This is a genomic window from Sphingomonas sp. Xoc002 (genome assembly GCF_050408055.1).
GTDB classification, from domain to species: Bacteria; Pseudomonadota; Alphaproteobacteria; order Sphingomonadales; family Sphingomonadaceae; genus Sphingomonas; species Sphingomonas yabuuchiae.
The window spans coordinates 3,759,394-3,870,177 of record NZ_CP191175.1; the positions used below are offsets into that span (position 1 = coordinate 3,759,394).

A 110,784-nucleotide genomic window follows, 5' to 3' on the forward strand; every position below is an offset into this window, starting at 1 on the left:
GATCTGGTCGACCGGCTGCTCCTCTATCGCGCGCCCGTCCTGATCGGCGAGGGACGCGCGGCGCTGGGCGATATCGGCCTCACCCGTCTGGCCGAGGCGCATGGCCGCTGGCGGCTGGCCGATTCACGGATGCTTGGCAGCGACCGGTTGGAGGTCTACGAGCGCGACTGATATGTTTACCGGGATCGTCACCGACATCGGCTCCGTCACCGCCGTGGAAACGCGCGGCGACACGCGAGTCGTCATCGCCACCGCCTATGATACGGCCAGCATCGACCTGGGCGCGTCGATCGCCTGTTCGGGCGTCTGCCTGACCGTGGTCGAGAAAGGCCCCGGCTGGTTCGCCGTCGACGTCTCGGCCGAGACGATCGGGCGCACCGCCGACCAGTGGACGACCGGCCAGCGCCTGAACCTGGAACGCGCGATGAAGCTGGGCGACGAGCTGGGCGGCCATATCGTCACCGGCCATGTCGACGGTGTCGGCCATGTCGTGTCGGTCGGGCAGGAAGGCGGATCGCACCGCGTGTTCGTGGCCGTTCCGTCCGACCTCGCCCCCTTCATGGCGACCAAGGGCTCGGTGACGGTGGACGGCGTCTCGCTGACCGTCAACAGCGTCGAGGACGGCCCGGATGGCACCGTCTTCGGCCTGAACATCATCCCCCACACCGCCGCCGTCACCACGCTGGGCGGCATCACTGAAGGACAGCGCGTCAATATCGAGATCGACGTGCTTGCCCGGTATCTGCAGCGCATGGAGCATTATCGTGGCCGCTAATCCCGACGCGCTGGCCGGTCTGCGGCGCGGTTTCCTGTCCAGCCCCGAAGAGATCATCGACGAGGCGCGCAACGGCCGCATGTTCATCCTGGTCGATGACGAAGACCGCGAGAATGAAGGCGATCTGGTCATCCCGGCGCAGATGGCGACGCCGGAGAAGGTCAACTTCATGGCGCGGCACGGGCGCGGGCTGATCTGTCTCGCCATGACGCGTGAGCGGGTCGACACGCTCGGCCTGCCGTTGATGAGCCCGAAGAACGGGACGCGGCACGAAACCGCCTTCACCATCTCGATCGAGGCGCGCGAGGGCGTGACCACCGGCATTTCCGCCGCCGACCGCGCGCGGACCATCGCGGTGGCGATCGACGCCAGCCACGGGCCCGATGCGCTGGTGACGCCGGGCCATGTCTTCCCGCTGGTCGCGCGCGACGGCGGCGTGCTGGTGCGCGCGGGCCATACCGAGGCGGCGGTCGATGTCGCGCGGCTGGCGGGCCTCAACCCCTCGGGCGTGATCTGCGAGATCATGAACGAGGACGGGACGATGGCGCGGATGGACGACCTGGTGTCGTTCGCGCAGCTCCATAACCTGAAGATCGGCACGATCCGCGACCTGATCGCCTATCGCCGCCGCTACGACCATCTGGTCGAGTTGCAGTCCGAAGCCACGTTCGAAAGCGAATGGGGCGGCACCTGGACCGCGCGCGCCTATCGCAACAAGGCGACGGGGACCGAGCAGGTCGCGCTGGTCAAGGGCAAGCTCGACACCGACCAGCCGGTTCTGGTGCGCATGCACGCCCTGTCGCCCTTCGCCGATGTGTTCGGCGAGGCGGGCGCACGTGGCGCCTTGCTTGCCAAGTCGATGCGGATGATCGCCGAGGAAGGCTCGGGCGTGATCGTCGTCATCAACCGCCCGCGCACCGACGCCTTCACTACCGCCGTTCGCCTGAAGGCCGGTGAGGAGGTGCAGATCGATATGGAAGAACTGCGCGATTACGGCGTCGGCGCGATGATCCTGGCCGAACTGGGCGTGCAGGACATGGTGCTGCTGACCAACACCCATCACACGCTGATCGGCCTCGACGGCTATGGCCTGTCGATCGTCGGCGAACGTCGCATCGAAAATTTTGAGGGAGACGCCTGATGGCGCATGTGTTGATCGTCGAGGCGCGCTTCTACGAGCATTTGAACGACCTGCTCCTGTCGGGCGCGCGGGCCGCGATCGAGGAAGCGGGCCACAGCCATGAGACGATCACCGTCCCCGGCGCGCTGGAAATCCCCGGCGCGGTGGCGATGGCGGCGGACACGGGGCGCTACGACGCCTTCGTCGCGATCGGCGTGGTGATCCGCGGCGAGACCTATCATTTCGAGATCGTGTCGAACGAGAGCGCGCGCGGCCTGATGGCGCTGACCATGGACGGCCTGCCCATCGGCAACGGCATCATCACCACCGAGAACGAGGCGCAGGCGCTGACCCGCGCCAAGCCCGATGAAAAGAACAAGGGCGGCGAGGCGGCCAAGGCGGCACTCGCCATGCTGGCGCTGAAGGGCCGGTTCGGGTGACATCGCCCGTCCTCCAGACCGAGCGGCTGACCTTACGTCTCCCCTCGGCGGAGGATTTCGAGGCATGGGCGGCCTTCCATACCGAGGGAGACACGATGCGCTTCCTCGGCGGCGTCCAGGCGCGCGGGGCGGCGTGGCGCAATATGTGCACCATGGTCGGCGCATGGAGCGTGCGCGGCTTCGCGATGTTTTCTGTGATCGAGCGCGACACCGGCCGTTGGGTCGGGCGGATCGGCCCCTGGCAACCCGAGGGCTGGCCGGGGCGCGAAGTCGGCTGGGGCGTCGCGCGCGAGTTCGCAGGGCGCGGTTACGCCTATGAGGCGGCATGCGCGGCGATGGACTATGCGGTCGATGTGCTCGGCTGGGATCATGTGATCCACACTATCGACCCCGAAAATACAGGCTCGATCAAGCTGGCGCAGCGGCTGGGATCGGTGAACGAGGGGCCGGTGAGCCTGCCCGCCCCGCTGGAGAGTTTCCGCGTCGACGCCTGGGGCCAGAGCGCCGACCATTGGCGGGCGCGGCGAGGAGCACGCGCGCAGTGACCGACATGCCGCCCACCCGTTTTCGCGTCGTCGAGCGGGGTCGGCGGCTGGAGGTGATCGACACCCAGGCGGGCAGGACACCAGCTGCCCGTCAAATCCGGGCACCCCGCCCGGTGGACAGGACCATGCCTCGATTGAAGCTGCCGGAGAAGCTCCGCTTCGACGGCGGCGGGGCCTGGACGACCGCCGGTTTTTACGACGCGAAGGGGCCGCGCACCCTGACGCTGGACGCCGGTGCGATGCAGAAGCTGCGTTATGCGGGGGCTGGCCTGGTGGCGCTGGTGATCCTTTGGGCGCTGCTGGGCTTTGCTATTCCAATCCTTTGGGGTGCGCCGATGCTGCTGATCAATCCCAGGATGCGCGAGACGCTGCGCGAGCAGATGACGGGCTTCATCGACCGATTGGATACCGGCGGATAGCCCCACCGTTTTGGGAGCAGATATGCGAAACGTAATGCCCCATCCTCCGTTCATGCTGAGCGAAGTCGAAGCATGCGTTCCGCGATGGCCCGGAAGATTCCCTTGGCCTTCGACTTCGCTCATGTTGAACGGAGGGTGGGTCGGGAAATATGCCCCCCAAGGACGCCACCCCGGCGGAGGCCGGGGTCCAGATGCCGCCAAGTCTGTTATTTAACCCGGCCAGCGCCTTCGTCGCCACATTGCAACTGGACCCCGGCCTTCGCCGGGGTGGAGCTTAGGAGTCGGCGCGGTCCTCATATGAATGGGGCAGGGCGAAAACCCCGCCCCTCATCCTCACGCCGCCCGAGTGGCCTCGTCGAGCGTGGGGTAATCGATATACCCCTCCGGCCCTTGGCTGTACCAGGTCTTCATATCGCTTTCGTTGAGCGGCGCATCGGTGCGCAGACGCTCGGGCAGGTCGGGGTTGGCCAGGAAGGTCCGGCCGAACGCGATCCCGTCCGCGACACCCGAATCGAGCGCGGCCTGCGCCTTTTCACGGCTGTCATAGTCGCTGTTCAGGATCAGCGGTCCCTGGAACACCTTGCGGATTTGCGGCGACAGCTTGGGCACGTCGCTTGCGCCATAGGTGCCGTCCGGCCCCAGTTCGCGCAGTTCGAGGAAGGCGATCCCCAGGTCCGACAGCATCTTCGCAGCAGGTACGAAGACCGAGGCGGGATCGCTGTCGTCCACACCCTGGCTGTCGCCATTGGGCGAAAGACGGACGCCGACCCGCTCCTTGCCCGCGACCGAAATGACGCGCTCGGCGATCTCGCGGAGCAGGCGGATGCGGTTTTCCGGCGAGCCGCCATAGGCGTCCTCACGGTGGTTCGCCCCGTCGCGCAGGAATTCGTCGATCAGATAGCCGTTGGCGGCATGGATCTGCACCCCGTCGAACCCGGCGGCCAGCGCATTGCGCGTCGCCAGTTCATAATCGTCGAGCAGACGCGGGATTTCCGACAGCTCCAGCGGGCGCGCCGTCTCGAAATCCTGCTTGCCCTCGAAGGTGTGCGCCTGACCCTCGGTGCGGGTGGCCGAGGACGACACGGGCTGCATCCCGGTGACCGAGCTGTGCACCTGACGACCCATATGCCAGAGCTGCGCGACGATCCGCCCGCCCGCCTTGTGCACCGCGTCGGTCACCGGCTTCCAGGCCGCCACCTGCTCGTCGGTCCACAGGCCCGGGGCATAGGGCCAGCCCAGCCCTTCGCGGCTGATGCCGGTGGCTTCGGAAATGATCAGGCCAGCGCTGGCGCGCTGGGCATAATATTGCGCCATGATCGGCGTCGGCACCGCCTCGCGGGTGGCGCGGGCGCGGGTCAGCGGCGCCATGAGGATACGGTTGGGGGCGTGGATCGCCCCGAGATCGATGGGGTCGAAGAGCGTTGGCATCAAAATGCAATCCTTTTGCGGCCTTTCCGGCCTGACGCAACGCAGATAGGGCGTTAAGGGAGCCCATGCCCGTGTCCGCCCCCTCAAGAAAAACTGAACGCTCTGAAAGCGATGGTCTTTCGGACCGGAGCGGGACCAGTGCGACGCCGCCGCTGGCCTTTGCCGCAGTCATCCTCGCCAATGTCGCACTCGCCTTCGGACCGCTGCTGGTGCGGATGGCCGATACCGGGCCTGTCGCCTCGGCCTTTTGGCGGATCACGCTGGCCGCCCCCGTGCTGGCGATCCTCGCGCTGCTGGCACCCGCGCGGCCGCGTATGCCGGGCAAGGGGCAGTCCATGCTCTGGCTGTTGCTGCTGGTCGGCGGCATCGCCTTTGCGGGCGATCTGGGCACCTGGCATATCGGCATACGCCAGACGACGATGGCCAATGCCACGCTGTTCGGCAATTCGGCGACCTTCATCTTCCCGCTTTACGGTTTCCTCGTCGCGCGGGCCTGGCCCTCGCGGAGCCAGGGGATCGCGCTGGTCCTGGCGGCGGTCGGTGCCGGGCTGCTGATGGGGCGCAGCTATCAGGTCGATCCGCGCCATCTGGTCGGCGACCTGATGTGCGTGCTCGCCGGGCTGCTCTATGCGGTCTACTTCATCCTGATGTCGCGGGTGCGCGAGCATATGCCGCCGGTCCCGGCGCTCGCCTGGTCGACCATGGCCAGCATCGTGCCGCTGTTCGTCTTCGCCATCCTGCTGGGCGAGCGGGTGTGGCCCGATCACTGGAGCGCGCTGATCCTGCTGGCGCTGGGGAGCCAGATCGTCGGCCAGGGGTTGATGATCTATGCGCTGGGGCTGCTCAGCCCGCTGGTCGTCGGCCTCGCGCTGCTGGTCCAGCCGATGGTGGCGACGGCGATCGGATGGCTGGTATATGGCGAGACGCTGGCGCTGCCCGATCTGGTGGGCGTCGCGATGGTCGCCGCCGCGCTGGTGCTGGTCCGGCGCGGATCGGCGGTTGCCAAGCCGGGCAATAGGGACGACGGGTGAGATGATGACCGAGGCTGCCATGACCGATGTTCAGGACCTGACTCTCGACGAGGTGCGCGCGCTGCTGGCGGACGGCATCGCGTCCAACGCCGCGTTCGACGGCTGGGGCGACGATGCCCGCGACATGGCGGCGGATGCGGCGGGCGTCGACCGCGACATTGCGCGACTCGCCTTCAAGGACGGCGCGGTCGCGATGATCGACGCCTGGTTCGCATCGATCGACCAGGCGATGGTCGAGGCCGTGCCCGCCAAACAGGCCGCGCAAATGAAAATCCGCCAGCGCATCACCGCACTGGTCGAGGCACGCCTGGCCGCCGTCGCCCCGAATCGCGAGGCGCTGCGCCGGGCGCTGACCATCCTGGCCATGCCGCAAAACGCCGCCAGCGGTGCGCGACTCGGCTGGCGCACGGTCGATGCCATCTGGGCGCAGGCGGGCGACACCGCGACCGATTACAACCACTATACCAAGCGCGCGACGCTGTTCGCGGTCTATGGATCGACCATCGCGGTGTTCCTGAACGACGAGAGCGAGGATCATGCCGACACCCGTGCCTTCCTGGCGCGGCGGATCGAGGGGATCATGCGGTTCGAGAAGTGGAAGGCCGGCTTCGCCAAGCGCGGCGAGAATATGCCCAGCCTGTCGCGGTTTATCGGGCGGTTGCGGTATCCGGCGGTTTGAGGCCATTCCCTTGGCCTTCGACTTCGCTCAGGCTGAACGACGTCGAAGGCCACGCCCTGAACCCTATCCCGACATCCATTTCATCAACGGGTAATTGATAATCAATCGCACCGGCGTTATGTACGCTGTATGGCGATGCTCAGCAGTCTCGAAACCCTTCCCCGGCGGCAACCGGCGACCGTGGCCGCGATCGACTGGACCCAGCTGGCGCTGCCCGAGGCGCGCCGTTTGCGTGAATTGGGTTTCGACGAAGGGGTCGGCGTAGAGGTGCTGCACCGCGCCACGCTGGGCGGTGGTCCCATCGCCTGCCGGATCGGCCGCATGACCGTGGCGCTGCGTCGCCGGGTCGCCGCCTCGATCCGCGTCGCGACGGGCGCTTGAGGTCCGACCGAACGTAATGAACGCCGCACCGCTGGTTGCGCTCGTCGGCAATCCCAATGCCGGCAAAAGCGCCCTGTTCAACGCGCTCACCGGCGCGCGGCAGAAGGTGGGCAACTATCCCGGCGTCACCGTCGAGCGTCATTCGGGCCGACTGGTGCTCGACGACGGCCGCCCGGTCGAGCTGGTCGACCTGCCCGGTGCCTATAGCCTCGATCCCGGCAGCCTGGACGAACAGGTCACGCGCAACGTCGTGATGGGATCGCAGGCGGGTGAGCGTCGTCCCGACGCGCTGGTCGTGGTGGTCGATGCCGCCAATCTCGACAATCACCTGCGCTTCACGCTCCAGCTGATCGCGCTCGGCCTGCCGGTCGTGGTCGCGCTTAACATGGTCGACCTGGCCGAGCGCGACGGCCTGACGCTCGACGCCGATATCCTGGCGCGCGAGCTGGGCGTGACGGTCATCCCGACCGTCGCCGTCCGTCGTCGCGGGCTCGACACGCTGAAGGCCGAGATCGACCGGCTGGTCACGGAAAGCCGCAGCCAGCCCGTCGCCGCCGCCGACCGGATCGACGATATCGTCACGCTGCAACGCCGCGCCCGCCAGATCGCCGCCAGCGCGACCGTCGCCGAGACACCGACCCGCCGCTGGACGCACATGCTCGACTCGGTCGCGCTGCATCCCATTGCCGGGCCGATCCTGCTGGTCGGGCTGCTCTTCATCATGTTCCAGGCGGTCTTTGCCTGGTCCGAGGCACCGGTCGGCTGGATCGAACAGGGCTTCGTCTGGTTGGAAGCCCAAGCCAGCGCGGCCATGCCCGAGGGCTGGTTCCGCAGCCTGATCACCGATGGCCTGATCGCCGGTGTCGGCGCGGTCCTCGTCTTCCTGCCGCTGATCCTGATCCTGTTCCTGTTCATTCTGGTGCTGGAGGCGACCGGATATATGGTCCGCGCCGCCTTCCTGCTGGACCGGCTGATGGCGCAGGTCGGGCTGTCGGGGCGCGCCTTCATCCCGCTCCTCTCTTCCTTCGCCTGCGCGGTGCCCGGCATCATGGCGACGCGCACCATCGACGACGAGAAGGACCGGCTGACCACGATCCTGATCGCGCCGATGATGACCTGTTCGGCGCGGCTGCCCGTCTACACCATCATCATCGGCGCCTTCATTCCGGATCGGCAGGTGCTGCCCTTTGTCGGTTTGCAGGGTCTGGTGCTGCTCGGCCTCTATCTGATGGGCATTGTCGGGGCGTTCGTCGCGGCGCTGCTGCTCCGCCGCACCGTCACCAAGGGCGCGTCGTCGGGCTTCATGATGGAGATGCCCAAATACCAGTGGCCGCGCCTGCGGGACGTCCTGCTGGGCCTGTGGAGCCGCGCGCTGATCTTCCTGAAACGCGCCGGGACCACCATCGCGCTGACCACCGTCATCCTGTGGGCGCTGCTGTCCTTCCCCAAGCCGCCGGAAGGCTCGGGTATCTCGCCGGTCGATTATTCAATCGCGGGCCGCATCGCGAGTGGGATCGAGGTCGTGGTCCGCCCGATCGGCTTCAACCGCGACATCGCGCTTGCGCTCGTCCCCGCCATGGCCGCGCGTGAAGTCGCCGTGGCCGCCATCGGCACCGTCTATGCCATCGACGATACCGAACATGAGGGCGGGCAGAAGGCGATGACCGACAAGCTGAAGCGCAACTGGTCGCTGCCCACCGCGCTCGCCTTCCTGATGTGGTTCGTCTTCGCGCCGCAGTGCATTTCCACGATCGCGGTGACGCGTCGGGAAACCAATGGCTGGAAGTGGCCCGCCTTCATGGTAGGGTATCTCTTCGTGACCGCCTATGTCATGGCGGGCATCACATACTGGCTGGCCATATTCGCCGGCCTCTAGGCAAGATACAGGACTGATACATGGCGGGCAGCGTCAACAAGGTGATTCTCGTCGGCAATCTGGGACGCGATCCCGAGAGCCGCTCCTTCCAGAATGGCGGCAAGGTGGTCGAGCTGCGCATCGCCACGTCCGAATCGTGGAAGGACCGCAACAGCGGCGAGCGCAAGGAAAAGACCGAGTGGCACACGGTCAAGATCTTCAACGAGGGTCTGGCCAATGTCGCCGAGCGCTTCTTGCGCAAGGGCTCCAAGGTGTACATCGAAGGCGCGCTGACCACCCGCAAGTGGCAGGACCAGCAGGGTAACGACCGTTACTCGACCGAAGTGACGCTGCAGGGCTTCAACTCGGTGCTGACCATGCTCGACGGCCCCGGCGGCGGTCAGGGCGGCGGCGGTGGCCGCGGCGGCAGCGACTTTGGCGGCGGTGACGATTTCGGCGGCGGCGACTTCGGTGGTGGGTCGAGCGGCTTTGGCGGCGGGTCTTCGGGCGGCGGCTATGGCGGCGGATCGCGCGGCGGCTCGGGCAACCAGAGCGGCGGCGGGAACCAGAGCGGGAACGGCGGCAACCGTGGCGGGTTCGGACAGGGCGGCGGCTTCGCCGACGATCTGGACGACGACGTTCCGTTCTGATCGGACACGGTTTCCCTGAGAGGCGGAGATGGACAAGACGCCGGAAGACGATGCGACGGCCTGTCATGGCGTGAGCGTGGCGGACACCCCCGCCCCCACGTCCATGACTGAGGCCGATCGCGCCGCCGTCATCCGCGCCTATGATCTGGCGGGCTATCGCGACAGCGGCCAGCTCGACGATCTGGCCGCCTTCGCCTCCGAACTGTGCGGCACCCCGATCGCGCTGGTCAGCGTGGTCGAGGAGGAAACCCAGCAATTCCTGGCGACGGTCGGCATCGACGCCGATCAGACGCCGCGCGATACATCATTCTGCGCGCATGTGATGGTCGGGCGCGCCGAGACGATGGTCGTTCCCGACGCACGCCGCGATGTGCGCTTTGCCGATTATTCGCTGGTGAAGGGGCCGCCGCATATCCGCTTCTATGCGGGGGCCAGGCTGCTTTCGCGCGAGGGCATCCCGCTGGGCGCGATCTGCGTCATCTCGCCGGAACCCCGGCCCGAAGGGCTGACCCCGTTCCAGCGGCGCGGGCTGGAAGTGCTCGCCACCGCCGTCATGGGACGCTTGCAGGACCGCCGCGCCCGGCGCGAGCATGAGCAGGCGGTCGAGGCCTCCGAGGCGCGCGTCGCCGACAGCGAGCAGCGCTTTCGCACCCTGGCCGACACCATGCCGCAAATGGTCTGGTCGACACAGCCCGACGGCTTTCACGACTATTACAATGCCCGCTGGTACGAGTTTACGGGGATGCCCGACGGCTCGACCGATGGCGAGGCCTGGAACGGCATGTTCCATGTCGAGGATCAGGAGCGCGCCTGGACCCGGTGGCGGCACAGCCTGGCGACCGGCGAGCCCTATCAGATCGAATATCGGTTGCGGCACAGCGACGGCACCTATCGCTGGGTGCTGGGCCGCGCGCTGCCGATCCGCGATGCCGAGGGGCACATCACCCGCTGGTTCGGCACCTGCACCGACATTCATGAGCAGAAGCTGGCGCTGGAAGAGCGGGAAATCGTCAGCCAGGAACTCAGCCACCGGATCAAGAACATCTTCGCGGTGATCTCCGGCTTGATCGCCTTTGCCGCGCGCAGCCATCCGGGCTTTGTCGGGATCGCCAGCGACCTGCGCGACCGGATCACCGCGCTGGGCCGCGCGCATGACTTCGTCCGCCCGCACAGCCCCCAGTCTCGGCCCAAGGCGCGGCAGGATTCCTTGCACGGGCTGCTCGGCGACCTGTTCGAGCCCTATCGCGGCGACGAAGACGTCTTGCGCATCCGGGTCACCGGCGACGATGTGTCGGTCGACGACCGTTCGGCGACGCCGCTGGCGCTGCTGTTCCATGAACTGGCGACCAATGCCGCCAAATATGGCGCGCTGTCGATCCCGACCGGCCATGTCGAACTGGCCGTCCACCGCGACGATGGCGAGATGGTGACGCTCTGCTGGCAGGAGATGGGCGGGCCGAAGCTGGATGCGACGCCGGATCATAGCGGCTTCGGCTCGCAACTGGTCGAACTGTCGGCGGTCCGCCAATTGGGCGGCAAGGTTCGCCGCGACTGGCAGCGGGACGGACTGGTCGTGACGATCGAGGTGCCGCTGGCGGCGTTCAGCCGTCCGCCGGGCACGGGACCTTGCCGGTAACGAGGATCACCGGCGCGAGGGGCGCCGGTCCATTGCCTACATGGCGATGCCCAAGGGGATGACGTCCTCCGGCGCGGCCTGTCCGGCCCCCGTCGCCAGCGCGGCGGCGGCGAGGATGGCGCGCTCGCTGAACGGCTTGCGGATATAGCCCAGCGCCTCGATCCCATTGCCGATCTGCGACGGATTGGCGGTGACGAACACGATCTTTACGCCATAGTCCTCGGCGATACGGCGCGCGATCTCGGGCCCCGTCGCGCCGTCGCGCAGGTTGACGTCGACAAAGGCGAAGGTGCAGCCCGGTGCGCATTCTATCGCGGAGCGGCTATCCGCCGCGATTCCGGCCACATTATAGCCGGCGTCGGTCAGGATGCGCTCCAGATCGAGGGCCACGAAAATCTCGTCTTCCACGATCAGGGCGGTTTGGCTCATGTCAAATTCCCGTCACTTTCCGGGTCAACACTCTTGATCCAGATAAAGTTCCGCTATTGTTGTCATTTCACCGACGCAACAAAAACACCGCATGTTCGGCCCGGAAATTGGCCGCCGCCGCGCTGGTCGGGCGACCGCGCGACAGGAACCAGCTGCCCTCGACGGTGATCCGCCGCTGACGGACAAAGGCGCGGAAATCGTCGATCGTCACATGGTGGATATTGGGCGTGTCATACCATTGTTCGGGCAACAGCGGCGTGACCGGCATCCGTCCGCCCCACAGCAGCGACATCCGCACCCGCCAATGCGCGAAATTCGGGAAGGAGACGAAGGCGCGCTGGCCGATCCGCAGCAGATGGTCGAGCACCTGGTCGGGGGCGCGGGCGGTCTGCAGCGTCTGGCTGAGGATCGCATAGTCGAACCCCTTGTCGGGATAGCCCGCCAGGTCGACATCGGCATCGCCCTGCACCACCGCCAGTCCGCGCGCCACCGCCGAGGCGACATTGGCCGGATCGATCTCCAGCCCACGCGCGTCCACCCCCGCTTCGTCGCGCAACGCCGCCATCAGCTGTCCGTCGCCGCAACCGATATCCAGCAAGCGGGCGCCGCGCGCGACGTGGCGCGCGATGATCGCCAGATCGGGACGCAGCACCTCGCTCATGGCTCGGCCCGCAGGAAGCCGTCGATCACCCGGTTCATCTCGGGCGCCTCGAGCAGGAAGGCGTCGTGGCCGTACGGGCTGGACAGCTCGACGAAGCTGGCCGCCGCACCGGCCGCGTTCAGCGCCTGGACCACGCTGCGCGACTCGGAGGTGGGATAGAGCCAGTCGGTGTCGAAGCTGACGATGCAGAAGCGCGTGGCCGTGCCCCGGAAGGCATTGGCGAGCAGACCGCCATGCTCTTCCGCCAGATCGAAATAGTCGAGCGCGCGGGTGATGTAGAGATAGGAGTTGGCGTCGAACCGGTCGACGAAGCTCAGCCCCTGATGCCGCAAATAGCTCTCGACCTGGAAATCCGCGTCGAAGCCGAAGCTCTTCGCGCCGTCCGGCCGGTCGGGTCGCGCCTGGAGTCGCCGCCCGAACTTCTCGGTCAGCCCCGCCTCAGAGAGATAGGTGATGTGCGCCGCCATCCGCGCGACGGCCAGGCCCGCGGCGGGGGGATCGTTCGACTCATAATAGGCGCCGCTGCGCCATTTCGGGTCGGCCATGATCGCCTGTCGCCCGACCTCGTGGAACGCGATGTTCTGCGCCGAGTGCCGCGCGGTCGAAGCGACCATGACGCAGGCGCGCACGCGTTCGGGGAAGGTCGCGGCCCAGCTGATCGCCTGCATGCCCCCCATCGATCCGCCGACCACGGCCTTCAGCTGCCCCACGCCCAGATGGTCGAGCAGCATGGCCTGCGCGCGCACCATGTCGCGGATGGTGATGACCGGGAAGCGCATCGCCCAGGGCTCGGCGGTCGAGGGGTCGATGGTCGCGGGGCCGGACGATCCCATGCAACTGCCGATGACGTTCGAGCAGATAATGAAATGCCGCGCCGGGTCGATCGGCTTGCCTTCCCCCACCAGCCGTGTCCACCAGCCGGGCTTGCCGGTGCGCGGATGGGGCGAGGCGACATGCTGGTCGCCGGTCAGCGCGTGGCAGATCAGGATGGCGTTGGAGCCATCGGCGTTCAGCGTGCCATAGGTCTCATACCCGATCTCGACCGGGGATAGCAGCCCGCCACCGTCGAGCCGGAGCGGCCCGGGCAGCACGACATGCCGCGACAGACCGAAACGCTGGTCGTCGCCAAGGGATTGTGCGGAAACGGAAGCGGCCATGGAGCGATATCCGCTAGGCCGCGATGCTTGGCAACGCAAGGCCATGGCCGCTATGGCGGGTACCATGACCGATCTCAAAGCCCCCGAACCGATCTCCTGGGTCCAGGCCATCGCGCCTTATGTTCCCGGCCGCGCGACGACCGCTGACGGGCGCAAGGTCATCAAGCTTTCGGCCAATGAGAATCCGCTGGGTACCAGCGAAAAGTCGCGCGCCGCCTTCGCCGCCGCCGCCGCCCAATTGGAACGTTACCCCGATCCGGGCGCGACCGCGCTGCGCGAAGCCATCGGCGCGGTGCATGGGCTGGACCCGGCACGGATCATCTACGGCACCGGCTCGGACGAAATCCTCCACCTCGCGGCGGGTGCATTCGCCGGGCCGGGGGACGAGATCATCCATGTCCGCTACGGCTTTGCGGTCTATGAGATCGCGACGCGGCGCGTCGGCGCGGAGCCGGTGGTGGTCGCCGACCATGACTATGCCACCGATGTCGACGCGATTCTGGGTGCCGTGACGGACAAGACCAAGGTCGTCTTCGTCGCCAACCCCAACAACCCGACCGGCACCTATGCGGGCGCGGGCGAGATCGCGCGGCTGCACGCCGGCTTGCCGCCCCATGTCCTGCTGGTCCTCGACCAGGCCTATGCCGAATATCTGGAGCCTGGCGAGGATGATGGCGGGCTGGCGCTGGCCGAGCGGGCGGGCAACGTGCTGGTCTCGCGCACCTTCTCCAAGATCCATGGCCTCGCCGCCGAGCGGATCGGCTGGGGCTATGCCGCAGCGCCGATCATCGACGCGCTGCACCGCATCCGCGCGCCGTTCAACGTGACTATCGCCGGGCAGAATGCCGCGGTCGAGGCGATCCGCGACCGCAACTTCGTCGAGGCGTCGCGCGTGCACAATGCGAAATGGCTCGGCTGGTTCGAGGAGCAGATCGCGAGCCTCGGCAATGCGGGCCTGCGCTGCGTACCGTCCAAGGCGAACTTCTCGCTGGTGCTGTTCGAGGGCGCACTGACCGCCGAGCGCGCCTATCACGGACTTATGGATGCGGGTTACATCGTCCGCTGGCTGCCCAGCCAGGGACTGGGTCATGGCCTGCGCATCACCATCGGCACCGAGGATGAGGTGAAGGGCGTCGTCGCCGCCCTTCGCCAGATGGTCGAGTCGGAGGCGAAGGGGGCCTGATGCTGCCCTTCGCGCGGATCACCATCATCGGGCTTGGCCTGATCGGCTCCTCGGTCGCGCGGGCGACGCGGAAAGCGATGCCGACCGCGCGGATCACCGCCTATGACGCCGACCCGGCGGTGCGCGAGACGGTGCGCGCGCTCGATCTGGCCGATGACGTGGCGGACACGGCGGGGGCGAGCGTGATCAACGCCGATCTCGTCATCCTCTGCGTGCCGGTCGGCGCGATGGGCGCGGTCGCGGCCGAGTTCGCCGACGACCTGCCCGCCGAAGCGATCGTCTCCGACGTCGGCAGCTGCAAGGGTTCGGTGCTGGCCGCCCTCACCGAAGCCCTGCCCGGCGCGACGATCATCCCGGCGCACCCGGTCGCGGGCACCGAGCGCAGCGGGCCGGAGGCGGGCTTCGCCACGTTGTTCCAGAAGCGCTGGTGCATCGTCACCCCGCCCGAGGGTGCCGACGAACTGGCGGTCGAGCGGGTCGCCGAATTCTGGCGGCGGCTGGGCGCCGATGTCGAGACGATGGCCCCCGATCATCACGACCGGGTGCTGGCCGTCACCAGCCATTTGCCGCACCTGATCGCCTATACCATCGTCGGCACCGCCAGCGATCTGGAGGAAGTGACCCAGTCCGAGGTCATCAAATATTCGGCGGGCGGCTTTCGCGACTTCACCCGCATCGCCGCATCCGATCCGACCATGTGGCGCGACGTGTTCCTGACCAATCGCGAGGCGGTGCTGGAGATGCTCCAGCGCTTTTCCGAGGATTTGAGCCAGCTGCAACGCGCAATCCGCTGGGGCAAGGGCGACGAGCTGTTCGACCTGTTCAGCCGCACCCGCGCCATCCGCCGCTCGATCATCGACCAGGGCCAGGACGATGCGCGCGAGGATTTCGGACGGAATCACGAAGAGTAAGTTATTCCTCCCCTGTAAGGGGAGGGGGACCAGCGAAGCTGGTGGAGGGGTGTCCCCACTGGCCGTGACACCCCTCCGTCAGTCCTGCGGACTGCCACCTCCCCTTACAGGGGAGGAAATTTCTCAAGGGCATTCATCGCCGCATGGACCCTGGCCTCCGCTTCCTCGCGCGGCAGGCCGGGCGGGATCACCTCGCCGAAGCGCAGCGTCACCACCCCCGGCCGCTTCAGGCCCTTGCGCGGCCACACGATCCCCGAATCGGTCGCCACCGGCACCACCGGCAGGCCCAGCATCCGGTAGAGCCCGGCAAACCCTGGCTTCAGCGGCGGCGTCTCGCCGGGCTTTACCCGCGTGCCTTCGGGGAAGATCATGATCGCCCGCCCCTGGTCGACTGCCACCTTGGCATCGCGCATCATGCCGCGCATCGCCTTGGCCGAGGCCGAGCGGTCGACCACGATCGCGCCGTACTTGCGGACCGTCCATCCCCAGACCGGGATATTGGCCAGCTCACGCTTCAACACCATGGCCGGGCCGTTCAACAGGCGTTGCAGTTCCATCGTCTCGAACATCGCCTGATGCTTGGCGGGGTAGAGCGCCGGGGTGGTCGGCCGCGTGCCCTCCACCTTGACGCGGATACCCAGGATCCAGCGGGTGCAGAGCCGGTGAAATGTCGTCCAGCCGGTCGCCCAATGGACCACCGCATGACGCCCCCCTACCGCCACCAGCGGCGACAGCAGCGCCATCATCGCCGATATCGGATAGAAGATCGCGACAAACACGATGTTGCGAAGAAGAATCACGCGCCAATCCCCGTCCAAAGCGCGACCCTGCGCAGGATCAGCTTGTTATATTCATTGACCAAGGTGCCGATGCGCGGTTCGGACGGCACGCCGTCGCCCAGCACCAGCACCTGTTTGCCGAGCGCGGCGGTCAGCTCCATCCTCGCGCGCGGCAGATGCCAGTCGGAGGTGACGAGCCGTACCGTGCGATAGCCATGCTGACGCACCCAGTTCGCCGTCTCCTCGGCATTGGAGCGGGTGTCGACCGCCTCGCCGCCCAGATCGATGCAGCAGGAAAACAGCGACGGCGAGGTACGATAGGTGCGTGCCAGATCGATCGGCCGCACGCCGGGTGCGACGCCGGTGACCAGCATCCGCTTGGCCTGGTGCGCCTTCAGAAGGGCAATGCCCCGATCGATCCGCCCCGGCCCGCCGGTCGGCACCACGATGGCATCGGTGGTGTTGTGCTCCAGCGGATGCGGCAGGGTCAGCATGAAGGCCGCGAACCCCAGGCACCAGACGAGCGCCGCCAGACCGATCAGCCGCAGCATCAGAGCATCCGCCGCATCTGGCGCAGCACCGCCAATCGTGCCGCGCCCACCGCCAGCACGACGAAAGCGAAGGGCAAGGCGATCAGCATCGCCATATCCCCCAGCCCCAGCCGCATGCCGCCGAGCAGTTCCGAATCGAGCGCCCCCACCTGTCCCGCGACCAGCAGGATCGCAGCCCCGGCCAGGATTCCGCCCGCCACCGCCCCGATCCCGGCGTCGAGCGCGATCCGCCGCTGGAACAGCCGTGCGACCTGCCGGTCGGTGGCGCCGAGCATATGAATGACCTCGATCGTGCCGCGATGCGCCTCCAGCCCGGCGCGCGCCGCCAGCATGACGACCGCCATGGTCGCGACCAGCATCAGCAGGATGATCGCCCCCGCCAGCCACGCCGCAGTGTCGAGCAGCCGCCCGACCGGCCCCAGCCAGGTGGCATGGGCATCGACCCGCGCCGCCGGGCTCGCCCGCATCACCGCCTTGCGGACGCGGGCGATGGCTGCGCTGTCGTCGCTGGTCAGGTCGACATCGATCAGCGCCGGGACCGGCAGCCCCGCCGCCTCCGCATCGGTGCCCAGCCAGGGTTGCAGCATCCGCGCGAGATCGGCCTGCGCCACCGGCGTCGCCAGCGCGACGTCCGGCTGGGCGCGCAGCACCCCCAGCACCTGCGCGGCGGCGGCGTCACGACGCTGCGCCTCGCCCTCGACGATCTGGACGGTCAGCCGCCCCGCCATCTGCCGGTCGAGCGCGCCCGCCGCGCGTGCGGTCGCCAGCCCCGCCGCCCCGGCCAGCAGGGTCAGGAACAGCATGATCGCGATCACCCAGCTCATGACATGCGCGCCGCCGCCATCGTCCAGCGCGCGCGCCTCGGCCCCCGTCGCGCGGGTCTTTCCTCCGCGCGTCACAACCCGCTCCGCACGATGGTGGAGGGCTTGGCGTCGGGACGTGCCGGTATCGGCGGTGCTGGGGCAGGCGAGGCGACAGGCGGATGCGGATCGGGATCGACCAGCCGCCCGCGCTCCAGATGCAGATGATGCGCCCCCGGCATCCGCTCGATCAGATGCCAGTCATGCGTCGCCATGACGACGGTGGTGCCCAGCCGGTGGAGCGAATGAAACAGATGCAACAGCCGCTCGGCCATGGCGGGATCGACATTGCCCGTCGGCTCGTCGGCGACCAGCAGTTCGGGCCGTGCGATCACCGCGCGCGCGATCGCCACCCGCTGCTGCTCACCGCCCGACAAGGTGGCGGGGCGCGCGGCCGCGCGTTCGGACAGGCCGATCCAGTTCAGCATCTCGCGCACCGCCCGCGCGACCTCCGATTCGGCCATGCCCGCGACGCGTAAGGGAAGCGCGATATTGTCCGCCGCCGACAGATGCGGGATCAGCCGGAAATCCTGGAACACCACCCCGATCCGCCGCCGGAATCCGGGCAGGCGGTCGCGCGGCAGGATCACCGCATCCTCGCCGAACAGCCGGATGATGCCCCGGCTGGGCCGCTGCGACAGATAGAGCAGGCGCAGCAGCGAGGTCTTGCCCGCCCCGCTGGCCCCGGTCAGGAAATGGAATTGACCCGAACGCAGCGTGAAGCTGACGTCGCACAGGGTCTCTTCCCCGACGCCGTAGCGCAGGCCGACATTCTCGAACTGGACGATGTTCGCCATGCCTTCATGGCCTTGGCATGGGCGGGCGCGCGCTTCAAGTTCCGCGCTTCAATGCTTGCCACGCCTAGGGGCGGCGTGCTTACTGGATTATCGAAGGGGGCCTGACTGATGAGGGATGGCCCTGACCGTCCGTCGATCCGTCCTGTCCTGAAGTGCCCCATCGCATGATCCTCGAATGCCCTGAGTGCCGCACCCGCTATCTGGTGCCCGACAGTGCGATCGGGCTGGAGGGGCGAACCGTGCGCTGCGCCAATTGCCGGCACAGCTGGTTCCAGTCGCCGCCCGAGCCGGAGGCCGAGGCAGAGCGGCCGCTACCCCCGATCGTGCCCCCGGCCACGACGCCCGTCGAGGACGTTGAGCCGCGCGAGACCTTTGCCGAGCCGCCGCCTCCCCCGCCGCCGGTCATGGCACCCCCGCCCGCGCCGCCGATCCTGACCCAGGAGGATTCGGGCTTCGACGCCTTTGCCCATCGCCCGCCCTTCCGCGCGCGGCGTAACCCGGTGCGGCGCTGGACCATCGGTGCGGTGCTGGCCGGGTTGCTGATGCTGGTCGCGACGGCCGCGATCCTGTGGACCGGGATGCCGGGCATCGGCGGCTGGTTCGGCGTCGGCAGCACCGAATCGGCACTGGAGCTGCGGTCCAACCCGATCGAGCGGCGCGAGCTGGAGAATGGTTCGGAACTCTTTGCCATTTCGGGACAGATCATCAACCCGTCCTCGACCGCGCAGCGCGTGCCCGACCTGCGCGCGGAGCTGAAGGATGCGCAGGGCCGCGTCGTCTTCTCCTGGGCGATCGCCCCGCAGCAGCGGACCCTGGGGCCGGGCGCGTCGATGGACTTCAATTCGGCCAAGCTCGATGTGCCGCCGAGTTCCAAGCGGCTGGACCTGAGCTTTGCGGGTGAGGGCAGCGGGGCGAATTGAGGCGTCGAAGCCTGAGCTATCCCCGCAACCGCCGCGCAATGACCCCAAACCGCGTCCCGTGCAGGGCCGCCGCCACCAGCATCCCTATCCCCGACGCCCAGGCGAGCGCGGGCGCGCCCCAGCCGCTCGTGACCAGCCACCAGCCCACGCCGCCGGTGACGATGAAATAGGCGATGATGCTGTTGATCCCCGCCGCCACCTGACCGCCCAGCGAGCGCAGCGCATAGACCAGCACGACCTGCACCCCGTCGAACAGGATGAAGGGCGCCCAGATCATCAGCATCGCCACCGCCGCCGCATGCGCCTCGGGCAGGGCGGGGAAGGCGCCGACGACGGCGGCGGGCATCGTCCACAAGATCAGGCTGCACGCGCCCATGGCCAGCGCGGCGATCCCGACCGCCAGCAGGGTGCGCGACACCGCCGCCGGGGCCGCGCCCTCGCCCACCGCATTGCCCGCGCGCACCCCGGCCGCCGATCCCAGACCGATCGCCAGCGCGAAGGTGACGTTGTGAACCGAGAAGACCACCTGGAAACCATGCGCGGTAGCATCGCCCAGCCGGGTCGACAGCGCGATCAGGATCGCGAACCCGGCCAGTTCCAGGCCCGAGGCGATGGCGGGCACCATCCCGAATCGCGCCAGCCCGGCCGCGCCCGCCAGCGTCGGCGCCCAGGCGGCCCGGTCCAGCCGCCGCACGCCGCGCTGCCCGCCGCGCGGCAGCCGCATCGCGCTGGCCACCATCGCCACCGCCCCCAGGGCCGAGGCGATGACCGTCGCCAGTGCCGCCCCGACCGCCCCCAGCGCGGGCAAGCCCATCTCGCCCCCCGCCAGCGCCCAGGCGAGCGCGGCGTTGATCGGCAGGATCGACAGATTGACCATCGTCACCCGGCGCGGACGGCTGATCCCCTCCAGAAAGAAGCTGGCCGCGATCATCACCATCTGGAACGGATAGCCCAGCGCCATGACGGCCACGACGCGCGCGCCCGACTCGATCAGCGCGGGTGCGACCCCGATCCCTGCCAGCAGCCGCGCCCCGCCCAGCCCCAGGATCAGCATCGCCGCCACGCCCAGGATCAGCCCCAGCACTAGGCCGTCGCGCAGCGCCTGGCCCGTTTCGGGCAGGTCGCCCGCTCCGTCGGCCCGCGATGCGCGGACCAGCACCCCCGACAGCCAGGCCAGCCCGGTGACGATCGCGACATAGGTCAGCGACCGGCTGGCCGAGAGCGCGGCGACCTCATGCTCGCCCACCCGGCCGACCACGATCACATCGGTGACGTGCAGGATAGTCCAGTTGAGGCTGGTCAGCATCACCGGCCAGGCAAGGCCCAGAAGACGGCGCGCCTCGGCTCGATCGGGACGAAGGGAAAGGCTCATGTCCCGTTCCTAAAGCCCAAAGCCACAGAAGGAACCCGCCCGCCCGACAAATCGATATTCCCGACGAAAGGCATTGCGCTGTCCGTATCGCTTTGCTAGGGGCACCGGCCTACCAGCCCTCCGGCTTGCCGGTGGTGACTATCGAGTGCGGTCGTGGCGGAATTGGTAGACGCGCAACGTTGAGGTCGTTGTGGCCGAAAGGCCGTGGAAGTTCGAGTCTTCTCGACCGCACCAGATTCTTCAGGAAGCCTTCTAAAACCAGCCCCGAGCGACACCGTCGCCCGGTCTGTTTTGCCGTCTGCTTGCGTTTAGCGCAGCCCGACGATCGCCGCGAGCGAGTCCATCGACAGCGGCGAGACGAATCGGAAGCCGAAACGGCCCTCATGCACCCAACAGACGGTGCCCGAAATCACGGTGCCCAGCGGCTTCACGACGATATGCCCTGCCAGTCCCGTCTGCACCGGCCCTTCGGCCTGGAGCTTCGCGCCGCCGGCCGAAATGTCGAGCATCGCGGTCGTGAACTTGTGGGTGCCCAGCCGGACATCGGCGGTCAGTGCGACGGGGAAGCGCGGCGGACGCGGAACCGTGTCGTCCTCATTCTCGTGCGAGAAGATCTGCTCATAGGGTTGCGGCGAGTCGAACTGAATGCCCGCCTTGCGCCCGTTCACCCAACGCACGGTCCCGGACACGGGCGACAGGCCGCGTACCTCGATCGTGATCGAATCACCCACATTGGGCACATCGACGAATCGCGCCATCAGGCCGGAGGCGGAGATATTGTGGACCAGACAAACGCCCGGCACATCGCCGCAGACCTTACCGAGAAGCAGGACGGCCGAATGCCGCTTGCCCGTGCGGCGTTCCGCCGACGCGCCCTGCTGCTGTTCGACCTGTTCCATCCCTGCCCTTTCCACCGATCTCACCCCGAATTCGGCTTGCTTCTTCTCTATTAGCCGATCCCGTATAAAAGACTAACACGTTTGACCCGATATCTTTGCAGGAAGATCTTCGACATTCCGCTGGTTCAGCCCAGTGCAAGACGCGGTGCGGCATCGGCCGCTTGTGGTCATGTCCAAAGCCCTGTAATTCGCAAGCCGTCCCATGCCTCGCGCGTCGTCTTCCCGGTCCACCCGGCCCCGCTCCTCCAAGCCCCGCTCTCCCTGGCGGCGCCGGATCGTCGTAACCCTGCAGGTCCTGATCGGGCTCGCCGTCCTGGCGGTCGGTGCGCTGGTCATCGCGGTCTTCGTCGCCAAGTCGCAGCTGCCGAGCTTCGAGGAGCTGAAATCCTCGCCCAACGGCCAGATGATCCGCGTCCATGCCGCCGACGGCACGGTGATCGTCTCGCTCGGGCCGAGCTATGGCGAGTGGCTGTCCTATGACAAGATACCGATCGTCATGCGCGACGCGACCATCGCGGTCGAGGATCGCCGATTCCGCCAGCATCCGGGCGTCGACCCGATCGGCATCGCCCGTTCGGTCGAGGTCCGGCTGGAAAAGGGCCGCTGGAAACAGGGCGGCTCGACCATCACCCAGCAGATCACGCGCACCATCTTCCTGAACAACCAGAAGAAGTTCGGCCGCAAGTTCCGCGAGGCGATCCTGGCGCTGGCGATGGAGCTGAAATTCTCCAAGAACCAGATCCTCGAACTCTATCTGAACAAGGTCTATTATGGCGGCGGGGCGTACGGCATCGATGCGGCGGCCCGCAAGTTCTTCGGCCACGGCGCCGAGCGCCTGAGCCTGTCGGAAGCCGCGGTGATCGCGGGTCTGGTCAAGGCGCCGTCCAACTATTCGCCGACCGCCGATGCCGAGGCCGCCGTGGGCCGCGCGGGCGTGGTCATCCAGCAGATGGAGCGCAACGGCTTCATCACGCCCGACCAGGCCGCCAATGCCGATCCGCAGGCGCTGAAGCTGGCGCCCGAGCCGAGGCAGAATTCGGTCCGTTACTTCACCGACTGGGCGCTGCCCCAGCTCGACACGCTGATCGACGAGCAGAGTGCGCCGCTCGACGTTTGGACGACGCTCGACCTCAACATGCAGCGCGCCGCCGATGCCGCGGTTCGCCAGGATGCCCCGCCCGGAACGCAAGGAGCCCTGGTCAGCCTGGACCGCGACGGCGGCGTGCGCGCGATGGTCGGCGGGCTCGATTACGTGTCCACCAACTATAACCGTGCGACGAAGGCCGTCCGCCAGCCGGGTTCGGCCTTCAAGCTGTTCGTCTATCTCGCCGCGCTGGAGGCGGGTCACAAGCCCGAGGACAAGGTGGTCGACGAGCCCGTCACCATCGACGGCTGGTCCCCCCGCAACGATTCGCGCCGCAATTCGGGCAGCGTCTCGCTTCGCACCGCCTTTGCCTATTCGCTGAACACCGTGGCGGCGAAGCTGGGCCAGGAGGTGGGGTTCCAGACCGTCGCCGACATGGCGCGCCGCTTCGGCATCACCACGCCGGTCAACACCCACCCCTCGATGGTGCTCGGCACGTCGGAAGTGCGGGTGATCGACATGACCAGCGCCTTCGCCAGCATCGCCAACAAGGGCGTGAAGGTGACGCCCTATGGCATCACCAAGGTCGTGGCGAACGGCCAGACGATCTATACGCATGAGGTGGACCGCAGCCATGTGCTGGTCGCACCCTATGTCGCCGCCGAGATGACCGACCTGCTCCAGACCGCGGTCAACACCGGCACCGGCCGCGCCGCCCAGATCGGACGGCCGGTCGCGGGTAAGACGGGTACGACCACCAGCTCGAAGGACGGCTGGTTCCTGGGCTTCTCCAGCGGGATCACCACCGGCGTGTGGATGGGTCGCGACAATGGCAAGCCGGTCGCCGGGCTGCACGGCGGCACCGCGCCCGCCAAGGCCTTTGCCGATTATATGCGCGTCGCGGTCGCCAACCGCCCGATCGAGCAGTTCGACACCCAGGTCACGCTGCCCGAGTGGCAGCTGGAGCCGGACGAGGAGAGCTATTTCGGCCAGCCCGACAATGGCGTCTCGGCGGTCGACGCCGATGGCAATCCGCTGCCCCTGCCCAGCGCAGGCGCACCCGAGGACGGCAGCGAGGCGGTCGAGATCCCGACCCACCGCGAACCGGGCGCCCCGGTTCCGATCCAGCAACCACAGCCGGGTGCACCGGATCCGCAGCAGCCGCAGCCGCCCCAGGCTCCGGCCCAGCCGCAGCGGCTGGACCAGGCCTGGATCGACCGGGTGACGGGTCGCGGCGCGGGCGGGGCGACGCGCGATCCGCGCTCCCCCGCCAACGGCCCGCGCGGCTCAACCCGCGAGCGTCAGGACGACCGACCGAACCAGTGAAGCCCCGCGCCATGCTGTCGCAACCAGGCGATGGCGGGCGCGGGATCCTCGCCCAGCAGCTCGGCGACGAGCGCGTGGAAGGCGGGGGCGTGGTTCATATGGACACGGTGCGCGACCTCATGCGCCACCGTCGCGCGGCGAACATAGCCGGGCGCCAGGATCAGTCTCCAGCTATAGCGGATCGCGCCGGTCGAGGCGCAGCTGCCCCAGCGCGCCTTGGGATCGGCGACGCTGACCTTGGACACGGTGACGCCCGCCAGACGCGCGACCTCCGCCGTCTCGCGCGCCAGCGTCTCCAGCGCCTGTCGCTTCAGCCAGGCCTCGACCCGGCGGCCGAGTGTCTCGACCGGACCCGAGGCGAGCAGCCGGTCGCCGTCGCGCTGGATGACGCGGGCGCGGCCCTCTTCCCATTCCAGCGTCAGCACCGTGTCGCCGAACGGGATCGCCCCGCCCGGCACGAAAGGCTGCGGATGCGGCAGGCGCGCCCGCTGCGCGGCGATCCAGTCCTTCTTATCCTCCGCCCAGGCGAGCGCCTTTTTCAGCCCCGCCCGCTTGGGCACGACCAGCCGGGCGGTGCCGGTGGCGGGATCGACGCTGAGGCGGATGGTCTTGGCAGTCGGATGACGGACGACTTCGTCGATCACAATTCCCGGTCCACGATATGGTTTTCGAAATCGCCTGCGTCATCCTCGCTGATCGTCCAGCCGCGCACCGACTGTCCGGCGCGGTGCACCGCCTCGCGGTCGCCGCAGATCAGATAATGCCAGTCGGGCAGCGGCTCGTTCGCGGCGCGCAGGCGATAGGCGCAGGTGGTGGGCAGCCAGTCGATCGACCGGACATTGCCCATGGTCAGCCGCACGCACTCGGAAACATAGGCGCGGCGGTGACGATAATTGGAGCATTGGCCGCTGCGCCGGTCGAGCAGGCGGCAGGCGACGTTGGTCGGCACCAGCTCGCCCGTCTCCTCATCCTCCAGCTTGTGGATGCAGCATTTGCCGCAGCCGTCGCACAAGGCCTCCCATTGCGCGCGGTCGAGGCTTTCGATCGGCTTTTCCCAGAACCGTTCCATCAGCACCGCTCCATCAGCGGACCCATTGGTCGAGCGACTTGGCGACCGCCTCCGGCCCCTCATCGGCGGGGACCAGCGCCAGCGGCTTGTTCGACGGGTCCATCAGATAGACCTGGCGGCTGTGGTTCACCAGATAGCCGCCGCCGGGTGATTTGTCGCCCTTGGCCGCCCAGACGGCATAGGCCTTCTTCACCGCCTCGATCTGCGCGGGCGTGCCGGTCAGCCCGACGATGCGCGGGTCGAAGGCGGCGGCGAAGCGGCCGACCACGGCGGGCGTATCGCGCTCCGGATCGACGGTGATGAAGAGGGGCGCGATCTTCTTCGCCTTTGCGGGTGCGCTCTTGTCGAGCAGCTTCAGGCCCGCCACGATCGCCTGCATGTCGGTGGGGCAGACATCCGGGCAGAAGGTATAGCCGAAATACATCACGCGGTAGCGCCCGGCGAAATCGCGGTCGGTGACGGTCTTGCCGGTCGCGTCGGTCAGCTGGAACGGCCCGCCGATCTTCGCCCCCGCCAGCGGCGCCTGCGCTTCGGGCTGGGAGGGGCCGCAACCGGCCAGGGGAAGCGCCAGCAGGGTCAGAAGGGACAGGAGCAATCGGGTCATGACGCCGACAGCCTTGCTGTGATAAATCGCTCGGCGCAAGCCATGCTCCATTGCTCAGGATTTCGTTTCATGTCCCTTCGCCCCCTGCTCGCCGCCGCGCTGCTCGGCGCCCTCGCCACGCCGGCCGCGGCGCAGATGATGCAGTCGGAAAGCTACAAATTCCTTCAGGCCGTGCGCGAGGCCAAGGGCAATGACGTCACCAACATGCTGGACCGCCCCGGCGCCAGCATCATCAACACGCGCGACGTGACCAGCGGCGAGGGCGCGCTGCACATCGTCATCAAGCGCGGCGACGAGACCTATCTGCGCTTCCTGCTCCAGAAGGGCGCCGATCCGAACCTGCGCGACGGGCGCGGCAACACGCCGCTGCTGCTGGCGGTGGCGGGCGGCCAGCCCGACATGATCCGCGTCCTGACGGCAGCGAAGGCCAACCCGAATATCGGCAATGCCTCCGGAGAGACCCCGCTGATCCGCGCGGTGCAGCGGCACGACATCGGCATGGTCCGCGAATTGCTGAACGCCGGAGCCGATCCCGACACGGCGGACAGCGTCGCCGGTCTCTCCGCCCGCGAATATGCGTCGCAGGACGCCCGCAACACCGCGATCGCCAAGCTGTTCGCCGACACCCCGAAAAAGACCCGCGCGGCCGTGGCTGGCCCGAAGTTCTGATCTAGGGCCAATGAACGCCCTCTTCTTCCCTCTCCCCTGGACAGGGGAGAGGGTTAGCGTAGCTTGCCAGCCTGCTGGCTAGCGAAGCTTGGGTGAGGGGTTGAGCGAGCCGAAGGGCTCGCGCGCTCACGTCATGAGCGCGCACCCCTCACCCAGCTCCGACTAGGCCTTTGCTTTCGCAAAGACCAAGTCTGCGCAACCCTCTCCCCTCTGCGAGGGGCGAGGGAAAATCGGCAGGGGAGGAATCGGATCAGATCAGCCCCAGCTCCACCAGCTTGCCGACCAGCACCGGCGGCATGGTGTCGATCCCCGACGCCGCCCCACCCAGATCGGGGGGCGCATCCGCCGCCTCCAGATATCGCCAGCCCTGATGCGCCCGCCGGGGCAGCGCCTGCACCAGCACCAGTTCGGGATCGATATGGATCGCGCAGCGCCCGCCCTCGGCCTCGCCGAAGGACAGGATCGGCGAACGCGCGATCAGCTGGTGCTTCAGGATCCAGAAGAGCGACCCCTGCCCCGCCACTTCCTCATGCCGCTTGGGCAGATAGCGCGTGGTCAGGAACACCGGCCCTTCCTGCGCCCGCATCTTCAGTCGTTCGGCCAGATGATCGATACTGGCCGCCCCGAATGCGACCTTGGTCAGATGAAGCGCCATGTCGGGGTCCATGTGGGGGCGGCTGTCCGGCATGGCTAGGGCCGGACGATGCGATTTGCGGTTCCGCGGTACCTCATAGCAACGCCCCCAATTCGTGACGTTTTTGCTTTCGATACTGACTTGCAATAACATGCCATCATTCATAGGAGGCGGAAAAACAGGGAGTTCCCGCAATGCCGATCCTGATGACGCTGGCGGCCGGTGCCGCCGCCATCACCGCCCCGACCTCCACCCCCGTGGCGGCCGATCCCCCCCTGGCGGTCGATCCCCAGGTCTCGCGCGACGACATCGTGGTGACCGGCCAGCGTACCGAGGGGTCGGACGACTATACGATCGAGGGGCAGACGACCGCGACGCGCATCCCCCTGACCCTGCGCGAGACGCCGCAATCGGTCAGCATCGTCACCCGCCAGCAGATCACCGATTTCCAGCTGAACGACGTCAACCAGCTGCTGGCCACGGTGCCCGGCATCAACGTCCAGGCGAACGAGACCGACCGCGTCTATTATTCGGCGCGCGGTTTCGACATCCAGACCTTCCAGATCGACGGCATCGGCGTGCCCTTCGCCTTCGGCATCCAGACCGGATCGATCGACACCGCCATCTATGATCATATCGAGGTGGTGCGTGGCGCGCCGGGCCTGTTGTCGCCGACCGGCAACCCGTCCGCCGTCATCAACTTCGTCCGCAAGCGCCCGACCAAGGATTTGCAGGCGACCGCCAGCGTCCAGTACGGATCGTTCAACAGCCTGCGCCTGGACGCGGATGTCAGCACGCCGCTGACCAAGGACGGCCATGTCCGTGCGCGTGTCGTCGGCGTGTTGTCGGACGCCGACAGCTATCTGGATCGCTACAGCTTGCGCCGCTGGACCGGCTATGGCGTGGTCGAGGCGGACCTTGGCCCCGATACCGTGCTGAGCGGTGGTTACGGCCATCAGGATCACCAGAGCCATGGCGCGATGTGGGGCGCGCTGCCGCTGACCTATACCGACGGCACGCGCATCGACATGCCGCGATCGACCAATGTCGCGCCCGAATGGGCGGGCTGGAACGTGATCGACCGGCAGATCTTCGGCGACCTGACCCATCACTTCGCCGGGGACTGGGTCGCGCGGATCAGCGCGGTGCGCCGCGCGACCAGCGAGGCGGACGAGCTGTTCTACGTCTATGGCAATCCGGTGCGCGGCGCGCCCAACGGCATCGCCCCGGACCCAGCCAAGCCGGGCGATTTCCTGGGGATCAAGAGCTATCCCGGTGCCTTCCGCGCGCAGACGCGCAACCTGACCGTGGAGGCCTATGCTACCGGCCCCTTCACGCTGTTCGGGCGCGAGCATCAGCTGATGTTCGGCGTCAACCGCAGCGCGCAGGATTACAAGCAGGGGTCGGCTTACGACTATTCGCAGGTCGGCCTGACGCTGCCCTTCCCCGATCTGTTCCAGGGCACGTTCCCCAAGGTCAATTTCCCGACGACCTTCTCGACCGACTATGCCTCCAGCCAGAATACCCAGACCCGGCGCGAGACCGCCTATGGTCTGGTCCGGCTCAGCCTGGCCGATCCGTTGAAGCTGATGCTGGGCGGCAACGTCACCCATGCGCGCAGCATCGGCTTTTCGTACGGCGTCGACACCAATTACGACACTACGCGCTTCTCGCCCTTCGCGGGCGTCACCTATGACCTGAGCCCGTCGCTCAGCGCCTATGCCAGCTATACGACGATCTTCAATCCGCAGGACGCGATCGGCGAGGACGGCCGTATCCTGGCGCCGGTCAGCGGCAAGAATATCGAGGCCGGGATCAAGGGCGACTGGTTCGGCGGGCGGCTGAACGCCAGCGCGGCGATCTTCCGCGTCCACCAGAACAATACCGCCGAGAGCATCGGCTTCGTCAACGGCCGCTTCGTCTCGCGCGGGGTGAACGCCAAGTCGGAAGGTATCGAACTGGAGGTCGGCGGACGACTGGCCGAGGGCGTACAGGTCACCGGCGGCTATACGCTGATGCGGGTCGAGGATCAGAATGGCGACCCCGCCCGCCTGTTCGTGCCGCGCAACACCGGGCGTCTGAACATCGTCTATTCGCCGCCCGCGCTGCCTGAACTCAAACTGGGTGCGTCGGCCCAGTATCAGAGCGTGATCTATACCCAGACCCGCTCGGTCCGGCAGGACGGCTATGCGCTGGTCGACCTGATGGCGAAGTATGACATCACGTCGCGGATCGCGCTGTCGGCGAACCTGCGCAACCTGACCAATGCGAAGTACCTGACGGCGCTGACCTTCGACGGCGGCTATTACGGCGCACCGCGCTCGATCCTGGGGACGGTGACCGTCCGGTACTGAGACGATTGCAATCCTCCCCGGCACGGGGAGGTGGCAGGCCGACAGGCCTGACGGAGGGGGTTCGCCGCCTAGGGATGACCTATGTGGAGAGCCCCCTCCACCATACTTCGCATGGTCCCCCTCCCCGTGCCGGGGAGGAATATTTACAAAAAAAGGGCGCCGGTGGAAACCCACCGACGCCCTTTCCTGATTTCCGGCGCTAGTCCGTCAGTCGCGAATTACGCGGCCTGCGGCAGAGCAGCCTTCGCCTGAGCGACGATCGCCTTGAAGGCCTCGCCCTCGTGCATGGCGATATCGGCCAGGACCTTCCGGTCCAGTTCGACGCCCGCCAGCTTCAGGCCGTGCATGAACTGCGAATAGGTCAGGCCCTCGGCCCGGACGCCGGCGTTGATGCGCTGGATCCACAGACCACGGAAGGTCCGCTTCTTAACCTTACGGTCGCGATACGCATACTGACCGGCCTTTTCGACGGCCTGGCGAGCGATACGGATGGTGTTCTTGCGACGGCCATAATAGCCCTTCGCCTGATCCAAAATCCGCTTATGCTTCGCCTTGGTGGTCGTGCCCCGCTTGACGCGTGCCATATCTCTCTATCCTTCCAGAAATCAGTTCAGGCCGTAAGGCGCCCAGGCCTTCACGGTCTTGGTGTCGGCATCGGACAGGACCGAGGTGCCGCGGTTCTGGCGGATATACTTGCCGTTATGGCTGATCAGGCGGTGGCGCTTGCCGGCGACGCCGTGCTTGAGCTTGCCGGTCGCGGTGAGCTTGAAGCGCTTCTTGACGCCGCTCTTGGTCTTGAGCTTGGGCATTTTTTTCCTTTCGCTAGAGCTAAGGCAGAAACGGCCGCGGCAGCCCTGATGGCCGGGCCGTTCGTGACACCTCGCTCGGGAAGCGGGCCGCATAGACGAAGCGGGGGAAGAATGCAACCGATCGCCCATCGGGAACCCCAAAGGGAACCAGCGCCTCGCTTGCGCGCTTGGGATGGCCATGGATCAGGCGCCTGCGGCCGACAATCCCGCGCGTTCGACCGCTGCCCGGCCCGGGTGGCGTGTCTGGGCGATTCGCATCGCCATCGGCCTTGTCACCGTCATCGCCGCGATCTGGCTGGTGCTGTTCGTCACCAAGGGGCGGTTCCTGCGCCACCCCTTCGAATCGATCGCGGGCAAGCTGACCCACCGGACCGTCAGCGTGGGCGGCGACTTCCAGCTCTATTTCGCGCCGTGGCGGATCAAGTTCGTCGCCGAGAGGATCGCCATCTCCAACCCCGGCTGGGCGACCCGGCCAAACCTGTTCACCGCCGACCGGATCGATTCGCGCATCGCCCCGCTGTCGCTGCTGTTCGGCAGGCGGCGCTTCACCTGGCTGGAGCTGACCAATGGCGCGGTCGATCTGGAATGGACGCCAGACCACCGCACCAACACATGGACCTTCAGCGATAAGAAGGGCGGCAGGCGGCTGGAGTTTCCGCGCATCGACGTGGCCGTAGTGAACGGCACGACGATCCGTTACCGCGACCCCCGGATGCAGGTGACGGCGGACCTGGCGCTGGCCGATTTCCGGTCGCAGGACGCCCGCATCGGCCGGGCGGTCGGCGTGCGCGGCAAGGGCGTGATCCGCGAGACCCCGTTCCTGCTCAACGCACAACTGCTCTCGCCCGACGCCACCGCCAATCGCGGCAAGAACGAACTGGTCGCGCGGATGCGCGCGGCGGGGAACATCGTCGATGTCACCGGTACCCTCCCCTCCATCGCCGATGTCGAGAATGTGCCGCTTCGCACCCGCGCGCGCGGCAAGGACCTGTCCACCCTGCTCGAGGTCATCGGCGTCGTCATCCCGCGCACCCGCACCTATGACCTGCATGCGCAGCTGGTGAAGGACGGCGACGTCTATCGCTTCACCAGGATGAAAGGCAATTTCGGCGACAGCGACCTGGCGGGCAAGCTGACCGTCACGCATGGCGAGCGGCTGCACCTCGATTCGACGCTGACGACCGAGAAGCTCGACATCATCGATGCCGCGCCCTTCATCGGCTATAATCCCGATATCGTCGCGACCAAGGGTGCGGAGGCCGCCGCCGCGGCGACCGGGGTCGGGCCGCAGCGGCTGCTGCCGGACGCGGCGCTGCCAGTGGCGACGATGCAGCGCTTCGATGCCGATCTGAAATGGACGATCCGCACCGTGCGCTCGCGCCGCGTGCCGATCTCGAACGTCGACCTGACGCTGGCGCTGGATCGCGGCAAGCTGACCCTGTCGCCGCTGCGCTTCGCCATGGCGCGCGGCGATGTGGCCTCCGACCTGCTGTTCGACACGCGCCAGCGACCCAGCCTCGTCCGTTACGACATCCGCCTGTCGCCGACCCCGCTGGGGCGGTTGCTGGCGGGCTGGGGCGTGGCGGAGGCGGGAACGACCGGCACGGTCAAGGGTCGGGTCCAGCTGACCGGGCGCGGCGACACCATCCACGACTCGCTCGCCAGCGCGAATGGGCGGATGGCCTTCATCCTGCCTGCGGGCTCGCTGTGGACCAAGAATGCGCAGCTCGCCGAGCTCGACATCGGCACCTTCGTCCAGAAGATGTTCGAGAAGGAACTGAAGGAGCCGGTACGCATCAATTGCGGCCTGATCGCCTTCACCGTGCGCGGCGGCGTGGCGGCGGCGGATCCGATCCTGATCGACACGTCGAAGAACGTCATCACCGGTCGCGGCGGGTTCAGCTTCCGCAACGAAGCGCTCGACATGGCGGTGCGCGCCGATGCCAAGACCTTCAGCCTGTTCTCCGGCCAGTCGCCGGTCGGCATCACCGGCAGCTTCGCGCATCCCGGCATCGATCCGATCAGCGGCAGCCTGTTGGCGCGGGCCGGGGCCGGGCTTGGGCTGGCGGTGGTGGCCACACCGCTGGCGGGCGTGCTGGCCTTCGTCGATGTCGGCGACGCGAAGGCGGCAGCGTGCGGCCCGGTGCTGTCGGGTGCGCGAGCGAGTGCGCAGCGGACCACCAAGGGCGCTCCACGCGACGATGTCGGGCGCGGCACCACCGCCAAGGCCGAGGACGGAAAAGGCAATCCGGGCGAGGCCAAGGCCCAGCGCAAGAAATTCCTCGGCATCTTCTGATCCTCCCCGGTACGGGGAGGGGGACCGCCGCGAAGCGGTGGTGGAGGGGGCGTGCATCAAAGGGCTCGCTTCGTGGAAGCCCCCCTCCACCAGCCTGCGGCTGGTCCCCCTCCCCGTACCGGGGAGGATCGAAATCCCCCCGCGATCAAAACTATGGCGGTCCCCCCGCACCTTGCTTATGATCGGCCTCCGCGCAGCCGGGGGGCCGCGTCATGGTCTCATCGCCCCAAGCGGGATAGTTAAGCAGCGCGCATGAATCGTTTCGCCATCGGTATCGCCGGCATTCTCGTCATTCTGGGCATCGCCGTTGCCCTGTCCACCGACCGCCGGGCGATCCGTCCGCGCGTCGTCGGCGCGGCCTTTGCGTTGCAGGCGGGGATCGCGATCCTCGTCCTCTATGTGCCGTGGGGCAAGCGGGTGCTGCAATGGCTGTCGGGCGGGGTTGCCGGGCTGCTCGGCTATGCGAATGAGGGGACCAAGTTCCTGTTCGGCGCGCTGGCGTCCGATCCGCTGGGCCGCAACTTCGCGATCCAAGCGCTGCCGGTCATCATCTTCTTCGCCGCGCTCGTCTCGATCCTCTATTATCTGGGGATCATGCAGCTGGTCGTGCGCTGGCTGGGCGGCGCGATCGAGAAGGTGATCGGCGTGTCGAAGGTGGAGTCGCTCTGTGCCGCCGCCAACGTCTTCGTCGGCCAGTCCGAATCGCCGCTCGTCATCCGCCCCTATCTGGCCGGGCTCACCCCGGCGCAGCTGTTCACCGTAATGACCAGCGGCATGGCGGGCGTGGCGGGTACGATCCTGGCGGCCTATGCCTCGATGGGCATCTCGATCGAATATCTGCTCGCGGCCAGCTTCATGGCGGCGCCCGGCGGCATCCTGATGGCCAAGATCATCATGCCCGACCGCATGGAGCCCCCCGCCGGGCAGCTGCCGCTGGGCGACGTGATCGAGGACGAGAAGATCGCGCTGGCCGAAGCCACGCATGACGAGGAAAAGCCCGCCAACATCATCATGGCGGCGGCGCAGGGTGCGCAGACCGGCGTGAAGCTGGCCGTCGCGGTCGGCGCGATGGTGCTGGCCTTCGTCGCGCTGGTCGCGCTGGCGAACGGGCTGCTCGGCGGGTTGGGCAATCTGATCGGTATTCCGGGGCTGAGCTTCCAGGCACTGCTGGGGTACGTGTTCCAGCCGATCATGGCGCTGCTCAACGTGCCGTGGAAGGAAGCGGGCATTGCGGGCGGCCTGTTCGGCGAGAAGATCGTGCTCAACGAGTTCGTCGCCTATATCGACCTGGGCAAGCAGGCCGCACAGCTGTCGCCGCGCACCGTCGCGGTCATCACCTTCGCGCTGTGCGGTTTCGCCAATTTCTCGTCGATCGCGATCCAGATGGCGGTGACGGGCAGCCTCGCCCCCAATCAGCGCCCGACCATCGCCCGCCTGGGCATCCGCGCACTGATCGCAGGGAGCCTGGCCAATCTGATGTCGGCGGCGCTGGCGGGTCTGTTGATCGCATAAACTCCTCCCTTGGAAGGGGAGGTGGCAGGGCGAAGCCCTGACGGAGGGGTGTCACCCCTATCGAGAGCGGGACACCCCTCCACCAGCTTCGCTGGTCCCCCTCCCCTTACAGGGGAGGAATATCACCTTTACGGGGTTGATCCCTAAACCACGCACGCTATGGCGCGCCCTGTCGACCGCAGACGTGGCCGACTCACGCATAGGATCACAATGCCCCGATCTAGTCCCTTGTCCGGCGACGAGGACAGTAGACGCTTTCGCGTCCACGTTCTTGCCGACCGTCTGACGGGCCTGACGGGGTCGACGATGTCGGCCCGCTAGAGCCGTTCCTCGCCGACCTTCCGCCGGGCTCGACCACACGAACCCGAAGGAGGTCTGCCATGACCCGTAGCCTGTTCCGCGCGCATGTCCGCGCCCATTCCCTCGCCACCGTGATGGCCAGCGTCCCGCGCGAGCGCGCCCGGCTGCTCCGCGCCGTTGCATCCACCCGGCCCCAGCCGATACGTCGCACCCGCCCATCGGCCTGATCCGGGAAAAACGTCATGATCCGTATCGTTTCGCGGGCCGCGCTGTGCGGCCTGTTCCTCGTCGCGCGCGCCGCGTCCGCGCAGGACAGCCAGCCGGAGGATTTCGCGATCCACGGCCAGGCCACGCTCGTCGCACAGGGGGTCGGCGGCTTTGCCTCACCCTATACCGGCGCGAACAGCCTGACCCCGCGTCAGCTGAAGGAGACGACCGACGTCACCGCCTTTGTCGGCGCCCGCGCCTGGAAGGGCGGCGAACTGTGGATGAATCCCGAGATCGACCAGGGTTTCGGCCTGTCCAACACGCTGGGCGTCGCGGGCTTCCCGAGCGCGGAGGCCTATAAGGTCGGCAAGAGCGAACCCTATTTCCGGCTGCAACGCGCCTTTTTCCGCCAGACCTTCGGGCTTGGCGGCCCGCGCGAGGCGGTGGCGGGCGTCGCCAACCAGCTGGGCGGATCGCGCAGCATCGACCGGGTCGTGCTGACCATCGGCAAGTTCGGCGTCGGCGACGTGTTCGATACCAACCCGTACGCCCATGACCCGCGCGGCGATTTCCTCAACTGGTCGGCGGTCGATACCGGCAGCTTCGATTATGCCGCCGACGCCTGGGGCTATACCACCGGCATCGCCGCAGAACTCTATCGCGGCGACTGGAGCTTACGCACCGGGCTGTTCAACCTGTCGACCGTCCCCAATGGCGAGCGGCTGGAACATGGCTTCGGCCAGTATCAGCTCGATGCCGAGGTCGATCATCGCCACGAGGTGGCCGGGCGGCCCGGATCGGTGCGCTTCGGGTTTTTCCGCAACCGGGGGAATTTCAGCCGCTTCGACGAGGCGCTGGCCTATGCCGCCGCGACCGGCGGTGCGGTCGATCCGTCCGTCACCCGGCGGCGGATGACGCGGGTGGGCGGCTATATGAACATGGACCAGGCGTTGACCGATACGCTCGGCCTGTTCGCGCGGGTCGGGGTGAGTGATGGGTCGATCGAGCCCTATGACTTCACCGATATCGACCGGACGGCACAGATCGGCGGGTCGCTGAACGGCAAAGGCTGGGGCCGGGCGCAGGACCGGGTCGGACTCGCGCTGATCGCCAACGGGATTTCGGCCGAGCATCGCCGCTATCTGGCGGCGGGCGGGCTGGGCGTGCTGGTCGGCGACGGCAAGCTGCCCAATGCGGGCGCGGAGGAGATTGCCGAGGCCTATTACGACGTCGCGGTCTCCCGCGCGCTCGCGGTGACGCTGGACGCACAATATGTGGAGAATCCGGGGTACAATCGCGATCGCGGGCCCGCCGAGGTCTTCGCCCTGCGGGTGCACGGCGCGTTCTAAATTCCTCCCCAAGCTTGCTTGGGGAGGGGGACCGCCGCGAAGCGGGGGTGGTGGGGCATCCTTGCCTGCGGCGAGGCCCCTCCGTCAGGGCTTCGCCCTGCCACCTCCCCATCGGAGATGGGGAGGATTTGGTGGGTCAGCGCGTCGGCACCGGCTCCGCACCCGAATAATCATAGAAGCCCCGCCTGGTCTTGCGGCCATACCAGCCCGCTTCGACATATTTAATCAGCAGCGGCGCGGGCCGGAACTTGGGATCGCCGGTGCCCTCGAACAGCACGCGGGTGATCTCCAGGCAGGTGTCCAGCCCGATGAAATCGGCGAGCGTCAGCGGACCCATCGGATGGTTCAGCCCCAGCTGGCATGCCGCATCGATATCGGGGATCGTCGCCACGCCCTCGCCCAGCGCGAAGATCGCCTCGTTGATCATCGGCATCAGCACGCGGTTGACGATGAAGCCCGGCGCGTCGTTCGCGTGGACCACGCGTTTGCCTAGTTCCTGTGCGAAAGCCTCGACCTTGGCGACCGTCTCGTCCGAGGTGGCGAGGCCGCGGATCAGCTCGATCAGGCCCATCACCGGCACCGGATTGAAGAAATGCACGCCGACGAAGCGGCCCGCATCGGGGGCCGCCTGCGCCAGCCGGGTGATCGGGATGGACGAGGTGTTGGTCGCCAGGATCGCGGTGTCGGACATGACCTTGCCGACCTCCTCGAAGATCGCGCGCTTGATGGCCTCGCGCTCGGTCGCGGCCTCGATCACCAATTCGCAATCCGCCATGGCGGACAGGCTGCCGACCGGCTCGATTCGGCCGAGCAGTGCGTCGGCGTCCTCGCGCGTCGTCTTTTCCTTGGTCACCAGCCGGTCGAGCGCCTTGGCGATGCCCGCCTTGCCCGCCTCGGCACGCTCGGCCGAGACGTCCGCCAGCTTCACCGCATAGCCCGCCGCCGCCGAGACCTGCGCGATGCCCGCGCCCATCTGACCGGCTCCGATCACGCCCACTGACTTCATCGACACTCTCCTGTTCCTTTGGCCTGCTTTCCGGCCTGTTCTTCTGGCCCGCATCTCTGCCACAAAGCCTGTTGCAACGCGCCCTATCCGGTTCGGAACGGGATCGCCAGCAAAGGGGTTGATCGGGTATGATTCGCATGAGCCTTGCCGTGAGCGTAGCACTGGCCGCAACGGCGGCGAGCGCGGCGACCACGCCGGACACGCCCAGGCCGGGCAAGCCGAAGCTGTTCCGCGACTGGATCGTCGCCTGCGACAATGGCCGGGCCTGCGAGGCGGCGTCGCTGGCGGCCGGGGAATCGATGCTTCAGGATGTCGGGCTGATCGTCGCGCGCGACGGCGGCGGCCGGGTGACGGTGCGTATCCGCGACCTGACCGGCAAGGCGAAGACGGCGAGCGTCCGGGTCGATGGCCGGACCATCGCCTCGACCCCGCTGGACCGTGACGGCGAGGGCGAGTGGCAGGGCGCCTCCGCCAGCGCACTTGTCGCCGCCATCGCCAGGGGCCGGCGCGCCACGCTGCTGACGCCGACCTCGCACCCCCTTGCGCTGGCGGGCGCATCGGCCGCCTTTCGCTATATGGACGAACGGCAGGGACGTGTGGGCACGACCTCCGCGCTGATCGCCCGCGGCACGAAACGCTATCGTGGTGCCGCGCCCGCGCTGCCCATGGTGCAGGTCGTCACCCCGCCGCCCGGCGCAGCCCCCGCCATCCCCGCCACCGCGATCGGCGAGGCGCGGCGACGCTATCGCTGCGTGATCGACGATGGCAGCCCGTTCAGCGCCGACGCGCACCGGCTCGACCGGCGCAGCACGCTGGTGCTGATGTCCTGCGGCGCGGGCGCCTATAATTATCTGGTGAAGCCGCTGATCTGGCGCGACGGGCGGTTGAGCCCCGCCGATTTCGACTTCGCCTATCATTTCGGCGAGACGCCCGAACCCGGCCAGCCCGAAATCCTGGTCAATGTCGACTGGTCGCGCGACGGCCGCCTGTCGAGCTGGGGCAAGGGCCGGGGGCTGGGCGATTGCGGCGATGCGCAGCAATTCGGCTGGGACGGCACCCGTTTCCGCCTGCTCCATGCCGAGCAGATGACCGAATGCCGAGGTGCGATCGATACGCTGACCGTCTGGCGAACGCGGGCCGTTCCCGTGAAGCCGCGATAGAGGAGACAAGGATGCTCGAACATCTGCCAGCATGGTTGGGCAAGGCGATGAGCGGCTGGCGCGCCGGGGTCGAATCGATCGCGGTCGTTCGTCCCGAACTGGCGCCGCCCGCCGCGATGCCGCTCAACAGCCCGGCCTTTGGCGATATGGCGCGGCTGCCCGAACGCTTCACCGCCGATGGCGAGGGGGTGTCGCCGCCACTCTACTGGGGCGATCCGCCCGAGGGTACCGCGATGCTGGCGCTGATCGTCGAGGATGCCGACGCGCCGACGCCGCAGCCGCTGGTCCACGCCATCGTCTGGAACCTGCCACCGCGCGCAGGCGAACTGGCCGAGGGCGCGATCGTCGCGGATGGCGCGGGCACGCCCGAAGGGGGCGATGTCGGGCGCAATTCCTACTTGAGCGAAGGCTGGCTGCCGCCCGATCCGCCGCGCGGGCATGGCGAACATCGTTATGTCTTCCAGCTGTTCGCGCTGGATGCCGTGGTCGATATCGGCGGACAGACGCCGGGTCGCGGTGCGATGGTCGAGGCGATGGCGGGGCATGTGCTGGCCGCCGGCGTGCTGACGGGCACCTATTCGCGCGAGGAGGAAGCCCCGGTCGGCCCGGTGGGTGCAGGCGCGGTCGCCTGATAGGGGAAAGAAGGACGGCCGGGTGTCAGAATGGCATGGCCCGGCCGCCAGAGGGGTAAGGCACGATCACGCTCAGGCGATCGGAAAGATCGGTGCGGCGCTGGTGATGGCGAGACCGGCGAAGACGAAAGCGCCAAGGACCGAGACGAGGATCTGGCGGGTCTGGAACGAAGCGAACATGGTGAAACTCCCTGAGAAACCTGCCGGTCGGACCATCCGACCGGCGATACCAGGGACATTGCAGAGAGCGTGCCAGTTTTAAAAATGGCGGATTTCCGTGGTTTTCTGGAAATCCTTTTCCGACCCTGGGAAATTCCGCCACGACCCGACGGGATTTTCCGCCATCCGATGGCGGAAAATCAGGCGTCGTTGCAGGCGCGGTCGCGACCTTCCTTTTTCGCTCGGTACAGAAGCGCATCGGCCCGCGCGAACAGCGTCTCCTGCGTATCCTCGGGGTTCAGCGCGGTGATCCCGGCCGAGAAGGTGACTTCGCCGACCGGCTCGCCCGTTTCCCGGACGCGCATCCGGCGGTTGCGCACCGCATCGCGCGCCCGTTCGACCAGCGCCGCCGCCTGCCTGGTGGTCAGGCCGGACATCAGGATGGCGAATTCCTCGCCGCCATGACGGCAGACGAGATGCCCCTGGCATTCCTCGGCCAGGATCTTGCCGATCGAATGCAGCACCCGGTCGCCCGTGGCGTGGCCCAGCTCGTCGTTGATCCGCTTGAACCGGTCGACGTCGCACAGTGCCAGGTGGCAACCGTCCGAAGCCTGGAAACACTGTCCCAGCGCCTCGGAAAAGGCCAGCCGATTGGCCAGCCCGGTCAGCGGGTCGCGCCGCGCCGTCGCCCGCGCCTCGGCCAGCTTCTCGCGCAGCGTGTCGGCCTCCGCCGTCGCCTGCTCCAGCCGCCGTTCGGTCGCGTGGATCCGCTCCAGCATCTCGCCGGTCAGCGTCGCCAGCGTCGGCAGGTCGATCTCCGCGCGGTTCATTTCCTCTACGTTGCGCGCCAGATTGGCCCCGAAGGCCGAGGTATCCTCCTGGAAGGTACGCATCACCGACATGAATGCCGTGACCTGATTCTCGGTCTGTTCGGCCAGCGCGTCCGACCGCGCCTCCGCCTCGGGCGGCGCGACGCGGTCGGCCGCCGATTCGCGGACGGCCGGTTCGGCCGCATCCGGTTCGGGCATGGGACTCGACGCCCCCTCCGGACCGCCCAGCCGGACGATATCGTCCTGATGCAGGCGAACGCCGCCATCGATCAGCGACTCGACCGCGCGCGCGAGGTTGCCTTTGGGATTGGTCAGGATCGCATGGACAAAGGCGTAATGCGCCGGATCGGGGGAGAGCCGGTGATCTTCCAGAAACTTGCCGATACGCTCATACAAACTGGCAGATGTGGTCATGGCTCGCCGCGGTCCTGCATCCGCCGTGTCGCCCCATCCCCGGTAAAGCCCCATGACACGCGCCTGTCAGCGACGGGTTTGCAATTCGCGTACCGCCGCCAGCGTCGTGGCGACATGCTCGGAGGGGTTCATGTCGTCATGGACGAAGACGACGCGGCCGTCGCGACCGATGACATAGCTGGTGCGCGAGGTGATATCGCGCCCCTCGATCTGACGACCGAGCGCGACGTCATAGCCCTTGACGATCGCAGGACCGGCGCTGGCGACCGGGAACTTGCCCGCACATTCCGCCTTGGAAAAGGCGGCGAGCTTGTCGACCGGGTCGGCCGACATGCCGATCACGCGCGCACCGGCCGCACGAAAGGCGTCGATCTTCTCGGCAAAGGCGCGCGCTTCGGCGCTGCATCCGCTCGTGAAGGCGGCGGGGAAGAAATACAGGACGACCGGGCCGTGGCGCAGCTGTTCCTTGAGGTGCAGCGTGAAGACCTTGCCCGCCACCGCGCCGCGCGTGGTGAAATCGGGGGCCGGGGCACCGGGACGCAGGGCCGCCGCGGCCGGTACCGCTGCCATCGCCAGGAGAACGCCCAATACTGCCCTCATCGCCCCATTCCTTATATTAAGATAGTTAACGCCTATCCCGTTGCGATCATGGCGTCCATTGCTGATCGCGCAGTCCTATCCTATCCGGGTTAATATGTCCGTACACGCCGACGATATTCAGCTGGCCCTTCGTCTTGCCGATGCTGCCGGAGCCGCCATCCGCCCCTATTTCCGCACCGAAATGGGGCTGGAAATCAAGGAGGACCGCTCGCCCGTGACGCTGGCCGATCGCGAGGCGGAGGCGGCGATGCGCCGCATCCTGGAGGCGGAGCGTTCGGGCGACGGCATTCATGGCGAGGAATATGGCGTCAAGGACGGCGTGACGGGGCGCCAATGGGTGCTCGATCCCATCGACGGCACGCGCAGCTTCACCGTCGGGCGGCCGATCTTCGGCACGCTGATCGCGCTGGTCGAAAATGGCTGGCCGGTGCTGGGCATCATCGACCAGCCGATCGCGCGTGAGCGCTGGCTGGGCGTGGCGGGACGGCCGACCCTGTTCAACGGACAGCCGACGCGCACCCGCGCCTGTCGCGACCTGGACGGCGCGACCATCGCGACGACCAGCCCGCATCTGTTCGACGACGAAGACGTGCCGCATTTCATGGCGCTGGTCGCCGCGGTCAGCGGCCAGTCCCCGCGCCAGGGGCCGGTCTATGGCGGCGACTGTTACAATTACGGCCTGCTGGCGAGCGGCCATATCGACCTGGTCTGCGAATCGGGGCTGAAGCTGCACGACTTCGCCGCGCTGGTCCCGGTGGTCGAGGGCGCGGGCGGGCGGATGTGCGACTGGAACGGCGACCCGCTGACCGCCGACAGCGCGGGCCATGTGCTGGCGATCGGCGACCCCGCGCGCACCGACGAGGTGCTGGAGGCGCTGCGCAACGTGCCGCATGGGCGTGATCACGGGCACGATCACGATCATTAATTCCTCCCCTGTAAGGGGAGGGGGACCATGCGCAGCATGGTGGAGGGGTGTCACCCCTATCGAGAGCGTGACACCCCTCCGTCAGGGCTTCGCCCTGCCACCTCCCCTTACAGGGGAGGAACAGCTCAGCCGGTGAGGCCTGCCGCCGTGGCCAGGCCCAGAAACGCCAGGAACCCGATCGAATCGGTCGTCATCGTCACGAACACCGAGGACGCCACCGCCGGATCGGCGTCGAACCGTTCCAGCGTCACCGGCACCAGCACGCCCGCCAGCCCCGCGACCAGGATGTTGGTCATCATCGCCGCCGCGATCACCATGCCCAGCGCCGGGTTGCCGAAGACCAGGCTCACCCCCACCCCGATCACCGCCGCGACGGTCACGCCGTTCATCATCGCCACGCGAATCTCGCGCATGATCGCACGCGCGGTGTTGGACCGGGTCAGCTGGTTGGTCGCCAGCGCGCGCACCGTCACCGCCAGCGTCTGCGTGCCCGCATTGCCGCCCACGCCCGCGACGATCGGCATCAGCGTGGCCAGCGCCACCATCCGCGCGATCGTCCCCTCGAACGCGGCGATCACCGAGGAGGCGACCATCGCGGTGATCAGGTTGGCGAGCAGCCAGCGGACGCGGCTCTTGTAGCTGTCGAGGATCGGCTCGTTGATGTCGCCCTCGCCCGCGCCCGACAGGCGCAGTACGTCCTCGCCCGCCTCCTGCTGGATGATGTGGACGATGTCGTCGACGGTGATCATGCCGACCAGCCGCCCGCTGCCGTCGACCACCGCAGCCGAGATCAGTGCATATTTCTGGAAGCGCAGCGCGACTTCTTCCTGGTCCATGTCGACCGGGATCAGCGTCTGTTCGCGCTTCATCACGTCGCCGATCACGATCTGCCCCGGCGCGCGCAGAATCCAGGAGAGCTGGCAGGTGCCGATCGGCCGGTGGCCCGGATCGACGACGAAGATTTCCCAGAAATCGGTGGTCAGTTCCTCGTCGTCGCGCAGGAACTGGATCGTCTCGGCCACCGTCCAATGTTCGGGCACCGCGATCAGCTCGCGCTGCATCAGGCGGCCGGCGGACTCCTCGGGGAAGGACAAGGCCTCCTCGATCGCGGCGCGGTCGTCCGGGTCGAGCGCGCGCAGCACCGCGCGCTGCTCGTCCTCGTCCATGTCCTCGATGATCGCGACCGCGTCGTCGGTGTCGAGTTCCGAGGCGATGTCGGCGACTTCATGCGGTTCGAGCGCCTGGATCAGCTGCTCGCGCACATAGTCGTTCATCTCGGCGAAGACGTCGCCGTTCAGCAGATCCGCGACCGCGCGCGCCAGATTGACGCGTTCCTCGTCCCCGACCAGCTCGAACAGGTCGGCGATGTCGGCGGGGTGGAGCGGCTCGACCAGCGCGCGTGCGCCCTCGTCGTCGCCCGCCTCCAGCGCGTCGAGCACGGCCGTCACATATTCGGGCTTCAGCCGGTCGTCTTCGTCCAGCTGGGTTTCGGGCAGCTGGGTCTCGGTTTCGAGTTCGGGGAGTTCGGTGTCGCTGATCTCGGCCTCCCTCGATCGATCATGAACGCTGTGTCACGCCTCTAAACTGCGACGGCGGCATTTGCCAGCGGGCACGGGAATGCCTACCTGCGGGGCATCAACCAAGGAAGACCCCTTATGGCCGAGACTTTTTCCAAGCTGACCCTGACGCTCGAGAGCGGCGATGTCGTCATCACGCTGCGCCCCGACCTGGCGCCCGAGCATGTCGCGCGCATCGGCGGCCTCGCCAATGAAGGCTTTTACGACGGCGTCGTGTTCCACCGCGTGATCCCGGGCTTCATGGCGCAGGGCGGCGACCCCACCGGCACCGGCATGTCGGGTTCGGACAAGCCCAACCTGAAGCAGGAATTCAACGCCGAGCCGCATGTGCGCGGCACCTGCTCGATGGCGCGGACCAACGATCCGAACTCGGCCAATTCGCAGTTCTTCATCTGCTTCGACGACGCGCGCTTCCTCGACCGCCAGTACACGGTCTGGGGCCAGGTCGAGAGCGGCATGGAGCATGTCGACGCGCTGCCGAAGGGCGAGCCGCCCCGTAACCCGGGCAAGATTTTGAAGGCGACCGCGGAGTAATTTTTGCGAGCCGGACGAAGGGGGGAGTCTCGAAAGAGGCTCCCCCTTTTTTTGTTTGAGCGATTCATCCGCCACCGGCACGCCCCTCCCGCAAGCGGGAGGGGATGGGGGAGGGAAAGCCACGGGAGACCGTCTCTGTGAGACACCTCGCCCTCCCCAACCCCTCCCGCCTGCGGGAGGGGCTATCGTAGCGGGAGGGCGAGAAGCCCCCTCAAACGTCGCGGAATTTGGGCGAGCGACGCTCCATATTCGCGCGCACCGCCTCGCGGTGGTTCTCACCCTGCATCAGCGCCAGCTGCTCGGCGCTCTCCATCGCCAGCATCGCTACCGGTTCGCTTCCCATCGCCGCGAACAACCGCTTGGCGCTGCGCACCGCATCGGGGCTTCGCCCGCCGATCTTCCCCGCCAGCGCCAGCGCCTCGGCGTGCGGATCCTCCACCAGTTGCGTCACGAACCCCGCCGCCACCGCTTCGGCCGCGTCGAATTCGCGCGCGGTATAGACCCATTCGCGAAGCACATCCTGGCGCACCCCGCCCCACAGCGCGAAGCCGCCCATGTCGGGGACGATGCCCCAATGCACCTCGCGAATCGCGAAACGGGTGGCGGGATGGGCGAGACGGATGTCCGCGCCGCCCATGATCTGGGTCGCGCCGCCGAACACCACGCCGTGAACCGCCGCAATCACCGGCACCGGCAGCGTCCGCCAGCCCCACGCGACCTGCTGCACCAGATTGGCCGGGCCATGGCTGCGTGCCGCCAGATCCAGCCCCGCCAGCTCGCCGCCCGCCATCGCCGCCATGTCGAGGCCGGAGCAGAACCCCTCCCCCTCGCCCGACAGCACCACCGCGCGCAGGTCGGCCCGCGACGACAGCGCGTCGATCACCTCGGCCAGCGCCTCGAACATCGCTCGGTCGATGGCGTTCAGCTTTTCCCCGCGCACCAGACGCACATCGGCCACGCCGTCCGTCACCGCGATCGTCACCCGGCCGTCCATATCTCTCTCCTTTTGCGCCAGCGCGTGGCTCGTGTAGAGCATCGCATCATGGGGTTCGACATGGAACGCTTCGTCGCGATGGGCGGCCTGGGCGGCGGGCATGGCCAGCATCTGGGCATCGCGTACCGCGCGCACGGGGAAGACTGGGCGGAGCTGGCGCTGCCTTACGATGCACGGCTGATCGGCGATCCGACCAGCGGCGTCATCGCCTCCGGGCCGATCGTCGCGATGATGGACATGGCGACCAGCGTCGCCGTCTGGCTAAAGCGCGGCGCGTTCGAGCCGCATGTGACGCTGGACCTGCGGGTCGATTATCTCCGCCCCGCCGTCCCCGAACACACCGTGATCGGGCGCGGGGAGTGCTATCGCCTGACCCGCAGCATCGCCTTTGTCCGGGGCATCGCGCATGACGGCGACCCCGACGATCCGGTCGCGCATGTCGCGGGCACCTTTATCGGCATGACCGCATGAGCGCGCCGCGCACCGGCATCGGGCAGGCGATGGTGCTGCCCCCTTATGCGGAATGGCTGGGCTGTTCGATCGAATGGGTCGACGGGCTGCCGCAGCTGGTCATGCCGTTCGGCGAGCATGTGATGGGCTGGCCCGGCCTGTTACAGGGCGGCGCGATCGCCGGGCTGCTGGAGGTGGCGGGCATCGCCGCGCTGACCCACCGCCTGTCGAACGAGGGGTCGACGCGGATCAAGCCGGTGACGGTCACGACCGATTACCTGCGTACCGGTCGCGACCATCCGACCCGCGCGGTCGGCACCATCCTGCGCCTCGGCCAGCGGACCGCCAATGTCGAGGTGACCGCCTGGCAGGAGGATCGCGAAAAGCCGATCGCGACCGCACGGTTGAATTACCGCATCCTGCGCGGCTGAGCTTTCGCAAGCGCCTGCTTGATCGCGGCATCGGCGACCGGCGCCATGGCGGCATAGCCCTGCGCATTGGGATGCACCCCATCGGTGCCATAGGCCGGGTTCAGCGCGTCCCCGACATGCAGGACCGACCAGTAATCGGCATAGGTCGCGCCGATCTGCTTGGCATAGGTCCTCAACCAGGCATTCAGCGTCGCGATGCGCGGTGCGGTGGCCAGGCCCGGCTTCCACTCGAAATGATCGGCGGGCGGGATCGAGGCCAGGATCACGCGGATGCCGTTGGCCTGGGCCAGCTCGACCATCGACATGATATTGCCCTGAACCTGCGCGTCGGTCGTCGGGCCGGTATTGCCCGCAATGTCGTTGGTGCCCGCCATGATCTGCACCACCGCAGGCTTCAGGGCGATCACGTCCTGCCGGAAGCGGAGCAGCATCTGCGACGTCGTCTGCCCACTGATCCCGCGTCCGATCCGACCGGGGGTGAAGAATTGCGGCATCTTGCCGACCCAGCCCTCGGTGATCGAATCGCCCATGAAGACGATGCGCGGCTGCCCCGCCACCGGCGCGGACAGCTTGGCATTGTCACTACGGTAGCGCGCCAGATACGCGAAGTCGTTGTGCAACCGCTCCTCCCATTCGCGGGTCCAGCGCTGCGAATCCGTTTCCTTCGGCGCGGTCTGCGCAGCGGCGGGTGCAGCGAGGGTCAGCGCCGCGAGCGCGGTCAGGATCACCCGGCTCACGGGCGCAGGTCCGTGGCGGTCGCGGTGACGTTCCAGCCGCGCAAGGCGACCATCGGCTTGTCCGCCTTGGCCGTGGGGTAGCGAATCTCGATCACGCGGGTCTCTCCGGGCATCAGGGTGACGTAATTGTCGCTGAAATAGGCGGGCAGCACCTGGGTGCCGTCGGCATTCATCACGGTCAGCTTGGTTTCGATCGCGGGGACGGTGCCGCCATTGGTCAGGGAGACGCTGGCCAGCGTCTCCTCGCCTTGCGCTTGCGTCGTTGCGGTCGCGGTGACGGCGGCCGGGGCCATTGCGGTCAGCGCGCGATAGCCCGCATCGTCCGCCGCTTCCCAATAGCTGTTGGTCGACAGCAGCTGCCCGCCCGCATCCGTCGCCTCAAGCCGGACCAGCACCGGCCCCCGCTTCATCGCGGGCGCGAGGTCGAGGTTCAGCGCTGGCGTCACCCCCTCGGCACCCGCGACGATCTTCGCTTCCTGCTCGCTCTCGGTCCGGCCATCCAGCCCGACGATCTTCGCGCGCACCTGCACGCCCTTCAGCGCGTCTCGGGTGTTGTTGACCAGCACGACGCGGTGGTCGGGCAGGTTCATCTGGACATGGATCGGCTCGGCGGCCTTCTTCACGCCGTAGAAGGCGGCATGGGTGTCATAGTCGGACGAGAAGATTTGCCAGGCCGAGGACGGCCAGGCGGGCTGGGTCATCCACAGCATCCGCCCCGAATTCTCGGTCCAGAGCCCGGCATTCATCCCCTCGAAGATGGCGCGATAGGATTCATACTGCATCATCTGCGCCTTGCGCTCGAAATCCTCCAACCCGGTGGCGGGGCCGAAGCGGCGTTCGAGCACGTCCATATAGGTCTTCACCGCGCCGTTCCCGGTCTGGTGCCAGTCGTGATAGGCCCAGACATCGCCGATCGGCCAGCGATCCGCCTCGGCCGGAATGGTCCGCTTCCACGATTCCAGCGTCGGCAGCGAGGGCGTGCCGACCTCGACCGAGAAGCCCTTGGCATGGGTGGTGAAATACTCGACCGGCGGCCGCCAGTTATAGGGGCCGGAGCCCTGGAGGTTCACCGCGTTGGACGAGGGCATATAGAGCCGCGTCCCGTCCTCGGCGCGCAGCAGCGTGTCGAGCCCGCTATTCAGGATCGGCTGCGGCACGCCTTCGTTTCGGCCGAACCAGGCGACGATCGAGGGGTGATTGCGATAGCGGCGCACCACGTCGGCCGCATTGGCGAGGAACAGCTGCGGGTCCTCGGCCTCCATATTGTAATCCTGGGTCGACTCCCAGAAGTCGGACAGGACCATCAGGCCATATTCGTCGGCCAGGTCGAAGAAGCTCTCCTCGGTATTCTGGCCGACCCAGTTGCGCACGATGTTGAGATGCGCGTCGTGGTGCAGGCGGAAGAACGGCTCCAGATGCGCGCGATCGACGCGCTTCATGAAATCGTCCATGCCGATATTGCCGCCGCGTGCCGCGATCCGCACGCCGTTGACCCGCAAGGTCATATAGGGGGCGAGGCGCGGATCGTCGGTGACCTTGGCTACCGCCGCCGACTGGTCGCCGCCGGGCATGAAGCTCATCGCCCAGCCATTGCCCGTCTTGCGGATGCCCGCATGGCTGGTGTCCACCACCTTCGGTCCGCCGCGCACCCGGTTGAGGTCCAGCGTCACCCGCTCCAGATCGCCGTCACCGTCGAACAGCGACAGGTCATAGGTCACCTGCCGCATCCCGAAGCGCAGGCCCTTCGAGTCGGACAGCGCGCCATCGACCGCCGCCGTCAGCGCCAGATCGTGCAGCGCCGGGTCGCCATAGCCATTGGGCCACCACAGACGCGGGTTCTTGACCGACAGCTGCGGGAATTCGCTGGGCGACAGGACGGCGCGGATCGTCTGGCCCGGCGCGACCGTCACCGGCTTTTCGACCACCACATCGTCGAACACCGCGCGCACCGTCGTCGTCACCGGCGTCTGGCCGTTGTTGGTGACGGGCACCGCGATCTCGACATCGGCGACCGAATTGTCGGGCTTGGGCAGGGTCGTCACCACCTGCGGGTCGCCGATCACCGCCGGGCCGGTGGCGGCCAGCGTCACGCCCTGCCACAGCCCGGTATTGCGGTCGCGGACCGAGGGGATCCAGTCCCACCCCTCGGTCGCGACGAAGGTCGGGCCGTCGACCATCTGGACGCCGCCATTCTCGCCCACCCCCGCCGTCATCGATTCCTCATGCGCGAGGCCGGGATGCGGCGGCGGCGACACCCGCACCGCGATGGCATTGCGTCCGGCGGCCAGCGTCACGGGGAAGCGGCCACGAATGAAGGCGCCCTTCATCGTCCCCGCCATCCGGCCATTGACCCAGACCTCGGCGGAATAGTTCACCCCGTTGAAGGTCAGCCACATCGTCCGCCCGGCGGCCTCGGCGGGCGTGTCGAACTCGGTGCGATACCAATAATCCTGCCGCGCCAGCGTCTCGGGGATCGACAGGTTGTTCAGCCCGACCGCCGGATCGGGATAGACGCCGCGATCGACCAGCGTCGTCAGCACGGTGCCCGGCACGGTCGCGGCATACCATTTGCTCGCGTCGAAATTGCCCTGCGACAGGTCCGCGCCGCCGGGGCCGACCCTGGCCGCCTCGATCAGCCGCCAGCCATTCACCGCCCATTGGCCGGTGGCGGTGGAGACGAGCGCGGGGGTCTTGGGTTCGGGCCTGGCGGTGCCGCCGGTCGGGATCGGCGCCTTGGACTGGGGCAGGGTCCAGGCGTCCTGCGGCGTGGTCTGCCCCTGCATCTGCCGGGTCTGATAGGGCCAGCTGGGGCTGCCGGTCTGAAGCGCGATCTTCGCCGGATCGGGCGCGCGCCGGGCGGCGACGCGGATGGTCAGCGGATCGACCGCCTCGCGCACCATGCGGAAATCGACGACCTTGCCCGCAAAGACGGGCTGATAGCTGCGCGGCGCCAGCGTCGCGACGCCGGTCACGGGCGCCAGCGACAGGCCGCGCTGCACCACCTGCCGACCGTTCACGAACAGCCGGACGATCTTTCCGTCATAGCTGGCGGCGATATAGGTCCATTTGTTGCGGTCGGCATCGCCGCCGCCCTGGACCACCCCCGCCTCGGTGACGAGCGCGGGCTGGCCGTCGACCAGCGCCAGATAGCGGCGCGGCCCCCCGGTGGGGTTGCCGAAGCCGCCGATCAGCATCGTCGTGCCCTTGCCCATCACGCTGCGCGGCTGGACCCAGGCGGACAGCGTCCAGTTGGGCGCGGTAACCGGCGACGTGACGATGGCACGGGCGTAGGAATCGCCACCGGGCGGCAGATCGGCGTTGATCGGCCCCAGAGGCGTGGCGGGCGGCGGGTTCTGTGCCGGAGCCGTCTGTGCCGCAGCGGCCATCCCCCAGACCAGCGCCGTCACTGATGCCAGAGCCCCCATCGCTCTTGCCGCCGCCACGCTCATGCCTGCTCCTTTTGAATCGCCGCGGGATAAAGCAAATGAAAAGCCCTAAAGTCAAAGGGCGCTGTACCCATTCCTCCCCTGCAAGGGGAGGTGTCGCGCGAAGCGTGACGGAGGGGTGTCCCCCTATCGAGAGGGGGGACACCCCTCCGTCAGGCCTGCGGCCTGCCACCTCCCCTTATAGGGGAGGAATAGGGATTACCCGCCAAAGCGCTCGATCGCCTCGCGGATGCCGGTCCAGACTGTACCGAGCTGTTCCGGTGTGATGGAGTAAGGCGGCATCACATAGATGGTGTTGCCCATCGGCCGGACGAGCAGATCGCGCTCGCGGAAATGGGCCAGCAGTCGGGGCGCCAGGTCGGACAGGTAATCCTGCCCCGCGCCCAGCTCGAACGCCGCGATGGTGCCGAGCTGACGGGGGCTGTGGACCGACGCTTCGCTTGCCACCGTTGCCAGATGCCGCGATTGCGCCGCCGCCAGAGCATCGATCCGCGCCTGCACCGGCTCGTCGCGCCAGATCGCCAGATTGGCCGCCGCCGCCGCGCAGGCGATGGGGTTGGCGGTGTAGCTGGACGAGTGGAAGAACTGTTTCGACCGGTCGGTCTCCGACCAGTGCGCCTGGAAGATCGGCTCGATCGCCAGCGTCACCGCCAGCGGCACCGCGCCGCCGGTCAGCCCCTTGGACAGGCAGAGAATGTCGGGCACCACCCCCGCCTGCTCGCAGGCCAGCAACGTGCCGGCGCGGCCCCAGCCGGTCATGATCTCGTCGGCAATGAACAAGACGCCGTGCGCTGCGCAAATGTCGCGCATCGCGGCCAGCGTCTCCGGCATGTAGAGCAGCATGCCGCCCGCGCCGAGCACCAGCGGCTCGACGATGAACGCCGCCGCGCCTGCCCGGCACTCCGCCTCCAATGCGTCGAGCGTGGCCTGCACGTCCCTGGGAAAGGGAATGGTGCCGACATCGAAGAGCAGCGGCGCATAGGCGCGGTTGTACACGCCGCGCGCGCCGACCGACATCGCGCCGATCGTGTCGCCATGATAGCTGTGTTCGAGAACGAGGATGCGGTGACGCGGCTCGCCGCGGTGGAGCCAGTATCCCAGCGCCATCTTCAGCGCGACCTCGACCGCCGTCGAACCGGAGTCGGAGAAGAACACCCGCGTCAGTTCGGACGGGGTGACCCGCACCAGCTCGGCGGCGACCTGCTCGGCGGGTTCATGCGTCCAGCCCGCGAAGATGATCTGGTCGAGCCTGCCCGCTTGGTCAGCGATGGCGGAGCTGATGCGCGGATGGTTATGGCCGTGCGTCGTCACCCACCAGCTGGAAATGGCGTCGATCACCTCGCGCCCGTCGACCGTGGTCAGCACCGCGCCGCTGGCCGAGGCGACCTTGGGGATCGGCTCGCCCAGGCCGTGCTGGGTAAAGGGATGCCAGACCGGCGAGGTCATCGGAAATCCCCGATGTCGAAATTCGCCGCGAATGCTTCCGCCAACGTCTCGCGGGTCAGCTCGGCGAGGCGCGGCAGGCGGCCGAGCCGCTTCACCCCGCCGATCGCGGCAATGGTCGCCTCGCTGTCCTCGACGCCCTCGCCGACGAATGCGACGCCCAGGATCGGCACCCCGCGCGACCGCAGCGCCTCGATCGACAACAGGCTGTGGTTGATCGTGCCCAGCCCGGTCCGCGCGACCAGCACCACCGGGCGGCCCCAATGGGCGAACAGGTCGGCGAACAGCAACTGGCGGGTGACGGGCACCAGCGCCCCGCCCGCCCCCTCGGCGACCAGCGGGCCATCGATCGGCGGCAGGGCCAGCCGGTCCATTGCGATCTCCACCCCGTCGATCTCGGCCGCACGGTGCGGCGAGCAAGGGGTCTTCAACCGATAGGCGGAGGGAAGGACCGTGCGCCCACTGAGCGCGGCGACCGTCTCGGCATCGCCATGCCCCTCCTCGTCGGTACCCGCCTGGACCGGCTTCCAATAGCTGGCCCCCAGCGCGCCGGTCAGTGCGGCGGAGAAGACGGTCTTGCCGATTTCGGTATCGGTGCCGGTGACGATGATCGCGCTCATGCCAGAACCTCGTTCAGTGCCTGGTCGAGGGCGAGGATGTCCGCCTCCTCGACATTGAGGGTGATCGACAGCCGCAGCCGCGCCGCGCCCACCGGCACGGTCGGCGGGCGGATGCCGCGAATGTCGAAGCCGCGCGTCTGCAACGCCTCGCCCGCGCGCATGGTGCGGCCATTGTCGTGCAGGATCAGCGGCATGATCGGCGTGCCGTTCGCCAGCGCGCCCTGTTTCGCCAGACGCTCTCCTGCCAGCGCGATCCGCTCATGGAGCGCGATCCGCCGCTCCGGCTCGTCGGCGAGGATGCGCAAGGCCTCGCGCACCCCGCGCGCCATCAGGGGCGAGGGCGCGGTCGAGAAGATGAAGCCCCGCCCGCGATTGATCAGATAGTCGCGCACGATGGCGGGCCCGGCGACCAGCGCGCCCTCGCACCCCAATGCCTTGCCGCAGGTGTGGAGGGTGACGACCCGCTCGCCGGGCGTGGCGAGCCCCTGCCCCCGGTCGCCGAAGACCCCGGTGGCATGCGCCTCGTCCACGATCAGCATCGCATCGTGCCGCTCGGCCAAAGCCATCAGGTCTGCAAGCGGCGCGGTGTCGCCGTCCATCGAATAGAGGCTTTCGACCGCGATCCAGGCAGTGCCCTTGCCGCCCTGGGTGCGCCAGGCCCGGATCGCATCCTCGAACGCCGCCGGGTCGTTATGCGCCGCCGCCACGGACTGCGCCCGCGACAGCTTCATCCCCTCATGCATGCTGGCATGGACCAGCGCATCATGGACGATCAGGTCGCCGCGCTGGGGCAGCGTCGCCAGGAGCGTCGCATTGGCGGTATAGCCCGACGAGAAATACAGACTCGCCTCCGCCCCGAAGAATGTAGCGGCTTCGGCCTCCAGCGCCTCATGCTCCGGGTGGTTGCCGCGCAACAGTCGCGAGCCGCCCGAACCGATGGGGACGCCCTCTGCCACCGCGTTCGCGATGGCAGCGGCAAGGCGGGAGTGGCTCGCCAGCCCCAGATAGTCGTTGGAGGCGAAGTCCCTGCCCCTTTGCGGAGCCAGCCCCCGCAACCGGTCCCGCGCGGCCAGTCGGGCCAGATCGGCGCGATGAAAGTCCAGCATGGGGGCTTCCCTAGCCAGACGAGCGGAGGAGCGGAACCGGAATTTGCGGCGGATTCCCTTGGCCTTCGACTTCGGCGCTTACCTCAAACCGGCTCCGCCAGCGTCACGATGGACACCCCCGGCGTCAGCGGCACACGCCCGACCAGATGCCGCTCCAGCCGGAAGATCGCCTCGAACGCCTTGTTGAGCGGTGCGGGCGGGGGCGAGTCGTCGCTGTCGTCGCGGCCGGTGATCCGCCCCGCGATCCGTGCCGCCGCCGCCAGCGGGAAGAGCAGCGAGTTGAAATAGCCGAGCTTGCGGGGTTTCAGCCCCGCCTTCTCGATCGCCGACACCAACGTTCCCTTGGAATAGCGGCGATGGTGATGGTTCACCACGTCATGCGCCGACCACATCCACTGATGCGCAGGGACGGCGATCAGGATCTTGCCGCCCGGTTTCAGGCAGGACTTCATCGCGGCCAGCGCGGCGACATCGTCCTCGATATGCTCGACCACATCGAGCACCGCGATCAGGTCGTACGCGCCCCGCTCGATCCCCGGCAGTTCGGGGAGCGGCGCGGCCTGGACCGGCTTGCCCAGCCGGGCGGACGCGATCTCGCGCGCGGCGGGGTCGATCTCGATCGCGTCGACCGTGCCGAAGCTCGCCAGCATGGGCAGGTTGTGCCCGGTGCCGCAGCCGATCTCCAGGATGCGCGCCTCGGCGGGCAGCTTGCCATAGCGGGTCAGATAGTCCGCCAGGATGTCGCGGCGCGCGCGATACCACCAATGGGTGGAATCATGCGCGGCCATGCGGTCGTAAACGATACGGTCCATGAACTTATCCGAAGACCCATTGGCGGTTGAGCGCGAAGGTCGCGATCGGCGTGATCGTGACCACCGGGATCAGCGCGACCCAGGGTTGTTGATGCAATAGCCCGGTCGCGATCCAGGTGAAGAGCGCGTTCAACGCAAGGCCGAAGCCCTGCACCACCAGGAATTTCAGATGCTGCCGGCCGCTCGAGTCGCGGGTGCCGTGCCCGCGAAAACTCCACGCGCTGTGCAGGAAGAAGCCGACGATCACCGCGACCAGAAAGGCGGGCGGCACCGCCAGCACGGCCTTGTCGTGCGGCAACACCCAATAGGTCAGCGGCAGATAGACCGCCGAATAGACGACCGTCGACAGGCCGCCCGCGATGCCGAACCGGATCAACTGGCCCAGCATGCCGCTGTCCCGCCATCGTTCGATCTGGTGCTGAAGAGTCGCCACGCCGCCGCCTTTGCCCCCGACCTTGCCCTTTGCGTCGCCCGCGATAGAGCGGGCCCATGGTCCTGCGCCTTAAGCTGCGGGCGGGTATGAGGGAAGCGTCTTTGGAACGTCTGCAGCGTGAGATCGACCGCAACTGGCAACGCTGGGTGCTGGTGGCGTGGGCCGCGATCACCGCCTGGTACATGTACGACCGCTGGGGCCAGATACGCTGGTGGTCGCTGGGCGACACCGACGACAATATGCGGCTGATGCAGGTGCGGGCCTGGATGGCGGGGCAGGACTGGTATGATCTGCGCCAGTATCGGATGAACCCGCCGGTCGGCTTCGACATCCATTGGAGCCGCATCGTCGACCTGCCCATCGCCGGGCTGATCCTGTTCTTCCGCCTGTTCACCACCCCCGCCTGGGCCGAGCGGCTCGCCTGCGGCCTGGCGCCGCTGATCCCGCTGTCGATCACCATGACCGCGCTGGCGGTGACGCTGCGCCGCCTGATCGGGGTGCTGACATGGCCGCTGGGCCTGGCGCTGCTGCTGTGCGCCCATGCGACGCTGTTGATGTATATGCCGATGCGCATCGACCATCACGGGTGGCAGCTGGCGATGCTGGCGGTCACGGTCGCGGGTCTGTGCGATCCGGCGGCACGGCGCGGCGGCGCGCTGGTCGGCCTGGCGAGCGCGGTGTCGCTGGCGATCGGGCTGGAGATGCTGCCCTATGCCGCGATGGCGGGCGCGATCCTGACGCTGCGCTGGGTCTGGGACCGGGCGGAGGCCGATCGGCTGGCCGTCTATGCGCTGACCCTGGGCGGCGGGAGCGCGGCGGGGTTCGCCGCCTTTGCCTCCAACGCCAATTACGCGATGCGCTGCGACGCGCTGACCCCAGTCTGGTTGTCTGTAACGGTCGCGGCAGGCGCGCTGCTGTTCGTGCTGGCGCGGATCAATCCGGCGTCGCGCGGTGCGCGGCTGGGTCTGGCGGTGGTCGCGGGTGCGATGATCGCGGGCGGTTTCGCCAGCCTGTTCCCGCAATGCCTGACCCGCCCCGAACAGGTCAGCCCCGAGTTGCAGCGCAACTGGCTGAACAATGTCCGCGAGGCCAAGCCGATCTACAAGCACCCGCTTCGCGTCGCGCTGCCCATGGCGATCATGCCGGTGATCGGGATGATCGGGGCGATCGTCGCGGCTTGGCGGCGGCGGACGATCGGCTGGACCGCGGTGGCGCTGTTCACGACCTTCGCCTGCCTGATGCTGCTGTGGCAGGCGCGGGCGGCCCCGGCGGCGCAGATGCTGGCGATCCCGGGCATCGCGGCGCTGCTCTGGATGGTCCTGCCCTGGCTGACGCGGCTGCGCTCGCCCCTGCTGCGGGTGCCCGCCATCGTGCTGGCGGTGCTGGTGCCGACGGGGATCGCGGCGAGTTGGATCGTCACCTATCTGCCCGCGACCCAGCCGAGCGCTTATGCGAGCCGGGTCAACCGTGCGACCGGGCAGTGCGTGCGCACCTCGGTGCTGACGCGGGTGAATGCCTATCCCCGGGCGATGGTGTTCACCTTCGTCGATCTGGGGCCACGGCTGATCGTGACGACGCATCATGACGCGATCGCAGGACCCTATCACCGCAACGGCGATGCGATCCTGGACGTGCAGCATGCCTTTCAGGGCAGCGAGGCGCAGGCGCGCGCGATCATGAAGCGGCATGGTGCGACGCTGCTGCTGATCTGCCCGGACATGGCCGAGTCGACCAACTACCGCGCGCGCGCGCCGGGCGGCTTCTATGACCGGATGGCGCGCGGCTGGACGCCGAACTGGCTGACCCCGCTGCCGCTGCCCAAGGGATCGCCGCTAAGGCTGTATCGGATCCGCTGAAATCTCCCCTTCACGGGGAGGGCGCCGCCTCAAAGCGGTGGTGGAGGGGGCTTGCCGCCAGGGATGTCCCAGGCGGCAAGCCCCCTCCGCTGTCAGACCTTCCCGGTCAGCTCGGGCACGACGGTGAAGAGATCGCCGACCAGGCCGATGTCCGCAACCTGGAAGATGGGCGCATCCTCGTCCTTGTTGATTGCGACGATGATTTTGGAGTCCTTCATCCCCGCCAGATGCTGGATCGCGCCCGAGATGCCGACCGCGACATAGACTTCCGGTGCGACGATCTTGCCGGTCTGGCCGACCTGATAGTCGTTGGGGGCATAGCCCGCATCGACCGCCGCACGGCTCGCGCCGACGGCGGCGCCCAGCTTGTCGGCGAGCGGATCGATCAGCGCATGGAACTGCTCCTCTGACCCCAGCGCGCGGCCGCCCGAGACGATGATCTTGGCGCTGGTCAGCTCGGGCCGGGCATTCTCGGCCTTTTCGGCACCGACGAAGCGGGACTTGGCCGCGTCGCCCTTCGCGGCGACCGCCTCGACCTCACCCGAGCCGCCCTCGGCCGCTGCTTTCTCGAATGCGGTGGTGCGGACGGTCAGGACGAGCTTGGTGTCGCTGGTCTTGACCGTGGCAATCGCGTTGCCGGCATAGATCGGCCGGGTGAAGCTGTCCGGCCCCTCGACCGACAATATGTCGCTGATCTGCATGACGTCGATAAGAGCGGCGACACGCGGGGCGATATTCTTGCCGGTGGTGGTCGACGGCGCGAGGAAGGCGTCGTGGCTTTCCATCAGCTTGGCCACCAGCGGCGCGACATTCTCCGCCAGCGCATTGGCGTAGGCCGCATCGTCGGCGACATGGACCTTGCCTACGCCCGCGATCCTGGCGGCGGCCTGCGCGACGCCGTCGACGCCCTGCCCTGCGACGATCAGGTGCACCTCGCCCAGCTTGGCCGCCGCCGTGACGGTCGCCAGCGTGGCATCCTTGACGGACCCGCCGTCATGCTCGACCCATACCAGCGTCTTCACTTGGCCACTCCCAGTGCTTTCAGTTTCTCGACCAGTTCGTCGACCGAGCCGACCTTGACGCCCGCCTGGCGCTTGCCGGGCTCGGCGACGTGCGTGATCGTCAGCCGGGGCGACACGTCGACGCCGTAATCGGCGGCGGTCTTGGTCACCATCGGCTTGGACTTGGCCTTCATGATGTTGGGGAGAGACGCATAGCGCGGCTCGTTGAGGCGAAGGTCGGTGGTGACGATGGCGGGCAACGTCAGCGCCACCGTCTCCAGCCCGCCATCGACCTCGCGGGTGACGTTGGCCGTCTCACCCTCGATCTCGACCTTCGAGGCGAACGTGCCCTGCGCCCAGCCGAGCAGCCCCGCCAGCATCTGGCCGGTCTGGTTGTTGTCGCCGTCGATCGCCTGCTTGCCCAGGATGACGACGCCGGGCTGTTCCTCCTCGACCAGCTTGGCGAGCAGCTTGGCGACGCCCAAGGGCTCCACCGGCTGGTCCGAGGTGATCAGCACCGCCCGGTCCGCACCCATGGCGAGTGCGGTGCGCAGCGTGTCCGCCGCCTTGGGCTCGCCGATCGAGACGACGACGACCTCGGTCGCCGCGCCCTTCTCCTTCAGCCGGATCGCCTCTTCCACCGCGATCTCGTCGAACGGGTTCATCGACATCTTCACGTTCGCCAGATCGACGCCCGTCCCGTCCGCCTTCACGCGCGGCTTCACGTTATAATCCAACACCCGCTTCACGGGCACGACGATCTTCATCGCGGTTCCTTCCCGGCTGAACAGCCAAACATGCCACCGTCTTTGGCGGCGTTGCGAGCGCATCGCAAGACTTGCACCGCAGAACGAGAAAGGGGCCCGGACGTTTCCGCCCGAGCCCCTTATAATCGGTCCGTCAGGGCCGAAGGTGCGGTTTAGGCGACCTTCTGAACCTCGGCGACGATCTTCTTGGCGGCGTCGCCCAGATCGTTGGCGGGGACGATGGCGAGACCCGAATTGGCGAGGATTTCCTTGCCCTTCTCGACATTCGTGCCCTCGAGGCGGACGACCAGCGGAACCTGCAGGTTCACTTCCTTCGCCGCCGCGACGATGCCGTCGGCGATGATGTCGCAGCGCATGATGCCGCCGAAGATGTTGACCAGGATGCCCTTCACGGCCGGATCGCTCAGGATGATCTTGAACGCCGCGGTGACCTTTTCCTTGTTCGCGCCGCCGCCGACGTCGAGGAAGTTGGCCGGGAACATGCCGTTCAGCTTGATGATGTCCATCGTCGCCATGGCGAGGCCGGCGCCGTTGACCATGCAGCCGATGTCGCCGTCGAGCTTGATGTAGGCCAGGTCGTACTTCGACGCCTCCAGCTCCATCGCGTCCTCTTCGGTGGTGTCGCGCAGTTCCATCAGGTCCTTGTGACGGAACATGGCGTTGCCGTCGAAGCCGACCTTGGCGTCGAGCACCATCAGCTTGCCGTCCTCGGTGACGGCGAGCGGGTTGATCTCGATCTGCTCGGCGTCGGTGCCCAGGAATGCGGCGTACAGCTTCGACGCGACATTGGCGGCCTGCTTGGCGAGGTCGCCGGTTAGCTCGAGCGCGGCGGCGACGGCGCGGCCGTGATGCGGCATGAAGCCGGTCGCGGTGTCGATGTCGATCGAGTGGATCTTCTCGGGCGTGTCATGCGCCACGGTCTCGATGTCCATGCCGCCTTCGGTCGAGGCGACCATCGAGACACGGCCGGTCGCACGGTTGACGAGCAGCGCGAGGTAGAATTCCTTCGCGATGTCGACGCCGTCGGTCACGTACAGGCGGTTGACCTGCTTGCCCGCTTCGCCGGTCTGGATGGTGACCAGCGTGTTGCCCAGCATGTCGGTGGCGGCAGCGCGGACTTCGTCGGCGGTCTTGGCCAGGCGGACACCGCCCTTGGCGTCGGGGCCGAGTTCCTTGAACTTGCCCTTGCCGCGGCCGCCCGCATGGATCTGCGCCTTGACGACGTAGAGCGGTCCGGGGAGCTTGGACGATGCCTCGACGGCCTCCTCGACGGTCATCGCGGCGAAGCCGGCGGGGACGGGCACGCCGAACTTGGCGAGCAATTCCTTGGCCTGATATTCGTGGATGTTCATGCGCTAGCCTTCCGCCTCTCGGGTGGTTCTAGGGAAATTGGGTGTGGCTAAAGCACAGGCTGACGGACAAATCCACCCCGAAACGGCGTTAATGCAACTGCATCGCAAATGCGTTTTGCGGGTGGTCGGGACGGTCCCCGGACGTGACCGACGGAATAGGAAGCAAATTTATCGCAAATGCGTTATGGTCACCCGATGAACTGGGCTCTCGGCATCCTTCTGTTTCTCGGCACCGTGATCTTCATGGAGGGGTTCGCCTATGCGGCGCACCGATGGATCATGCACGGGCCGGGCTGGTTCCTGCATGAGAGCCATCATCGGCCACGCACCGGCAACTGGGAATTGAACGATCTCTATGCGGCGATCTTCGCGGTTCCGTCCTTCGTCATGATCCTGGGCGGGGTGCAGCTGGGCTGGTGGCCGGGCTTCACCTGGATCGGAGCGGGAATCGCGGCCTATGGCGCGATCTATTTCGGCTTTCACGACATCATCGTCCATAAGCGTCTTCCGACCCGGTATCTGCCCAAGTCCGACTATATGAAGCGGATCATCCAGGCGCACCGACTGCACCATGTCGTCGAGACGAAGGAAGGCACGGTCAGCTTCGGCTTTCTGGTCGCGCCGCGGCCCGAAGATCTGAAGGCGGAACTGAAGAAGCGCGCACGGGCGGGCGTGCGTCGGCCTGCGGGTGCGCAGGAGCGTGTCGGGGCCGAGCGTCAGGATGCCCTGTTGACGGAAAAGTAACCTTGTTCAGCGAAGAAGGGAGCGTCATGGAAAAACCGGTCTTCACACCGCCTTTCGAGCCCGTTCCCGGCCAGGACCTTCGCCAGTCGCTGCGTCATGCGGTACGCATGCGTGCCCATCTGCGCGACAAGGGCCAGACCCGGTTCGAGATCGACGTCGTCGACCTGTCGTCCGAGGGATTTCGCGCCGAGACCAGCTTCACGCTGTGGCCGGGTACGATCGTCTGGCTGACCCTGCCGGGCCTCGCCCCGCTGGAGGCGGTGATCGCCTGGCGTGACCGCTTCAAATATGGCTGTGCGTTCTCGAAGCCACTGCATCCGGCGGTGTTCGAGCATATCGTCGCGCTGGGAAATCGCTGAATTTTTGAAGAGGGTGAGCCACGAGCGTCTCGCCCGGGTCCAACCCTCCCCCATCCCCTCCCGCAGGCGGGAGGGGCGTGCCAAGGTCTATCGTCTTGCGCCTCCGAAGCCCCTCGTCCCGGCAGGGGAGTTTCAGGTCGGTCATGCCCCCGGCATGACCTAAACGATGCGGGGCATCGTTTACCTGAAACTGGGTTTGGGGTGGGGCTCGCAGCAAGCGAAACATACGCGGCTGTGCCCCTCAAAACCTCAATCAAACAGGCTCGAAACGCTGGTTTCATCCGCGATGCGCTTGATCGCCTCGCCCAGCAGCGGGGCGATGGGCAGGTGGCGAATCTTGCCGGTGGTGTTGATCGACTCGTGATTGCCGATCGAGTCGGTGATGACCAGCTCGCGCAGTTCCGAGCCATCGACTCGCGCCACAGCACCGCCCGACAGCACGCCGTGGGTGACATAGGCGACGACGTCTTCCGCCCCCGCCTGGCGCAAAGCGGCGGCCGCGTTGCACAGCGTGCCTGCCGAGTCGACGATATCGTCGATCAGGATGCAGAAGCGGCCTTCCACGTCACCGATGATGTTCATCACCTCCGACTCGCCCGCGCGCTCGCGGCGCTTGTCGACGATGGCGAGCGGCGCGTTGTTGAGCCGCTTGGCGAGCTGGCGCGCACGGACGACGCCGCCGACGTCGGGCGAGACGACCATGAGGTTGTCGTTCTTGAAGCGCGCCAGAATGTCCGCCGACATGACCGGCGCGGCATAGAGATTGTCGGTCGGGATATCGAAGAATCCCTGGATCTGACCGGCATGGAGATCGACCGACAGGACGCGGTCGGCGCCCGCGACGGTGATCAGGTTGGCGACCAGCTTGGCCGAGATCGGCGTGCGCGGGCCGGGCTTCCGGTCCTGGCGCGCATAGCCGAAATAGGGAATCACCGCCGTGATGCGGCTGGCCGACGCGCGCTTCAGCGCGTCGATCATGATGAGGAGTTCCATGAGATTGTCGTTGACCGGATAGCCGGTCGACTGGATCACGAACACGTCCTCGCCGCGGACGTTTTCCTGAATCTCGACGAAGATTTCCTCATCGGCGAAGCGGCGCACCAGCGCCTCCGTCAGCGGCACCTCCAGATAGGAGGAAATCGCCTTCGCCAGCGGCAGGTTCGAATTGCCGGTCATCAATTTCATGGTCGTACCCCGTCCCCGCAGACAGCCCGTAGTCGCGGCCCCTTTAATCGCGCTGTCACAATAGCGCAAAGGTGATTCCCCGATTATGGGCGAGCACCATGACCGTGACCCGTTTCGCTCCCTCGCCCACCGGGCGGCTGCATGTCGGCAATATTCGCACCGCGCTGCACAACTGGATATATGCGCAAAAGGCCGGCGGGCGCTTCCTGCTGCGCATCGACGATACCGATGCCGAGCGCAGCGAGGAACGCTATGTGGATGCGATCCGGGCGGATTTGGCCTGGCTGGGCCTGATCCCCGATAGCGAAGTACGCCAGTCGCAGCGTTTCGCCTTGTACGAGGCGCGCTTCGCCGAGCTGGTCGCGGGCGGCCATGTGTACCCCGCCTATGAGAGCGCGCAGGAACTCGACCTGAAGCGCAAGATCCAGCTCGGACGCGGCCTGCCGCCGGTGTACGATCGCGCCGCACTGGCGCTGACCGAGGAGGACCGTACTAAGCTGGAGAGCGAAGGCGTTCGCCCGCACTGGCGGTTCAAGCTGGATCATGGCGCGCCGATCGAATGGGACGATGCGGTGCGTGGTCCCCAGCGCTTCGACCCCGCGACGATGAGCGATCCCGTGATCCGCCGCGCCGATGGGACATGGCTCTATATGCTGCCCTCGGTCATCGACGATATCGACATGGGCGTGACCCAGGTGGTGCGTGGCGAGGACCACGTCTCCAACACCGCGCTCCAGATTCAGATGTTCCAGGCGCTGGGCGCGGAGCTGCCGCGCTTCGCCCATGCCGCGCTGCTGACCGGCAATGAGGGCAAGCTGTCCAAGCGACTCGGCTCGCTGGGCGTCGATCACTTCCGCGAGATCGGCATCGAGCCGCAGGCGGTGCGCGCGCTCCTCGCCCGCATCGGAACCAGCGATCCGGTCGAGCCGGTCGCCGACATGGCCCCCCTGATCGCCGGGTTCGATTTCTCCCGCTTCGGCCGCGCGCCCGCGCGGTTCGACGAAGCCGAACTGGCACAGTTGAACGCGCGCATCCTCCACCAGACGCCATACGAAGCGGTATCCGATCGCCTGCCGACCGGCATGGGCGCGGCGGAATGGGAGGCGGTGCGGCCCAATCTCGACACCGTCGCGGAGGCCGCCGACTGGTGGCAGGTGATCGAGGGGCCGGTCGAGGCCCCCGAGCCTGCCGAGGACGACCGCGCCTATCTGGCGCAGGCGGCCGAGGTCGCGGGGCAGATCGACTGGGCGGGCGATCCTTGGGCTGCACTGACCGCCGCCTTGAAGGACGCGACGGGGCGCAAGGGCAAGACGCTGTTCCTGCCGCTGCGCCTGGCGCTGACCGGCCGGGCGCAGGGGCCGGACATGGCCGCGCTGCTGCCGCTGATCGGGCGGGAGCGGACGATCGCACGGCTGAACGGCTGATTTACGCGCCCACCTTTCATTAACGCCCTGCCTCGCCCACATAGGGCCTAGCAACACGTAAAGGAGCGTCTTTTGGCCACGTTGGGAATGTCGCCCGCCGACAAGGAAGCCGTCACCGCCTTCCGCCGCGATGTCGTCGAGCCGTCGATGACCAAGCTGGTCATCCTGGACTTCTGGGCGGAATGGTGCGGGCCGTGCAAGGTGCTGGGCCCGACGCTGGAGAAGGTGGCGGAGGCCTATGCCGACAAGGGCGTCGTGCTGGCCAAGATCGACACCGACAAGAACCAGTTCATCGCCAACCAATTCCAAATCCGCTCGATCCCGACCGTCTATGCGATGTTCCAGGGCCAGCTGGTCGCCGACCTGACCAGCGCGCGTACCGAAAGCGCGCTGCGCACGATGCTGGACCAGCTGCTCAAGCAGCTGCCGATCCAGTCGGAGGCGGCGGACGCGGCGGCCGAGCTGGAACCGCTGATCGCGATGGGCGAGGAAGTGCTGGAGGCCGGTGACGCCGAGCGCGCGGTGTCGATCTTCCAGCAGCTGCTCGACATGGCACCGGAGCATCCCGCCGTGCTGTCGGGGCATATCCGTGCGCTGCTGGGTGCAGGGCGCATCGAGGAAGCCGAAGCCGCGACCGAGGCGCTGCCGCAAGGCCTGGCCAACGACCCCGCCATCCACCGCGCCATCGCGACCGTGTCGCTGGCGCGGTCCGCTCCGCCGGCGGCGGACTATGCGGGGCTTGCGGCCGAGGTCGCGGCCAGCCCCGACGATCACGAAAAGCGGTTCGCGCTGGCCAACGCCCAGATGGCGGCGGGCGACCGTGACGGGGCGGCGGACAATCTGCTCCACATCGTTGCCGCCGACCGTGCCTGGAACGAGGATGCCGCACGTCAGCAGCTATTGAAGCTGTTCGAGGTGGTCGGCATGACCGATCCTTGGGTATCGCAGCAGCGGCGGCGCCTGTCCGCCATCCTGTTCGGATAAGGACATGGCGCGGCTCTCGATCTTTCCGCTGGCGGGTGCGATCCTCTTTCCGGGGATGCCGCTTCCGCTGCACATCTTCGAGCCGCGCTACCGGGCGCTCGTCTCCGACGCGATGGCGCGCGACCGGCGGATCGGCATGGTCCAGCCATCGGGCGATGGCGACACGCCATCGCTCTACCAGATGGGCTGTGTCGGCCGCATCGCCGAGGTCGAGGCGATGGAGGATGGACGCTACAACCTCGTGCTGGAGGGCGTGTCGCTGTTCCGCATCGTCCGCGAGCTGGAGGTGACGACGCCCTTCCGCCAGGTCGAGGCCGAGCTGCTGCCGGTGATCGACGAGGATCTGCTGTCGCTCGGCCGCCGCGCCTCGCTGGAGCAGGAATCGAAGCGTTTCGCCGATCTTCAGGGCTATGCGGTCGATTGGGACGCGGTCGGGCGGCTGGACGACGAGAGCCTGGTCAACGGCATCGCCCAGATCGCGCCGTTCGACGTGGCGGCCAAGCAGGCGCTGCTGGAGGCCCCCGATCTGGAACAGCGCGCCGAACTGATCATCCAGTTGATGCAATTTTTCGGTCGTCATGACGGCGAGGATCGGGTGACGCTGCAATGAGCCTGGACCCGTGGTTGCTCGAACGGCTGGTCTGCCCGCTGACGCGGACGCCGTTGCGCTATGACGAAGCGGCGCAGGAGCTGGTGTCGGCGGCGGCTGGGCTCGCCTATCCGATCCGCGACGGTGTACCGGTCATGCTGGTCGAGGAAGCGCGGGAGCTCTGATCCCCGCCGCCCTACCTCAGCCTGAGCGAACGGGGTTAGGGTATCAGACCAGCCGCCCGGCCAATGTCACCAGCACGATGACCAGCGCCGCGACACTGGAATAAAATCCCAGCGCAAACCCGAAGGCCCGCGCCGCCGCGCCGCGCGCATAATGGGCCCAGAACAGCGTACGCCCCACGGAGAACAGCCCGGCCAGCATCGGGATCATCGTCCCCGATCCCTCGACCACCCAGGCGAGCGCCAGATAGGCCGGGATCGCCAGCACCACCTGCTCCAGCGTGTTGCGCAGCACCGCCTGCGCCATCGCGACCTGCGGCGAATCGGGACTCCCGCCGGCCGCCGCATCGATATCGGCAGGTGATGTAAACCGCAGCGCCGCGACATGCCCGATCGCCGCCGCCAGCCAGAGCGCGGCCACCGTAGATGCCGCCACAGCGCGTAAGACCCGGTCGGTGGGGGAAAGCGTTGGTCCGACACTCCACCCGACCAGCAAGGCAAGCGCCACCACGGCCAATGCGGCTGCCATGGCGCGGGCTATACCGGCCTGGCGGCGGTCGCGGATCGGGGTTCGGAGCGGACGGGTGGGATGGTCAGGCCCAGTGGTCATAGCGCGCAAAACGCCGGACATGGCTTTGGGGATCCCATATGGTGTCATCGCGGGCGCGTCGCTTGTGGCTTTCCCTCCCCCATCCCCTCCCGCCTGCGGGAGGGGAGCGCTTGTTGGCTAAGCATGCGCGCGCCTCAGGCCAGCCGCTAAGCCCCTCCCGCAGGCGGGAGGGGTGGGGGAGGGTCCTTTCCCAATAGGATCGGCCTTACCGAACTAAACCATCACACCCTGCAACAGGCGCGGCAACTGCCCCGTCTCGCCGCGCGCTTCGGCCATGAAGCGGTTCTTGAGCGGCGGGATATGGTCGATCGCGGTGATGCCCAGCCGCCGGACCGCGCTGGCGGTCTTGCCGGGCACGCTGAAGATGCGGTTGAAACTATCGGTCGCCACCGACACCATCAGCGTGTCGAGTCCGCGCCACTGCTGATAGCGCTGGAGCAAGGCCGCATCGCCCAGGTCCAGGCCGGTGCGCTTGCCCTCGACCAGCACCTCGACCAGGGCGGCGACATCGCGATAGCCCAGATTGACGCCCTGACCCGCAATCGGGTGGATGCCATGCGCCGAGTCGCCGACCAGTACCAGCCGCTCGCCCGTCATCGTCGCGGCACGGTGAAAGCCCAGCGGATAGGCCGAGCGCGGGCTCGCCTGGCTCAGCTTGCCCAGGAACCCGCCCATGCTCTTCTCCGCCTCGGCCAGGAAGGCACGGTCGGACAGTTTCAGCATCGCATCGCCGTCGCGCCCCGATACCGACCACACGATCGCCGAGCGATGGCCGATCTCGTCGTCTGGCAGGGGCAGCAGCGCGAAGGGGCCGCTGGGGTAGAAGATCTCGAACGCGATATTCTCGTGCGCGACTTCGTGATGGAAGGCGCTGATGATCGCCTTGTGATCATAGGACCAGCGCGCGACCTTGATTCCCGCCGCGTCGCGAGTCGGCGACTGGCGGCCTTCGGCGGCGACCAGCAGCGGCGCGCGGACGGTGGTGCCGTCGCTCAAGGTCGCGGTGACACCCGCCGGGCCGCGTTCGACATGCGTCGCGCGGGTCAGCATGCGCAGGTCGACCAGCTCGGCTTCGTTGGCGGCCTCGTTGATCGCGCGGCGCAGCAGCTTGTTCTCGAACATCGTGCCCAGCGCGCCGTCATCGGCGTCGGGGATGAAATCGAGCTTGCCCGGCTCCAGCCCGTCGCTGACCCGGATATGCCGGATCTCGCAGCCCTTGCCCGCCAGCTTCGCGCCGATGCCGATCGCGTCCAGCATCCGCCAGCTGGCCGAGGCGACCGCCGAGGCGCGCCCGTCGAAACCGGGAGCCAGCACGACCGCCGGATCGGCGGGATCGACGATGATCGAAGACAGGCCATGCGCGGCCAGACCGACACCCAGAGTCGCGCCGACCAGGCCGCCGCCGAGGATGATGACGTCGCTATCCATGTCCATGCTCCTAGACCGTCACGCGGTCGCAAACAATGCGGGTGTCGCCCCCCGCGCCTTGACGTAGGAACCGTCAGAGGCGATGAATTTTCCGGGATTTCTCCCGGATTTTTGCGACTTCCTGAAGGACAAGACCCATGGCCAGCCGCGCGCAGCCGGTTTTATGGCGCGAGACGGTGAAGGCGGGTGCGGTGCGCAGCGGTGCGCTGGTCGCCGCGCTCATCCTGTTTGCCGTGACGCTGATGCTGGTGCTGGCGCTCGCCAGCTACCGGGCGAGCGATCCTGCGCTCAACACCGCCTCGGGCGCGGCCCCGGCCAACTGGATGGGGCATCCCGGCGCGTGGATCGCCGATATCGTGCTGACCCTGTTCGGCCCCGCCGTGGCGCTGATCCTGCCGGTCGGGCCGATCATCGCGACCCGGTTGTGGCGCGACCGTCCGGCGGGCCGCTGGGTGAAGATGCTGCGCCAGGCGGTGCTCGGCGTCGCGCTGATGGCCTGTGCCCTGTCCTTCGTGTCCGACTCGGCGGTGCTGGCGCTGCCCGCCGGATGGGGCGGCGTGATCGGGCTGTCGGTGGCGGGCCTCGTCCGCTGGGCGCTGGAATTTTCGGGCCAGGCGGCGGTGGTGACCTGGGGATCGGTGGCGATCGGGCTGGCGTTCGGGCTGGGCGGTGCGCTGATCTGGGGCCGCAGCCTGGAACTCGACATCGCCGAACGCGGCTTGGCGCGCCTGCGCCGTCGTCGTGCGGTGAGCGAGGATGGCGAGGCGCTGCCCTGGGACGATGAGGACGAGGCGCTTTACGACGAAGACGACGAGGATGAGGAACCGCTGACGCTGGCCCGCAAGGCGGTGCCGGTGCGCGAGGATCGCCCCGCCCCCGTCATCGCCGACCGTCAGGTCGCGCCCGCGCCCGCCAAGCCCAAGACGGCGGCCGACCGCGACGCGCCCTATCAGTTGCCCGGCCTGGACCTGCTGACGCCTGCACCGCCCTCGCCCGCCGGACAGATCGACAAGGCGGCGCTGGAGCGCAATGCGCGCCTGCTGGAGAATGTCCTCGACGATTTTCGCGTCCAGGGTTCGATCGTCGAGGTTCGCCCCGGCCCGGTCGTCACCATGTACGAGCTGGAGCCCGCGCCCGGCATCAAGGCCAACCGCGTCATCGCGCTGGCCGACGATATCGCGCGCAACATGTCGGCGATCTCGGCGCGCGTCGCGGTGATTCCGGGGCGCAACGTCATCGGCATCGAGCTGCCCAATCCCAAGCGCGAGATGGTATCGCTCCACGAACTGGTCGCGTCGCAGAGCTTCGCCGATCAGGCTGCGCAGCTGCCGATCATCCTGGGCAAGAACATCGCGGGCGACTCGGTGGTCGCCGATCTGGCGCCGATGCCGCACCTGCTGGTCGCGGGTACGACGGGTTCGGGCAAGTCGGTCGGCCTGAACGGCATGATCCTGTCGCTGCTCTACCGCCTGACGCCCGAGCAGTGCCGGATGATCATGATCGACCCCAAGATGCTGGAATTGTCGATGTATGACGACATCCCGCATCTGCTGTCGCCGGTGGTTACTGACCCGGCCAAGGCGGTCCGCGCGCTGAAATGGGCGGTCGAGACGATGGAGGACCGCTATCGGCAAATGTCCTCGGTCGGCGTGCGCAGTCTCGCCAGCTTCAACGACAAGGTGCGCGCGGCCAAGGCCAAGGGCCAGCCCTTGGGGCGCAAGGTCCAGACCGGCTATCATCCCGAGACCGGCCAGCCGGTCTATGAGGAAGAGAAGCTCGAATACGAACCGCTGCCGCAGATCGTCGTGATCGTCGACGAGCTGGCCGATTTGATGATGACGGCGGGCAAGGAAGTCGAATTCCTGATCCAGCGCCTCGCGCAAAAGGCGCGCGCGGCGGGCATCCACCTGATCATGGCGACGCAGCGGCCGTCCGTCGACGTCATCACCGGCGTCATCAAGGCGAATTTGCCGACCCGCATCAGCTTCCATGTGACCTCCAAGATCGACTCGCGCACCATCCTGGGCGAACAGGGCGCCGAACAGCTGCTGGGGCGCGGCGACATGCTTTACATGCCCGGCGGCAAGGGCATCGTGCGCGTCCACGGGCCCTTCGTCTCGGACGACGAGGTGCACCGCGTCGCCGATCACTGGCGCGCGCAGGGCCAGCCCGATTATATCTCCTCGGTCACCGAGGAACCGGCCGAGAGCTTCGCGCTCGACGGGGCACCCACGGGCGAGGACACGGCCGAGGACCAGCAATATCGCGCGGCGATCCAGCTGGTGTGCGAGAGCCAGAAGGCCTCGACCTCCTGGCTCCAGCGTCAGTTGCGCATCGGCTATAACTCGGCGGCGCGGCTGATCGAGCGGATGGAGACGGACGGCATCGTCAGCCGTCCCGACCATGTCGGACGGCGCGAGGTGCTGCGCGATACCGAGGGGCATCCGGTTTAAGGGGCAGCCGTCGGACCTGCACTTCGAGGGCCATTCCCATAGCCTTCGACGAAGCTCAGGCCGCCGGCTTCAACGTCGCCGAATCGATATGCCACCGCAGCTGGGCCGCACTGGCCCCCGGCACGTCGTTGACCCGCCGCACGACATATTGCCCGACAAAGCGCTGCTGCCGCCCATCGTCGAGCTGCGCATTCACCGTCACCGGCACGGTCGCATAGATCGACCCCGCCGCACCCTCGCTGGGGGCCAGCTTGCCGATCGTCACGCTGGTCGCGCGGGTATTGGCGAAGCCCTTCTGGAAATCGGCGAAGCGCTGCCCGGGGCGGCCGTCCGGGCCCCATTGCGTCCAGGCGGTGCTGTAATCGTGCGCATTGATCGCCGCATAATAGCGGCGGACGACATCGGCCGCTGCCGCATTACTTTTGGGATCGACCGCGCAGCCGGGCGTTTTGCCCGCGTCATCGCCCATCAGCGCACAGGATCGGGCGATCTCGTCCTCGATGATCGCGCAGCTGTTGACCGCATTGCACGGCGGATGGGTGGCGGGTGAGACGGAGGTGCAGATGTTCACCAGCCGCTGCGCCGCCGCCTGCCCACGCTCGGCGGCGCAGGACAGGACCGCACTCGGGGCGCGGGTGGCGCCGGTCTTGATCGGCGCGGGCAGGGTGGCGCGGGTCGGCTCGACTGCCGGTGTCACCTCACCGACCGGCGAGGGGGCGGCCGTCACCATGTTGCGCTCCGACTCGCCTCCCCCGCCACAGGCGGCCAGCGGCAGGACCAGCGCACCCGCCAGCCAGCGGGTCATGCGGAATGCGGGACGAATCACGGCAGAACCTCCGACAGCATCGATCCCGGTCAACGCGCCCCGCCCGCGCCCGGCTCCTCGCTTCACCGCAAGCGGATTTAGCGGGCGAGTGCGATCAACTGCGCCACGCTCTGCGTCTGGGTCTTCTGGAAAACCGCCGCCCGGTGGTCCTCGATCGTCTTGGGCGACAGGCCGAGCAGCCCGGCCATCGCCTTGTTGCCATGGCCCTGCACCATCAGGTCGAACACCTGCCGTTCGCGCGGCGACAGCTCGCCCAGCCGCCGGGCGGTCGCGCGCCTCGCGGTCGACCAGGCGACGCCGTCGCGCAAGGACGCACACAGCCGCGCCTCGTCGATCGGCTTGTCCAGATAATCGACGCCGCCATGCCGCCGAACCGAATCGACCGCATGGGCCGTGTTTGGCCAGGCGGTCATGAACAGGATGGCGACATGGGCATCGAGCGCGCGCAGCCGCTCGGCAAAGTCGAAGCCGTGCCACTCGCCCATCATCACATCGGTAACGACGGCATGGGCGGCCCGGCCGGGATAGGCGGCGAGCAGCGCGGCGGGATCGTCAAAGGCCTTGGCGACGAAACCCTGCCGGGTCAGCATCCGCGCGACCGCCGCCCCCAGATCGGCATCGTCGTCCAGCACATGCACGGTGGCGGGGGCCACGGGATCGGGCGAACGAAGGGGCATCAGCGGGTCTCGATCAGGGGCAGCGACAGCGCGGCATGGACCATGCCGTCCGGCCCATGCATCCGGGTCAGGGTGCCGCCATGCGCCTCGACGATGGCGCGGGCGACATGGGTGCCGATCCCCATCCCGTCACGCGCGACCGGCCGGGCGGAGGCGCGATTGACGACATGGATCACGGCCTGGGTCTCGTCGGCGGTGACGTCCAGCGTGACGGGATGGGGGGCGGCATCGCCCTGCGCGGCCTGCACCGCATTGCGGACGAGGTTCATCACGGCCTGTGCCAGCTCGACCTCCTGCGCCATCACCTGCAAGTTTGGATCGACCGGGCTGATGACGAGGGCGACGCCTGCCTCGCGCGCCTCGGCCTGGGCCAGCGTCGCCACCATGTCGACCAGCGCGGTCAGCGCCAGCGGCTGCGGTGCGCCCTCGGCATGGCCGCCGAACCGGCGCAGGCGTCGGATCAGCGTCGCCAGATGCTCCGCCTTGCGATCGATCAGCGCCGCACCGTCCGCGATCTCGTCCCCCCGCCCGGCGGTGAGCCGGTGCAGGTGGCGCGCCTCGATCGCCAGCGTGGACAGCGGCTGGCTGACCTCATGGATCACCGCCACCGACATGGCGCGCAGCGTCTTCAGCCGTTCGGCCTGAAAGAGCAGCCGGTCGCGCCGTTCCAGCATGGCGCGCGCGGTGGCCTGCGCATCGGCGAAGCTGCCCGCCAGATAGCCGGTGACGACGATGGTCGCGAGCGCCAGGTGCCGCTGCAACCGCTCGGGCGTGTCCATCGCGCCCGCCGTGTCGGGCAGGACGCGCAGCACCACGACGAGCAGCGCGCCCCAGGCGGCGGCACGCCCGAAACGCAACCCGATCCACGCCACCGCGACCAGCACCGGCGCGGGCTGCATCCCCAGCCCCGCCTGGTCGAGCAGCCGGGCAAGGCCGATGCCCAGCCCCAATACCCCCGCCGTCTCCACAGCCGCGAGCAGCGAGGGCAGCGGCCGGCGCCAACAGGCCCGGCCCGACACCGCATCGGCGATCCACAGGAGCGGCGGCGCGATGAACAGCGTGCCGAGCAGATCGCCGACCGCAAAGGCGGCGAGCGACACGATCACCTCGCGCGGGCTGGATACGCCGGTCAGCTCCGGGCTGGTCAGCGCCTGCGGCACCGCGCTCAACGCCGCCGCCAGCGGGGCGAGCACCAGCGCCAGCCCCAGCGGCATCGGCGCGGTCAGCAAGGCCGCCCCCCGCCGCTCCGCCAGCCAGCCGATCGCCGCGACCGTCGCGCCGTAAGCCAGCACCGGGCGCGCAATGCCCCAGATCGCGACCGTCCAGGGCATGCCCTCCAGCACCGCCGGGGTCAGGATGACGTCGACCGCGATCTCGACCAGCGCGATCGCCGGGGTCAGCCGAGGCCCCAGCCCCCAGAGCAAGGCGAGCCGCAGCCCGGCCGCCGGAAACCAGAGCGAATAGAAACCGCTGCCGCCCCAATAGGCCGCCAGTCGGTGCAGGACGGCGAACCCCACCGCATAGAAGGCGAGCGCCGGCCAGTCCTGCCGCCGGGGCCGGAACATCCGCAGGCCGAGCGTGTCGAGAGGCTCAGGGGCAGCGGGCCGGGAAGCAAAAGAGGGACTGAGCGGCGCCGTCATCGCAATCTGTCTGTACCGGGCGCCTGGCGATCGGCATCCGGGAATTTCCCGGATGGACAGTGTTTTAGATGGTCGGCGCGGCTGGCGCCGTCTGTGGAGAAGCCTGTGGATTATCCTGTGGGTTCGTCTGGGCCGTGGTGGTGTCGGCCGTGTCGGCTGGCGGAGTGCCCGGTACCGGGGTCGTCACGATCGGTGCCGGGGGCGGGGGCGGCGCGGGCGGGGTGACGAGCGCGGCATTCTCGATCAGGTCGAGCGCTTGGCGCGCGCGGACATAGCTAAAGGCGGCCTGTTGCCAGCCTTGCGCGGCGGCGGCACCGGGCAGGCGCGCGACCTCGGCCCGGGCGGCATCGACCTGTCCGCCGTCGAGCAGGCGGCGCGCCCGCGCCAGTCGGTCGGTCGGGTTGGTCGAGGGGGCATTGGCCTCTCGGATGACGATCAGGCGCGCCAGTTCCTGGCGAAGCCCTTCCCACCAGCCATTGCCGCCGCTGACGACCAGATCGGGGGCCAGCGTATCGAGCCCCTGGCGCAGCGTCTCCAGCGTCACCGGCTGGCGCGCGGTGACGATCAGGACGGAGACGGCGCGCGGCTCGCTGGTGCCGAAGCGGGTGCGAAGCTGCTCCTCCAGATAGCCGAGCGGCTGGCCGCGATCGACCGCACGGCGCACGGCGGCGGCGACCAGGATCGACTCGGCGCGGCCCGCCTGCGCGCCCGCCGCCGTGGCGTCGGTGGACAGCGTCGCGGCGCGCGTCTCCAGCGCGGCGAGTTGCGCGGCCAATTGCGCCTCGCGCGTGGCCAGCGCCATGGGATCGGTGCGCGGCGCTTCCTTGACCGTGCCGCCGGTGCCGCCGGGCTTGGCGGTGACGGCTTGCGTCGCGGCGCCATTGCTGTTGAACCAGGGCAGGTTGCGCATGGCATAGGCCATCAGCAGGATTCCGGCGACAAAGGCGATCAGGACCAGCGCGATGATCGCGCCCTTTCGGGGGCCGCGCGTCGGCGGTCGGTCGGAAGGCGCGAAATTGTTCATGCCCCGCTTATCCCCGTGGCGGCGGCTCGGGTCAACGCCTGCGCGGCCGCCACCATGGCATCGTCGCGCGGGGCCGTGGCGATGACGAGCGCCTGCCAGCCCGGGCCCGCCGCCGCCGCCGTCTTGGCGCTGATCGCCACCAGCGAGACGGCGGCGCGGGGCAGGCCCGCCTGCCCGGCCAACTCGGCCAGTCGCGCGGCGGCGCGGGCGGAGTGAAGGAGCACGATCTGCCCCGCCAGGGCGTGGATCGCGGACACCTCCACCGCCACGGGATCGGCGGCATAGACGATGCAGGTCATCGCCCCCGTCTCGACCCGATCACGCCCCGCCAGATGAAGCAGCCGCGCATATCCCTGCATCCGCGCCTGGGCGACGACCGACGCGGCATCCTGCGCACCGGTCAGCACCACCGACAGCCCGGCCTCGCGGGCGGCGGCGGCGGTGGCGGGGCCGACCGCGATCACCGGCTTGCGGCGCAACGGATCGAGCGTCGATCCGGCCAACCGGACGCCCTGGGCACTGGTGAAGAGCAGCGCATCGAACGTCTCGGCCGCAGGCGCCGTCCACGCGACCGTACGCGCCGCGAACAGCGGCAGCGACATGGCCTCCAGCCCCGCCGCGTGCAGGGCGGCGATCGTCGCGCCATGGCCGGGTTCGGGCCGGACGACGACGACCGCCACGGGCTCAGCCCCCGGCGAACAGGCGGCGCACTTCGGGGGCCGCGCGTTCGAGCAGATCGACCGCCAGCCGCGCGCCCAGTTCCTCGTCAAGCGCCCCCTCGACCCAGCCGCTGACCCGCGACGATCCGTCCTCGGCCAGCAATTCGGCGCGCAGGGTCAGCATCTCGCCCGCCAGCGAAGCGAGCGCCGCGACCGGGCTGTGGCAATCGGCCTGCAAGGCGGCGAGCAGCGCACGCTCGGCCATCACGCAGGCATGGGTCTCGGCATGGTCGATCGAGGCGATCAACATGGTCGCGGCGGCATCGTCGGCGCGCGTCTCGATCCCGACCGCCCCTTGCGCAGGCGCAGGCAGCATCTGGTCGGTGGGCACAGGCTGGCCGACCGCGCGCCCCAGCCGGTCGAGCCCGGCGGCGGCGAGCAACGTCGCGTCGACATCGCCGTTCGCGACGGCGGCCAGGCGTGTGTCGACATTGCCGCGCAGCAGGGTGATGGTCAGGTCGGGCCGGTGCGACAGCATCTGCGCGCGGCGGCGCGGGCTGCTGGTGCCGATCACCGCACCGGGGCGCAGCTCGGCAATGGTCTCCGCGCCGATCAGCCGGTCGCGGACATCGGCGCGCGGCAGCATCGCGGCGATATGCAGCCAGTCGGGCCGGATCGTCTCGACATCCTTCATCGAATGGACCGAGGCGTCGATCTCGCGGTCGTACAGCGCGCGGTCCAGTTCCTTGGTCCACAGCGCCTTGCCGCCGATCTCGGCCAGCGCGCGGTCCTGCACCCGGTCGCCGGTGGTCTTGATCGGCACGATCTGAACCGCGTCCTCGCTCCACCCCTGCGCGTTGGCCAGCGCCGCGCGCACCATATGCGCCTGGGTGAGGGCCAGCGGCGAACCGCGCGTACCGAGCCGGAAACGAACCATGTGTCCGCCTTTGCCGCATCAAGCCCCCCTTCGACAAGTTGGCAACGGACGGGTATGGGGAAGTCATGCTGATCCTGGGACTGGAATCCTCGTGCGACGAGACCGCCGCCGCGCTTGTCACCGATGACGGCCGCGTGCTGGCACACCGGCTGCTCGGGCAGGAGGCGGCGCACGCCCCCTTCGGCGGCGTCGTCCCCGAAATCGCCGCGCGCGCGCATGTCGAGGCGATGGAGCCGCTGGTCGCCGCCGCCTTTGCCGATGCGGGGGTGACGCTGGCCGATGTCGATGCGATCGCGGCGACGGCGGGGCCGGGGCTGATCGGCGGCGTGATGGTCGGGCTGGTCACCGGCAAGGCGCTGGCCCATGCGGCGGGCAAGCCGCTGATCGCGGTCAACCATCTGGAGGGCCATGCCCTGTCGCCGCGTCTGTCGGACCGCGAACTGGCCTATCCGTACCTGCTGCTGCTCGTCTCGGGCGGGCATTGCCAGCTGCTGCTGGTCGAGGGCGTTGGGCGTTATCGCCGGATGGCGACGACCATCGACGATGCGGCCGGAGAGGCGTTCGACAAGACCGCCAAGCTGCTGGGCCTGGGCTATCCCGGCGGCCCGCGTGTCGAGGCGGCGGCGCGGGAGGGCAACCCCCATGCCGTGCCGCTGCCCCGGCCTCTCAAGGGTTCGGCCGAGCCGCATTTCTCCTTTGCCGGGCTCAAGAGCGCGGTGGCGCGTGCGATCGGGCATCATTCGCCCGAGGACATCGCCGCCTCATTCCAGCAGGCGGTGGTCGATTGTCTGCTCGATCGCACCCGCCGTGCACTGGCCGATGTGCCGCCCGTCACCGCGCTGGTCGTCGCGGGCGGGGTCGCCGCGAACGGCGTGATCCGGGGCGCGCTGGAGGCACTCGCCGCCGAGCATGGCCTGCGCTTCGTCGCGCCGCCGCTCTGGCTGTGCACCGACAATGCCGCGATGATCGCCTGGGCGGGCGTGGAGCGGTTCCGCGAAGGGCTGACCGATCCGCTCGACACGCCCGCACGGGCGCGCTGGCCGCTCGATCCGGCGGCGGAAGCGGTGCGCGGCGCGGGGGTGAAGGCATGAGGATCGGGGTGATCGGCGCGGGCGCCTGGGGCACCGCGCTGGCACAGGTCGCGGCGCATGGCGACCGGCCGGTGCGGCTCTGGGCGCGCGATCCGGCGGTGGCCGAGGCGATCAACACGACACACGCCAACCCGCTCTATCTGCCGAACATCGCATTGTCGCCGAGCATCGAGGCGGTGAGCGATCCGGCCGCCATGGCCGAGATGGATGCACTGCTGGTCGTCACCCCCGCCCAGGCCGTCGGCGCGGTGCTGGCGACGATGCCGGTCGGGTCCAAGCCGCTGGTCCTGTGCTCCAAGGGGATCGAGGCGGGAACCCGGCGGCTGGTCGGCGAGGTTGCGCGGGCAATCCACCCGGACGCGCCGATCGCGGTGCTGTCCGGCCCGACCTTCGCGCATGAGGTGGCGGCGGGGCTGCCGACGGCGGTGACGCTGGCGTGCGAGGAACCGGAGCTGCGCAAGGCCCTGTCCGCGCGCCTCGCGGCGCCGCATTTCCGGCCCTATGCCACCGACGACGTGACGGGCGCGGAAATCGGCGGCGCGATCAAGAATGTGCTCGCCATCGGTTGCGGCGTGGTGGAGGGCGCGGGGCTGGGCCAGAATGCCCGCGCCGCGCTGATCGCACGCGGCTTTGCCGAGATGACGCGGTTTGGCCTCGCGCGCGGCGGCCGGGCGGAGACGCTGGCGGGCCTTTCGGGGCTGGGCGACCTGGTGCTGACCTGTTCGTCGACCGCCTCGCGCAATTTCTCGCTGGGCGTCGGGCTGGGGCAGGGGCGGTCCGCCGCCGAGCTGCTGGCCGACCGGCGGACCGTGGCGGAAGGGGCGTTCACCGCGCCCGTGCTGCGACAGGCGGCGGCGGAGGCCGGTGTGGACATGCCGGTGTGCGAGGCGGTGTGCCGGTTGCTGGAGGGCGCGGCCGTGGGTGAGGTGATCGGGGCCCTGCTCGCGCGGCCGTTGAAAGCCGAGGGCAACTGACCCCTGCTCCGTTCCGCGGAACGGAGATTGGGGGCAATTACCGCAACACCTGCCGCGCCAGCGCCCCGCAGGCCGCATTCTGCGCCTTCGGCCCGGTATCGCCGGTGATCGCGCGGCCGATCGACTTGAAGATATTGCCGACCGACTTCACCTCCTTCGGGATTACCAGATCGGGCTTTTGCAGCGTGCCCGTTACCGTCGCCGCGCCCGCCAGCCTCAGCGTCGCCCCCTGTTTCGGCGCGCCGATCAGCCGCAGCGCCAGTCGTTCGTCGGGGAAATGGACCGTCCCCGTCCCGTCCAGCCGACTGCGCGAGGTGTCGACGATCAGCGGATCGGCGCGGCCCGTGCCGTTCGTCATGTCCACCCCCAGCACCAGGCAGCGCAGGGTCGCCTTGCCGCTGTCGCCCATGAATGCCGCGCCCGCGTCGAAGCCCAGCGCCGTCGCATAACGATCGGGCAAGGTCCCGTTGGCGACGACCAGCCCGATACGGCCATCCGCGCGCCCGATCGCCGCGCGCACCGTCTCTCCCACGCCCACCAGCTTCGCGCGCGCGCCGACATGGCCGGTGATCCGTGTCTCGCCCGACAGCGACAACACGCTCGCCCCGCGCAGCCGCAGGTCGACCGAAAGTTTCGGCACCTTCGCCCCGTTCCGCTGGTCGATCACCGCCTGGCCCGTCACCACGCCTTCGCGCAAGGACATGCGGATGTCGCCGATGGTCAGCAACTGATGGTCCATCGTCATCCGCCCGGCCAGCCCGGTGATCGGTGAGGGACCTTGTGCGCTGACCACCCGGCCGACCTTGAAGCGGATCGTGCCGTCGGTCGTGTCGATCTTGCCGATATCGATCCGCGTATTGGGCACCAGTCGCGGTCCGATCCGGCGTTCGAGCGCGGCGGCCTCGGCACGCCCTTGCGCCGAGGACAGATCGTCGAAATCGAGCTGCCCCGCCGTCACCTCGCCGTCCAGCCGCGTGCGGCCTTCTTTCTTGTCGACGGTCAGCCGCCCGGTCAGGTCGGAACGGCCGATGCGTCCCTTCAGATCGGTGATCGTCCAGCGCGGGCGTTCGTGGCGGACATGCGCGGTCAGCTGGACCGGCCGGGTCTGGAACAGCCCCGCCTCGATCACCGCATCGATCCGCTTTAGGTCGTCGGCCTTCGCCGTCAGGTCCAGCGTCATCGCATCGGTGTCGAGTGGCCGATCCATCGTGCCGACCGCCTTCATCACCAGCTGCTCGCCGGTGATGTCGGCGGTGAAGGGCCAGCGGCCGGGCTTCACCGCCGCGCCGGCAAAGGCGATGCGGACGGGCGCACCGCGCACCCTGCCCTCACCCTCGGCCCGCACGCCGCGATCCGGGTCGGCGGCGACCTTCAGCACCGCCTGCCGATCCTCCTTGGCGTCGCGGTAGCTGACCACGCCATCGGTGACGGTCAGCCCCTGCAGATCGGTCGCGCTGCCGCCTTCCTCGGGTTCGCCGGGGCGTGACCAGTTGGTGCGGCCCTGCTTGTCGCGGACCAGCGCCAGGCGAAGCCCGGACACGCGGATATCCTCCGGGACGAAAGCACCGCGCAGCAACGGCCAGACCGAAAAGCGGATTTCCGCCCGCTTCACCGCCGCGAAATCACCCCGACCGGCCCAACCGGCCTGCGGAATCTTCAGGTCTTCGACCGCGATGGTCGGATGAAAGCCGATGCCGTCGACCCGGTGGACCGACCCGATCGTCACCGGCCGCCCGAACCGCTCGGTCGCCGCGCGACATACCGCGTCGCGCAGGAGCCCCCAGGGAAACACCGCCAGGATCAGGAGGAAAAGCAGGGGCAACCCGATCAGCAGCGCCACCACGCCCCGCGTCCAGCGCGGCCATCCCCTATCCTGTATCATGATGATGGGACGCGCGACCGGGGGCTTCGTTCCGCCTGCGTCAGGATCGCCACGCACGATTATTGCCCCGACGCGCGTCCTACCCTAGATATGGCGAAATCCGTATTCGGGAGCCCTCACGTTGGTCCTCATCCTTCAGATCCTTCAGATTCTGCTCAATGTCGTCTGGTGGATCATCATCGTGCAGGCGATCCTGTCCTGGCTGATCGCGTTCAACGTCATCAACACCTCGAATGATTTCATCCGGTCGGTCTGGTACGCGCTGCAGAAGATGACCGATCCGCTCTATCGCCCGATCCGGCGCATCCTGCCCGATTTCGGCGCGCTCGACCTGTCGCCGATGGTCGTGCTGCTGGCGGTCATCATCCTGGGCAAGATCCTGGACACCGCGATCGCCAATGCGATGTACGGGGGCGCGGTCGTCGTCGGCTGATGCCCGCCTGGGGCCCCTGCGATGACGGTATCCGGATCGCGGTCCGGGTCACACCGCGTGGCGGTCGCGATGCGCTGAGTGCGGGCACGGAAGAGCATTTCGCCGCGCGCCTGTCGGCACCGCCGGTCGACGGCGCGGCCAATGCGGCGCTGATCCCGCTGGTCGCCAAGCATTTCGGGGTGCCCAAGCGCGCGGTCAGCATCGTCGCGGGTGATACGGCGCGATTGAAGCGTCTGCATGTCGCCGGAGACCCGCACATACTGGCGCGTATCGCCCAGGCGCTTTATGGCGATCGGCCATGACTAGCGCCACGATCATCGACGGCAAGGCGTTCGCCGCCGGCCTCCGCACCCGCATCGCCACCCAGGTAGCCACGTTTCGCGAACAGGCAGGCCGCGCGCCCGGCCTGGCGGTCGTGCTGGTCGGCGAGGACCCCGCCTCCAGCGTCTATGTCCGCTCCAAGGGCAAGGCGACGCGCGAGGCGGGCATGGAGAGCATCGAGCACCGCCTGCCCGTCGATACCGACCAGGCGACGTTGCTGGCGCTCGTTGAGCAGCTCAACCAAGACCCGACCGTCGACGGCATCCTCGTCCAGTTGCCGCTGCCGGGCCAGATCGACGCGCAGGCGGTGATCCAGGCGATCGATCCCGACAAGGACGTCGACGGTTTCCACCCCGTCAACGCCGGACGGCTGGCGACGGGCAGCGAGGGCTTCGTGCCCTGCACCCCGCTCGGTTGCCTGATGCTGCTCAAGAGCATTCACCCCAGCCTGTCGGGCATGGATGCGGTGGTCGTCGGCCGCTCCAACATCGTCGGCAAGCCGATGGCGCAGCTGCTGCTCGGCGAAAGCTGCACCGTGACGGTCGCGCACAGCCGCACCCGTAATCTCGCCGAGGTGATCGGTCGCGCCGATATCGTCGTGGCGGCGGTGGGTGTTCCCGGCCTAGTCAAGGGCGCGTGGATCAAGCCCGGCGCGAGCGTCATCGACGTCGGCATCAACCGCACCGAGACGGGTCTGGTCGGCGATGTCGAATATGACACGGCGGCGCAGCGTGCGGGCGCGATCACCCCGGTGCCGGGCGGCGTCGGGCCGATGACGATCGCGGTCCTGCTGCGCAACACCCTGGTCTCGGCGGGACGGCGCGAGGGCGTCGCGATCGACCAGACGGCGCTGTAAGGCCGTGCTCGAACTCTATATCTCCTCGCTGATCACCTTCTTCGTGGTGATCGATCCGCCGGGTTGCGCGCCCATTTATGCGGGCCTCTCGGCGGGGGCGACGCCGCAGCATCGCCGCGCGATGGCGATCCGTGCGGTCATGGTCGCCTCGGTCATCCTGTTCGTCTTCGCCCTGTTCGGCGAGGCGCTGCTGCATGGCCTGGGCATCGAGATGGCGGCGTTCCGCATCGCGGGCGGCATCATGCTGTTCCTGATCGCGCTGGAGATGGTGTTCGAGAAGCGTACCCAGCGCCGCGAGGACCGCGCGGCCAAGGTCGCGGACGATCCGCACGAGGCGGAGGATGTATCGATCTTCCCCATGGCGATGCCGATGATCGCCGGGCCGGGTTCGATCGCGACCGTCATGCTGTTGATGAGCCGCAATTCGGGGCTCCAGGCCTCGATCGTGGTGCTGGGCGCGATGGTGTCGATCCTGCTGCTGACCCTGATCGCGCTGCTGGCGGCGGGGCCGTTGATGCGGCTGCTGGGCGCCAAGATCGAGGCGGTGATCACCCGCGTGCTGGGCGTGCTGCTCGCCGCGCTGGCGGTTCAGTTCGTGATCGACGGGGTGACCGCCAGCCTGAAATGATCCCCCTCCCCATGCCGGGAGGATCGGGACCTTCCCTTTCCCACAGTCCCGCGCGACACTCGCGGGCATGATCGGTCGTCATCTTCGCATCACCGGGCGCGTCCAGGGCGTCGGATATCGTTACTGGCTCCTCGGACGCGCGACGGCCTCGGGGCTGACCGGCTGGGTTCGCAACCGTATGGACGGCACGGTCGAGGCGGTGGTGCAGGGGCCGGAGGACGCGGTGGCACGGATCGTGGCCGAAGCCGAATCAGGACCGCCCGCTGCGCGAGTCGATCGGGTCGAGACGATCGTGCAGGTCATCGACCCCATGCTGACCCGATTCGAGCAGCGGCCGACATGCTGATCGCCCTACTCCTCGCCCAGGCCGCCGATCCGGCCATCACGCGGCGGGTCGAGTCGGTCCTGGCCCGCGCGCCGATCGTCGACGGGCATAACGATCTGCCCTGGGAGTTGCGGGACTCCGACCTTTCGCCCGAGTCTCCCTCGCTCGCGACCGGCACCGCCGCCCTGCCCCATCCGCTTCAGACCGATCTGCCCCGCCTCGAACGCGGCGGGGTCGGCGGGCAATTCTGGTCGGTCTGGATTCCCGCCGATGTCACCGGCCCGCGCGCGGTCGAAATGACGCTGGAACAGATCGACCGTGTCCACCGCCTGGTCGCCGCCCATCCGGCCCGGCTCACGATGGCGCGCACCGCCGAAGATGTCCGCCGGGTCGCGCGCGCGGGCGGGGTTGCCTCGCTGATCGGGGTCGAGGGCGGGCATCAGATCGACGGGCGCTTGTCGGTGTTGCGCCAGTACAAGGCGCTGGGCGTCGCCTATCTGACGCTGACCCATGGCCGCAGCATGGCCTGGGCCGATTCCTCGACCGATGCCCCCATCGCCAACGGGCTCAGCCCCTTTGGCCGCGCGGTGGTGGCCGAGATGAACCGGATCGGCATGATCGTCGATGTCGCGCATGTCTCCGACGCGACGATGGCGGCGGTGCTGGAGACCAGCCGGGCGCCCGTCATCGCCTCACACTCCGATGCCCGCGCCTTGGCGGATGCGCCGCGCAACATTCCCGACGCGCTGCTCCGCCGGATCGGCGCGGGCGGCGGGGTGGTGATGGTCAATTGCTATCCCGCCTTCCTGTCGAGCGAATGGCGGGCCTGGGATGCCGGCCGCACCGCCTATGCCAAGTCGGTCGGCGTGGTCGCCAACATCTATGGCCCGCGCGCGCCAGCGCCGTTGATTGCCTGGGACGCCAGCCACCCCGCCCCGCGCGTGACGGCGGCGATGGTCGCCGATCATATCGAGCATATCGCCCGCGTGGCGGGACGCGGGGCGGTGGGCCTTGGCGGCGATTATGACGGGATCAACGGCACCGGGCCGGAGGGGATGACCGGGGTGGACGGCTATCCGCTGGTGCTGGCCGAACTGGTCCGGCGCGGTTGGAGCGATGCGGACCTGATGGCCCTGACCAGCGGCAATATCCTGCGCGTGATGGAACGGGTCGAGGCGGTGGCGCAAAGCCTCAGTGCGACAGCACCGGGCGATTCGATCGATCCGCTGGCGCGCTAGTCCCACCGAAACGCATCGCGATCAGCCAGATCACGAACCCGCCCAGCGCCAGCCCGCATCCGACATAGCCGGTCGAGGTCCACCCCAACCCGTTGGCGATGGCCAGCCCGCCCGCCCAGGGACCGATGGCATTGGCCGTGTTGAACGCCGAATGGTTGAGCGCGGCCGCGAGCCCCTGCCCCTCACCCGCCACGTCCATCAGACGCGTCTGGAGCACGGTGCCCAATGCCCCGCCCAGCCCGATCGCAAAGACGATGGGCAGGATCGTCCACAGGCTGCCCGCCGCCAGCGGATAGAGCGCCAGCATCGCCGCCGACCAGAGCAGCAAGCCCCCGGCGGTCGGCATCAGTGCGCGGTCGGCGAAACGCGGGACCACGATATTGCCGATCGTCATGCCCAGCCCGAACACCGCCAGCACCAGCGGGATCATCGCGGTCGACGCGCCCGTCACTTCGGTCAGCGTCGCCGCCAGATAGGTATAGACCGCAAACATGCCGCCAAAGCCGATCGCCCCGATGGCGAGCGTCAGCCAGACCTGCCCCTTGCTCAGCGCGTCGAGTTCGCGACGGATGCTCGCGCCCTCGTCGGGCCGGTCGTGCGGCGCGGCGATGGCGACCAGCGTCGCGGTCAGCAGCGCCAGCGCCGCGACGACGCCGAACACCCAGCGCCAGTTGAGCCATTGCCCCAGCATCTGCGCCAGCGGCACGCCGATCACGGTCGCGACCGTCAGGCCCAACATGATCCGTCCGACCGCCACCGTCCGCCGCGACTCCGGGACGAGCGAGGCCGCGACCAGCGCCGCGATCCCGAAATAGGCGCCGTGCGGCAGCCCGCTGAGGAAGCGGAAGAACAGCATCCAGTGATAATCGGGCGCCATCGCCGACAGGCCGTTGCCCAATGCGAACATCAGCATCAACGCGATCAGCAGCGTGCGCCGCGCCAGCTTGGCCGACAGCACCGCCAGCAGCGGCGCGCCCACCACCACGCCCAGCGCATAGGCGCTGATGACATGTCCCGCCGTCGGCGCATCGATGCCGAGGCCGCGCGCCAGATCGGGCTCCAGGCTCATCGCGGCGAATTCGGTCGTGCCGATCGCAAAGCCGCCCACCGCCAGCGCGGTATGGACGATGCCGGGGGGAAATGTCCGGGCCATGGGAAATCCTTTCGCGACCCCATATGTTGCACCGCAGCAGAAGGTGCAACCACCCGCCGGTCCGACACACTGATTTCGCGGGATAAAAAGCGAAACACACGCCTTAACCGCAGAGGCACTCAAGCCAAAATGGCCAATCACGCCGCTATTGATTGCCCCATTTCGGACAGGCACAATGATCATCGGCAACGGGGGAAGCCGAATGGGGGAGGTCACGACGATCGTCGAAGTCGTCGCGCGGGAACTGTTGTTGTTCGCGGCCGTCGGATTGTTGGTCGGGGGCCTGGATGATCTTCTGGTCGATCTGCTCTATGTCATACGACGACTGATAAAGGGCCCCGCCACGCCGATCCGCAGCTATGCGCTGCCCCGACCCGAACAGCCGGGACGCATGATCGTCTTCACCCCGGCCTGGGACGAGGCCGCGGTGATCGGCGCGATGCTGTCCACCGCGCTCGCGCGTTTCCGGCATCCCGATTATCGTATCTATGTCGGGCTTTACCCCAATGACCCGGCCACCATCGCGGCGGCGGCCGATATGGCCGAACGCGACGACCGGGTCCGTCTGGTCATCGGCGCGCGCGATGGCCCGACCACCAAGGCCGATTGCCTCAACACGCTTTGGCACGCACTCCAGCACGACATCGCGGTAGAGGGGTTTCGGGCAAAGGCGATCGTCCTGCACGATGCCGAGGATGTCGTGCATCCGGACGAGCTGGCGGTCTTCGACTCGCTGATCGAGGAGCGGGCGGTGGTGCAGTTGCCGGTCCTGCCGCTGGTCGTACCGGGATCGCGCCTGGTGTCCGGCCACTATGCCGACGAGTTCGCCGAAAGCCACATCAAGCAGCTGGTCGTCCGCACCTGGATCGGGGCGGGCATGCCGCTGGCGGGCACCGGCTGCGCGCTGTCGCCAGCCATGCTGGGCCGAATCGCCGCGTCGCGCGGGGGCGATCCGTTCGATGCGACCAGCCTGACCGAGGATTACGAACTGGGCCTGCGCATCGCCGAGCTGGGCGGCGAGGGACTGTTCGCGCGGGTCGCGGACGGGACGCGGGGCGGCGTGGTGGCGGTCCGTGCCTATTTCCCGGCGACCCTGGTGGCCGCCGTTCGGCAAAAGGCCCGGTGGATGACCGGTATCGCGCTGATCGGCTGGGATCGCACCGGTTGGGGGCGGGCATTGGCGATGGGGGATCATTGGTGGCGCTTACGCGATCGGCGGGGGCCGATCGCGATGCTGGTGCTGGCGGCGGCCTATCTGGGCATGACCGCCGATGCGCTGGCCGTGTCGATCCACTGGATCGCCGGCACGCCCCTGCCGCCGGTCGATCCGGGTCTTCGCATCCTGTTCGGGGTCAACGCGCTGCTGCTGGCATGGCGGCTGGCCGTCCGCATGACGTTCACCGGCCGCGCCTATGGCTGGCGCGAAGCCCTCTGGTCGTTGCCGCGATTCGTCATCGGCAATTTCGTGGCGCTGGCGGCGATCCCCCGCGCCCTGATCCGTTATATCCATGTGCTGCGCGGCGGCGTGCCCGCCTGGGACAAGACGAGCCACCACTTTCCCGACCTGTCGCCGCAGTCATGAGCGGACGCCCCTTGCGATTCCTGGGCGGCGTCGTCGGGCTGTGGACGCTGGGCCGCATCGCCTTTCTGCTGCCCTCCCACCCGGCCGTCGAGAGGACGATGACGCCCGTCAAGCGTACCGCGCCGCGCGCGGCCCTGATCGCGACTCATGATCCGGCCCGGCATCAACCCGAGACACGGCTCGCACGATTCGGGATTACGCATGCACCGCGATCGACGCCCTCGGTTCAGGGTCCCGCTCGATCCTCCCCGACCCCCGCCGCGCAAGCACCGATCTCGGACATGTCGATCACGGCATCGGCACCGTCCGTCCCACCGCTGTTGCCGCGTGTCGCTTTGCCCACACCTCCCGCCCCGCCGCGACGGTGGAGCGCCAGCCTATGGGCCGTCATTCGCGAAGGCGGCCAGACGCTGCTGCCCGGTGGCCAACTGGGCGGGACGCAAGGCGGCATCCGCCTGTTGCGGAGACTCGATTCGCGGGGCGACGTGGCCGCCAGCCTGCGCCTGTCCGCGCCCGCGGAGGGAATCGGTCGCGAGATGGCGGTCGGGGTCGATTGGCGACCGCTTCGCCATGTGCCGATACGCTTGCTGGTCGAACAGCGGCTGGCGCTCGATGCCGGACAGGATGCGCCCGCCGCGCTGGTCGTGGGCGGGATCGGTCCCCGTTCCGTCGCCCCCGGCATCGTCCTGACCGGCTATGCCCAGGCCGGGGCGGTGGCCCGCGCGCGGATCGAGCCCTTCGCGGACGGTGCGGTTCGGGCCAGCACGCCGCTGACGCCCGCCCTCGACCTGGGGCTGGCGCTATGGGGCGGGGCGCAGCGGAATGCGCAGCGTCTGGATATCGGGCCGACCTTGGGCATCGCCCTGCCCGTCGCGGATCGCCGCGTTCGCCTGTCGCTCGACTGGCGGCAGCGGGTGGCGGGGCGCGCCGCTCCCGATTCCGGCCCCGCACTGACGCTGGCGGGCGATTTCTGACGCTTCGACACTGTTCGGAAAGGCGGGCGCGTCTATAACGCGGCCGTGGACCTCTATCTTCCGATCGCCAACCTGTCGGTCAATGCGCTCGTCATCATCGCGCTGGGGGCGGGTGTGGGCCTGTTGTCGGGGATGTTCGGGGTCGGCGGCGGGTTCCTGACCACGCCGCTGTTGATCGTCTACGGCATTCCGCCGACCGTCGCCGCCGCCTCGGCCGCCAGCCAGGTGACGGGGGCCAGCGTCTCGGGCGTGTCGGCGCATTGGCGGCGCGGCGGGGTGGACGTGAAGATGGGCGGCGTGCTGGTCGCGGGCGGCATCGTCGGATCGTTCGCGGGCGCCTGGATCTTCCGCCTCCTCCAGGCGAGCGGGCAGATCGATACGGTCATCGCCATCGTCTATGTGCTGATGTTGGGGTGGATCGGATCGGTCATGGCGCGCGAGGCGGCCGGGGCGATCCTGGCGCAGCGGCGCGGGCGGCCGCAAAAAGCGGCACGGCGGCGGCATCATCCGCTGGTCGCAGCCCTGCCCTTCCGCACCCGTTTCTATGCCTCGGGCCTGTACATCTCGCCGCTCGCCCCGCTGATGCTGGGATTCTTCACCGGCATCCTGACCATCCTGCTGGGCGTCGGCGGCGGGTTCATTCTGGTCCCGGCGATGATCTATATCCTGGGCATGGCGACCAATGTCGTGCTCGGCACCTCGCTGTTCCAGACATTGTTCGTCACCGCAGCCGCGACGATGGTCCATGCCACGACCACCAAGGCCGTCGATATCGTGCTGGCCGGGCTGCTCCTGATCGGATCGGTGACGGGGGCACAGGTCGGCGCGAAGCTCGCCACCAATGCCAAGCCCGAATATCTGCGCCTCGCGCTGGCGGTCATCGTCCTGCTGGTGGGCTTGCGCATCCTCCTGGGGCTGGTGTGGCGGCCCGAGGAAATCTTCACGGTGCAGCCCCTGTGACGCGCCCTGTGAGACGCGCCGCCGTCACGCTGGCACTGCTGTCGCCGCTGTTGATGGCGCAGGCCAAGCCGGTGCTGGTCCCCGACGTGTCGCAGCGCGATATCCAGATCGCCTACAGCTTCACCGGCGCGGAACTGCTGCTGTTCGGCGCGATCCTCTATCCCGGCGGCCGCCCGCCCAGCGACGACCGGCCGACCGACATCGTCGTCGTGGTCAAGGGGCCGACCCAGTCGATCCTGATCCGCGAGAAGGAGAAGATCGCCGGTCTCTGGGTCAATGCCGGGCGCCTGCGCTATCAGTCGGCGCCGTCCTTCTACGCCATCGCCTCGTCGCGTCCCATCGAGCGGATCGTCGATGATCGCACCCGCGCCATCTACGAACTCGGGCTCGACAGCCTGCAACTCTCGCCCGCCTCCGCCGCGCCCGCCAATGTCCAGGCGCGGTTCCAGCAGGGGCTGGTCGACCAACGCCGCCGCAGCGGCCTGTATGTCGAGGCGCCACGCGCCGTCGAGATCACCGACGACGTGCTCTACCGCGCCCGCGTCACCATCCCTGCGCGCGTGCCGGTGGGGCGCTTCACCGCCGAGACCTTCCTGATCCGCGACGGCCGCGTGCTGGCCGCCGCCGTGCGCGACATCGATATCCGCAAATCGGGGTTCGAGCGTTTCGTGGCACGTGCCGCCGACCGCGCGGCCATCCCCTACGGCCTGACGGCGGTGGCGCTGTCGATCCTGCTCGGCTGGACCGCGGGCTGGATCGCCCGGCGGGTATAAGAATCGGGAAATCTTAAGATTTCCATCCTAGTGTCGGCATCCTCCCATTCCAGATGACGGCGCCTCCCCATGTCCTCCCATCCGTCCGCCGATTCCCATGCCGCAATCGATACGCCGGTCATCGGCTGGCTGCTCGCCATCGCCGGATCATCGGGGCGGATCGTGCTCGACCGCCAGGCGGTGGCTGCGCTGGCGGAGGCCGCCGATCCGGTGCTGGCCGCTGCCGGACAGGTGGCGATGCCGGTCAAGGTCAAGCGCGGCGACCGCTGGATCATCGGCACGATCCGCTCGCTCGCGCTCGACCCCGCCAGCGACGCCGCCGCGCTGACGACCGAGATCGACCTGATGGGGGAAGGGATGCGCCAGCCCGAGACGGGCGCGCTGTACGGCTTTCGGCGCGGCGTCACCTCCTATCCCATGCCCGGCGCGACGATCCATGCGATCACCAATGACGAGCTGGCGGGCATCCACCTCAACCGTGCCCAGACGACGGTGACGATCGGCACCGTCCACCCCGCCCGCACCGTACCCGCGACGCTGGCGGTCGACGCATTGTTGGGGCGGCATTTCGCCATCCTGGGGTCGACCGGCACCGGCAAGTCCACCGCGACGGCAATGATCCTGCATCGCATCTGCGAGCGCGCGCCGCTGGGCCATATCGTCATGATCGACCCGCATGGCGAATATGCCCGTGCCTTTCGCGACACCGGCAGCATCCATGACGTCGGCAATCTGCGCATGCCCTATTGGCTGATGAACTTCGCCGAGCATTGCGAGATCCTGCTCTCGGCCAGCGGCGAACAGCGCCAGCACGACGCCGATGTCCTCGCCAAGTGCCTGCTCGCCGCGCGCATGCGCAACCGCGCCGCCGCCGAGCTGCCGCGCGTCACCGTCGACACGCCCATCCCCTATCTGCTGTCCGACCTGACCGCGCAGCTGGGCCAGGAAATGAGCAAGCTGGAGCGGGTCGGCGACATCGCCCCCTATCAGCGGATCAAGTCCAAGATCGAGGAGATCAAGAGCGATCCCCGCTATGCCTTCATGTTCTCAGGCATGCTGGTCGCCGATACGATGACCGACTTCCTCGCGCGCATCCTGCGGATGCCGGGGGACGGGCGGCCGATCTCGATCATCGACGTCTCCGGCGTGCCGTCGGACGTGACCAGCAGCGTCGTCGCGGTGCTGGCGCGGATGATCTTCGACCATGCGATCTGGACCCATCCCGCCGAGCGTCGCCCCGTCCTGATGGTCTGCGAGGAGGCGCATCGCTACATCCCCGCGCAGGCCGAACAGACGTCGGCGGTCGGCCGCATCCTGTCGCGCATCGCCAAGGAGGGACGCAAATATGGCGTCTCGCTGGGCCTAGTGACGCAGCGCCCGTCCGACCTGGCCGAAGGCGTGCTGTCGCAATGCGGCACCATCATCGCGATGCGTCTGAACAACGAGCGCGATCAGGCGATGGTGCGCTCGGCGATGCCCGAGGGCGGGCGCGGCCTGCTCGACACCATTTCGGCGCTGCGCAACCGCGAGGCGATCCTGTGCGGCGAGGCCGTCAGCTTCCCGATGCGCGCCAGCCTGGACAATCTGGCCGAGGACAAATGCCCGGCGTCCAGCGACATGACGATCACCGCGCTCTGGGCGAACCCGTCGGGGGGCAACCGGGTGCTGACCGAGACGGTCGGCCGCTGGCGCGCGGCGGGGAAATAGCTCACCCTTCCCCTCTCCGTTCAGCCTGAGCGAAGGGGGGCGTTCAGCGCCCGGGCTTGACCGCCAGCAGCGCCTGTACCTCGCGGCGGAAGCTGCGCAGCTTCGCACCCGACAGCACCGCCATGCTCGCCAGCTTCAGCGTGCGCGGGTTCACCACCGCGCCGTTCTTCCACACTTCCCAGTGGAGGTGCGGGCCGGTCGACATGCCGGTCGAGCCGACATAGCCGATCACCTGCCCCTGTTTTACATGCGCGCCCGAACGGACGGCGAAGCGGCTCATATGGCCATAGCCGCTGGCGACCCCGCCCGAATGCGCCAGCTTGACGAAATTGCCGTATCCGCCCGAGCGACCGGCGAACTGGACGACCCCGTCCATCATCGCATGGATCGGCGTGCCATAGGGCGCACCGATATCGGTGCCCTTGTGCATCCGCATCAGGCCCAGGATCGGGTGGACCCGCTTGCCATAGGACGAGGTCACGCGCCCGGCGACCGGCATCCCCATCGCACCGCGCTTTTCGCTCTGGCCGTTCACGTCATACCATTGGCCGTCCTCGTCATCGGCCAGCCGCGCCAGCTGCACCTTGCGTCCGCCATGATCGAGCCCGGCGAGCAGCAGCTTGCCGAGCCGGGTCTCCCCGGTCGCGGCGCGCTCGCGCTCGATGATCAGGTCGAAACTGTCCGAACGCTTCACGTCGCGGCCGACCGACATGCGCGACGCCAGCGCCTTGATATAGGCCTCGACCACCTTGGCGGGGGCCCCCGCCGCGCGGACCGATCGGTACAGGCTCGATCCCGCCAGTCCTTGCAGGCGGAGCGGCGTGCGGTCGATCGCGATCGGCGCCTGCGTCATCTCGAACCCCTGCGGCGTGCGGGTCAGCGTGACCGCCAGGTCGAAGCGCGCGCGCAGCTTCATCGTCTCCAGCGGTCGCGCGACCGATCGGCTCGGTCGCCGTCCCAGGATCAGCGCGATGCGCGTGCCCGACGGGATCGCCTTGCCCTCCGTCACCGGCTCGATCAGGGCGGCGGCGGCGCGCGCCTGGTCCCGGGACACGCCCGCGCGTTGCAGCACGCGGTCGAGACGGTCGCCCGAACCGATGGTGGCGGACAATTCCATCATCGGCCGCTCGGGCGCTTCGGCCAGATGCATGACGAGTTCGTTGGCGGCCAGCCGTTGCCCGCTGTCCGCACCCAGCGCCAGCGGTGCGATGGCCTGCGCCCGTTCATGGCTTCGCGCCTCGCCGGTCAGGGGTGCGGGGGCCTGCCCGACGATGGGACGGTGAAAGCCCGGTGCCATGGCGATGGTCGCGGCACAGAGCGCCGAACAGGTCGCCAGCCCCCGCCACCAGTCGCGGCTGCCGATCTGTGTTCCCAGATCGGGCACCCAGTCGATCTCGCGGGCGGCGGCGCGCCACCGCGCGAGGCGTCCCATGGGCGGCGGGGCCACGCGGCCGATGGGGCGCGTGGCGGTTCCCCCGGACAGGATCAGGGCTTCGTCGGTGGCAAGGAACATGAGAGGCGTTGCGTTTCCGTGAAATCGTCGACAGCGTCGCCGATCCCCCCCGGCGCACAGGATTTTGCGGTGTGGGCAGCAGCGTGCAAAGTCAAAGCCGCTGCGTCCCGCCGCCCCGATGCTGCGGCAAGACGTGGCCGGACCGGGCCGAATCCCGCCTGCGCACGACGATCTTGCTCCATGCCGTTGCAACCGCGCCTGCGAAGCCCGATGTAGGGTATATGACAAGCCGCGTATCGGGCGCCGTGACGGCCGTTCTCGGGCCGACCAACACCGGCAAGACGCACCTCGCGATAGAGCGGATGTGCGCGCATAGCAGCGGCATCATCGGCTTCCCCCTCCGCCTGCTCGCCCGCGAGGTCTATGACCGGGTCGTGGCGCTGAAGGGACCGAGTCAGGTCGCGCTGGTCACGGGCGAGGAAAAGATCGTGCCGCCCGATGCGCGCTGGTTTTTGTGCACCGCCGAGTCCATGCCCGACCGCGACGTCGCCTTCATGGCGCTGGACGAGGCGCAGCTGGGCGCGGACCTGGAGCGCGGTCATGTCTTTACCGATCGGTTGCTGCACCGGCGCGGTCGGGACGAGACGATGATCCTGGGGTCCGAGGCGCTCAAGCCCATGATCCGCGCGCTGGTGCCGGATGCCGAGATCATCGCCCGTCCCCGCTTCTCGACGCTGACCTATGCGGGCGCCAGGAAGATCAGCCGCCTGCCCAAGCGCTCCGCCATCGTCGCCTTCTCGGCCGAGGAGGTCTATGCGGTGGCCGAGATGCTGCGCCGTCTGCGCGGCGGCGCCGCAGTGGTGATGGGCGCGCTGTCCCCGCGTACCCGCAACGCGCAGGTCGAGATGTTCCAGGCGGGCGAGGTCGATTATCTCGTCGCCACCGATGCGATCGGCATGGGCCTGAACATGGATGTCGCGCATGTCGCCTTTGCCGGGCTGCACAAGTTCGACGGGCGTCGTCGTCGCCGCCTGACGGTGGCCGAGATGGCGCAGATCGCCGGACGCGCCGGGCGGCATCACCGCGACGGCAGCTTCGGCGCACTGGCCGAGGAGGGACCGGACTCGTTCCTGCCCGAAGAGGTGCTGGCGATCGAGGAGCATCGCTTCCCCCGGCTCGACCATCTGTACTGGCGGGAGGGCGATCCCGACCTGTCGAGCATCGATGCGCTGATCGCCAGTCTGGAGCGCAAGCCCGCTCCGGGCGTGCTGCGCGCAGCCCCGCTCGCCACCGATCTTCAGGTGCTCAAGCGACTGGCCGACGAACCCTGGGTCCGCGACCGGGTGCGGCGGCCCGCCATGGTCGCACGGCTGTGGGCGGCGTGCGGCATTCCCGATTTCCGCAAGGTGGGCATCGATCCCCATGCCCGCTTCGTCTCGCGCGTGTTCGGCCATTTGTCCGAAGGGCTGGGCCATGTCCCGCACCAGTGGTTCGCCGACGAGATTGCCCGGCTCGACAATATGGCGGGCGATGTCGAGACGCTGGCGGGCCGCCTCTCGGCGATCCGCAGTTGGGCCTATATCGCCCAGCGCGCCGACTGGCTGGCTGATCCCAGACACTGGGCCGAGCGGACGCGCGAGATCGAGGAGCGGCTGTCCGACGGCCTCCATGCCAGCCTGACCCAGCGTTTCGTCGACAAGCGCACCACCGCGCTGATCCGCCGCATCGGCGCCGATGCGGGCGCGTTGCCCGTCACCATCGGGCCGGAGGGCGAGGTGCTGGTCGAGGATCATCCGATCGGTCGGCTGGAGGGATTCCGCTTCACCGTCGAGGCGGGCGCGCGGGCGAACGACAAGCGCCTGTTGCTGGCGGCGGCGGAAAAGCGGCTGGGCACCGAGCGGTCGCGCCGCGCCGAGGCGCTGATCGCCGCCGAGCATGACGCGATCGCGCTGGTAGAGGACCGGCTCGTCTGGGACGGGCATGGCGTGGCGCGGCTGATACCGGGGCCGTCGCTGGGGCGGCCGGTGCTGCGGCTGGAACGCGATCTCGATTGCCTGGCCCCGTTGCAGCGCGAGCAGGTGAAGGCCCGGCTGGACGCCTGGCTGGCGCGGTCACTCGACCGGCAATTGCCCGCGCTCGTCCGGCTGGCGGGGCTGGCGCGCGAGGCCAAGGCGTCGCCCGCGATCCGCGCCGTCGCCGCCGCGCTGGAGGATGCGGGCGGCATCGCGCCACGCCAGCCGCTGCGCCTGATGATCGATGCGCTGTCGCCCGACGAGCGGCGGCGGCTGCGCGGCATGGGGATCACCATCGGCACGCTGGACGTGTTCGATCCCCGGTTGCTCAAGCCCGGTGCGGCGGCATGGCGGCGTATCCTGATGACCCTGTGGGGCCAGACGCCAGACCTTGCCCGGCCGGGTGCCACCATCCTGCGTCGCGACGAGCCGGGGCGCGGCGTCGCGTCGGGCTATCGGCCGCTCGGCGAACAGGCGGTGCGGATCGATCTGGTCGAGCGCATCGCGCGCGCCGCCCATGACGCGCGCGAGGGGCGTGGACCCTTCATCCCCGACGCCTCGCTGGCGACCTCGATCGGGCTGGAGGCGGCGACGCTCGACCGGCTGATGGGCGACCTGGGGTTCCGCAAGATACGGGGCGGCGAGAATGAACCCGCCCGCTGGATCTGGCGCGGCCGTCCGCCTGCCCGCCCCGCCCCGCGTGTCACCGCCAGCCCCGGCAACGCCTTCGCCGCGCTCGCCGACTGGGGGCGTACGCCGTGACGACACGCCTCCGTTCCTCCCCATCTTTGATGGGGAGGGGGACCACCGCGAAGCGGTGGTGGAGCGGCAATGTCCTGCGGCTCGCGCCAGGCCGCGAAGGTCATCGCCAAGCCCCTGCCCCTCCACCATCCTACGGATGGTCCCCCTCCCCAAGCAAAGCTTGGGGAGGAATGGGCTTGTCCGCGCCTTCCATGACCCACAGAAAGGACCGCCCCACCCCATGAGCACCCGCACCCCTGCACTCGAGTCGATGCGGCTCGACCGTTTCCTCTGGTGGGCGCGGATCGCCAAGTCGCGGGAGACGGCGCAGGCGATGGCGTGCGACGGGCATTTCCGCATGGACGGCCGGGCGATCGACCGGGCCCATGCGCCGGTGCGGATCGGCAGCATCCTGACCTTTGCGCATCATGGCCAAGTGCGCGTGCTGCGGGTGGAATCGCTGCCCGTCCGGCGCGGACCGCCCGCCGAGGGGCGCGCCTGTTACTGCGATCTGGTCACCTCGCCGGTTTCTGGCCCCAATATGGTTTCGGGCCCTGATACGGTTTCAAGCGTTGACGGATCGCCGCATGCGGCATAGCAGCACGCGTTCGTACCTTGGGAGTTGTCATGACCTACGTCGTCACCGATGCCTGCATTCGCTGCAAGTATATGGACTGTGTCGAGGTGTGTCCCGTCGACTGCTTCTATGAGGGCGAGAACATGCTCGTCATCAACCCGTCGGAGTGCATCGACTGCGGCGTGTGCGAGCCCGAATGCCCGGCCGAGGCAATCCTGCCCGACACCGAGAGCGGGCTGGAACAGTGGCTGGAGCTGAACAACACCTTCTCCGCCCAGTGGCCCAACGTCACCCGCAAGCTCGACCAGACGCCGCCCGACGCCGATGCGATGAAGGGCGTCGAGAACAAGTACGACCAGTTCTTCAGCCCGGAGCCCGGCAAGGGCGACTAACCGGGACGCGCCCGGCAAGGGCGACCGATCCCGATCATTCCTCTCCTTTCAGGGGAGGTGGCAGGCCAAAGGCCTGACGGAGGAATGTACCCCCTTTCGATGGCGGGACACCCCTCCACCATGCTGCGCATGGTCCCCCTCCCCTTACAGGGGAGGAAAGAGGGAATGGGGATGCGTAGGCCGCCCGCACCGGATGGTTCCGCTACCCTGCACATATGCTGGTAATTTTCTTGCGACCATGCTATATGGTTCCGCGACGGGCATAGCTGTTTTCGCGACCGCCCGCCTTTGATGTGTTCGACCCTTCCTTCCCGAGGCCGACTTGATCAGTGGACCCATTTCCGCTCGTTCGGCGCTCGTGCGAAGGCCCTGATCCGGAAAGGCCCCCAATGGCTGCCAAGGCGCTCCACTTCGACGTCGGTGACTATGTCGTGTATCCCAAACATGGCGTGGGCCGCGTTATCGAGCTGCAAAAGCAGGAAATCGCAGGGATGCAGCTCGAACTCTATGTGCTGCGGTTCGAAAAGGAGCGCATGACGCTCCGCGTTCCCACCAACAAGGCCGAGTCGGTCGGCATGCGCAAGCTGTCCTCGGACAAGACCATGCGCGAGGCGATGGAAACGCTGAAGGGCAAGCCCAAGGTCAAGCGCACCATGTGGTCGCGCCGTGCCCAGGAATATGAAGCGAAGATCAACTCGGGCGACCTGGTGTCGATCGCCGAAGTGGTCCGCGACCTGTTCCGCGCCGACGACCAGCCCGAGCAGAGCTATTCTGAGCGGCAGATCTTCGAGGCCGCCACCAGCCGCCTCGCCCGCGAGCTCGCCGCGATGGAAGAGGTGGACGAGCCGCGCGCCCAGGAAAAGATCCTGGAAATCCTGCGCGCGGCCGCTGCCATCTACAACAAGGAAAAGCCCGCCGCCTGACCCGCAGTCGGTCTTTGACGATACGAACAAGGGGCGGTCCCAGGCGGGGCCGCCCCTTTTCATTTGCACGGGCGCCCCATCCATGTGTATTATTGAATCAATACACAGGAGGTCGCTCATGCCCAAGTCCGTTACGCTTTCCACGCTTCTCGGCCTGATGGTGCTGGCCATCCCCACCGCCGCCTGTTCGTTCGAGAGCGACGCCAAGGGACAGGAAGTCCCCGCGCAAGGCTCGGGCGACACGCGCAGCTACGCGGTGCGGGGCTTTACCACCGTGTCCAGCGACGGCAGCGATCCGGTCGATATCCGGGTCGGCGGTGATTTTTCGGTACGCGCGCAAGGGTCGGCGGCCGACCTCGACCAGCTGCGGATCGCACGCGATGGCGACACGCTGCGCATCGGCATGAAGAAGGGCGTGCATTGGGGCAATCGCCGCAACGTCCGCATCCTGGTGACGCTGCCCCGCCTGACCGGGGCGGGTGTCGCGGGATCGGGGCAGATGCGCGTCGACCGGGTGGAGGGCGACAGCTTCAAGGGCGGGATCGCCGGATCGGGCGACCTGACGATCGGCGCCATGCGGGTTCGACAGGCAGATTTGGGCGTGGCGGGCTCCGGCTCGGTGAATGCCAGCGGCACGGTCGACGCACTGAAGATCGGGATCGCCGGGTCGGGTAACGTGCTGGGGGCTGGCCTCCATGCCAAACGCGCCGAGGTCGGGATCGCCGGATCGGGCCGCGTCGCGGTTCAGGTCGACGGCCCGGCCAAGGTGTCGCTGGGCGGATCGGGCGATGCCGATCTCGGGCCGAACTCGGTCTGCACCGTGAACAAGGGCGGCTCGGGCACGGCGCGTTGCGGACGGACGCTGTAACGGGGACCGGCTTGCGACGCCGACGGGGCGGTGCGAGGATGACGCCGATGTCGATCCGCGCCGCTTCCGCTATTCTGTGTTCCACGCTCATTGCGGCGCCTGCTTTTGCCGCCGAGCGGCGCGTCGATCTGAGCAGCTTCGACAAATTGCGGGTCGAGGGGCCGTTCCGCGTCACCATGACCACCGCTCCCTCGCCGCGCGGCACCCTGTCCGGTGACGGCGCGGCGCTACGCCAGGTCGAAGCGCAGGTGATGGGCAGCACGCTGGTCGTGCGACGCTCGGGCGGGGGCGATGCGCCGGTCACGCTGGCCCTCGCCGCGCCGCCGCTCTCCGGCGTCACCGTCATCGGCGGCGCGCAGGTGACGGTACAGGCGATGAAAGGCAGCGCACTCACCCTGTCGGTCACCGGCACGGGCGAGGTGCGGGTCGGTCGGGCGGATGGCGACCAACTGACCGCGATGCTGTTCGGCCCCGCCAGGCTGACCATCGAAGGCGGCCGGGTCGGCAAGGCGCGGCTGGCGGCCAACGGGCCTGCAAGCATTGCGGCCGATACGCTGGAGGCGGGCGACCTGACCGTCACGCTCGACGGCCCCGGCGAGATTGCCGCACGGGCGCGCTATACGGCGGCGGTCGCCAATGGCGGGCTGGGCAAGGTGACGGTGGCGGGCACGCCCAAATGCCGGATTACGGGCGGTGGTCCGGTTCGCTGCGGGGTCAAGTAACCGGCGCACGCCGGTCGAGAAACGCGGCGATGGCGGCAAAGGCGTTGGCGCGGACCGGATCGGCCTCGCGCAGGATCTCATGGGCACAGCCGCGACCGAAGGCGACCAGCTCGCCCTGCGGCAGACGCTGCGCCACCCGCGCCGCCGCCCGTGCATCGACCAGCCGATCGGCGAGCGCGACCAGCATCAGCACCGGCGTTGCGATCCGCGCCAGCGCCGGATCGTCGCGTAATGCCGCCGTCGCGCGAAAGGCCTCCGCCACCCAATGCCAGCTGGGCGATCCCAGGCACAGCTCGGGCTGTGCCTGTCGAAAAGCCTGCTGGTCGGCGAAGCGGGTCAGGTCATGGGTCAGCCTTTTCTGCCGCGCGTTGGCGGCGGCGGGCGTCTCCAACCGTCGCCAGGCGGGGCGTAGCGGATCGCCGCGCCCGACCTGCCAGCGGGCAAAACGTGCGCCCGCCCATTGGCCGACCGGCGAGCGCAGCGCCAGCATCGGCGCGACCAGCACCACCGCATCGGGCGCGATCCCGCCCTTGGCCAGCGCCGACAGGGTGGCGAACCCGCCCATCGAATGACCCAGCACGACATGCGGCCCCTCGCCCGGTCGTACCCACCCGGCATAAAAGGCGGCCAGATCCTCGCCCAGCCGATCGAGCCGGTCGATATGCCCGGTCCCGTCGCCCGTCAGCCGCCCCGACCCGCCCTGCCCGCGCCAGTCGAAGGCGGTGACACCCCAGCCCTGCGCACGAAAATGATCGATCGCATCACCATATTTCTCGATCATGTCGGCGCGGCCCGTCTGGAACAGCAACCGCCCGCGTCGCGCCGTGCCCGCCTCATGCGGGCGGTCATAGCGGCGATGGACCCAGCCATCGGGGGCCGTCCAGTAGGATAGGAAGGGCGTGAGGGGGCCTGTCATCGGGTTCGATGCGTATGTCGCCATGCCGTTCCCTGCCTTCACTCATGAACACCTGAGGATCGGCGGGCCGGAGCCTATCCCATATGTGGTCCTTACTACCACGTCCTTTGTTACAGTTGCTGCCATGGGGTTTGAGGAAAGGTCTGCCCTTGGCCTTCGACTTCGCTCAGGCTGAACGGTGGAGGGGAAACATGCTGCTCGCTACAGGCACGCCCCTCCCGCAGGCGGGAGGGGCTCAAGATCAGAAGATCGACCACTCCAGGATCGCAGGTTCCTTCGCCGTCACCGTCATGCGCAGGAAGCGGGCCTTGCCCGGATGACGCAACGTGATCGGCGAACCGCTCACACCCGTCTCGGCCGCCACGTCGCGCCAGCTTTTGCCGTCCGGCGAAGCCTCAATCCGCAGATCCTGCGGCTGGATCGCAAAGGCCGGGCGGATCCGGCTTTCGCGTACATCCCGCAATCCGCCCAGATCGGCGGTCAGCACCGGCGCCTGCCCGGCCTCGGGCCGCCACGCGGTCGCGTAATTGTCGTCCGCCGCCAGCGCGTCCACACCCTTGCCCGTCCAGCGCAGCCCGCGATCGCGCTTTGCCGCAAAGGCCGGGATCACCGGATCATGGCTCGGCCGAACCTTCTCGAACGTGCCGTCCGCCCGCACGGTCAGCGGGTCGACCGACACCTGCCGCAGCACGCGCTCGCCACCCATCACGAAGGGCAGCGCCTGACGGTGATAGAGGATGTACGACTTGCCTTTGTCGGCGAAGATCGCGTGATGGCCGGGGCTGATGATCTGCCGCGCGGCATCGGTTTCGAGGAGCGGGCTGTTCGCCGCTTCGGTGAACGGGCCCATCGGCGATTTGCCGACCGCATAACGGACCTTGTACGTGTCCTTGGTGGTGTTGCCGTCGCTATAGGTCAGCAGGTAACGCCCCTTCTCCTTCACCATGAAGGGGCCTTCGAAGTAATTCGCCGGGGTCACATCCTTCGGCGCGCCGTCGAAATGGACCATGTCGGGCTTCAGCTTGACGACGAAGCAATGCCCGTTGACCCAGTTCAAGCCCGATCCCCAATAGAGATAGGCCTGGCCGTCATCATCGACGAACGCCTCGGCGTCGATCATATGATATTGGGGCGCAAAGTCCCGCGCGATCAGCGGCTTGCCGCCATTGGCATCGGCCCATGGCCCCGCCGGGGATGGGGCGGAGCCGACCCACACCTCGCTGCCGACCGAGACATACATATACCAGCGGCCGTTCGGTGCCTTGACGACCGAGGGCGCCCAGACCTTGGCATCGCCCGAGGTCGGGCTGGTCGCGGCCTGCTTGGTCGGCCAGTTGGGCTGCGAGAAGGTCCAGTCGCGGCCATTGTCCGAGGTCCACAGCCCCAGACGGTCATCGCCCCACGGATCGATCGTGGCGAAGATATACCAACGCCCCCCATCGCGAACGATGGAGGGGTCGGCGAAATAGCCGGGGAGCAGCGGATTGCCCGCCCCCGGACTATTCCACGGAACATCGCGCCGGGGCACAGCGGACCCCGCCGCCCCGGCAAGAAGGACGGCGGCGAGCAGCGCTCCGGCGCGGGCCTTCATCAGCGCAGGTCCAGCATGACGACCGACTTGGCCGGCACCTGCACGGTCAGCGTGCCGCCAGACAGCGTTGCGCCGTTGAACGGCTGCGGCGCGACCTGGTTCGGCGCGTCGAAGCTGTTGTGCGCATCCATCGTCGCGCCGGTAAGCACACGGCCCGACACCTGCGCCGCGGTCACGCCGTCCAGCTTGACCGAGACGGTGGCGGGCTGGTTGGGATCGACATTGGTCAGGCCGACATGCACCACGCCCGCCTTGTCGCGAACGGCTGAGGCGCTGACCGCCTTCATCACCCACTGATTCTTGTTGTACCAGCGCGACTGGACATCGACCGGCAGGACGGTCGCGTCCTGATAGTCCTTGTACATGTCGAACACCCAATAGGTGGGCGTCTTCACCATGCGCGCGCCGTCGGTCAGGATCATCGCCTGGAGGACGTTGATCATCTGGGCGATGTTGGCGCCCCGCACGCGGTCGGCATGATGCGCGAAGATGTCGAGGTTCAGGCTCGTCACCATCGCGTCGCGAAGCGAGTTCTGCTGGTACAGGAAGCCCGGATTGGTGCCGGGTTCGACATCATACCAGGTGCCCCATTCATCGACGAGCAGCGCGACCCGCTTGTTCGGATCGTACTTGTCCATGATCGCCGAGTGACGGGTGAGCAGCTCCTCCATCTTCAGCGTCTTGGACAGGGTGCGCGCCCAGCTTTCCTCGTCGAAGCCGGTGGCCGCGCCCTTCTTGTCCCAATTGCCCGGGATCGTATAGTAATGGACGCCGATGCCGTCGAACGCGCCACCCGCGTCGCGCATCATCACTTCGGTCCAGTTGTAATCGTCGCTGTTGGCGCCGCTGGCGATCTTCTGCAGCTTTTCGCCCGCCGGGACCTTCAGGAAGGTCGAATAGCGGCGCGTCACGTCGGCGGCATATTCGGGACGCATATTGCCGCCGCAACCCCACAGCTCGTTGCCGATGCCGAACATGGCGAGCTTCCACGGTTTGTCGCGACCGTTCTTGCGGCGCTCTTCGGCATAGGTCGATTTGGACGGGAAGGTCATATATTCGACCCACTCGGCCATTTCGGACGGCGAGGCCGAGCCGACATTGCCCGAGACATAGGCCTCGGCGCCGACCATCTCGCTGTAATTCATGAATTCATGCGTGCCGAAGCTGTTGTCCTCGGTCACGCCGCCCCAGTTGGTGTTGACCTTGGTCAGGCGCTTGGCCTGCGGGCCGATACCTTCGCGCCAATGATATTCGTCCGCATAGCAGCCGCCCGGCCAGCGGATCACCGGCACCCGGATCGCCTTCAGCGCGTCGAGCACGTCGCGGCGATAGCCGTTGACGTTGGGAATCTTGCTGCCCTTGCCGACCCAGATACCGCCATAGATGCCGGTGCCCAGATGCTCGGCGAACTGGCCGAACAGGCGGCGGTTATAGACCGGACCCGGACGGTCGGCATGCACTTCGACCGTGTCGGCGGTACCGGCGGGCGCGGTTTGTGCGGTTGCGGTGCCCGCGAACAGCGTGGCGACCGCCGCCGCGAACAGGAATTTCGTTGCCCTTTTCATGGATTCTCCTCTGCCTGATACGGCATGATGGCTTATTGTCCGAGTAAAGAACAGCCCTATTGCACCTCTGTCGCGCGGGCGGGCTTCGCTTTGTCGGGGGTGGTGCCATCACCGCTGAAGGGCTCCAGGCGGAAGGCGACGCGCGTCGGCGCGAGGACGGTGCGATATTGCTGATGCGGCTGGCCGACATGGCTCCAGGTCGTGTCGCCGCCGACACCCCATTGCGCGGCATCGACGATCAACGTCGTCTCGCCATGCGGCACGATATCGGTCGACTTCCACGTCCCCGGCGCACGGCGGTACAGGTCGCCATAGGGGAAGGCGAGCGCCTGCATCATCAACGGTTTCGGCGCGCGGACACGAAGCCCCGCCCCCTCGCCCGACAGCTCCATCCAGCGGACATCGACCTTGTTGCCGGTATCCTGCGGCCGCATGTAATCATGGTTCTGCTCGGCGATGCTCCCTCGCCACAGCCCGATCGCCGCCGAACTCTTGCGATCGACATAGCTTTCATGCGGGCCCCGGCCATACCATTCGACCGTCTTCATGGTGGTGGGCATGGTGTACCACAGCCCGATGCGGACCGGCGGCGGCAGGTCGGCCTTCAGCGGTACGAACTGCCCGTCGACATCGACCGCGCCGTCGCCTGCCATCTTGTAGCGGGTGACGAAACGCGCCGCGCCCGCCCCCATCTCGTGATCGACGGTCACGCTCCGGTCGGGACCGATCGATACACTCCGCACCTGATAGCGGCCGTTCATCGTGAACCAGGGCGATTGCTGGGCGACGGTACCGTTGGCGGTGTCGTTGTCGGTTTCGGCACGAACGAAATTGGGCTGACCGCCCTTGGCCAGTATGCGGCCGCCCGCCGCGTAACGCGTGACGAGCCCGGTCTTACGGTCGATGACCAGTTCCGCGCCGTTCGCCGACAGGGTGACGCTGTCGGCATTATCGGCGACCGCCACCTGCCCCCTGGCCGCCACCGGCATGGCGGGGGCGTCGGTGAGCGCGAACTGCTCCCAGCCGATCACGTAATTCGCCGGAACCGCGCGGATCGTGCCGTCCTTGGCATGGGCGCGGACGGTCAGGACATATTCCGCTCCGGCCTCGCGCGCGAATTTGGGGGCGAGCGCCACCGTCTGCACCTGCCCGGCCGCTATGGTCAGCGCGGGGAGCTGGCCGCTGGCCACCGCGACGCCATTCTTCTCGACCACCCAGTCGAAGGTGAAGCCCGACAGATCGATAAAGTCATGACGGTTATGTACAGTCAGCCGTCCGGTCTTTGCATCGTAACCGTCGAAGCGGATCGGCGACTGAACCTTCTGCACCTCGTACAGCTGCGGATTGGGCGTCCGGTCGGGCTGGTTCAGACCGTCGCCAAACTCGATATCCCCGCCCGGATTGGGGCCATACTCGCCGCCGTCACCCCAGTAACGCCGCCCGTCCTTGGTATAGCGATACATGGACTGGTCGACCCAATCCCAGATGAAGCCGCCCTGCAGCTTGCGGTGCGCGTAGATGGTGTCCCAGTAATCCTTGAAATTGCCGCCCGAATTACCCTGCATATGGGCATATTCGCACTGGATCATCGGCTGGGTGCGGGTCGGGTCCTCGGCCCAGTCGACCATCTTTTCGATGTCGTCATACATGGGCGCGTAGATATCGACATAGTTGTTCGGCTGATGGCTCCAGTCGAGCGTGCCCCAGCCGAGATAGGAGATCAGCCATGCCGGATCGCGCCGCCGGATCGCCGCCGCCGCCTTCTCGAAATTGGGGCCGATGCCTGCCTCATTGCCCAGCGACCAGAAGATGATCGAGGGATGGTTCTTGTCCCGCTCGACCATGTTCATCACGCGGGAGACATGCGCGCCCTCCCAGGCGGGGTCGAAGCCGATCTGATATTTGCTGCGCTGATCGCCGTTGCGGTTGCCCTGCTCCATATAGGCGTGGCTCTCGATATTGGCCTCGTCCATCAGATAGAAGCCATATTCGTCCGCCAGCGCCAGGAAACGCGGGTCGTTGGGGTAGTGCGAGGTGCGGATGGCGTTGAAGTTGTTGCGCTTCATCAGCTCCAGGTCGCGGCGCATCGACGCTTCGGAAATGACGTGGAAGGTCTCGGGGTCATGCTCGTGCCGGTTGACGCCGCGGATCACGATGCGGCGGCCATTGACCATGACCTGCCCGTCCTTGATCTCGACGGTGCGGAAGCCGATCCGCTGCGGCGTGGCCTGCACCACCTGGCCATTCGCATCAACCAGTTCGACCAGCAGCGTGTAGAGATGAGGCGTCTCCGCCGACCAGCTCCGCACGCCGGGCACGGCGGCATCCAGCTTGGCCGAGGTCGCGCCCTGGGCCAGTGCCACCTCCCGCGTCACCACCGCCCGCTCGCCGTCGAGCAGCGTCATGCGCGCGGTCATCGCCTGGGGCAGCGCGGGCAGCGTCAACTCGGTCGACAGCGTGCCGTCGCGGTAATTCTTGTCGAGCCCGGCATGGACGAACAGGTCATCGATCCGCGCTTTCGGCACCGCCCGCAGGTACACCGAACGCTCGATCCCCGAGACGCGCCAGAAATCCTGATCCTCCAGATAGCTGCCGTCCGACCAGCGATGGACGCGGATCGCCACGACATTGCGGCCGGGCTTCAGGAACCGGGTGACGTCATATTCGGTGGGGAGCTTGGAGTCCTCGGAATATCCGGCATCCTGCCCGTTGACCCATAGCTGATAGGCCGAGCCCGCCGCGCCGATCTGAAGGATCACATCCTGCCCGCGCCAGCCGTCCGGCAGGATGAAGTCGCGGCGGTACGATCCCGTCTCGTTGTCGTCATGGGGCACCAGCGGACGGTTGGCCGGGAAGGGATAGGTGATGTTGTTGTATTTGGGCTGACCATATCCTTCGGCCTGCCACATCGCAGGGACCTTTATCGTCTTCCACTTGGACACGTCGTAACCGGGCCGCTCGAACCCCTTGGGCGCGCCGTCAACAGAGGGTGAGAAGGCGAAGGACCAGTCGCCGTCGAGGCTCATGAAGCGGCTGGATCGGGTCCGATCGCCCGCCAGTGCCAGGTCGCGACTTTCATAGGGAAAGGCGGTGGCGCTGGCGGGGCGGGTGCCGCGCGCGTTGACGGCGGGATTTTCCCAATCGGGGCGGCTGGGATCGACCTGGACGGCGGCGACCTGCGGGCCGTTTTGTGCAAAAGCCGGGCTCACCAGAGCCACCACGGCCACACCGGCCGCCAAACGCCAATTCATTGCACTCCCCCTTCGATTCCCGCGATTCCCTGACCGGATCGCGCCTATTTTGTCTGATTTTTATGACGGCTTCGTCATCTCGACAAGAAAAAAGGACCTCGGGACCGCCCGCGCATGCCCGATCCGACGCAGGTTGACGGACCCGCCGCGCCTCCGGCTATAGTCTGACGTTTGATCGGATATGCGTTGGGGAGACGCCAGGGTGAAGAACGGGACGATCCTTCGCAAAAGCTGTCTGGCGGCCGCCGTGCTGGCGCTGATCCTGGGTCCGGGGGCGGCCCAGGCGGCGCAGGGACAGGCCGCCCCGCCCCCCGCCGACCGTCCGGTGCCCGTGACCCTGCGTCCCGCGATCGACCGCCCGTCGACGGTGTTCGAGGGCTGGGGCACCGCGCTCGCCTGGTTCGCGCATGTCACCGGCGGCTGGCCCGAGGCGGAACGCACGCGGCTGGCCGATCTGTTCTACGGGCCGCAAGGACTCGGCTGGACGATCGCGCGCTACAATATCGGCGGCGGCAATGCGGCGGATACGCCCCCCTATATGAAGGTCGGGCGCGCGGTGCCGGGTTTCTGGCGGCAACCGGCGGGGGTGACGGGCAAGGACTGGTGGCGCGCCGACGATCCCGCCATGTGGGACTGGGGGCAGGACGCCAACCAGCGCTGGTGGCTCGACGCCATCACCGCACGGGTGAAGCAGCCGATCTTCGAGGCCTTCTCCAACTCGCCGCCCTGGTTCATGACGGTCAGCGGGCGGGTATCCGGCGCGGAAAAGGGGACGGACGACAATCTTCGTCCCGGTCAGGAAGCCGCCTTCGCCACCTATCTGGTCCGCGTCACCGACGAATTGCAGCGGCGGCACCATCTGACCTTCCGCACCCTGTCGCCGGTCAACGAGCCCAACACCAATTACTGGTTCGCCGCCAATACGCAGGAAGGCGCGCATTGGAGCCCCGCGCGGCAGGCGCAGATGATCGACGCCACCGCCGCCGCGCTGAAGGCCAAGCGGCTGTCCACCGTCATCGCCGCCCCCGACGAAACCGCCTCGCATCTGTTCGTACAGGACTGGGCCGCCTATCCGCCCGCCACCCGCGCCGCGATCGGCCAGTTGAACGTCCACAGCTATGGCACGGTCCACCAGACCGCCGTGCGCGACATCGCCCGCGCCTCGGGCATCAAGATGTGGATGAGCGAGAACGACACGCCGCTGTCGGGCGATCCCGAAGACCTGACCGGCATGGCGACACCGCTGGCCTTTGCCGAGCATGTCGTCGGCGATCTCAAGCGGCTGGAGCCCGCCGCCTGGGTCTTCTGGCAGGCGGTCGAGGACCTCAGCACCCGCAAGGGCGAGAAGGGATCGAACTGGGGCATCGTCAAGGCCGACCTGATGGGCGCGGCGGACCAGCCCCATGCGATCCATGTGACGGGCAAATATTGGGCGATGGCGCAGTTCAGCCGCTATATCCGGCCGGGCGACCGGCTGGTGCCGGTGGACGACATGGATACGGTCGGCGCGCTGTCACCCGACGGACGGCGGCTGGTGCTGGTCCATGTCAATCCGGGCCTGTCGCCGAGACCGCTGAGCGTGGCGGTGCCGGGGCGGTGGCAGCGGCGGATGATCGTGACGGACGCTGTGCATAAGTCCGTGGATATCGCGGGGGATATCGCGCCGCCGCAGTCGGTGGTGACGTTGATATTGACGCGGTGAAGGCCACGGGCGCATCTCTCCAGACGCACGGCTAGGTTGCGGGTTCGAGTCCTACCGGGCCCACCAATCTCACATCCCCGCATCCGGATCGGTCAGCCCGATCATCCGCCGACCTGCCCGCCTTGCGAAATTCAGCGTCGCCTTCTTCCGCACATGTGCGGGCAGCGGCACGCTATGCGCCTCGCGCACGATCGCCGCGTCGTAACGATCGGCGACGATGATCCCCGTCCGCTCGGGCAGGAACGCCGCGCTTTCCAGCGGCGACCAGTCGAACCCGGCGGGTACCGCCCAGTAGAAGCGGTCGCAATGCGCCAGATAATCGGGCCATTTGCCGTCGCCCAGCATGTCGGCGCGCGACACCTTGATCTCGACGACGACGACATTCCCCCGTGCGTCGAGCGCCATCAGGTCGGCCCGGCGGCCGCCCTCTAGCGGGACTTCGGGAATGGTGATCAGGTCGTGGCGGAGCAGCATCCGGGTCACGCCCCGCGCGACATCGGCGGCACAGAGCGGAGACAGCGGATCGTCGACGCACGAAGCGGGCGGCATGTCCAACATGCCACCCGCTTAGAACATTTGACGAACAAATGCAAAAGCCCCTGAAACGGGGCCTTGAATATCAACGATAGAAGATGTGGTTGCCGATCGCGGCGACCTTCTGCACCCGCACGCCCGGACGGTTGCCGGGGGTGTTGAAGTACAGCGCCTTGCCCGCGGTGCTGTCCCATGCCTGGGCCAGCGCGACCTTGGCGACGGCGACGGCGGTGCGATAGGCGGTGTGCGACGGGCTGACCGACGGGATCTCACCCCGACGCACGAAGCTGAACTGGCCGCGCTGCTTGATGACGTCGCAGACGCCGGTGGGGAAACGACCCGACTTGGTGCGGTTCAGGATGACCTGCGCCACGGCGAGCTGGCCTGCGAGCGGTTCGCCGCGACCTTCGAAATAGATGGCACCGGCCAGACAGCGGAGCTCTTCGCTCGACGCGATCTCGTCCTGATCGGCCACGGCGTCGGCCAGCGAGTCATAGTCGCCGTCCTCATCGCCTTCAGAAACCTGGGAAAAATCGGGGAGCGCGGACATGGTGGCCCGGGCGCTCTGGGGAACCATCGCGACATCGGCGACGTTGATCCCGGAAACAGTCATCGCACTGACTGGAGTGGCAGCAACACCGGCAACGTTGGTCGCGAGGCTGGGGGTGCTGGTGGCGAGAAGACCCGCCAGAGATAGAGCCATGGCAGCGGACGCCGCGACTCGCTTGAAAACGGTCATTCACTCAAACAGACATGCGGTTGGATCACGGACCCGAGCATTGCCCAAGGGCGCTCGTCCGGGCTTCCCCCCGACTGCGTAACCCACCGGATCGCACCCGATAAGCACAACGCGAAATTACGATGGGGGGCTCGTGGCCGATCCGGCCGCGTTCGTCAATGTTGCAGGATCGTTTCAGCGGTGAAGCGTTCCGCCGCAGCGCCATCCAGTTCCAGGACCCACAGGTCCGGATCGCGCGCCCGCCGCCGCCGCCAATAGCTTAAAATATCGTTTGCAGGCGTCGATTCGATCAGCGCGGTCTTGCCATCCGGGCCAATACCGCGTTCGAGCACCCGCTCGCGCCGGTGCGACGTGACGGGGTCGGTATCGATGACGATCACCAACATGCCCCCGGCCTGCGGATCACCCTTGGCCAGCACCATGCCCATGCCGCCGCTGTCGTTCATCCGGCGCAACAGGGCGGTGACCAGCATTCCGCTCGGCAGACGGCCGTCCATCGCGCTCAGGCCGTTCGATAGCCGGGCAGGCCCGCCAACGCGATCTGCGAGCGCATGAAGGTGCCGGTGCCGCGCGCGACCTCTTCGCCGCTGGCATCGATCAGCCGTGCATCGGCGACGAACACCCTTCGCCGCCCGCTGACCCAGCGCCCCTCGGCCATCACCTCCCCCGCCTTGATCGGGCGGGTCAGCAGCAGGTTGAACTGCGTGGTCAGCAGGAAGCGGTCGGTGACCAGGCTGTTGCAGGCATAAAAGGCCGCATCGTCGAGCATCTTGAAATAGCTCGTGCCATGCGCCGCGCCGGCCGCGTGATAATGCCGCTCGTCCACCCGAAAGCGGATGCGCGCGACGCCCGGCTCGGTTATCTCCAGCGCGGAGTCGAACAGGCGATTGATCGGGGCTTCGGCATAGAGCGTCTCGAGCGCCCGGAAATGCGCGGCCTCGCCCTCAGGCCGCGGCGTCACGCGCCTCGTCCTGGGTGAGCAGCGCCCAGATCGCATCGGGCGACCCCGCCCCGCGCAGCTTGGCGACGAAGCCCTTGTCGCGCAGTCGCCGCGAAATCCGGGCCAGCGCCTTCAGATGCGCGGACCCCGCATCGGCAGGCGAGAACATCGCAAAGACCAGATCGACCGGCATGTCGTCGACCGCCTGGAAATCGACCGGCTGTGCCAGACGCGCAAAGACACCGACGATCTGGGTCAGGCCGGGCAGCTTGCCGTGCGGGATGGCGACGCCCCCGCCGAAACCGGTCGACCCCAGCTTCTCGCGTTCGAGCAGCACATCGGCCAGCAGCTTGGCATCCTGTCCCGCAGGCCCGGCGGCAGCCGCCGCCAGCGCCTGGAACAGGGTCTTCTTGTTGGCGGCGCTGACGCCCGCCAGCACCGTATCGTGGCGCAACAGATCGCTGAAGTCGTTCATGGTCTTTCCGGTGCGCCCCCGCGCGGCCCGCCTAATAACGGGCCACGCGGAAGAACGATAGAGCTTATCCGGCCGTGCCGCCGCGTTGCGGCTCGACCCAGCCGATGGTTCCGTCACCACGGCGATAGACCATGTTATACGACCCCGTACCCGAATTCTTGAACAGCAGGGCCGCAGTATTGCGCAGATCGAGCATCATCACCGCATCGGAAACACTGGCGTCGGGGATATCGACCCGCGTTTCGGCGATGATCAGGGGTGCATCGCCCGCCTCGTCCTCGTCGACCTGTTCGGCAAAGAGGGTGTAGCCCGCATCATAGGCCCCGGCCTCGGCCAGTTCGATCGCCTGCCCCGCATTGCGGTCCTTCAGGCGGCGCGAATAACGGCGCAGCTGCTTTTCGATCTTGGTCGCGGCGCCGTCAAAGGCGAGGTGCGCGTCCTGGGCTTCGTGACGGCCTTTGAGCACTAGGCCGCGGGTGACGTGCATCACGATATCGCATTTGAAGCCGACGTCATGCGGCCCCTTGCCGAACGTCACCTCGGACGAGATGGCGCGGGCGAAATATTTCTCGGCGATACCCTGAAGCCGGTCCGTCACATGGGTCCGCAGCGCGTCGCCCGTTTCGACCTGATGACCAGAAATCCGGATATCCATCGTCTTCTCCTTGATGCACTCTGATGGGACGGTCCTTTTGGCCTGTCCCGTGGCGTCAACCGGACGCCTCGGCCCCCCAAACCGGATCGGTTATGCCCTTTAGAAACGCCGCATGGGCGGCAAGTTCCGCCTCGCTCGGCCGGAAGATGCGCGGCGGGCGGACTTTTGCGGGCGCGCGGGCGACGATCACCGGGCCGGTGTCCGCGCTCGCCTCGGCGAGCAGGCCCAGGCCGATCTGCCGCCCGCCCATCAACTCGACATAGACCTGCGCCAGCAGCTGCGCGTCGAGCAGCGCGCCGTGCAGCACACGGTGCGAGCGGTCGATGCCATAGCGCGAGCAGAGCGCGTCGAGTGTATGCTTGGCGCCGGGATGCTTGCTGCGCGCGATCGCCAGCGTGTCGACCATCCGCGTCTTTTCGCAGACCGGCGGGAAGCCCAGCGCGCCCAGCTCGCCATTGATGAAGCCGAAGTCGAAGGTCGCATTGTGCGCGATCAGCGGCGCGTCGCCGATGAAGTCCAGAAAATCGGCCACCCCGGCCGAAAAGACCGGCTTGTCCTTCAGGAACGCGTCGGACAATCCGTGGACCGCCTGCGCCTCGGCGGGCATCGACCGTTCGGGATTGAAATAGGCGTGATAGGTGCGCCCGGTCTCGACCCGGTTGACCAGTTCGACACAGCCGATTTCGACCAGCCGGTCGCCTTCCGAAAATTTGAACCCTGTCGTTTCGGTGTCGAAAACGATCTCTCTCATGACCCGACTATCGGCCTTCGGATGCGGTGATGCAAGCGATCAAAGACCGCACTTTTTCGCGGGTTTCGGCCAATGGAATGTCGGTCGCGACGACATGATCGGCGCGCGCACGCTTATCCCCATCGGGCCATTGGCGCTTCAGAATGGCGTCGAATTTGGCCCGGGTCATTCCCGGTCTTGCCAACACCCGCGCCTCCTGGATTTCGGGTATTGCCGAAACGACCAACACCTTATCCACAGACTTGTCACCGCCGGTTTCGAACAGCAACGGCACGTCGACCACCACCAGCGGAGCCCCGGCATGCGCCGCCAGAAAGGCCGCGCGTTCGGCCTGCACGGCCGGATGCACGATCGCCTCGAGTCGGCGCATCGCGGAATCATCG

The 110,784-nt window shown here is 67.9% G+C and carries 111 protein-coding genes and 1 tRNA gene (2 of these 112 cut by a window edge); 57 read left to right on the plus strand and 55 right to left on the minus strand.

All coding sequences use genetic code 11. The annotated features are described in order from the left end of the window. The 6 genes in view from ribD to ACQR50_RS17285 are tightly spaced (at most 1 nt apart) and all read left to right on the plus strand, a layout consistent with a single transcriptional unit that may run on beyond the window. Positions 1–171 carry the final stretch of a bifunctional diaminohydroxyphosphoribosylaminopyrimidine deaminase/5-amino-6-(5-phosphoribosylamino)uracil reductase RibD gene (gene ribD / locus ACQR50_RS17260; protein WP_428970734.1) on the plus strand. Its footprint begins 771 nt before the window's first position, so 171 of the gene's 942 nt are visible here — the last part of the coding sequence; the start codon falls outside the window, past its left edge; it ends in the stop codon at positions 169–171. A gap of 1 nt (position 172) precedes the next feature. Then, positions 173–775: a riboflavin synthase gene (locus ACQR50_RS17265; protein ID WP_428969249.1), complete on the plus strand. Its 603-nt coding sequence runs from the start codon at positions 173–175 to the stop codon at positions 773–775. Then, positions 765–1,916 (plus strand): 3,4-dihydroxy-2-butanone-4-phosphate synthase, encoded by a 1,152-nt coding sequence (gene ribB / locus ACQR50_RS17270; RefSeq protein ID WP_056436222.1) that lies wholly within the window; start codon positions 765–767, stop codon positions 1,914–1,916. The genes ACQR50_RS17265 and ribB overlap by 11 nt, the downstream gene beginning before the upstream one ends. After that, a complete protein-coding gene (gene ribH / locus ACQR50_RS17275) occupies positions 1,916–2,335 on the plus strand; it encodes a 6,7-dimethyl-8-ribityllumazine synthase (protein WP_076714215.1) in 420 nt (139 codons plus the stop codon). The genes ribB and ribH overlap by 1 nt, the downstream gene beginning before the upstream one ends. Further along, positions 2,332–2,880 (plus strand): GNAT family N-acetyltransferase, encoded by a 549-nt coding sequence (locus tag ACQR50_RS17280; RefSeq protein WP_428969250.1) that lies wholly within the window; start codon positions 2,332–2,334, stop codon positions 2,878–2,880. The genes ribH and ACQR50_RS17280 overlap by 4 nt, the downstream gene beginning before the upstream one ends. Then, a complete protein-coding gene (locus ACQR50_RS17285; protein ID WP_428969251.1) occupies positions 2,877–3,299 on the plus strand; it encodes a hypothetical protein in 423 nt (140 codons plus the stop codon). Before ACQR50_RS17280 ends, ACQR50_RS17285 begins: the two co-directional genes overlap by 4 nt. Before the next feature lie 333 nt (positions 3,300–3,632). On the opposite strand, the gene ACQR50_RS17290 is transcribed toward ACQR50_RS17285, so the two are convergent. Next, positions 3,633–4,727, minus strand: a complete 1,095-nt coding sequence (locus ACQR50_RS17290) for an alkene reductase (protein WP_428969252.1) — start codon at positions 4,725–4,727, stop codon at positions 3,633–3,635. A 65-nt stretch (positions 4,728–4,792) separates the two neighbouring features. Between ACQR50_RS17290 and ACQR50_RS17295 the strand changes: the two genes are divergently transcribed. The 6 genes from ACQR50_RS17295 to ACQR50_RS17320 all read left to right on the plus strand — a co-directional run bounded on the left by ACQR50_RS17295 (position 4,793) and on the right by ACQR50_RS17320 (position 10,959). Further along, entirely contained in the window at positions 4,793–5,758 is a 966-nt protein-coding gene (locus tag ACQR50_RS17295; protein ID WP_428969253.1) for a DMT family transporter, read from the plus strand. Between the two features lie 19 nt (positions 5,759–5,777). After that, positions 5,778–6,437, plus strand: a complete 660-nt coding sequence (locus tag ACQR50_RS17300) for a COQ9 family protein (RefSeq protein WP_428969254.1) — start codon at positions 5,778–5,780, stop codon at positions 6,435–6,437. Between the two features lie 129 nt (positions 6,438–6,566). Next, positions 6,567–6,818, plus strand: coding sequence for a FeoA family protein (locus ACQR50_RS17305; RefSeq protein ID WP_042488197.1), 252 nt, complete (start codon positions 6,567–6,569; stop codon positions 6,816–6,818). A 16-nt stretch (positions 6,819–6,834) separates the two neighbouring features. After that, on the plus strand, positions 6,835–8,694 hold the full coding sequence (gene feoB / locus ACQR50_RS17310) for a ferrous iron transporter B (RefSeq protein WP_076714223.1): 1,860 nt from the start codon (positions 6,835–6,837) through the stop codon (positions 8,692–8,694). A 20-nt stretch (positions 8,695–8,714) separates the two neighbouring features. After that, entirely contained in the window at positions 8,715–9,323 is a 609-nt protein-coding gene (ssb, locus tag ACQR50_RS17315; protein WP_056436244.1) for a single-stranded DNA-binding protein, read from the plus strand. A 103-nt stretch (positions 9,324–9,426) separates the two neighbouring features. Then, positions 9,427–10,959 (plus strand): sensor histidine kinase, encoded by a 1,533-nt coding sequence (locus ACQR50_RS17320; protein ID WP_428969255.1) that lies wholly within the window; start codon positions 9,427–9,429, stop codon positions 10,957–10,959. Positions 10,960–10,995: 36 nt separating this feature from the next. Here ACQR50_RS17320 and ACQR50_RS17325 read toward each other — a convergent pair whose 3' ends face one another. The 3 genes from ACQR50_RS17325 to metX form a co-directional block, all read right to left on the minus strand. Further along, a complete protein-coding gene (locus ACQR50_RS17325; protein ID WP_076714227.1) occupies positions 10,996–11,388 on the minus strand; it encodes a response regulator in 393 nt (130 codons plus the stop codon). 67 nt (positions 11,389–11,455) lie between these two features. After that, complete coding sequence (metW, locus tag ACQR50_RS17330; RefSeq protein ID WP_428969256.1) at positions 11,456–12,049, minus strand: methionine biosynthesis protein MetW; 594 nt, start codon at positions 12,047–12,049, stop codon at positions 11,456–11,458. Beyond that, positions 12,046–13,206, minus strand: coding sequence for a homoserine O-acetyltransferase MetX (metX, locus tag ACQR50_RS17335; RefSeq protein WP_428969257.1), 1,161 nt, complete (start codon positions 13,204–13,206; stop codon positions 12,046–12,048). The genes metW and metX overlap by 4 nt, the downstream gene beginning before the upstream one ends. Before the next feature lie 64 nt (positions 13,207–13,270). Here metX and hisC point away from each other — a divergent pair, with 64 nt between their 5' ends. Together hisC and ACQR50_RS17345 are read left to right on the plus strand one after the other, a co-directional pair. Continuing rightward, complete coding sequence (hisC, locus tag ACQR50_RS17340) at positions 13,271–14,389, plus strand: histidinol-phosphate transaminase (RefSeq protein WP_428969258.1); 1,119 nt, start codon at positions 13,271–13,273, stop codon at positions 14,387–14,389. Beyond that, positions 14,389–15,300, plus strand: a complete 912-nt coding sequence (locus ACQR50_RS17345) for a prephenate/arogenate dehydrogenase family protein (protein WP_428969259.1) — start codon at positions 14,389–14,391, stop codon at positions 15,298–15,300. Before hisC ends, ACQR50_RS17345 begins: the two co-directional genes overlap by 1 nt. 104 nt (positions 15,301–15,404) lie before the next feature. Here the strand turns inward: ACQR50_RS17345 and ACQR50_RS17350 are convergent, their stop codons facing one another. From ACQR50_RS17350 to ftsE, 4 genes are read right to left on the minus strand one after another with little or no spacing between them, the layout of a single operon-like run. After that, positions 15,405–16,100: a lysophospholipid acyltransferase family protein gene (locus tag ACQR50_RS17350; protein WP_156361203.1), complete on the minus strand. Its 696-nt coding sequence runs from the start codon at positions 16,098–16,100 to the stop codon at positions 15,405–15,407. Further along, positions 16,097–16,633: a YdcF family protein gene (locus tag ACQR50_RS17355; protein WP_428970735.1), complete on the minus strand. Its 537-nt coding sequence runs from the start codon at positions 16,631–16,633 to the stop codon at positions 16,097–16,099. The genes ACQR50_RS17350 and ACQR50_RS17355 overlap by 4 nt, the downstream gene beginning before the upstream one ends. Further along, positions 16,630–17,529 (minus strand): cell division protein FtsX, encoded by a 900-nt coding sequence (locus tag ACQR50_RS17360; RefSeq protein ID WP_428969260.1) that lies wholly within the window; start codon positions 17,527–17,529, stop codon positions 16,630–16,632. Before ACQR50_RS17360 ends, ACQR50_RS17355 begins: the two co-directional genes overlap by 4 nt. Further along, entirely contained in the window at positions 17,526–18,287 is a 762-nt protein-coding gene (ftsE, locus tag ACQR50_RS17365; RefSeq protein ID WP_428969261.1) for a cell division ATP-binding protein FtsE, read from the minus strand. Before ftsE ends, ACQR50_RS17360 begins: the two co-directional genes overlap by 4 nt. Before the next feature lie 164 nt (positions 18,288–18,451). On the opposite strand from ftsE, the gene ACQR50_RS17370 reads away from it, so the two are divergent. Beyond that, positions 18,452–19,207 carry a zinc-ribbon domain-containing protein gene (locus ACQR50_RS17370; protein WP_428969262.1) on the plus strand — a complete coding sequence of 252 codons (756 nt, stop codon included), beginning with the start codon at positions 18,452–18,454 and terminating at the stop codon, positions 19,205–19,207. Between the two features lie 16 nt (positions 19,208–19,223). Here ACQR50_RS17370 and ACQR50_RS17375 read toward each other — a convergent pair whose 3' ends face one another. Continuing rightward, the gene (locus ACQR50_RS17375) at positions 19,224–20,579 is read right to left on the minus strand and encodes an MATE family efflux transporter (RefSeq protein WP_428969263.1); all 1,356 of its coding nucleotides are present in this window, start codon (positions 20,577–20,579) and stop codon (positions 19,224–19,226) included. A 147-nt stretch (positions 20,580–20,726) separates the two neighbouring features. On the opposite strand from ACQR50_RS17375, the gene ACQR50_RS17380 reads away from it, so the two are divergent. Continuing rightward, positions 20,727–20,813, plus strand: a tRNA-Leu gene (locus ACQR50_RS17380). 74 nt (positions 20,814–20,887) lie between these two features. On the opposite strand, the gene ACQR50_RS17385 is transcribed toward ACQR50_RS17380, so the two are convergent. Further along, positions 20,888–21,478 (minus strand): PilZ domain-containing protein, encoded by a 591-nt coding sequence (locus ACQR50_RS17385; RefSeq protein WP_428969264.1) that lies wholly within the window; start codon positions 21,476–21,478, stop codon positions 20,888–20,890. Positions 21,479–21,680: 202 nt separating this feature from the next. Here ACQR50_RS17385 and ACQR50_RS17390 point away from each other — a divergent pair, with 202 nt between their 5' ends. Continuing rightward, positions 21,681–23,888 (plus strand): transglycosylase domain-containing protein, encoded by a 2,208-nt coding sequence (locus tag ACQR50_RS17390; protein ID WP_428969265.1) that lies wholly within the window; start codon positions 21,681–21,683, stop codon positions 23,886–23,888. Here the strand turns inward: ACQR50_RS17390 and ACQR50_RS17395 are convergent. The 3 genes from ACQR50_RS17395 to ACQR50_RS17405 are packed head-to-tail and all read right to left on the minus strand — an operon-like array spanning position 23,864 to position 25,561. Next, positions 23,864–24,532: a M48 family metallopeptidase gene (locus ACQR50_RS17395; protein ID WP_428969266.1), complete on the minus strand. Its 669-nt coding sequence runs from the start codon at positions 24,530–24,532 to the stop codon at positions 23,864–23,866. The genes ACQR50_RS17390 and ACQR50_RS17395 overlap by 25 nt on opposite strands. Further along, the gene (locus ACQR50_RS17400) at positions 24,529–24,957 is read right to left on the minus strand and encodes a YcgN family cysteine cluster protein (protein WP_056436278.1); all 429 of its coding nucleotides are present in this window, start codon (positions 24,955–24,957) and stop codon (positions 24,529–24,531) included. Before ACQR50_RS17400 ends, ACQR50_RS17395 begins: the two co-directional genes overlap by 4 nt. Before the next feature lie 13 nt (positions 24,958–24,970). Continuing rightward, a complete protein-coding gene (locus ACQR50_RS17405) occupies positions 24,971–25,561 on the minus strand; it encodes an SCO family protein (protein ID WP_428969267.1) in 591 nt (196 codons plus the stop codon). A gap of 69 nt (positions 25,562–25,630) precedes the next feature. Between ACQR50_RS17405 and ACQR50_RS17410 the strand changes: the two genes are divergently transcribed. Then, the gene (locus ACQR50_RS17410; RefSeq protein WP_428969268.1) at positions 25,631–26,230 is read left to right on the plus strand and encodes an ankyrin repeat domain-containing protein; all 600 of its coding nucleotides are present in this window, start codon (positions 25,631–25,633) and stop codon (positions 26,228–26,230) included. A 250-nt stretch (positions 26,231–26,480) separates the two neighbouring features. Here ACQR50_RS17410 and ACQR50_RS17415 read toward each other — a convergent pair whose 3' ends face one another. After that, positions 26,481–26,885 (minus strand): DUF1489 family protein, encoded by a 405-nt coding sequence (locus tag ACQR50_RS17415; RefSeq protein ID WP_056436469.1) that lies wholly within the window; start codon positions 26,883–26,885, stop codon positions 26,481–26,483. 173 nt (positions 26,886–27,058) lie between these two features. On the opposite strand from ACQR50_RS17415, the gene ACQR50_RS17420 reads away from it, so the two are divergent. Then, complete coding sequence (locus ACQR50_RS17420) at positions 27,059–29,218, plus strand: TonB-dependent siderophore receptor (RefSeq protein ID WP_428969269.1); 2,160 nt, start codon at positions 27,059–27,061, stop codon at positions 29,216–29,218. A 218-nt stretch (positions 29,219–29,436) separates the two neighbouring features. Here ACQR50_RS17420 and rplT read toward each other — a convergent pair whose 3' ends face one another. After that, complete coding sequence (rplT, locus tag ACQR50_RS17425; protein WP_042488147.1) at positions 29,437–29,802, minus strand: 50S ribosomal protein L20; 366 nt, start codon at positions 29,800–29,802, stop codon at positions 29,437–29,439. Positions 29,803–29,823: 21 nt separating this feature from the next. Then, on the minus strand, positions 29,824–30,027 hold the full coding sequence (gene rpmI, locus ACQR50_RS17430) for a 50S ribosomal protein L35 (RefSeq protein WP_007406658.1): 204 nt from the start codon (positions 30,025–30,027) through the stop codon (positions 29,824–29,826). 178 nt (positions 30,028–30,205) lie between these two features. On the opposite strand from rpmI, the gene ACQR50_RS17435 reads away from it, so the two are divergent. From ACQR50_RS17435 to ACQR50_RS17450, 4 genes are all read left to right on the plus strand, one after another. Beyond that, positions 30,206–32,323, plus strand: coding sequence for an AsmA family protein (locus ACQR50_RS17435; protein ID WP_428969270.1), 2,118 nt, complete (start codon positions 30,206–30,208; stop codon positions 32,321–32,323). A gap of 252 nt (positions 32,324–32,575) precedes the next feature. Continuing rightward, positions 32,576–33,835 (plus strand): NupC/NupG family nucleoside CNT transporter, encoded by a 1,260-nt coding sequence (locus ACQR50_RS17440; protein ID WP_056436288.1) that lies wholly within the window; start codon positions 32,576–32,578, stop codon positions 33,833–33,835. Between the two features lie 380 nt (positions 33,836–34,215). Next, on the plus strand, positions 34,216–34,362 hold the full coding sequence (locus tag ACQR50_RS17445; protein ID WP_428969271.1) for a hypothetical protein: 147 nt from the start codon (positions 34,216–34,218) through the stop codon (positions 34,360–34,362). A gap of 15 nt (positions 34,363–34,377) precedes the next feature. Further along, entirely contained in the window at positions 34,378–35,691 is a 1,314-nt protein-coding gene (locus ACQR50_RS17450) for a carbohydrate porin (protein ID WP_428969272.1), read from the plus strand. 136 nt (positions 35,692–35,827) lie between these two features. On the opposite strand, the gene ACQR50_RS17455 is transcribed toward ACQR50_RS17450, so the two are convergent. Continuing rightward, positions 35,828–36,697, minus strand: coding sequence for a 3-hydroxybutyryl-CoA dehydrogenase (locus ACQR50_RS17455; RefSeq protein WP_056436294.1), 870 nt, complete (start codon positions 36,695–36,697; stop codon positions 35,828–35,830). Between the two features lie 137 nt (positions 36,698–36,834). Between ACQR50_RS17455 and ACQR50_RS17460 the strand changes: the two genes are divergently transcribed. Together ACQR50_RS17460 and ACQR50_RS17465 are read left to right on the plus strand one after the other, a co-directional pair. Beyond that, positions 36,835–37,857: a DUF1176 domain-containing protein gene (locus ACQR50_RS17460; RefSeq protein WP_428969273.1), complete on the plus strand. Its 1,023-nt coding sequence runs from the start codon at positions 36,835–36,837 to the stop codon at positions 37,855–37,857. Between the two features lie 11 nt (positions 37,858–37,868). Beyond that, complete coding sequence (locus tag ACQR50_RS17465; RefSeq protein ID WP_428969274.1) at positions 37,869–38,489, plus strand: YbhB/YbcL family Raf kinase inhibitor-like protein; 621 nt, start codon at positions 37,869–37,871, stop codon at positions 38,487–38,489. A 359-nt stretch (positions 38,490–38,848) separates the two neighbouring features. On the opposite strand, the gene ACQR50_RS17470 is transcribed toward ACQR50_RS17465, so the two are convergent. After that, positions 38,849–39,892, minus strand: a complete 1,044-nt coding sequence (locus ACQR50_RS17470; protein WP_428969275.1) for a diguanylate cyclase — start codon at positions 39,890–39,892, stop codon at positions 38,849–38,851. 66 nt (positions 39,893–39,958) lie between these two features. Next, a complete protein-coding gene (locus tag ACQR50_RS17475; protein WP_428969276.1) occupies positions 39,959–40,492 on the minus strand; it encodes a peroxiredoxin in 534 nt (177 codons plus the stop codon). A 94-nt stretch (positions 40,493–40,586) separates the two neighbouring features. Here ACQR50_RS17475 and ACQR50_RS17480 point away from each other — a divergent pair, with 94 nt between their 5' ends. Beyond that, positions 40,587–41,417, plus strand: coding sequence for an inositol monophosphatase family protein (locus tag ACQR50_RS17480; protein ID WP_428969277.1), 831 nt, complete (start codon positions 40,587–40,589; stop codon positions 41,415–41,417). Between the two features lie 125 nt (positions 41,418–41,542). Here the strand turns inward: ACQR50_RS17480 and mgtE are convergent, their stop codons facing one another. Continuing rightward, on the minus strand, positions 41,543–42,955 hold the full coding sequence (gene mgtE / locus ACQR50_RS17485) for a magnesium transporter (RefSeq protein ID WP_428970736.1): 1,413 nt from the start codon (positions 42,953–42,955) through the stop codon (positions 41,543–41,545). A gap of 117 nt (positions 42,956–43,072) precedes the next feature. Between mgtE and ACQR50_RS17490 the strand changes: the two genes are divergently transcribed. Continuing rightward, positions 43,073–43,528: a peptidylprolyl isomerase gene (locus tag ACQR50_RS17490; RefSeq protein ID WP_056436311.1), complete on the plus strand. Its 456-nt coding sequence runs from the start codon at positions 43,073–43,075 to the stop codon at positions 43,526–43,528. A 211-nt stretch (positions 43,529–43,739) separates the two neighbouring features. Here ACQR50_RS17490 and ACQR50_RS17495 read toward each other — a convergent pair whose 3' ends face one another. After that, entirely contained in the window at positions 43,740–44,522 is a 783-nt protein-coding gene (locus ACQR50_RS17495; RefSeq protein WP_428970737.1) for a crotonase/enoyl-CoA hydratase family protein, read from the minus strand. A gap of 60 nt (positions 44,523–44,582) precedes the next feature. Here ACQR50_RS17495 and ACQR50_RS17500 point away from each other — a divergent pair, with 60 nt between their 5' ends. Both ACQR50_RS17500 and ACQR50_RS17505 read left to right on the plus strand, forming a co-directional pair. Further along, positions 44,583–44,993, plus strand: coding sequence for a PaaI family thioesterase (locus ACQR50_RS17500; RefSeq protein WP_428969278.1), 411 nt, complete (start codon positions 44,583–44,585; stop codon positions 44,991–44,993). Next, on the plus strand, positions 44,990–45,403 hold the full coding sequence (locus tag ACQR50_RS17505) for a PaaI family thioesterase (RefSeq protein ID WP_240456305.1): 414 nt from the start codon (positions 44,990–44,992) through the stop codon (positions 45,401–45,403). Before ACQR50_RS17500 ends, ACQR50_RS17505 begins: the two co-directional genes overlap by 4 nt. Here ACQR50_RS17505 and ACQR50_RS17510 read toward each other — a convergent pair. The 7 genes from ACQR50_RS17510 to ACQR50_RS17540 all read right to left on the minus strand — a co-directional run bounded on the left by ACQR50_RS17510 (position 45,382) and on the right by ACQR50_RS17540 (position 53,955). Continuing rightward, positions 45,382–46,140, minus strand: a complete 759-nt coding sequence (locus tag ACQR50_RS17510; protein ID WP_428969279.1) for an SGNH/GDSL hydrolase family protein — start codon at positions 46,138–46,140, stop codon at positions 45,382–45,384. The two genes, ACQR50_RS17505 and ACQR50_RS17510, sit on opposite strands and share 22 nt — an antisense overlap. Next, positions 46,137–49,589, minus strand: coding sequence for a glycosyl hydrolase 2 galactose-binding domain-containing protein (locus tag ACQR50_RS17515; RefSeq protein WP_428969280.1), 3,453 nt, complete (start codon positions 49,587–49,589; stop codon positions 46,137–46,139). The genes ACQR50_RS17510 and ACQR50_RS17515 overlap by 4 nt, the downstream gene beginning before the upstream one ends. A 195-nt stretch (positions 49,590–49,784) precedes the next feature. Further along, positions 49,785–51,032 (minus strand): adenosylmethionine--8-amino-7-oxononanoate transaminase, encoded by a 1,248-nt coding sequence (locus ACQR50_RS17520; protein ID WP_428969281.1) that lies wholly within the window; start codon positions 51,030–51,032, stop codon positions 49,785–49,787. Continuing rightward, positions 51,029–51,649, minus strand: coding sequence for a dethiobiotin synthase (gene bioD / locus ACQR50_RS17525; RefSeq protein WP_428969282.1), 621 nt, complete (start codon positions 51,647–51,649; stop codon positions 51,029–51,031). Before bioD ends, ACQR50_RS17520 begins: the two co-directional genes overlap by 4 nt. Beyond that, on the minus strand, positions 51,646–52,755 hold the full coding sequence (locus ACQR50_RS17530) for an 8-amino-7-oxononanoate synthase (protein ID WP_428969283.1): 1,110 nt from the start codon (positions 52,753–52,755) through the stop codon (positions 51,646–51,648). Before ACQR50_RS17530 ends, bioD begins: the two co-directional genes overlap by 4 nt. Positions 52,756–52,838: 83 nt before the next feature. Then, positions 52,839–53,567, minus strand: a complete 729-nt coding sequence (locus ACQR50_RS17535) for a class I SAM-dependent methyltransferase (protein WP_056436331.1) — start codon at positions 53,565–53,567, stop codon at positions 52,839–52,841. Positions 53,568–53,571: 4 nt separating this feature from the next. Beyond that, positions 53,572–53,955 (minus strand): GtrA family protein, encoded by a 384-nt coding sequence (locus ACQR50_RS17540; RefSeq protein ID WP_428970738.1) that lies wholly within the window; start codon positions 53,953–53,955, stop codon positions 53,572–53,574. 131 nt (positions 53,956–54,086) lie between these two features. Here ACQR50_RS17540 and ACQR50_RS17545 point away from each other — a divergent pair, with 131 nt between their 5' ends. Next, positions 54,087–55,856 (plus strand): AcrB/AcrD/AcrF family protein, encoded by a 1,770-nt coding sequence (locus ACQR50_RS17545; RefSeq protein ID WP_428970739.1) that lies wholly within the window; start codon positions 54,087–54,089, stop codon positions 55,854–55,856. 92 nt (positions 55,857–55,948) lie between these two features. Here ACQR50_RS17545 and ACQR50_RS17550 read toward each other — a convergent pair whose 3' ends face one another. From ACQR50_RS17550 to sucC, 3 genes are all read right to left on the minus strand, one after another. Further along, positions 55,949–56,878, minus strand: coding sequence for an electron transfer flavoprotein subunit alpha/FixB family protein (locus ACQR50_RS17550; protein ID WP_428969284.1), 930 nt, complete (start codon positions 56,876–56,878; stop codon positions 55,949–55,951). Beyond that, the gene (locus ACQR50_RS17555; protein ID WP_428969285.1) at positions 56,875–57,624 is read right to left on the minus strand and encodes an electron transfer flavoprotein subunit beta/FixA family protein; all 750 of its coding nucleotides are present in this window, start codon (positions 57,622–57,624) and stop codon (positions 56,875–56,877) included. Before ACQR50_RS17555 ends, ACQR50_RS17550 begins: the two co-directional genes overlap by 4 nt. A 152-nt stretch (positions 57,625–57,776) precedes the next feature. Then, entirely contained in the window at positions 57,777–58,976 is a 1,200-nt protein-coding gene (gene sucC, locus ACQR50_RS17560; RefSeq protein WP_058746346.1) for an ADP-forming succinate--CoA ligase subunit beta, read from the minus strand. 195 nt (positions 58,977–59,171) lie between these two features. Here sucC and ACQR50_RS17565 point away from each other — a divergent pair, with 195 nt between their 5' ends. Both ACQR50_RS17565 and ACQR50_RS17570 read left to right on the plus strand, forming a co-directional pair. Then, positions 59,172–59,720: a sterol desaturase family protein gene (locus ACQR50_RS17565; protein WP_428969286.1), complete on the plus strand. Its 549-nt coding sequence runs from the start codon at positions 59,172–59,174 to the stop codon at positions 59,718–59,720. Positions 59,721–59,746: 26 nt separating this feature from the next. After that, positions 59,747–60,079 (plus strand): PilZ domain-containing protein, encoded by a 333-nt coding sequence (locus tag ACQR50_RS17570; protein ID WP_428969287.1) that lies wholly within the window; start codon positions 59,747–59,749, stop codon positions 60,077–60,079. Positions 60,080–60,328: 249 nt separating this feature from the next. On the opposite strand, the gene ACQR50_RS17575 is transcribed toward ACQR50_RS17570, so the two are convergent. Then, positions 60,329–61,264 carry a ribose-phosphate pyrophosphokinase gene (locus ACQR50_RS17575; protein ID WP_042487036.1) on the minus strand — a complete coding sequence of 312 codons (936 nt, stop codon included), beginning with the start codon at positions 61,262–61,264 and terminating at the stop codon, positions 60,329–60,331. A 98-nt stretch (positions 61,265–61,362) separates the two neighbouring features. Between ACQR50_RS17575 and gltX the strand changes: the two genes are divergently transcribed. The 4 genes from gltX (at position 61,363) to ACQR50_RS17595 (ending at position 64,446) form a co-directional block, all read left to right on the plus strand. After that, on the plus strand, positions 61,363–62,688 hold the full coding sequence (gene gltX / locus ACQR50_RS17580) for a glutamate--tRNA ligase (RefSeq protein WP_428969288.1): 1,326 nt from the start codon (positions 61,363–61,365) through the stop codon (positions 62,686–62,688). A gap of 87 nt (positions 62,689–62,775) precedes the next feature. After that, complete coding sequence (locus ACQR50_RS17585) at positions 62,776–63,672, plus strand: tetratricopeptide repeat protein (RefSeq protein WP_428970740.1); 897 nt, start codon at positions 62,776–62,778, stop codon at positions 63,670–63,672. A gap of 4 nt (positions 63,673–63,676) precedes the next feature. Continuing rightward, on the plus strand, positions 63,677–64,282 hold the full coding sequence (locus ACQR50_RS17590; RefSeq protein ID WP_058717298.1) for an LON peptidase substrate-binding domain-containing protein: 606 nt from the start codon (positions 63,677–63,679) through the stop codon (positions 64,280–64,282). After that, positions 64,279–64,446, plus strand: a complete 168-nt coding sequence (locus tag ACQR50_RS17595) for a Trm112 family protein (RefSeq protein WP_428969289.1) — start codon at positions 64,279–64,281, stop codon at positions 64,444–64,446. Before ACQR50_RS17590 ends, ACQR50_RS17595 begins: the two co-directional genes overlap by 4 nt. A gap of 43 nt (positions 64,447–64,489) precedes the next feature. Here the strand turns inward: ACQR50_RS17595 and ACQR50_RS17600 are convergent, their stop codons facing one another. Next, entirely contained in the window at positions 64,490–64,972 is a 483-nt protein-coding gene (locus tag ACQR50_RS17600) for an MAPEG family protein (RefSeq protein ID WP_428969290.1), read from the minus strand. Positions 64,973–65,266: 294 nt separating this feature from the next. Then, positions 65,267–66,481, minus strand: coding sequence for a UbiH/UbiF/VisC/COQ6 family ubiquinone biosynthesis hydroxylase (locus ACQR50_RS17605; RefSeq protein WP_428969291.1), 1,215 nt, complete (start codon positions 66,479–66,481; stop codon positions 65,267–65,269). A 137-nt stretch (positions 66,482–66,618) separates the two neighbouring features. On the opposite strand from ACQR50_RS17605, the gene ACQR50_RS17610 reads away from it, so the two are divergent. Beyond that, positions 66,619–68,934, plus strand: a complete 2,316-nt coding sequence (locus tag ACQR50_RS17610) for a DNA translocase FtsK (protein ID WP_056438942.1) — start codon at positions 66,619–66,621, stop codon at positions 68,932–68,934. A gap of 55 nt (positions 68,935–68,989) precedes the next feature. On the opposite strand, the gene ACQR50_RS17615 is transcribed toward ACQR50_RS17610, so the two are convergent. From ACQR50_RS17615 to hemC, 6 genes are all read right to left on the minus strand, one after another. Further along, positions 68,990–69,760: a hypothetical protein gene (locus ACQR50_RS17615; protein WP_428969292.1), complete on the minus strand. Its 771-nt coding sequence runs from the start codon at positions 69,758–69,760 to the stop codon at positions 68,990–68,992. Positions 69,761–69,837: 77 nt separating this feature from the next. Beyond that, the gene (locus tag ACQR50_RS17620; protein ID WP_428969293.1) at positions 69,838–70,437 is read right to left on the minus strand and encodes a response regulator transcription factor; all 600 of its coding nucleotides are present in this window, start codon (positions 70,435–70,437) and stop codon (positions 69,838–69,840) included. After that, positions 70,437–72,002, minus strand: coding sequence for an ATP-binding protein (locus tag ACQR50_RS17625; RefSeq protein WP_428969294.1), 1,566 nt, complete (start codon positions 72,000–72,002; stop codon positions 70,437–70,439). Before ACQR50_RS17625 ends, ACQR50_RS17620 begins: the two co-directional genes overlap by 1 nt. A 139-nt stretch (positions 72,003–72,141) precedes the next feature. Continuing rightward, positions 72,142–73,101 (minus strand): hypothetical protein, encoded by a 960-nt coding sequence (locus ACQR50_RS17630; protein WP_428969295.1) that lies wholly within the window; start codon positions 73,099–73,101, stop codon positions 72,142–72,144. Further along, positions 73,098–73,781, minus strand: coding sequence for a uroporphyrinogen-III synthase (locus ACQR50_RS17635; protein ID WP_428969296.1), 684 nt, complete (start codon positions 73,779–73,781; stop codon positions 73,098–73,100). The genes ACQR50_RS17630 and ACQR50_RS17635 overlap by 4 nt, the downstream gene beginning before the upstream one ends. Before the next feature lie 4 nt (positions 73,782–73,785). Further along, positions 73,786–74,697, minus strand: coding sequence for a hydroxymethylbilane synthase (hemC, locus tag ACQR50_RS17640; protein ID WP_056438929.1), 912 nt, complete (start codon positions 74,695–74,697; stop codon positions 73,786–73,788). Between the two features lie 65 nt (positions 74,698–74,762). On the opposite strand from hemC, the gene tsaD reads away from it, so the two are divergent. Together tsaD and ACQR50_RS17650 are read left to right on the plus strand one after the other, a co-directional pair. Beyond that, positions 74,763–75,788, plus strand: a complete 1,026-nt coding sequence (gene tsaD / locus ACQR50_RS17645) for a tRNA (adenosine(37)-N6)-threonylcarbamoyltransferase complex transferase subunit TsaD (protein ID WP_428969297.1) — start codon at positions 74,763–74,765, stop codon at positions 75,786–75,788. Next, a complete protein-coding gene (locus ACQR50_RS17650) occupies positions 75,785–76,762 on the plus strand; it encodes an NAD(P)H-dependent glycerol-3-phosphate dehydrogenase (protein WP_428969298.1) in 978 nt (325 codons plus the stop codon). Before tsaD ends, ACQR50_RS17650 begins: the two co-directional genes overlap by 4 nt. Positions 76,763–76,799: 37 nt before the next feature. Here the strand turns inward: ACQR50_RS17650 and ACQR50_RS17655 are convergent, their stop codons facing one another. Continuing rightward, a complete protein-coding gene (locus ACQR50_RS17655) occupies positions 76,800–78,644 on the minus strand; it encodes an AsmA family protein (protein WP_428969299.1) in 1,845 nt (614 codons plus the stop codon). Positions 78,645–78,765: 121 nt separating this feature from the next. Between ACQR50_RS17655 and ACQR50_RS17660 the strand changes: the two genes are divergently transcribed. The 6 genes from ACQR50_RS17660 (at position 78,766) to ACQR50_RS17685 (ending at position 82,445) form a co-directional block, all read left to right on the plus strand. Continuing rightward, the gene (locus ACQR50_RS17660) at positions 78,766–79,077 is read left to right on the plus strand and encodes a YggT family protein (RefSeq protein ID WP_056438920.1); all 312 of its coding nucleotides are present in this window, start codon (positions 78,766–78,768) and stop codon (positions 79,075–79,077) included. Beyond that, positions 79,077–79,379, plus strand: coding sequence for a DUF167 domain-containing protein (locus ACQR50_RS17665; protein ID WP_428969300.1), 303 nt, complete (start codon positions 79,077–79,079; stop codon positions 79,377–79,379). Before ACQR50_RS17660 ends, ACQR50_RS17665 begins: the two co-directional genes overlap by 1 nt. Beyond that, the gene (gene folD / locus ACQR50_RS17670) at positions 79,376–80,254 is read left to right on the plus strand and encodes a bifunctional methylenetetrahydrofolate dehydrogenase/methenyltetrahydrofolate cyclohydrolase FolD (RefSeq protein ID WP_428969301.1); all 879 of its coding nucleotides are present in this window, start codon (positions 79,376–79,378) and stop codon (positions 80,252–80,254) included. Before ACQR50_RS17665 ends, folD begins: the two co-directional genes overlap by 4 nt. 4 nt (positions 80,255–80,258) lie before the next feature. Beyond that, positions 80,259–80,882 carry a MarC family protein gene (locus ACQR50_RS17675; RefSeq protein ID WP_428969302.1) on the plus strand — a complete coding sequence of 208 codons (624 nt, stop codon included), beginning with the start codon at positions 80,259–80,261 and terminating at the stop codon, positions 80,880–80,882. A 67-nt stretch (positions 80,883–80,949) separates the two neighbouring features. Next, positions 80,950–81,228, plus strand: a complete 279-nt coding sequence (locus ACQR50_RS17680) for an acylphosphatase (protein ID WP_428969303.1) — start codon at positions 80,950–80,952, stop codon at positions 81,226–81,228. Next, positions 81,222–82,445 (plus strand): dipeptidase, encoded by a 1,224-nt coding sequence (locus ACQR50_RS17685; protein ID WP_428969304.1) that lies wholly within the window; start codon positions 81,222–81,224, stop codon positions 82,443–82,445. Before ACQR50_RS17680 ends, ACQR50_RS17685 begins: the two co-directional genes overlap by 7 nt. Here ACQR50_RS17685 and ACQR50_RS17690 read toward each other — a convergent pair. After that, positions 82,399–83,598 (minus strand): MFS transporter, encoded by a 1,200-nt coding sequence (locus ACQR50_RS17690; RefSeq protein ID WP_428969305.1) that lies wholly within the window; start codon positions 83,596–83,598, stop codon positions 82,399–82,401. The genes ACQR50_RS17685 and ACQR50_RS17690 overlap by 47 nt on opposite strands. Positions 83,599–83,800: 202 nt before the next feature. On the opposite strand from ACQR50_RS17690, the gene ACQR50_RS17695 reads away from it, so the two are divergent. The 5 genes from ACQR50_RS17695 (at position 83,801) to ACQR50_RS17715 (ending at position 89,594) form a co-directional block, all read left to right on the plus strand. Beyond that, positions 83,801–85,180 (plus strand): glycosyl transferase family protein, encoded by a 1,380-nt coding sequence (locus tag ACQR50_RS17695; RefSeq protein WP_428969306.1) that lies wholly within the window; start codon positions 83,801–83,803, stop codon positions 85,178–85,180. After that, positions 85,177–86,154: a hypothetical protein gene (locus ACQR50_RS17700; RefSeq protein ID WP_428969307.1), complete on the plus strand. Its 978-nt coding sequence runs from the start codon at positions 85,177–85,179 to the stop codon at positions 86,152–86,154. Before ACQR50_RS17695 ends, ACQR50_RS17700 begins: the two co-directional genes overlap by 4 nt. A 45-nt stretch (positions 86,155–86,199) precedes the next feature. After that, positions 86,200–87,114, plus strand: a complete 915-nt coding sequence (locus ACQR50_RS17705; protein WP_428969308.1) for a sulfite exporter TauE/SafE family protein — start codon at positions 86,200–86,202, stop codon at positions 87,112–87,114. Positions 87,115–87,167: 53 nt separating this feature from the next. Next, positions 87,168–87,887 carry a TIGR02186 family protein gene (locus tag ACQR50_RS17710; RefSeq protein WP_221238927.1) on the plus strand — a complete coding sequence of 240 codons (720 nt, stop codon included), beginning with the start codon at positions 87,168–87,170 and terminating at the stop codon, positions 87,885–87,887. A 69-nt stretch (positions 87,888–87,956) separates the two neighbouring features. After that, positions 87,957–89,594 carry an ATP-binding protein gene (locus ACQR50_RS17715; RefSeq protein WP_428969309.1) on the plus strand — a complete coding sequence of 546 codons (1,638 nt, stop codon included), beginning with the start codon at positions 87,957–87,959 and terminating at the stop codon, positions 89,592–89,594. 43 nt (positions 89,595–89,637) lie between these two features. Here the strand turns inward: ACQR50_RS17715 and ACQR50_RS17720 are convergent, their stop codons facing one another. Continuing rightward, entirely contained in the window at positions 89,638–91,107 is a 1,470-nt protein-coding gene (locus ACQR50_RS17720; protein WP_428969310.1) for a M23 family metallopeptidase, read from the minus strand. A 221-nt stretch (positions 91,108–91,328) separates the two neighbouring features. On the opposite strand from ACQR50_RS17720, the gene ACQR50_RS17725 reads away from it, so the two are divergent. From ACQR50_RS17725 to ACQR50_RS17750, 6 genes are all read left to right on the plus strand, one after another. Further along, positions 91,329–93,821, plus strand: coding sequence for a helicase-related protein (locus ACQR50_RS17725; protein ID WP_428969311.1), 2,493 nt, complete (start codon positions 91,329–91,331; stop codon positions 93,819–93,821). A 220-nt stretch (positions 93,822–94,041) separates the two neighbouring features. Then, on the plus strand, positions 94,042–94,398 hold the full coding sequence (locus ACQR50_RS17730) for a S4 domain-containing protein (protein ID WP_428969312.1): 357 nt from the start codon (positions 94,042–94,044) through the stop codon (positions 94,396–94,398). Between the two features lie 29 nt (positions 94,399–94,427). Further along, a complete protein-coding gene (fdxA, locus tag ACQR50_RS17735) occupies positions 94,428–94,769 on the plus strand; it encodes a ferredoxin FdxA (protein WP_042486955.1) in 342 nt (113 codons plus the stop codon). A 389-nt stretch (positions 94,770–95,158) separates the two neighbouring features. Next, complete coding sequence (locus ACQR50_RS17740; protein ID WP_042486954.1) at positions 95,159–95,692, plus strand: CarD family transcriptional regulator; 534 nt, start codon at positions 95,159–95,161, stop codon at positions 95,690–95,692. Between the two features lie 118 nt (positions 95,693–95,810). Next, a complete protein-coding gene (locus ACQR50_RS17745; protein ID WP_428969313.1) occupies positions 95,811–96,560 on the plus strand; it encodes a head GIN domain-containing protein in 750 nt (249 codons plus the stop codon). Positions 96,561–96,607: 47 nt separating this feature from the next. Continuing rightward, a complete protein-coding gene (locus tag ACQR50_RS17750; protein WP_428969314.1) occupies positions 96,608–97,282 on the plus strand; it encodes a GIN domain-containing protein in 675 nt (224 codons plus the stop codon). Here the strand turns inward: ACQR50_RS17750 and ACQR50_RS17755 are convergent. From ACQR50_RS17755 to ACQR50_RS17770, 4 genes are all read right to left on the minus strand, one after another. Next, entirely contained in the window at positions 97,275–98,198 is a 924-nt protein-coding gene (locus ACQR50_RS17755) for an alpha/beta fold hydrolase (RefSeq protein WP_428969315.1), read from the minus strand. The two genes, ACQR50_RS17750 and ACQR50_RS17755, sit on opposite strands and share 8 nt — an antisense overlap. Positions 98,199–98,439: 241 nt before the next feature. Then, positions 98,440–99,789, minus strand: coding sequence for a family 43 glycosylhydrolase (locus ACQR50_RS17760; RefSeq protein WP_428969316.1), 1,350 nt, complete (start codon positions 99,787–99,789; stop codon positions 98,440–98,442). Then, positions 99,789–101,354, minus strand: a complete 1,566-nt coding sequence (locus ACQR50_RS17765) for an alpha-N-arabinofuranosidase (RefSeq protein WP_428969317.1) — start codon at positions 101,352–101,354, stop codon at positions 99,789–99,791. The genes ACQR50_RS17760 and ACQR50_RS17765 overlap by 1 nt, the downstream gene beginning before the upstream one ends. Before the next feature lie 56 nt (positions 101,355–101,410). Beyond that, on the minus strand, positions 101,411–104,605 hold the full coding sequence (locus tag ACQR50_RS17770) for a glycoside hydrolase family 2 TIM barrel-domain containing protein (protein ID WP_428969318.1): 3,195 nt from the start codon (positions 104,603–104,605) through the stop codon (positions 101,411–101,413). 181 nt (positions 104,606–104,786) lie between these two features. On the opposite strand from ACQR50_RS17770, the gene ACQR50_RS17775 reads away from it, so the two are divergent. Beyond that, the gene (locus tag ACQR50_RS17775) at positions 104,787–106,307 is read left to right on the plus strand and encodes a glycoside hydrolase (protein ID WP_428969319.1); all 1,521 of its coding nucleotides are present in this window, start codon (positions 104,787–104,789) and stop codon (positions 106,305–106,307) included. A gap of 69 nt (positions 106,308–106,376) precedes the next feature. Here the strand turns inward: ACQR50_RS17775 and ACQR50_RS17780 are convergent, their stop codons facing one another. From ACQR50_RS17780 to coaE, 8 genes are all read right to left on the minus strand, one after another. Further along, positions 106,377–106,865 carry an MmcB family DNA repair protein gene (locus ACQR50_RS17780; RefSeq protein ID WP_076710376.1) on the minus strand — a complete coding sequence of 163 codons (489 nt, stop codon included), beginning with the start codon at positions 106,863–106,865 and terminating at the stop codon, positions 106,377–106,379. A gap of 61 nt (positions 106,866–106,926) precedes the next feature. Then, the gene (locus tag ACQR50_RS17785; RefSeq protein ID WP_428969320.1) at positions 106,927–107,544 is read right to left on the minus strand and encodes a cell wall hydrolase; all 618 of its coding nucleotides are present in this window, start codon (positions 107,542–107,544) and stop codon (positions 106,927–106,929) included. A gap of 191 nt (positions 107,545–107,735) precedes the next feature. Further along, complete coding sequence (locus tag ACQR50_RS17790) at positions 107,736–108,077, minus strand: DUF1491 family protein (protein ID WP_076714317.1); 342 nt, start codon at positions 108,075–108,077, stop codon at positions 107,736–107,738. A gap of 5 nt (positions 108,078–108,082) precedes the next feature. After that, positions 108,083–108,541: a PaaI family thioesterase gene (locus ACQR50_RS17795; protein ID WP_428969321.1), complete on the minus strand. Its 459-nt coding sequence runs from the start codon at positions 108,539–108,541 to the stop codon at positions 108,083–108,085. Beyond that, the gene (ptsN, locus tag ACQR50_RS17800; protein WP_056438851.1) at positions 108,525–108,995 is read right to left on the minus strand and encodes a PTS IIA-like nitrogen regulatory protein PtsN; all 471 of its coding nucleotides are present in this window, start codon (positions 108,993–108,995) and stop codon (positions 108,525–108,527) included. Before ptsN ends, ACQR50_RS17795 begins: the two co-directional genes overlap by 17 nt. 64 nt (positions 108,996–109,059) lie before the next feature. After that, on the minus strand, positions 109,060–109,650 hold the full coding sequence (gene hpf / locus ACQR50_RS17805) for a ribosome hibernation-promoting factor, HPF/YfiA family (RefSeq protein ID WP_056438849.1): 591 nt from the start codon (positions 109,648–109,650) through the stop codon (positions 109,060–109,062). 55 nt (positions 109,651–109,705) lie between these two features. Continuing rightward, the gene (gene dnaQ, locus ACQR50_RS17810; protein ID WP_056438847.1) at positions 109,706–110,401 is read right to left on the minus strand and encodes a DNA polymerase III subunit epsilon; all 696 of its coding nucleotides are present in this window, start codon (positions 110,399–110,401) and stop codon (positions 109,706–109,708) included. Between the two features lie 7 nt (positions 110,402–110,408). Further along, positions 110,409–110,784: the 3' portion of a dephospho-CoA kinase gene (gene coaE, locus ACQR50_RS17815; RefSeq protein WP_428969322.1), read on the minus strand. The gene runs 218 nt beyond the window's last position; the window shows 376 of its 594 coding nt (coding positions 219–594); its start codon lies off the right edge, out of view — the gene reads right to left on this strand; the stop codon is at positions 110,409–110,411.

Excerpts from the sequence above, each read along its gene's own strand:
- ACQR50_RS17325 (WP_076714227.1), bottom strand. The coding sequence starts at position 11,388 with ATGAGCCAAACCGCCCTGATCGTGGAAGACGAGATTTTCGTGGCCCTC.
- ACQR50_RS17725 (WP_428969311.1), top strand. The coding sequence starts at position 91,329 with ATGACAAGCCGCGTATCGGGCGCCGTGACGGCCGTTCTCGGGCCGACC.
- ACQR50_RS17555 (WP_428969285.1), bottom strand. The coding sequence starts at position 57,624 with ATGAAGATCGTCGTGCCCGTGAAGCGGGTGTTGGATTATAACGTGAAG.
- ssb (WP_056436244.1), top strand. The coding sequence starts at position 8,715 with ATGGCGGGCAGCGTCAACAAGGTGATTCTCGTCGGCAATCTGGGACGC.
- ACQR50_RS17655 (WP_428969299.1), bottom strand. The coding sequence starts at position 78,644 with ATGATACAGGATAGGGGATGGCCGCGCTGGACGCGGGGCGTGGTGGCG.
- ACQR50_RS17605 (WP_428969291.1), bottom strand. The coding sequence starts at position 66,481 with ATGGATAGCGACGTCATCATCCTCGGCGGCGGCCTGGTCGGCGCGACT.
- feoB (WP_076714223.1), top strand. The coding sequence starts at position 6,835 with ATGAACGCCGCACCGCTGGTTGCGCTCGTCGGCAATCCCAATGCCGGC.
- ACQR50_RS17770 (WP_428969318.1), bottom strand. The coding sequence starts at position 104,605 with ATGAATTGGCGTTTGGCGGCCGGTGTGGCCGTGGTGGCTCTGGTGAGC.
- ACQR50_RS17415 (WP_056436469.1), bottom strand. The coding sequence starts at position 26,885 with ATGGCGCTTCATCTGACCAAGGTCGCATTCGGGGCGGCCAGTATCGAT.
- ACQR50_RS17665 (WP_428969300.1), top strand. The coding sequence starts at position 79,077 with ATGCCCGCCTGGGGCCCCTGCGATGACGGTATCCGGATCGCGGTCCGG.
- ACQR50_RS17650 (WP_428969298.1), top strand. The coding sequence starts at position 75,785 with ATGAGGATCGGGGTGATCGGCGCGGGCGCCTGGGGCACCGCGCTGGCA.
- ACQR50_RS17385 (WP_428969264.1), bottom strand. The coding sequence starts at position 21,478 with ATGGAACAGGTCGAACAGCAGCAGGGCGCGTCGGCGGAACGCCGCACG.
- tsaD (WP_428969297.1), top strand. The coding sequence starts at position 74,763 with ATGCTGATCCTGGGACTGGAATCCTCGTGCGACGAGACCGCCGCCGCG.
- rplT (WP_042488147.1), bottom strand. The coding sequence starts at position 29,802 with ATGGCACGCGTCAAGCGGGGCACGACCACCAAGGCGAAGCATAAGCGG.
- fdxA (WP_042486955.1), top strand. The coding sequence starts at position 94,428 with ATGACCTACGTCGTCACCGATGCCTGCATTCGCTGCAAGTATATGGAC.
- ACQR50_RS17520 (WP_428969281.1), bottom strand. The coding sequence starts at position 51,032 with ATGACCTCGCCGGTCTGGCATCCCTTTACCCAGCACGGCCTGGGCGAG.
- ACQR50_RS17620 (WP_428969293.1), bottom strand. The coding sequence starts at position 70,437 with ATGCCCCTTCGTTCGCCCGATCCCGTGGCCCCCGCCACCGTGCATGTG.
- ACQR50_RS17730 (WP_428969312.1), top strand. The coding sequence starts at position 94,042 with ATGAGCACCCGCACCCCTGCACTCGAGTCGATGCGGCTCGACCGTTTC.
- ACQR50_RS17450 (WP_428969272.1), top strand. The coding sequence starts at position 34,378 with ATGATCCGTATCGTTTCGCGGGCCGCGCTGTGCGGCCTGTTCCTCGTC.
- ACQR50_RS17745 (WP_428969313.1), top strand. The coding sequence starts at position 95,811 with ATGCCCAAGTCCGTTACGCTTTCCACGCTTCTCGGCCTGATGGTGCTG.
- ACQR50_RS17300 (WP_428969254.1), top strand. The coding sequence starts at position 5,778 with ATGACCGATGTTCAGGACCTGACTCTCGACGAGGTGCGCGCGCTGCTG.
- bioD (WP_428969282.1), bottom strand. The coding sequence starts at position 51,649 with ATGAGCGCGATCATCGTCACCGGCACCGATACCGAAATCGGCAAGACC.
- ACQR50_RS17595 (WP_428969289.1), top strand. The coding sequence starts at position 64,279 with ATGAGCCTGGACCCGTGGTTGCTCGAACGGCTGGTCTGCCCGCTGACG.
- ACQR50_RS17265 (WP_428969249.1), top strand. The coding sequence starts at position 173 with ATGTTTACCGGGATCGTCACCGACATCGGCTCCGTCACCGCCGTGGAA.
- ACQR50_RS17505 (WP_240456305.1), top strand. The coding sequence starts at position 44,990 with ATGAGCGCGCCGCGCACCGGCATCGGGCAGGCGATGGTGCTGCCCCCT.
- ACQR50_RS17405 (WP_428969267.1), bottom strand. The coding sequence starts at position 25,561 with ATGACCCGATTGCTCCTGTCCCTTCTGACCCTGCTGGCGCTTCCCCTG.
- ACQR50_RS17500 (WP_428969278.1), top strand. The coding sequence starts at position 44,583 with ATGGAACGCTTCGTCGCGATGGGCGGCCTGGGCGGCGGGCATGGCCAG.
- ACQR50_RS17590 (WP_058717298.1), top strand. The coding sequence starts at position 63,677 with ATGGCGCGGCTCTCGATCTTTCCGCTGGCGGGTGCGATCCTCTTTCCG.
- sucC (WP_058746346.1), bottom strand. The coding sequence starts at position 58,976 with ATGAACATCCACGAATATCAGGCCAAGGAATTGCTCGCCAAGTTCGGC.
- rpmI (WP_007406658.1), bottom strand. The coding sequence starts at position 30,027 with ATGCCCAAGCTCAAGACCAAGAGCGGCGTCAAGAAGCGCTTCAAGCTC.
- ftsE (WP_428969261.1), bottom strand. The coding sequence starts at position 18,287 with ATGGCGAACATCGTCCAGTTCGAGAATGTCGGCCTGCGCTACGGCGTC.
- gltX (WP_428969288.1), top strand. The coding sequence starts at position 61,363 with ATGACCGTGACCCGTTTCGCTCCCTCGCCCACCGGGCGGCTGCATGTC.
- ACQR50_RS17475 (WP_428969276.1), bottom strand. The coding sequence starts at position 40,492 with ATGAGGGCAGTATTGGGCGTTCTCCTGGCGATGGCAGCGGTACCGGCC.
- ACQR50_RS17435 (WP_428969270.1), top strand. The coding sequence starts at position 30,206 with ATGGATCAGGCGCCTGCGGCCGACAATCCCGCGCGTTCGACCGCTGCC.
- ACQR50_RS17290 (WP_428969252.1), bottom strand. The coding sequence starts at position 4,727 with ATGCCAACGCTCTTCGACCCCATCGATCTCGGGGCGATCCACGCCCCC.
- ACQR50_RS17375 (WP_428969263.1), bottom strand. The coding sequence starts at position 20,579 with ATGAGCCTTTCCCTTCGTCCCGATCGAGCCGAGGCGCGCCGTCTTCTG.
- ACQR50_RS17790 (WP_076714317.1), bottom strand. The coding sequence starts at position 108,077 with ATGGACGGCCGTCTGCCGAGCGGAATGCTGGTCACCGCCCTGTTGCGC.
- ACQR50_RS17600 (WP_428969290.1), bottom strand. The coding sequence starts at position 64,972 with ATGGCAGCCGCATTGGCCGTGGTGGCGCTTGCCTTGCTGGTCGGGTGG.
- ACQR50_RS17460 (WP_428969273.1), top strand. The coding sequence starts at position 36,835 with ATGAGCCTTGCCGTGAGCGTAGCACTGGCCGCAACGGCGGCGAGCGCG.
- ACQR50_RS17515 (WP_428969280.1), bottom strand. The coding sequence starts at position 49,589 with ATGAGCGTGGCGGCGGCAAGAGCGATGGGGGCTCTGGCATCAGTGACG.
- ACQR50_RS17465 (WP_428969274.1), top strand. The coding sequence starts at position 37,869 with ATGCTCGAACATCTGCCAGCATGGTTGGGCAAGGCGATGAGCGGCTGG.
- ACQR50_RS17400 (WP_056436278.1), bottom strand. The coding sequence starts at position 24,957 with ATGGAACGGTTCTGGGAAAAGCCGATCGAAAGCCTCGACCGCGCGCAA.
- metW (WP_428969256.1), bottom strand. The coding sequence starts at position 12,049 with ATGAGCGAGGTGCTGCGTCCCGATCTGGCGATCATCGCGCGCCACGTC.
- ACQR50_RS17470 (WP_428969275.1), bottom strand. The coding sequence starts at position 39,892 with ATGACCACATCTGCCAGTTTGTATGAGCGTATCGGCAAGTTTCTGGAA.
- ACQR50_RS17305 (WP_042488197.1), top strand. The coding sequence starts at position 6,567 with ATGGCGATGCTCAGCAGTCTCGAAACCCTTCCCCGGCGGCAACCGGCG.
- ACQR50_RS17765 (WP_428969317.1), bottom strand. The coding sequence starts at position 101,354 with ATGAAAAGGGCAACGAAATTCCTGTTCGCGGCGGCGGTCGCCACGCTG.
- ACQR50_RS17780 (WP_076710376.1), bottom strand. The coding sequence starts at position 106,865 with ATGTTGGACATGCCGCCCGCTTCGTGCGTCGACGATCCGCTGTCTCCG.
- dnaQ (WP_056438847.1), bottom strand. The coding sequence starts at position 110,401 with ATGAGAGAGATCGTTTTCGACACCGAAACGACAGGGTTCAAATTTTCG.
- ACQR50_RS17535 (WP_056436331.1), bottom strand. The coding sequence starts at position 53,567 with ATGGACCGTATCGTTTACGACCGCATGGCCGCGCATGATTCCACCCAT.
- ACQR50_RS17610 (WP_056438942.1), top strand. The coding sequence starts at position 66,619 with ATGGCCAGCCGCGCGCAGCCGGTTTTATGGCGCGAGACGGTGAAGGCG.
- metX (WP_428969257.1), bottom strand. The coding sequence starts at position 13,206 with ATGGCCGCTTCCGTTTCCGCACAATCCCTTGGCGACGACCAGCGTTTC.
- ACQR50_RS17700 (WP_428969307.1), top strand. The coding sequence starts at position 85,177 with ATGAGCGGACGCCCCTTGCGATTCCTGGGCGGCGTCGTCGGGCTGTGG.
- hisC (WP_428969258.1), top strand. The coding sequence starts at position 13,271 with ATGACCGATCTCAAAGCCCCCGAACCGATCTCCTGGGTCCAGGCCATC.
- ACQR50_RS17345 (WP_428969259.1), top strand. The coding sequence starts at position 14,389 with ATGCTGCCCTTCGCGCGGATCACCATCATCGGGCTTGGCCTGATCGGC.
- ACQR50_RS17370 (WP_428969262.1), top strand. The coding sequence starts at position 18,452 with ATGATCCTCGAATGCCCTGAGTGCCGCACCCGCTATCTGGTGCCCGAC.
- ACQR50_RS17720 (WP_428969310.1), bottom strand. The coding sequence starts at position 91,107 with ATGTTCCTTGCCACCGACGAAGCCCTGATCCTGTCCGGGGGAACCGCC.
- ACQR50_RS17710 (WP_221238927.1), top strand. The coding sequence starts at position 87,168 with ATGGCGCAGGCCAAGCCGGTGCTGGTCCCCGACGTGTCGCAGCGCGAT.
- ptsN (WP_056438851.1), bottom strand. The coding sequence starts at position 108,995 with ATGAACGACTTCAGCGATCTGTTGCGCCACGATACGGTGCTGGCGGGC.
- ACQR50_RS17545 (WP_428970739.1), top strand. The coding sequence starts at position 54,087 with ATGAGGGAAGCGTCTTTGGAACGTCTGCAGCGTGAGATCGACCGCAAC.
- ACQR50_RS17320 (WP_428969255.1), top strand. The coding sequence starts at position 9,427 with ATGACTGAGGCCGATCGCGCCGCCGTCATCCGCGCCTATGATCTGGCG.
- ACQR50_RS17750 (WP_428969314.1), top strand. The coding sequence starts at position 96,608 with ATGTCGATCCGCGCCGCTTCCGCTATTCTGTGTTCCACGCTCATTGCG.
- ACQR50_RS17775 (WP_428969319.1), top strand. The coding sequence starts at position 104,787 with ATGCGTTGGGGAGACGCCAGGGTGAAGAACGGGACGATCCTTCGCAAA.
- ACQR50_RS17490 (WP_056436311.1), top strand. The coding sequence starts at position 43,073 with ATGGCCGAGACTTTTTCCAAGCTGACCCTGACGCTCGAGAGCGGCGAT.
- ACQR50_RS17530 (WP_428969283.1), bottom strand. The coding sequence starts at position 52,755 with ATGCTGGACTTTCATCGCGCCGATCTGGCCCGACTGGCCGCGCGGGAC.
- ACQR50_RS17565 (WP_428969286.1), top strand. The coding sequence starts at position 59,172 with ATGAACTGGGCTCTCGGCATCCTTCTGTTTCTCGGCACCGTGATCTTC.
- ACQR50_RS17755 (WP_428969315.1), bottom strand. The coding sequence starts at position 98,198 with ATGACAGGCCCCCTCACGCCCTTCCTATCCTACTGGACGGCCCCCGAT.
- ACQR50_RS17295 (WP_428969253.1), top strand. The coding sequence starts at position 4,793 with ATGCCCGTGTCCGCCCCCTCAAGAAAAACTGAACGCTCTGAAAGCGAT.
- ACQR50_RS17715 (WP_428969309.1), top strand. The coding sequence starts at position 87,957 with ATGTCCTCCCATCCGTCCGCCGATTCCCATGCCGCAATCGATACGCCG.
- ACQR50_RS17630 (WP_428969295.1), bottom strand. The coding sequence starts at position 73,101 with ATGAACAATTTCGCGCCTTCCGACCGACCGCCGACGCGCGGCCCCCGA.
- hemC (WP_056438929.1), bottom strand. The coding sequence starts at position 74,697 with ATGGTTCGTTTCCGGCTCGGTACGCGCGGTTCGCCGCTGGCCCTCACC.
- ribH (WP_076714215.1), top strand. The coding sequence starts at position 1,916 with ATGGCGCATGTGTTGATCGTCGAGGCGCGCTTCTACGAGCATTTGAAC.
- folD (WP_428969301.1), top strand. The coding sequence starts at position 79,376 with ATGACTAGCGCCACGATCATCGACGGCAAGGCGTTCGCCGCCGGCCTC.
- ACQR50_RS17420 (WP_428969269.1), top strand. The coding sequence starts at position 27,059 with ATGCCGATCCTGATGACGCTGGCGGCCGGTGCCGCCGCCATCACCGCC.
- ACQR50_RS17390 (WP_428969265.1), top strand. The coding sequence starts at position 21,681 with ATGCCTCGCGCGTCGTCTTCCCGGTCCACCCGGCCCCGCTCCTCCAAG.
- ACQR50_RS17740 (WP_042486954.1), top strand. The coding sequence starts at position 95,159 with ATGGCTGCCAAGGCGCTCCACTTCGACGTCGGTGACTATGTCGTGTAT.
- ACQR50_RS17690 (WP_428969305.1), bottom strand. The coding sequence starts at position 83,598 with ATGGCCCGGACATTTCCCCCCGGCATCGTCCATACCGCGCTGGCGGTG.
- ACQR50_RS17685 (WP_428969304.1), top strand. The coding sequence starts at position 81,222 with ATGCTGATCGCCCTACTCCTCGCCCAGGCCGCCGATCCGGCCATCACG.
- ACQR50_RS17445 (WP_428969271.1), top strand. The coding sequence starts at position 34,216 with ATGACCCGTAGCCTGTTCCGCGCGCATGTCCGCGCCCATTCCCTCGCC.
- ACQR50_RS17440 (WP_056436288.1), top strand. The coding sequence starts at position 32,576 with ATGAATCGTTTCGCCATCGGTATCGCCGGCATTCTCGTCATTCTGGGC.
- ACQR50_RS17625 (WP_428969294.1), bottom strand. The coding sequence starts at position 72,002 with ATGTTCCGGCCCCGGCGGCAGGACTGGCCGGCGCTCGCCTTCTATGCG.
- ACQR50_RS17785 (WP_428969320.1), bottom strand. The coding sequence starts at position 107,544 with ATGGCTCTATCTCTGGCGGGTCTTCTCGCCACCAGCACCCCCAGCCTC.
- ACQR50_RS17680 (WP_428969303.1), top strand. The coding sequence starts at position 80,950 with ATGATCGGTCGTCATCTTCGCATCACCGGGCGCGTCCAGGGCGTCGGA.
- ACQR50_RS17495 (WP_428970737.1), bottom strand. The coding sequence starts at position 44,522 with ATGGACGGCCGGGTGACGATCGCGGTGACGGACGGCGTGGCCGATGTG.
- ACQR50_RS17410 (WP_428969268.1), top strand. The coding sequence starts at position 25,631 with ATGTCCCTTCGCCCCCTGCTCGCCGCCGCGCTGCTCGGCGCCCTCGCC.
- ACQR50_RS17455 (WP_056436294.1), bottom strand. The coding sequence starts at position 36,697 with ATGAAGTCAGTGGGCGTGATCGGAGCCGGTCAGATGGGCGCGGGCATC.
- hpf (WP_056438849.1), bottom strand. The coding sequence starts at position 109,650 with ATGGATATCCGGATTTCTGGTCATCAGGTCGAAACGGGCGACGCGCTG.
- ACQR50_RS17575 (WP_042487036.1), bottom strand. The coding sequence starts at position 61,264 with ATGAAATTGATGACCGGCAATTCGAACCTGCCGCTGGCGAAGGCGATT.
- ACQR50_RS17585 (WP_428970740.1), top strand. The coding sequence starts at position 62,776 with ATGTCGCCCGCCGACAAGGAAGCCGTCACCGCCTTCCGCCGCGATGTC.
- ACQR50_RS17760 (WP_428969316.1), bottom strand. The coding sequence starts at position 99,789 with ATGAAGGCCCGCGCCGGAGCGCTGCTCGCCGCCGTCCTTCTTGCCGGG.
- ACQR50_RS17695 (WP_428969306.1), top strand. The coding sequence starts at position 83,801 with ATGGGGGAGGTCACGACGATCGTCGAAGTCGTCGCGCGGGAACTGTTG.
- ACQR50_RS17540 (WP_428970738.1), bottom strand. The coding sequence starts at position 53,955 with ATGCTGGGCCAGTTGATCCGGTTCGGCATCGCGGGCGGCCTGTCGACG.
- ACQR50_RS17570 (WP_428969287.1), top strand. The coding sequence starts at position 59,747 with ATGGAAAAACCGGTCTTCACACCGCCTTTCGAGCCCGTTCCCGGCCAG.
- ACQR50_RS17480 (WP_428969277.1), top strand. The coding sequence starts at position 40,587 with ATGTCCGTACACGCCGACGATATTCAGCTGGCCCTTCGTCTTGCCGAT.